The sequence below is a fragment of the Gammaproteobacteria bacterium genome, from assembly GCA_033344735.1.
Taxonomy (GTDB): Bacteria; Pseudomonadota; Gammaproteobacteria; order UBA4575; family UBA4575; genus UBA1858.
Map to the genome: position 1 here is coordinate 1,499,117 of JAWPMW010000001.1, position 115,343 is coordinate 1,614,459.

Annotated in this window: 102 protein-coding genes (1 of these 102 cut by a window edge); 55 read left to right on the top strand and 47 right to left on the bottom strand. The window is 39.9% G+C overall.

All coding sequences use genetic code 11. The features are described from left to right. Window positions 1-57: 57 nt before the first annotated feature. Window positions 58-654, top strand: coding sequence for a LemA family protein (locus tag R8G33_07750; GenBank protein ID MDW3095549.1), 597 nt, complete (start codon window positions 58-60; stop codon window positions 652-654). Between the two features lie 58 nt (window positions 655-712). Further along, on the top strand, window positions 713-2,587 hold the full coding sequence (locus tag R8G33_07755; protein ID MDW3095550.1) for a M48 family metallopeptidase: 1,875 nt from the start codon (window positions 713-715) through the stop codon (window positions 2,585-2,587). 1 nt (window position 2,588) lies between these two features. Here the strand turns inward: R8G33_07755 and R8G33_07760 are convergent, their stop codons facing one another. Beyond that, the gene (locus R8G33_07760) at window positions 2,589-2,762 is read right to left on the bottom strand and encodes a hypothetical protein (protein ID MDW3095551.1); all 174 of its coding nucleotides are present in this window, start codon (window positions 2,760-2,762) and stop codon (window positions 2,589-2,591) included. Between the two features lie 143 nt (window positions 2,763-2,905). On the opposite strand from R8G33_07760, the gene R8G33_07765 reads away from it, so the two are divergent. The 3 genes from R8G33_07765 (at window position 2,906) to R8G33_07775 (ending at window position 5,268) form a co-directional block, all read left to right on the top strand. Continuing rightward, window positions 2,906-3,268: a glutaredoxin domain-containing protein gene (locus tag R8G33_07765; protein MDW3095552.1), complete on the top strand. Its 363-nt coding sequence runs from the start codon at window positions 2,906-2,908 to the stop codon at window positions 3,266-3,268. Window positions 3,269-3,341: 73 nt separating this feature from the next. After that, window positions 3,342-4,817, top strand: coding sequence for a helicase HerA-like domain-containing protein (locus R8G33_07770; GenBank protein MDW3095553.1), 1,476 nt, complete (start codon window positions 3,342-3,344; stop codon window positions 4,815-4,817). Between the two features lie 16 nt (window positions 4,818-4,833). Further along, complete coding sequence (locus R8G33_07775) at window positions 4,834-5,268, top strand: DUF6173 family protein (GenBank protein ID MDW3095554.1); 435 nt, start codon at window positions 4,834-4,836, stop codon at window positions 5,266-5,268. A 13-nt stretch (window positions 5,269-5,281) separates the two neighbouring features. On the opposite strand, the gene R8G33_07780 is transcribed toward R8G33_07775, so the two are convergent. The 7 genes from R8G33_07780 to thiC all read right to left on the bottom strand — a co-directional run bounded on the left by R8G33_07780 (window position 5,282) and on the right by thiC (window position 25,063). Next, window positions 5,282-6,076 carry a dienelactone hydrolase family protein gene (locus tag R8G33_07780; GenBank protein MDW3095555.1) on the bottom strand — a complete coding sequence of 265 codons (795 nt, stop codon included), beginning with the start codon at window positions 6,074-6,076 and terminating at the stop codon, window positions 5,282-5,284. A gap of 379 nt (window positions 6,077-6,455) precedes the next feature. Further along, entirely contained in the window at window positions 6,456-7,811 is a 1,356-nt protein-coding gene (locus R8G33_07785) for an HlyD family type I secretion periplasmic adaptor subunit (protein MDW3095556.1), read from the bottom strand. Continuing rightward, the gene (locus R8G33_07790) at window positions 7,801-9,987 is read right to left on the bottom strand and encodes a peptidase domain-containing ABC transporter (protein MDW3095557.1); all 2,187 of its coding nucleotides are present in this window, start codon (window positions 9,985-9,987) and stop codon (window positions 7,801-7,803) included. The genes R8G33_07785 and R8G33_07790 overlap by 11 nt, the downstream gene beginning before the upstream one ends. A 10-nt stretch (window positions 9,988-9,997) precedes the next feature. Further along, window positions 9,998-11,719: a peptidase domain-containing ABC transporter gene (locus R8G33_07795; protein ID MDW3095558.1), complete on the bottom strand. Its 1,722-nt coding sequence runs from the start codon at window positions 11,717-11,719 to the stop codon at window positions 9,998-10,000. Window positions 11,720-11,973: 254 nt separating this feature from the next. Continuing rightward, window positions 11,974-12,564, bottom strand: coding sequence for a hypothetical protein (locus tag R8G33_07800; GenBank protein ID MDW3095559.1), 591 nt, complete (start codon window positions 12,562-12,564; stop codon window positions 11,974-11,976). Window positions 12,565-12,770: 206 nt separating this feature from the next. Further along, window positions 12,771-22,700 carry a cadherin domain-containing protein gene (locus tag R8G33_07805; protein MDW3095560.1) on the bottom strand — a complete coding sequence of 3,310 codons (9,930 nt, stop codon included), beginning with the start codon at window positions 22,698-22,700 and terminating at the stop codon, window positions 12,771-12,773. A 470-nt stretch (window positions 22,701-23,170) separates the two neighbouring features. Further along, entirely contained in the window at window positions 23,171-25,063 is a 1,893-nt protein-coding gene (gene thiC / locus R8G33_07810; protein MDW3095561.1) for a phosphomethylpyrimidine synthase ThiC, read from the bottom strand. Window positions 25,064-25,260: 197 nt separating this feature from the next. On the opposite strand from thiC, the gene R8G33_07815 reads away from it, so the two are divergent. From R8G33_07815 to R8G33_07830, 4 genes are all read left to right on the top strand, one after another. Next, complete coding sequence (locus R8G33_07815) at window positions 25,261-25,908, top strand: protein-L-isoaspartate O-methyltransferase (GenBank protein ID MDW3095562.1); 648 nt, start codon at window positions 25,261-25,263, stop codon at window positions 25,906-25,908. Then, window positions 25,905-26,231 (top strand): rhodanese-like domain-containing protein, encoded by a 327-nt coding sequence (locus R8G33_07820; protein MDW3095563.1) that lies wholly within the window; start codon window positions 25,905-25,907, stop codon window positions 26,229-26,231. The genes R8G33_07815 and R8G33_07820 overlap by 4 nt, the downstream gene beginning before the upstream one ends. Window positions 26,232-26,307: 76 nt before the next feature. Continuing rightward, window positions 26,308-27,633: a TolC family outer membrane protein gene (locus R8G33_07825; protein MDW3095564.1), complete on the top strand. Its 1,326-nt coding sequence runs from the start codon at window positions 26,308-26,310 to the stop codon at window positions 27,631-27,633. A gap of 10 nt (window positions 27,634-27,643) precedes the next feature. Continuing rightward, complete coding sequence (locus R8G33_07830; GenBank protein ID MDW3095565.1) at window positions 27,644-28,906, top strand: glycosyltransferase N-terminal domain-containing protein; 1,263 nt, start codon at window positions 27,644-27,646, stop codon at window positions 28,904-28,906. Here the strand turns inward: R8G33_07830 and R8G33_07835 are convergent. Then, window positions 28,897-29,610, bottom strand: coding sequence for a 3-deoxy-D-manno-octulosonic acid kinase (locus tag R8G33_07835; GenBank protein MDW3095566.1), 714 nt, complete (start codon window positions 29,608-29,610; stop codon window positions 28,897-28,899). The two genes, R8G33_07830 and R8G33_07835, sit on opposite strands and share 10 nt — an antisense overlap. Window positions 29,611-29,639: 29 nt before the next feature. Here R8G33_07835 and R8G33_07840 point away from each other — a divergent pair, with 29 nt between their 5' ends. Both R8G33_07840 and R8G33_07845 read left to right on the top strand, forming a co-directional pair. Next, a complete protein-coding gene (locus R8G33_07840) occupies window positions 29,640-30,689 on the top strand; it encodes a glycosyltransferase family 9 protein (protein ID MDW3095567.1) in 1,050 nt (349 codons plus the stop codon). A 6-nt stretch (window positions 30,690-30,695) separates the two neighbouring features. Further along, a complete protein-coding gene (locus R8G33_07845) occupies window positions 30,696-31,085 on the top strand; it encodes a DUF6165 family protein (GenBank protein MDW3095568.1) in 390 nt (129 codons plus the stop codon). Here the strand turns inward: R8G33_07845 and R8G33_07850 are convergent. Together R8G33_07850 and R8G33_07855 are read right to left on the bottom strand one after the other, a co-directional pair. Further along, a complete protein-coding gene (locus R8G33_07850) occupies window positions 31,082-31,780 on the bottom strand; it encodes a hypothetical protein (protein ID MDW3095569.1) in 699 nt (232 codons plus the stop codon). The two genes, R8G33_07845 and R8G33_07850, sit on opposite strands and share 4 nt — an antisense overlap. 11 nt (window positions 31,781-31,791) lie before the next feature. Then, a complete protein-coding gene (locus tag R8G33_07855) occupies window positions 31,792-32,415 on the bottom strand; it encodes a hypothetical protein (protein MDW3095570.1) in 624 nt (207 codons plus the stop codon). A 78-nt stretch (window positions 32,416-32,493) separates the two neighbouring features. Between R8G33_07855 and R8G33_07860 the strand changes: the two genes are divergently transcribed. After that, window positions 32,494-33,429, top strand: a complete 936-nt coding sequence (locus R8G33_07860) for a Gfo/Idh/MocA family oxidoreductase (protein MDW3095571.1) — start codon at window positions 32,494-32,496, stop codon at window positions 33,427-33,429. A gap of 9 nt (window positions 33,430-33,438) precedes the next feature. After that, window positions 33,439-34,833 carry a radical SAM protein gene (locus tag R8G33_07865; protein MDW3095572.1) on the top strand — a complete coding sequence of 465 codons (1,395 nt, stop codon included), beginning with the start codon at window positions 33,439-33,441 and terminating at the stop codon, window positions 34,831-34,833. Between the two features lie 164 nt (window positions 34,834-34,997). Here the strand turns inward: R8G33_07865 and waaF are convergent, their stop codons facing one another. Then, complete coding sequence (gene waaF, locus R8G33_07870) at window positions 34,998-36,020, bottom strand: lipopolysaccharide heptosyltransferase II (protein ID MDW3095573.1); 1,023 nt, start codon at window positions 36,018-36,020, stop codon at window positions 34,998-35,000. A gap of 11 nt (window positions 36,021-36,031) precedes the next feature. Between waaF and R8G33_07875 the strand changes: the two genes are divergently transcribed. After that, window positions 36,032-36,922, top strand: coding sequence for a lipopolysaccharide kinase InaA family protein (locus tag R8G33_07875; GenBank protein ID MDW3095574.1), 891 nt, complete (start codon window positions 36,032-36,034; stop codon window positions 36,920-36,922). 48 nt (window positions 36,923-36,970) lie between these two features. Here R8G33_07875 and R8G33_07880 read toward each other — a convergent pair whose 3' ends face one another. The 4 genes from R8G33_07880 to glnE all read right to left on the bottom strand — a co-directional run bounded on the left by R8G33_07880 (window position 36,971) and on the right by glnE (window position 42,526). After that, window positions 36,971-37,186 carry a hypothetical protein gene (locus tag R8G33_07880; GenBank protein ID MDW3095575.1) on the bottom strand — a complete coding sequence of 72 codons (216 nt, stop codon included), beginning with the start codon at window positions 37,184-37,186 and terminating at the stop codon, window positions 36,971-36,973. A 172-nt stretch (window positions 37,187-37,358) separates the two neighbouring features. After that, a complete protein-coding gene (hldE, locus tag R8G33_07885) occupies window positions 37,359-38,759 on the bottom strand; it encodes a bifunctional D-glycero-beta-D-manno-heptose-7-phosphate kinase/D-glycero-beta-D-manno-heptose 1-phosphate adenylyltransferase HldE (protein MDW3095576.1) in 1,401 nt (466 codons plus the stop codon). 25 nt (window positions 38,760-38,784) lie between these two features. Continuing rightward, entirely contained in the window at window positions 38,785-39,708 is a 924-nt protein-coding gene (locus R8G33_07890; protein MDW3095577.1) for a branched-chain amino acid transaminase, read from the bottom strand. Between the two features lie 19 nt (window positions 39,709-39,727). Beyond that, window positions 39,728-42,526 carry a bifunctional [glutamate--ammonia ligase]-adenylyl-L-tyrosine phosphorylase/[glutamate--ammonia-ligase] adenylyltransferase gene (gene glnE, locus R8G33_07895; GenBank protein MDW3095578.1) on the bottom strand — a complete coding sequence of 933 codons (2,799 nt, stop codon included), beginning with the start codon at window positions 42,524-42,526 and terminating at the stop codon, window positions 39,728-39,730. A 150-nt stretch (window positions 42,527-42,676) separates the two neighbouring features. On the opposite strand from glnE, the gene R8G33_07900 reads away from it, so the two are divergent. From R8G33_07900 to R8G33_07925, 6 genes are all read left to right on the top strand, one after another. Then, window positions 42,677-43,699, top strand: a complete 1,023-nt coding sequence (locus tag R8G33_07900; protein MDW3095579.1) for a Fe(3+) ABC transporter substrate-binding protein — start codon at window positions 42,677-42,679, stop codon at window positions 43,697-43,699. A 41-nt stretch (window positions 43,700-43,740) separates the two neighbouring features. Then, window positions 43,741-45,411, top strand: a complete 1,671-nt coding sequence (locus tag R8G33_07905) for an iron ABC transporter permease (GenBank protein ID MDW3095580.1) — start codon at window positions 43,741-43,743, stop codon at window positions 45,409-45,411. Continuing rightward, entirely contained in the window at window positions 45,401-46,453 is a 1,053-nt protein-coding gene (locus R8G33_07910) for an ABC transporter ATP-binding protein (protein ID MDW3095581.1), read from the top strand. Before R8G33_07905 ends, R8G33_07910 begins: the two co-directional genes overlap by 11 nt. Before the next feature lie 78 nt (window positions 46,454-46,531). After that, entirely contained in the window at window positions 46,532-46,912 is a 381-nt protein-coding gene (locus R8G33_07915; protein ID MDW3095582.1) for a PA2779 family protein, read from the top strand. Between the two features lie 74 nt (window positions 46,913-46,986). Continuing rightward, window positions 46,987-47,934 (top strand): PA2778 family cysteine peptidase, encoded by a 948-nt coding sequence (locus R8G33_07920; protein MDW3095583.1) that lies wholly within the window; start codon window positions 46,987-46,989, stop codon window positions 47,932-47,934. Between the two features lie 176 nt (window positions 47,935-48,110). Next, window positions 48,111-48,728 (top strand): inorganic pyrophosphatase, encoded by a 618-nt coding sequence (locus R8G33_07925; protein ID MDW3095584.1) that lies wholly within the window; start codon window positions 48,111-48,113, stop codon window positions 48,726-48,728. Between the two features lie 52 nt (window positions 48,729-48,780). Here R8G33_07925 and R8G33_07930 read toward each other — a convergent pair whose 3' ends face one another. Continuing rightward, window positions 48,781-50,007, bottom strand: a complete 1,227-nt coding sequence (locus R8G33_07930) for a DNA polymerase IV (GenBank protein ID MDW3095585.1) — start codon at window positions 50,005-50,007, stop codon at window positions 48,781-48,783. Further along, window positions 50,000-50,590: a transcriptional repressor LexA gene (gene lexA / locus R8G33_07935; protein ID MDW3095586.1), complete on the bottom strand. Its 591-nt coding sequence runs from the start codon at window positions 50,588-50,590 to the stop codon at window positions 50,000-50,002. Before lexA ends, R8G33_07930 begins: the two co-directional genes overlap by 8 nt. Before the next feature lie 142 nt (window positions 50,591-50,732). Here lexA and ppk2 point away from each other — a divergent pair, with 142 nt between their 5' ends. Then, a complete protein-coding gene (ppk2, locus tag R8G33_07940) occupies window positions 50,733-51,542 on the top strand; it encodes a polyphosphate kinase 2 (protein ID MDW3095587.1) in 810 nt (269 codons plus the stop codon). Window positions 51,543-51,572: 30 nt separating this feature from the next. Here the strand turns inward: ppk2 and R8G33_07945 are convergent, their stop codons facing one another. Continuing rightward, window positions 51,573-52,238 (bottom strand): hypothetical protein, encoded by a 666-nt coding sequence (locus R8G33_07945; protein MDW3095588.1) that lies wholly within the window; start codon window positions 52,236-52,238, stop codon window positions 51,573-51,575. A 172-nt stretch (window positions 52,239-52,410) separates the two neighbouring features. On the opposite strand from R8G33_07945, the gene R8G33_07950 reads away from it, so the two are divergent. The 14 genes from R8G33_07950 to argE all read left to right on the top strand — a co-directional run bounded on the left by R8G33_07950 (window position 52,411) and on the right by argE (window position 69,296). Beyond that, on the top strand, window positions 52,411-53,457 hold the full coding sequence (locus R8G33_07950) for a hypothetical protein (protein ID MDW3095589.1): 1,047 nt from the start codon (window positions 52,411-52,413) through the stop codon (window positions 53,455-53,457). A 196-nt stretch (window positions 53,458-53,653) separates the two neighbouring features. Beyond that, window positions 53,654-55,330: a dihydroxy-acid dehydratase gene (ilvD, locus tag R8G33_07955; GenBank protein ID MDW3095590.1), complete on the top strand. Its 1,677-nt coding sequence runs from the start codon at window positions 53,654-53,656 to the stop codon at window positions 55,328-55,330. Between the two features lie 214 nt (window positions 55,331-55,544). Then, window positions 55,545-56,177 carry a 5-formyltetrahydrofolate cyclo-ligase gene (locus tag R8G33_07960; GenBank protein ID MDW3095591.1) on the top strand — a complete coding sequence of 211 codons (633 nt, stop codon included), beginning with the start codon at window positions 55,545-55,547 and terminating at the stop codon, window positions 56,175-56,177. Then, window positions 56,177-57,100: a formylmethanofuran--tetrahydromethanopterin N-formyltransferase gene (locus tag R8G33_07965; protein MDW3095592.1), complete on the top strand. Its 924-nt coding sequence runs from the start codon at window positions 56,177-56,179 to the stop codon at window positions 57,098-57,100. Before R8G33_07960 ends, R8G33_07965 begins: the two co-directional genes overlap by 1 nt. A gap of 112 nt (window positions 57,101-57,212) precedes the next feature. Then, window positions 57,213-58,067: a bifunctional 5,10-methylenetetrahydrofolate dehydrogenase/5,10-methenyltetrahydrofolate cyclohydrolase gene (locus R8G33_07970; GenBank protein ID MDW3095593.1), complete on the top strand. Its 855-nt coding sequence runs from the start codon at window positions 57,213-57,215 to the stop codon at window positions 58,065-58,067. 214 nt (window positions 58,068-58,281) lie between these two features. Beyond that, the gene (locus R8G33_07975) at window positions 58,282-59,553 is read left to right on the top strand and encodes an aminotransferase class V-fold PLP-dependent enzyme (GenBank protein ID MDW3095594.1); all 1,272 of its coding nucleotides are present in this window, start codon (window positions 58,282-58,284) and stop codon (window positions 59,551-59,553) included. A 30-nt stretch (window positions 59,554-59,583) separates the two neighbouring features. Then, window positions 59,584-60,525 carry a CoA ester lyase gene (locus R8G33_07980; protein MDW3095595.1) on the top strand — a complete coding sequence of 314 codons (942 nt, stop codon included), beginning with the start codon at window positions 59,584-59,586 and terminating at the stop codon, window positions 60,523-60,525. Window positions 60,526-60,893: 368 nt separating this feature from the next. After that, window positions 60,894-62,069: a malate--CoA ligase subunit beta gene (locus R8G33_07985; GenBank protein MDW3095596.1), complete on the top strand. Its 1,176-nt coding sequence runs from the start codon at window positions 60,894-60,896 to the stop codon at window positions 62,067-62,069. Window positions 62,070-62,080: 11 nt separating this feature from the next. Further along, window positions 62,081-62,968, top strand: coding sequence for a succinate--CoA ligase subunit alpha (gene sucD, locus R8G33_07990; protein ID MDW3095597.1), 888 nt, complete (start codon window positions 62,081-62,083; stop codon window positions 62,966-62,968). A 27-nt stretch (window positions 62,969-62,995) separates the two neighbouring features. Then, the gene (locus R8G33_07995) at window positions 62,996-63,964 is read left to right on the top strand and encodes a D-glycerate dehydrogenase (protein ID MDW3095598.1); all 969 of its coding nucleotides are present in this window, start codon (window positions 62,996-62,998) and stop codon (window positions 63,962-63,964) included. Window positions 63,965-64,087: 123 nt separating this feature from the next. After that, window positions 64,088-66,883 (top strand): phosphoenolpyruvate carboxylase, encoded by a 2,796-nt coding sequence (locus R8G33_08000; GenBank protein MDW3095599.1) that lies wholly within the window; start codon window positions 64,088-64,090, stop codon window positions 66,881-66,883. A gap of 3 nt (window positions 66,884-66,886) precedes the next feature. Beyond that, the gene (locus R8G33_08005) at window positions 66,887-67,744 is read left to right on the top strand and encodes an NADP-dependent methylenetetrahydromethanopterin/methylenetetrahydrofolate dehydrogenase (protein MDW3095600.1); all 858 of its coding nucleotides are present in this window, start codon (window positions 66,887-66,889) and stop codon (window positions 67,742-67,744) included. Between the two features lie 15 nt (window positions 67,745-67,759). Continuing rightward, window positions 67,760-68,128 carry a diacylglycerol kinase gene (locus R8G33_08010; protein MDW3095601.1) on the top strand — a complete coding sequence of 123 codons (369 nt, stop codon included), beginning with the start codon at window positions 67,760-67,762 and terminating at the stop codon, window positions 68,126-68,128. A gap of 16 nt (window positions 68,129-68,144) precedes the next feature. Continuing rightward, window positions 68,145-69,296, top strand: a complete 1,152-nt coding sequence (argE, locus tag R8G33_08015; GenBank protein ID MDW3095602.1) for an acetylornithine deacetylase — start codon at window positions 68,145-68,147, stop codon at window positions 69,294-69,296. 19 nt (window positions 69,297-69,315) lie between these two features. Here argE and R8G33_08020 read toward each other — a convergent pair whose 3' ends face one another. Beyond that, window positions 69,316-69,846, bottom strand: a complete 531-nt coding sequence (locus tag R8G33_08020) for a response regulator (GenBank protein ID MDW3095603.1) — start codon at window positions 69,844-69,846, stop codon at window positions 69,316-69,318. A 2-nt stretch (window positions 69,847-69,848) separates the two neighbouring features. Next, entirely contained in the window at window positions 69,849-71,087 is a 1,239-nt protein-coding gene (locus R8G33_08025) for an ATP-binding protein (protein ID MDW3095604.1), read from the bottom strand. 177 nt (window positions 71,088-71,264) lie between these two features. Between R8G33_08025 and R8G33_08030 the strand changes: the two genes are divergently transcribed. Next, entirely contained in the window at window positions 71,265-73,394 is a 2,130-nt protein-coding gene (locus R8G33_08030) for a TonB-dependent receptor (protein MDW3095605.1), read from the top strand. A gap of 64 nt (window positions 73,395-73,458) precedes the next feature. On the opposite strand, the gene R8G33_08035 is transcribed toward R8G33_08030, so the two are convergent. Then, window positions 73,459-74,139, bottom strand: coding sequence for a hypothetical protein (locus R8G33_08035; protein MDW3095606.1), 681 nt, complete (start codon window positions 74,137-74,139; stop codon window positions 73,459-73,461). Window positions 74,140-74,329: 190 nt separating this feature from the next. Here R8G33_08035 and argA point away from each other — a divergent pair, with 190 nt between their 5' ends. Next, window positions 74,330-75,607: an amino-acid N-acetyltransferase gene (gene argA / locus R8G33_08040; protein MDW3095607.1), complete on the top strand. Its 1,278-nt coding sequence runs from the start codon at window positions 74,330-74,332 to the stop codon at window positions 75,605-75,607. A gap of 140 nt (window positions 75,608-75,747) precedes the next feature. Beyond that, window positions 75,748-76,014 carry an EF-hand domain-containing protein gene (locus R8G33_08045; GenBank protein MDW3095608.1) on the top strand — a complete coding sequence of 89 codons (267 nt, stop codon included), beginning with the start codon at window positions 75,748-75,750 and terminating at the stop codon, window positions 76,012-76,014. Between the two features lie 24 nt (window positions 76,015-76,038). On the opposite strand, the gene R8G33_08050 is transcribed toward R8G33_08045, so the two are convergent. Next, window positions 76,039-77,478, bottom strand: a complete 1,440-nt coding sequence (locus R8G33_08050; GenBank protein ID MDW3095609.1) for an aldehyde dehydrogenase family protein — start codon at window positions 77,476-77,478, stop codon at window positions 76,039-76,041. A gap of 12 nt (window positions 77,479-77,490) precedes the next feature. Beyond that, window positions 77,491-79,137, bottom strand: coding sequence for an acetolactate synthase large subunit (locus R8G33_08055; protein ID MDW3095610.1), 1,647 nt, complete (start codon window positions 79,135-79,137; stop codon window positions 77,491-77,493). A 174-nt stretch (window positions 79,138-79,311) separates the two neighbouring features. Here R8G33_08055 and R8G33_08060 point away from each other — a divergent pair, with 174 nt between their 5' ends. Next, window positions 79,312-80,289: a phosphotransferase gene (locus R8G33_08060; GenBank protein MDW3095611.1), complete on the top strand. Its 978-nt coding sequence runs from the start codon at window positions 79,312-79,314 to the stop codon at window positions 80,287-80,289. Continuing rightward, on the top strand, window positions 80,286-80,948 hold the full coding sequence (locus R8G33_08065) for a nucleotidyltransferase family protein (protein ID MDW3095612.1): 663 nt from the start codon (window positions 80,286-80,288) through the stop codon (window positions 80,946-80,948). Before R8G33_08060 ends, R8G33_08065 begins: the two co-directional genes overlap by 4 nt. Before the next feature lie 6 nt (window positions 80,949-80,954). Here the strand turns inward: R8G33_08065 and lipA are convergent, their stop codons facing one another. The 10 genes from lipA to R8G33_08115 are packed head-to-tail and all read right to left on the bottom strand — an operon-like array spanning window position 80,955 to window position 86,265. Further along, the gene (gene lipA / locus R8G33_08070; GenBank protein MDW3095613.1) at window positions 80,955-81,887 is read right to left on the bottom strand and encodes a lipoyl synthase; all 933 of its coding nucleotides are present in this window, start codon (window positions 81,885-81,887) and stop codon (window positions 80,955-80,957) included. Window position 81,888: 1 nt separating this feature from the next. Next, complete coding sequence (gene lipB / locus R8G33_08075) at window positions 81,889-82,518, bottom strand: lipoyl(octanoyl) transferase LipB (protein MDW3095614.1); 630 nt, start codon at window positions 82,516-82,518, stop codon at window positions 81,889-81,891. 6 nt (window positions 82,519-82,524) lie between these two features. Next, window positions 82,525-83,115, bottom strand: coding sequence for a DUF6498-containing protein (locus R8G33_08080; GenBank protein MDW3095615.1), 591 nt, complete (start codon window positions 83,113-83,115; stop codon window positions 82,525-82,527). An 18-nt stretch (window positions 83,116-83,133) separates the two neighbouring features. Beyond that, window positions 83,134-83,421, bottom strand: a complete 288-nt coding sequence (locus R8G33_08085) for a hypothetical protein (GenBank protein MDW3095616.1) — start codon at window positions 83,419-83,421, stop codon at window positions 83,134-83,136. Window positions 83,422-83,430: 9 nt separating this feature from the next. Then, entirely contained in the window at window positions 83,431-84,150 is a 720-nt protein-coding gene (locus R8G33_08090) for an SIMPL domain-containing protein (protein ID MDW3095617.1), read from the bottom strand. 39 nt (window positions 84,151-84,189) lie between these two features. Continuing rightward, complete coding sequence (locus R8G33_08095; protein ID MDW3095618.1) at window positions 84,190-84,762, bottom strand: pseudouridine synthase; 573 nt, start codon at window positions 84,760-84,762, stop codon at window positions 84,190-84,192. Beyond that, window positions 84,755-85,141: a DUF202 domain-containing protein gene (locus R8G33_08100; protein MDW3095619.1), complete on the bottom strand. Its 387-nt coding sequence runs from the start codon at window positions 85,139-85,141 to the stop codon at window positions 84,755-84,757. Before R8G33_08100 ends, R8G33_08095 begins: the two co-directional genes overlap by 8 nt. A gap of 59 nt (window positions 85,142-85,200) precedes the next feature. Further along, window positions 85,201-85,374: a DUF3955 domain-containing protein gene (locus R8G33_08105; GenBank protein MDW3095620.1), complete on the bottom strand. Its 174-nt coding sequence runs from the start codon at window positions 85,372-85,374 to the stop codon at window positions 85,201-85,203. 1 nt (window position 85,375) lies between these two features. Beyond that, window positions 85,376-85,960, bottom strand: a complete 585-nt coding sequence (locus tag R8G33_08110; GenBank protein MDW3095621.1) for a hypothetical protein — start codon at window positions 85,958-85,960, stop codon at window positions 85,376-85,378. After that, window positions 85,957-86,265, bottom strand: a complete 309-nt coding sequence (locus R8G33_08115) for a hypothetical protein (GenBank protein ID MDW3095622.1) — start codon at window positions 86,263-86,265, stop codon at window positions 85,957-85,959. The genes R8G33_08110 and R8G33_08115 overlap by 4 nt, the downstream gene beginning before the upstream one ends. A 94-nt stretch (window positions 86,266-86,359) precedes the next feature. On the opposite strand from R8G33_08115, the gene R8G33_08120 reads away from it, so the two are divergent. From R8G33_08120 to R8G33_08135, 4 genes are read left to right on the top strand one after another with little or no spacing between them, the layout of a single operon-like run. Continuing rightward, entirely contained in the window at window positions 86,360-86,827 is a 468-nt protein-coding gene (locus R8G33_08120; protein ID MDW3095623.1) for a GNAT family N-acetyltransferase, read from the top strand. Between the two features lie 13 nt (window positions 86,828-86,840). Next, on the top strand, window positions 86,841-88,001 hold the full coding sequence (locus tag R8G33_08125) for a cupin domain-containing protein (protein MDW3095624.1): 1,161 nt from the start codon (window positions 86,841-86,843) through the stop codon (window positions 87,999-88,001). Further along, window positions 87,998-89,326 carry an NAD(P)/FAD-dependent oxidoreductase gene (locus R8G33_08130; GenBank protein ID MDW3095625.1) on the top strand — a complete coding sequence of 443 codons (1,329 nt, stop codon included), beginning with the start codon at window positions 87,998-88,000 and terminating at the stop codon, window positions 89,324-89,326. Before R8G33_08125 ends, R8G33_08130 begins: the two co-directional genes overlap by 4 nt. A gap of 29 nt (window positions 89,327-89,355) precedes the next feature. Then, the gene (locus tag R8G33_08135) at window positions 89,356-89,970 is read left to right on the top strand and encodes a DsbA family protein (protein MDW3095626.1); all 615 of its coding nucleotides are present in this window, start codon (window positions 89,356-89,358) and stop codon (window positions 89,968-89,970) included. Between the two features lie 14 nt (window positions 89,971-89,984). Here R8G33_08135 and R8G33_08140 read toward each other — a convergent pair whose 3' ends face one another. The 8 genes from R8G33_08140 to mrdA are packed head-to-tail and all read right to left on the bottom strand — an operon-like array spanning window position 89,985 to window position 97,563. Next, complete coding sequence (locus R8G33_08140; GenBank protein MDW3095627.1) at window positions 89,985-90,338, bottom strand: hypothetical protein; 354 nt, start codon at window positions 90,336-90,338, stop codon at window positions 89,985-89,987. A gap of 35 nt (window positions 90,339-90,373) precedes the next feature. Continuing rightward, complete coding sequence (locus R8G33_08145) at window positions 90,374-90,676, bottom strand: DUF493 domain-containing protein (protein ID MDW3095628.1); 303 nt, start codon at window positions 90,674-90,676, stop codon at window positions 90,374-90,376. After that, on the bottom strand, window positions 90,676-91,509 hold the full coding sequence (dat, locus tag R8G33_08150) for a D-amino-acid transaminase (protein ID MDW3095629.1): 834 nt from the start codon (window positions 91,507-91,509) through the stop codon (window positions 90,676-90,678). The genes R8G33_08145 and dat overlap by 1 nt, the downstream gene beginning before the upstream one ends. A 42-nt stretch (window positions 91,510-91,551) precedes the next feature. After that, window positions 91,552-92,700: a D-alanyl-D-alanine carboxypeptidase family protein gene (locus R8G33_08155; GenBank protein ID MDW3095630.1), complete on the bottom strand. Its 1,149-nt coding sequence runs from the start codon at window positions 92,698-92,700 to the stop codon at window positions 91,552-91,554. 31 nt (window positions 92,701-92,731) lie between these two features. After that, entirely contained in the window at window positions 92,732-93,670 is a 939-nt protein-coding gene (locus R8G33_08160) for a septal ring lytic transglycosylase RlpA family protein (GenBank protein MDW3095631.1), read from the bottom strand. Continuing rightward, window positions 93,640-94,647 carry a lytic murein transglycosylase B gene (gene mltB / locus R8G33_08165; GenBank protein ID MDW3095632.1) on the bottom strand — a complete coding sequence of 336 codons (1,008 nt, stop codon included), beginning with the start codon at window positions 94,645-94,647 and terminating at the stop codon, window positions 93,640-93,642. The genes R8G33_08160 and mltB overlap by 31 nt, the downstream gene beginning before the upstream one ends. Beyond that, window positions 94,644-95,765 (bottom strand): rod shape-determining protein RodA, encoded by a 1,122-nt coding sequence (gene rodA, locus R8G33_08170; GenBank protein MDW3095633.1) that lies wholly within the window; start codon window positions 95,763-95,765, stop codon window positions 94,644-94,646. Before rodA ends, mltB begins: the two co-directional genes overlap by 4 nt. Next, window positions 95,752-97,563: a penicillin-binding protein 2 gene (gene mrdA / locus R8G33_08175; GenBank protein ID MDW3095634.1), complete on the bottom strand. Its 1,812-nt coding sequence runs from the start codon at window positions 97,561-97,563 to the stop codon at window positions 95,752-95,754. Before mrdA ends, rodA begins: the two co-directional genes overlap by 14 nt. A gap of 235 nt (window positions 97,564-97,798) precedes the next feature. Between mrdA and R8G33_08180 the strand changes: the two genes are divergently transcribed. Further along, window positions 97,799-99,802 (top strand): sodium-translocating pyrophosphatase, encoded by a 2,004-nt coding sequence (locus R8G33_08180; GenBank protein MDW3095635.1) that lies wholly within the window; start codon window positions 97,799-97,801, stop codon window positions 99,800-99,802. Between the two features lie 54 nt (window positions 99,803-99,856). Here R8G33_08180 and R8G33_08185 read toward each other — a convergent pair whose 3' ends face one another. Then, a complete protein-coding gene (locus R8G33_08185) occupies window positions 99,857-100,294 on the bottom strand; it encodes a hypothetical protein (GenBank protein MDW3095636.1) in 438 nt (145 codons plus the stop codon). A 358-nt stretch (window positions 100,295-100,652) separates the two neighbouring features. Between R8G33_08185 and R8G33_08190 the strand changes: the two genes are divergently transcribed. Further along, a complete protein-coding gene (locus R8G33_08190) occupies window positions 100,653-101,342 on the top strand; it encodes a lamin tail domain-containing protein (GenBank protein ID MDW3095637.1) in 690 nt (229 codons plus the stop codon). Here the strand turns inward: R8G33_08190 and R8G33_08195 are convergent. The 4 genes from R8G33_08195 to R8G33_08210 form a co-directional block, all read right to left on the bottom strand. Beyond that, window positions 101,295-102,284 (bottom strand): homoserine O-succinyltransferase, encoded by a 990-nt coding sequence (locus R8G33_08195; protein ID MDW3095638.1) that lies wholly within the window; start codon window positions 102,282-102,284, stop codon window positions 101,295-101,297. The two genes, R8G33_08190 and R8G33_08195, sit on opposite strands and share 48 nt — an antisense overlap. Window positions 102,285-102,303: 19 nt before the next feature. Continuing rightward, window positions 102,304-103,146, bottom strand: a complete 843-nt coding sequence (locus R8G33_08200; GenBank protein MDW3095639.1) for an ATPase — start codon at window positions 103,144-103,146, stop codon at window positions 102,304-102,306. Window positions 103,147-103,209: 63 nt separating this feature from the next. Next, on the bottom strand, window positions 103,210-106,353 hold the full coding sequence (locus tag R8G33_08205) for an efflux RND transporter permease subunit (protein ID MDW3095640.1): 3,144 nt from the start codon (window positions 106,351-106,353) through the stop codon (window positions 103,210-103,212). A gap of 11 nt (window positions 106,354-106,364) precedes the next feature. Next, the gene (locus tag R8G33_08210; protein MDW3095641.1) at window positions 106,365-107,558 is read right to left on the bottom strand and encodes an efflux RND transporter periplasmic adaptor subunit; all 1,194 of its coding nucleotides are present in this window, start codon (window positions 107,556-107,558) and stop codon (window positions 106,365-106,367) included. 146 nt (window positions 107,559-107,704) lie between these two features. Between R8G33_08210 and lptD the strand changes: the two genes are divergently transcribed. The 9 genes from lptD to R8G33_08255 all read left to right on the top strand — a co-directional run. Continuing rightward, complete coding sequence (lptD, locus tag R8G33_08215; GenBank protein ID MDW3095642.1) at window positions 107,705-109,861, top strand: LPS assembly protein LptD; 2,157 nt, start codon at window positions 107,705-107,707, stop codon at window positions 109,859-109,861. Beyond that, complete coding sequence (locus R8G33_08220; protein MDW3095643.1) at window positions 109,833-111,155, top strand: peptidylprolyl isomerase; 1,323 nt, start codon at window positions 109,833-109,835, stop codon at window positions 111,153-111,155. The genes lptD and R8G33_08220 overlap by 29 nt, the downstream gene beginning before the upstream one ends. 21 nt (window positions 111,156-111,176) lie before the next feature. Next, window positions 111,177-112,136: a 4-hydroxythreonine-4-phosphate dehydrogenase PdxA gene (gene pdxA, locus R8G33_08225; GenBank protein MDW3095644.1), complete on the top strand. Its 960-nt coding sequence runs from the start codon at window positions 111,177-111,179 to the stop codon at window positions 112,134-112,136. Between the two features lie 86 nt (window positions 112,137-112,222). Beyond that, on the top strand, window positions 112,223-112,753 hold the full coding sequence (locus R8G33_08230) for a DUF3365 domain-containing protein (protein MDW3095645.1): 531 nt from the start codon (window positions 112,223-112,225) through the stop codon (window positions 112,751-112,753). Window positions 112,754-112,762: 9 nt separating this feature from the next. Next, window positions 112,763-113,140 (top strand): pyridoxamine 5'-phosphate oxidase family protein, encoded by a 378-nt coding sequence (locus R8G33_08235; GenBank protein MDW3095646.1) that lies wholly within the window; start codon window positions 112,763-112,765, stop codon window positions 113,138-113,140. Between the two features lie 4 nt (window positions 113,141-113,144). Continuing rightward, window positions 113,145-113,648: a hypothetical protein gene (locus R8G33_08240; GenBank protein MDW3095647.1), complete on the top strand. Its 504-nt coding sequence runs from the start codon at window positions 113,145-113,147 to the stop codon at window positions 113,646-113,648. A 45-nt stretch (window positions 113,649-113,693) separates the two neighbouring features. Continuing rightward, complete coding sequence (gene rsmA, locus R8G33_08245) at window positions 113,694-114,467, top strand: 16S rRNA (adenine(1518)-N(6)/adenine(1519)-N(6))-dimethyltransferase RsmA (GenBank protein ID MDW3095648.1); 774 nt, start codon at window positions 113,694-113,696, stop codon at window positions 114,465-114,467. 63 nt (window positions 114,468-114,530) lie between these two features. Next, window positions 114,531-114,914, top strand: a complete 384-nt coding sequence (gene apaG, locus R8G33_08250) for a Co2+/Mg2+ efflux protein ApaG (protein ID MDW3095649.1) — start codon at window positions 114,531-114,533, stop codon at window positions 114,912-114,914. Window positions 114,915-114,947: 33 nt separating this feature from the next. After that, window positions 114,948-115,343: the 5' portion of a symmetrical bis(5'-nucleosyl)-tetraphosphatase gene (locus R8G33_08255; protein ID MDW3095650.1), read on the top strand. 441 nt of this gene lie beyond the right edge of the window; only the first 396 of its 837 coding nucleotides appear in the window; its start codon is at window positions 114,948-114,950; the stop codon falls past the right edge of the window.

The window sequence follows — 115,343 nt, forward strand, 5'->3', positions numbered from 1 at the left end:
CTAATGGGCTTTATGATTTAGTACTATGTAGCCTATTTCAATCAACGGGGATCTAGCATGGATTGGTCAATTATTATCTTCCTAGTCATTATTGTAGCGATTGTTCTATTTGTCATTGGTATTTATAACAAACTGGTCAGCCTTAAAAATCGCTTTGAGAATGCCTTTGCTCAAATCGAAGTTCAACTTAAACGCCGTTATGATCTGATCCCAAACCTAGTCGAGACAGCCAAAGGCTATATTCAGCATGAGCGTGAAACACTTGAATCGGTTGTACAAGCTAGAAATGCTGCTAGTGCCATGCTCGACGCCGCAAAGTCTAATCCTGGCAGCGCCTCTGCCATGGCTGACTTAGCCGGCGCGGAATCTGCTTTAGCTTCTTCAATGGGGAAATTTAATTTAGTGGTTGAAGCATACCCAGATTTAAAAGCGAATCAAAACATGATGCAATTATCTGAAGAGTTAACTTCCACAGAAAATAAAGTGGCCTTCTCACGACAAGCATTTAATGATTCTGTTACTGCTTATAATGAGTATAGACAAAGTTTCCCACCTATATTTTTTGCTAGTGCATTTGGTCATCCAAATGATGCGGAATTACTTGTTATGGAAGATAGCGCTGAAATTCAGGCTGCGCCTAAAGTTTCTTTTTAAATAACCGCCATATCAAGGAAAATACTGCCTGCACTTTGCTTGTTATTAAGTTCAACCAATGAATTTTTTTGAACAGCAAGACCGTGCACGTAAAAACACATGGCTGCTGATTGCATTATTTTCAGCATCTGTTCTGTGCATCATTGGGCTTACTGTTGCGTTGATTGCTGCTTCATTTTGGGGGTTTGGGCAGTCCACCTCAGTTAATTCTGCCTCTTATCTACAACAGTTCGATTCTACAACTCTACTAAAAACTGCCGCTGCGGTGATTGCCGTCATCGTATGCGTCATTCTCTTTAAACGCATGCAAATGTCTCGAGGTGGTCCCAGCGTGGCAGAAATGCTTGGCGGTAGACCTATTGATAAAGACACTGCTGATGCTAACGAGCAAAAATTACTTAATGTTGTGGAAGAAATGGCGCTGGCAGCCGGACTACCCGTTCCCCCAGTATATGTTTTAGAAGAAACTACTATTAATGCATTTGCAGCAGGCTTTAATGAAAGCGACGCTGTGATAGGTGTTACCCGTGGTACTTTGGAACGTTTAAACAGAGATCAACTGCAAGGCATTGTCGGTCATGAATTTAGTCATGTTCTACATGGCGACATGCGTCTAAATTTAAATCTAATTACTATCCTTGCGGGCATAGTCTTTATAAGCAAAGCGGGTCGATTAGCATTGCATAGCACTTCTCGCTCTCGATCAAATAATCGCGGTGGCCTACCTGTATTGGGTATTGGTGTTGGGTTACTTATTATAGGCTCGATTGGTACGTTATTTGGTTCTCTTATTAAGTCTGCTGTAAGTCGACAGCGTGAATATTTAGCTGATGCCTCCGCGGTGCAATACACACGAAATCCAGATGGCATTGCTGGAGCATTAAAAGTAATAGGCTCTGGGGTCGGCTCCAGCATGAGTTCACCCAATGCTAATGAATGCAGTCATATGTTTTTTGGCGATGCAATTTTTTTACGTGCATTTTCATTAATGTCTACTCACCCACCATTAGAAAAACGAATTCTTCGCATTGACCCTCGTTGGGATGGAAGTTATTTGCCAGGCAAGGCGATTGAAAAGACACCTGCTTCTTCTACGGCTGAATCAAAAAATAAAATAGATGGTCTAGAAAAACTATTGAATACTACTGGTTTCCTTGATCCTGTCATGGTCGCTATCGCTGCATTACTCGTAGATGCATTACCCAAGCCTGTTAATGATGCGACGCATAATCCCGGTAGCGCTTACGCACTAATGTTGGCGTTACGATTAGACAAAGACGAAAAAATCAGACAAAAACAGTTAGCTTATATACAAGACCACCCTCTATTAGTAACCGATATTAATCGCTATGCTCCAGATGTTGCCAAGCTACAACAAAAAGATATTTTACCTCTGATTGAAATGTCTATTCCTGCATTAAAACGTTTATCTGACATTCAATACTCACAGTTCAAACAACATCTCACACAATTTATTTTTGCCGATAAGCAATCACATTTACAAGAATGGCTGCACTTTCGCCTACTGAGTCATTACCTCGATACACACTTTAATGGCAATAAAAAACGATTCGTGCGCAACTATCATTCATTCTCTCAAATTAAAAATGAAATAATTTGTGCAATGTCATTATTAGCTAGTGAATCACACACCAATAGTGATCAAAAGATTGCTGCATTTTCTAAAGGCATGAAAAAATTAGAGATGACAGATGCTCAATACATAATTGATGAAGAACTAGAGTTTCACGACGTAAATAAAGCAATAGAAAAAATTGATTATCTTGTGCCGTTACTCAAAGATGAATTCTTAACTGCTTGCGCAGAATGTATTGAATACGACAATACAGTAACGCCTACTGAGTGGGGTTTACTACGCGTGATCGCAGCATGTATTGGCTGCCCTATGCCTATTGTTAATCGTCCAGATTAACTCATCGCTGGTATGTCTCTATTGCTTCAAAAAACTGTTCTTCAGAAATCTCGCCTCTGTCATAATAAAGACGAAATAGTTGTTTGGCACGCAGATCATCATTAACAATCTGTTTTAAAAACAAACGTAGTAGATGTGTTTTTTCAGGACTTAAGTCTGTAGTTGCTGTAGCCATATCTCAATTCCATTTGAGCTGATTGATAGTTAACCGTAACGTAAGGCTATTCAACAGTTAATAGCCGGACAGGCTCAAGGGAATCGAATTACCGACCAAAAAACGCGTATAATTGCTAACAAATAGACCGAAAATTTGCCTCAATGAAAAAGCTGCTTTTCATTTTACTCGTTGTTGCCCTAATTCTGTTCTCAATGGACCGCTTAGCTGCACATTTACATCAACCTAAACAAGGCTCGACTGATGTAATCATTTATTCCACAGAATGGTGTCCATACTGCAAAGTGCTTCGAAACACACTCAATCAATATAAAATTCCCTATATTGAATATGATACTGAACAATCTATTCGTGGATTTACCGGCTATTGGGCGTTGCGCGGACGCGGCGTCCCTTTATCAGTGATTGGCGAGGCGGTAATTCATGGCTATGATGGCCAAGTGATAACAGATGCTTTAGTTGATGCTGGATATGATATACCTCTTGAGTGGCCTTCGAATCAATAATAACAGCGTTTGCATTCACCTCCCCAAACAAAATATTATTTCATACAAATAGCAAATCATTAGGAGCAGCACTTTGACACAAACCCCTGTTTTTCTTTGCATCGGCAAAGGTGAGACCGAACAAAAACTTCGCCTCGATCGCGCTAATCGTCACGGACTTATTGCTGGTGCAACAGGTACAGGTAAAACTGTCACTCTACAGATATTAGCTGAAGGTTTTTCTCAAGCTGGCGTACCAGTATTTGCCGCTGATGTGAAAGGTGATTTGAGTGGAATTAGCCAAGCTGGCAAAGACAATCCTAAAATGATTGAGCGTGCAGCTGAAACAGGGCCTGAGAATTATACTTTTCAAGGATACCCAACAGTATTTTGGGATTTATTCGGCAAGAAAGGCCATCCAATTCGCACCACTGTGTCAGAGATGGGTCCTTTATTACTTTCTCAGTTACTAGAACTGAACGATACTCAAGAAGGTGTATTAAATATTGCTTTCACCATTGCTGATGATGAAGGCATGTTATTGCTGGATTTAAAAGACCTTCGCGCCATGTTAAATTTTGTAGGGCAACACTCTTCTAGCATTAGCACCAAATATGGCAATGTAAGCAAGTCTTCAGTCGGCGCTATACAACGTCGCTTACTAGTGCTTGAAAATGAGGGTGCAAAAAAGTTTTTTGGTGAGCCAGCACTAGAATTAAGTGATTTCATGCGCTGCGACGATACGGGCAAAGGTAATATAAACATATTATCTGCACAAACATTAATGCAAAACCCGAAATTATATTCAACTTTTTTGCTATGGCTACTTTCAGAATTATTCGAAGAACTCCCTGAAGTCGGTGACCCAGATAAACCAAAATTAGTTTTCTTTTTTGACGAAGCACATTTACTTTTCCAAGATGCCCCCAAATCACTCATCAAGAAAGTAGAGCAAGTTGTGCGTTTAATACGCTCTAAAGGAGTGGGGGTTTATTTTGTTACTCAGAATCCTATAGATATTCCTGATTCCATTCTTGGTCAATTAGGTAATCGTGTTCAGCATGCTTTACGTGCATTTACACCTAAAGATCAGAAAGCGGTTAAAGCTGCTGCACAGACTTTTCGCTCTAACCCTAAGCTAGATGTCAAAGAGGTGATTACACAACTAGGTGTTGGTAAAGCTTTAGTCTCAGTGCTAGATGAAAAAGGCGCACCAACGATTGTTGAAAAAACAAAAATACGCCCGCCAGAATCTCGCATGGGCCCAGCTATCGCTTCGGAAAGAAAACAAGTTATTAGTGAAAGCCCTGTATTAGATAAATATGATGTAAGGATAGATAGAAAAAGTGCTTTTGAACTATTATCAGCTAGAGCTGAACAGAACGTTGCTAAAGAGAAAGCCTTAGAAAAAGAAAGAAAATATAAGAAACCTGCTACAAAAAAACGTCGGTCAAGTAGCAGTCGATCTACCACGAATACTGTCATTCGCAGCGTGACTAAAATCGTAACTTCAAGAGTCGGTCAACAACTAGTCCGCGGCATACTCGGTTCTTTTTTCAAAGGCAGATAAATTAAGGATTTGAATAATGGAAGACACATTAAAAAAATTTATTGCTTCTAACCCTGGTGCACTTGATTTAAGTTCACTACGCTACCCTCGCCCTAATGATGATAGTACACAACAAATAATTGAGAATGCACAAGAAAATTCTTACCAATCCGCTCGCGCATTATTACAACGCTTATCACAAACTGTGACTGACTGGCGAAAAGAATTAGATGACGATGTTCAACCCGCCATCCTAGCTATTTTAAATGGTGGGCTTCAAGTTGAAATTGAACGCATGGCTCAGGAAAGCTTCCATGGTATTCGCATTGAAGGATTACTAAATGGTAACCCTTGTATGCTGCTATCACACCAATCAAGTGTGCAATTATTATGTTTCGTACAAAAAATTGAAAAGGAAAAGCCGCGACGAAAGATAGGCTTTATTATTGATGGAGTAGAAACAGAAGCATAGAAAGCGTCTAAACTTAGATATTGAAGATTTTCTTAAGAAAAATTTGTAATTTCTCCCAAGAATCAACATCTGCATCCTGATCATAACTTAGTGGCATACTAAACTTTTCAGCAAACATGTCTGCATCTGGGTTAGTAAAACTATGATCTACTGCCTCATAAACAATGACTTCATGCGAGACATTCGCCGCTAACATTTCACTGCGAAAATCTTCTAACTGCTGCTCAGGAATAAACGCATCATTAGCGCCATGGAACACTATTACTTGCGCTACCACAGTATCTTTTTTAGCTGGTGTAGATGTCGCTAAGGAACCATGAAAACTAGCCACGCCTTTTAGGTCTACTCCCATACGCGCCATATTTATCACCACCGCGCCACCAAAACAGTAACCGATAGCAGCAATTTTTGTTGAATCAACATTATTCAGTTGTTGTACATAGTGTAAAGCTGATAAAAATCTATCTTTGAATGCTTTTTCATCCCCCATTGCTTCTTGCATGAATTTTTTAGCGTCATCAGGGTGATTGGCTACTTTGCCATCACCGTACATATCTAATGCAAATGCCACATATCCAAGTTCTGCCAACATATCAGCACGGCGACGCGCGTAATCATTATGCCCCCACCATTCATGTACAACCAATACTGCAGGCTTTTTTTGCTCGCCATCGTCTTGATAAGCGAGATAACCCTTTAAAGGGTCCCCATTTGACTGATAACTCACCTGCTTACTTACCACTTCAGCATTAAGCATGTGGGCAAAGAAAATCAGAGAGGTCAATAAAATAAAGCGTAATGTCATCATGCGGATAATTTTATCAGTTAGGCTTAGAATTTGGTTTATTTACTTTAACAGAAAAAATATAAGTAGATGTACTTAGTTAATATAAGGAAAATAATTACACTTCATCGAGAAAATGTGCACTATTATCACGAGAAATTTTAGAGAAATTTTAATTGAATTGTAAAAATACCATTTAACAATAACTTACTCATTCAAAATTACTTATTTATATAATTATTATATATTAAAAATAGTTTGACTATTCAATTATATTTAATACAATACGCTTCATGACTGAATTCATACTCTACTGGCTTCTGCCAATTGTTGCATTTATTGCATTTTCACTTTGGGCTAACGAAAAGTTATTTAAGTAAATGTTTATATATTAATTATAGATTTACCTTTCTTGAAAAGCATTCTGAAAACCTCGATAAACTGGCTTCAACAGATAGTCTAAGACTGTTTTTTCACCAGTGCGAATATCAGCTGTAACTGTCATTCCTGGTATCAATTTATATTTTCCTGGTTTCGGTCCAAGATACTTCTTTGCTAATATGATTTGAGCTTTGTAATAAGGCTGATTTTCCTCGTCTAGGTAAGTTGACGGGCTTATACGATCAACTTCACCTTCAATCACTCCAAACCTTTGAGGATCATAACTACCCACTTTGATCACAGCTTCCTGACCGACATGCACATGACCTATATCTTGAGTCGACACTCTCGACTCAACGATCAGCTCTTTATCCACCGGGACTACTTCCAACAAGATTTGGCTAGGCTCAATCACTGCTCTAATAGAATTCACAGCCAAATTAGTCACATACCCAGATACTGGTGCTCTGATATGTAGACGATCCACCCGATCTCCAAATTTGATCAATTGTTCTTTTAACTCAGCTATCTCTGCAGCTACACTGCCTGTTTCTAATTTAATTTGTTCAATAAACTTATTCTCGATCTCAGATAGACTATCTTGCGCTTCATTAATGGCTTCTTTAGCAACAGCCACATTTGCATTACTCTGTATATAATCAGTTCTAATTTCTGCCAGCTCAGCTTGACGATCAAGTAAATCTGTTTTTGCCACTACTCCCTTCTTCACTAATGCAGATCTAATTTTAACTTGCTCTTGCACTACCTCTAACTGTTGCTTCAACGCTTTAGTTCGAGCAGTATCACGCTTTAATTCTTGATTTCTTTGATTGATCTTAGTTTGCAATGTCTGCAGCTTCGCTTGCTGGCTTCTTACTTGAGCTTGATATGTTTCATATTCAATCGCTGCTAACTCAGGGTACTGGTCCGCATATTGATCGAACTCAGGTTCTACATTTGACAACAATGCTCGCAAACGAATTTGTTTTAATATCATTGATGAGCTACGACTTTTCAATTGATCGTAATCAGATTCTATTGCAATGGGTGATACTTCTAACAATATCTCTCCTTTTGAAACCAACTCTCCTTCTCTAACCAATATATCTTCTACAATCCCGCCTTCAAAATGCTGAACAATATGATTATTACCATGAGGTACAATCTTGCCTTCAGAAATTGCGACTTCATTTACAGGCGTGATATATGTCCAAATAACAAAGGCCACTACCAACACCACTGTTGCCGCAATTCCGACACTAACCACATAAGGAGCATCAGATTCTTCTAACTGTATGGATTGAGCAATATAGCGGGCTCTCGCTCTAGGCAATTCAGCTTTAGACTGACTTTTACTTTCATCATAATTATTTGTCATTATTCTTTGCTCCATATAATGCTTTCATTACTTCTTGAGGAGTTCCTATTCCCTTAATCACCCCTTCGGATATCACAACAACTCTGTCTGCCAACTGCACATGACTAGGTCTATGAGTCACCATCACAATAGTTTGCTTTCCTTTTCTTTCTGATAATTGTTTTATTAAACGCCGATCACTGACCATATCCAATGACTCGGCAGGCTCATCCATTAACAAAATTGGCGCATGACGAATATAAGCTCTTGCCAAACAAATTCCATGCACCAAACTCGCAGATAATTTTGCTGAACTGTTCTCACCAACCACTGTGTTAAAACCATCTGGCAAGGCTTCAATTGTATCTAACACATCAGCCTCTCTTGCAGCTTGAACAATTTCTTCATTAGTTGCTAATGGATTTGTTAATCTTAGATTTTGAGCAATGGTGCCTTTAAATAAAGATGGCTTTTGCGGCACATAGGCAATCAATCTTCGCAAATCTATCGCATTGAATTGACGAACATCAGTGCCATCAATAGCTAATACACCACTTTGCGCACGATACATTCCTGCGATCAATTTTAATATCGTTGACTTACCCGATCCGTTATCGCCAACGATTGCAACAAACTCATTTGCAGCAATATCTATACTTGCTCCTAACAAAGCTGCATCTGATTTTGGTCCATACCTGAAACTTACACGATCAAAACGTATGTTCCCTTCTATTTCCGGCATCATTAACTCAGTTTTACTATCTACTGTTTCCGTATTAAGTTTCATTAACTGATTTAACTGCTTGACACTTTGCACAACCTGATCAATTTGCAGCATTGATAAGCATATACCCTGTAATGGAGAAAGCACTCGCCATAGCAAGGCCATAACAGCAATTAGAATGCCAATTGTGATTTCACCATTCATAACTTTAAGCGTACCTATGGTTAACACAGCGATACCCGCCAGAGTCATCAATGACTGACTTACACTATTTATAACAGAATGCTTCATGGCAGTTTTATAAGATGCAGACATTGCCTGACCTGACACTTCTCGAAAATTTTCTTTCCATGTTGCTTCTGCTCCTAAAGCTTTTAATTCTCGCATACCCAGAAACGTATCCATTAACATTCTTTGCCTGGCTGTCCTGGCTTGTCCTGCATACTTCAGATCTTTACTGAGGCCAGGATAGAAAATCATAGAAATGATCGCATATAGCACCACCATCACTACAGGAACAATGGCAATTTCACCTGCTAGTAACGCTAATATCGCAATAAAAAATATCACAAATGGTAGCTCTAAAAACAAGCTAGCCGCAGATCCCGAAAACAGATCTCTTACCGACTCAAATTGCTTCAATCTAGATAACTGTGAAGACACAGTTGCTCGCTCTGTTAACTGAGGTGGCAGGTAAAGTAATTTTTTAAGCGTTTCTACACCAATAATATAATCCAGCCTTCCAGCAACCATACCTATGGTTTTTGAACGTAAAATTCTAAGCACAAGCTCAATACATAGAGCCACAGACAATCCACCAATTAAATATGGCAAACTTGAAGTTGATCGCGCCCCTATAACATTGTCGTACACGACCATAATAAAGAGTGGTACTGCAAGCGCAATGATATTTAATACAAACGTCATCGCCAACAAATGCTTGATTAATTTCTTGAAGTGACTAACCGTATCACCAAACCAACTTTCAGGATTTTGATTACTCAATGGCAACGCATGAGTAGGATGCATGTCTGTGAAATAACAAACCTCTCCTGCATACTCGCCAATTTCCTTCTCAACTGATTCCTTTAGATTTGCATCAAACACCAAATAGTGGTCGTCATTCTTTTCTTGAACCACCCAAATTTCATTTTGATCACTGATAAACAACGCCGGCAGCAAATCCTCATTGACGTTATCAAGCGTGGTGTGCTCCTGATCACTCTCATAACCCAGAGTAACTAATAAATTCCTAAGATCAGTCAGATCCAGATGATCCACATAATGCGGTAGCGCCTCGATTAATTCTCGTTGATAACTTCTCCAACCCAATGCACTTAACAAAGGAATAATGCACGCCGCATAAGGAGAAATATAATCGAGATCTTCTACTCTTCCTTCTCGAATAGCGTTACAAAGTTGCTCTGATAGTGGCAGATCCTGTTCAGATAAATATGTTGTGGAATCACTCATCTAATATTCCTTATGCAGATAATGATTGCTCATTTGCTTGAGGTTTTTGCTGCCCCTGGCCAGATAGCCATGGCAGCATTATTAAATCGCCATCTTCGATCATATAATTTCTATTACAGAGTTGAAGAATAGATGGGCGGTGAGAAACAATAATCATGGTGTACTTCTCTTTAAGTTCAGTAAGTAATTTAATTAACATTTGATCATGCCGTGAATCTAAAGATGAATCTGCATCATCAAATAAAATAATTTTTGGCTCACCGAATGACATACAGCCAACCAGCGATCTTACTAATATAATTTGCTGCCTTACTCCAACTGGTAGTGAATCGTAATTTGTTCCACTTACTTTTGTATCCAGCCCTTCAGGCAATCGCATTATGACTTCAGTCAACCCAATCTTATTAGCAACGTCTAACGCTCGATCAACTGCAGCACCTTCTCTAAACATTGTCATGTTATCGAGAATAGTTCCTTCAAAAATTACACCGTGTTGAGGCATATACCCTATTTGTGCTCGCATTGAAGAGCGGTCATGAGTACGTATATCTCTACCATCAATTTTTATTACACCTTCGCTTGGAGACATAAAACCCATTAGCAGCTCAATCAACGTGCTTTTACCTGAACCATTTGATCCTGTTATCCCAACAGTTTCTCCTTGCTCAATTTTAAGTGACACACCTTTAATAAGCTCTTGATCACTTTGATCATGTTTGAAATGAACATTATCAAACTCAATGTCACCATTGATTTGCATTTTGTCTGATTGATCATCTATAGCTTCAAGTGGAATATCTTTTAATTCCTGAATTTTTTCTTTCGCGATACTGATACCTTGCAGTTGCGTCCATAATCCCATTGCCTTTAACGCTGGCTGCATGACTCTTCCTGATAGCATAGTTCCTGCTGCAAGAGCTCCCACAGTCAGCTCACCACCAACAACATAGATACTTCCTATCCCAACAAAGCACATCATCACAACTTGTGAGAATGTAGCCCCCACACTTTGAATAACACTATTGATATTACTCAAATCATAAATTGACTGAGCAGAGTGACCTTGTAGTCGCTCGAGGCGTCTCATCATCGGAGCTTCTAAAGCCATAGATTTAACAATATGCATTCCTTGCAATACTTCGATAAGAAAATTTTGTTTTCTTTCTGATGCATCAGATTTTTCATTGAGCGTTGCTTTTAATTGCTTACCCATTACATAGGAAACAACCGCAAATATTGCCATTACAGTTAATGGCACCAAAACCAGCTCTTGTGAAAACACCCAAATTAATGTGAGGAATACAAATACAAATGGCAAATCCACTAGCATAAGAATAGTTTGACCAGAATAAAATTCCCGGATTTGTTTTACTGCATCGACTTTATTTAAATATCGACCTACTGTCTTTCCTTCGAACTTCACCAAGTCTGCATGCAGTACATGGTCAAGCAATTCCATACTTGTTGCATGTTCGTATTGCGCACCCTTCCACGCCAAGATTGTTGAGCGCGCAATTCTCAAAAACACTTCGATAACTGTTGCAAATATAAGCGCACTAATCATTAGTGCAAAAGTATCCAATGCCTTATTTGGAAGGATTCGATCGTACACCTGAAGAATTACCAGAGGCAGCGCGAGCGCGGTAATATTTAATACTATGGAAGCAAACAGAACATCAGGACGACGCCAATGACTGGGGGCATCTAGGTTTTTATTATTTTTTGAATACATTCGTTATTTACCATTAACCTGTATAGATCTATTCTTAGAATAGATATATCAACGCATAGGCGACTCTAACAAGAATCACCCGTTCGCTTGAGTTAACGGCAATAACTGAAAGTTATTTAGTAACTTAGCCTCTTATCTGACAATAAACCGACAGACTAGTCAGTTATAAATTTTGATTTTTATTTTGTATGGATTTTGAAAAATTAATTTTATATTTTTCTTTTTGTCGCTTGATTGCTACCGTTCAATTGCGTTTACCATTCGATGCATTCAATATTATCAAAGGCAACTTGACTACCATCATCAAATTGAATAATTCCCGATACATCAATACCCACTTCAAGAGCAATTGTTTCTACATCGTAATTTAGATTTCTATCGCTGGTATTTTCTTTCCATGGATTTAATGAATTTTCTGTATCACCAAGATCTAACACACGTACCCAATCTTTATCTGAAGAATCACCAATAGCAGCATGAAATTCAGATGCTAAATTAACTCGGTCTTCAGCGGTACTGCCATCATAGGTTGTGGGATTCATCGTAGATTCAGACAATTGCCTACTTTGTACATCATCAATAGGATTGCCGAGTGTTGGTATTATGGATTTCTCCTGAAAGTTTTTTGTTGATTGTTGCAATAACTCTTTTTCCAATTCATCAATACTGACAATTTCAATTTGATGCTTTTCTGAAATAGTAGAATTTTCATGATCGAGTTCGTGTTGTCCATGCTCGCTATCATAGTTATTAACCAACTCACTTATGACAACATTATCGACATATTCTGAGTTCTGCGAATCCTCCTTAAATTCAGGATCATCTATTTTATTATTTCCAGCCACTTTGGTCGACTCCTAGTCAATCAGTTTTTAATAGATATACGCTCCCATTAACTGTATCGGCCTGACAGGCAGCGACATTAGAAATAAAGTTAGATATATGAACGGTAATTCCAATAAGGTTGACATGCGTCACATTTTACAATGACGCACAAACTCAAAATTTTTGAATACAAAGATTAGATAAGCTTGTTACTCGATATTTACAGCTACCATTCAATATTTTCAATGTTATCGAATGATATCTGGCTTCCATCATCAAACTGAATGACTCCAGAAACATCAGAACCCAGTTCCAGCAACTCTGCATTAATATCGTAATCAACAGCTTCACCATCGACTTCAATTGTCCATGGATTAGAAGGATCGGCAGCATTTGCGGCAATATCACTCAGATCAATGGAATCTGTCCAACTTGCCCCAGCCCCGCCATCAATCGAGTCTGAACCGTCTCCTTGCTCAAAGGTGAAGATGTCATTTCCATCACCGCCTAGCAAAGTATCATCACCAGCCCCGCCATCTAGCATGTCATCACCGGCGCCACCTTGAAGCTGATCATCTCCCGCATCTCCGAACAGCTGATCATCACCGGCATCACCTTGTAATTGATCATTACCTTCACCGCCTGCAATATAATCAGCGCCGTCCCCACCTGAAATAACATCAGCACCATCTTTGCCAGAAATAATATTATTGCTTGCATCACCATTAAGAGTATCTGCTCCCGCAGATCCCATAACAACGGTATCTAGCGTATCGAATGTAACATCTATAGTGTGTGACGTAGAGTTTGTATCACCTCCATCTGATTCTACAGATGTTGCAGTAACAGTTAAGGAAACAGTTCCACTTGTTGTTGCAGATGGCACAAGTTGCACATCATTTACTTCTGTCGCGTCTACAGACCACACACCCCCACCAAGATTAGTTCCCATATTTAGAGCAGCGTCTGCTGGTACACCAGAAATTTCTATAGTGAGAGATTCGGAACCATCCGAATCAGCAAGCGCAATATTTAAATTTAAGTCAACAGGCGTCGTATCTACTATGTCGCCATTTATTTCTAAATTGTCCACCAAGAAACTTGAATCGACTGCCTGATCATTAGTGTTCATCATTGCAAACCCAAGATCTAGTACACCACTTTCTGTTGCTGTAAATGTGAATGTATTCCAACCCGTAGACCCAGGACCATTTAAATCAGAAGACTGCGCTAATACCTGTGGAGTGCCATTAATATTAACAATCGCAAAATCATTAAACCCATTGTTTGTATCGTTGACTGTTTCTGCATTGACAAAATTCCAATCAAACGTAACAACATCACCTTCTTCAACAGCAATCGCTGTTTGCATTGACGATCCATCTCTTGCATTACCTGTTGATAATCCATCAAGCGAACCTGCAGCTAATCCTAACTCAGCTTCAATTTGTCCATCTGTTGCACCATTTGCTAACATTTGCGCAACTGAAGATCCTTCGGTTGGCGCCTGTCCTCCAAAATTATTTGGATTATTTACAGTCCCCAATGTATCAACATTTCCCAAACCACCTTCGAATCCAATACTAGGATTTTGAAGATGGGTAATATCATCCGGACCTATAATTACTGGAGCATCTGCAACTGCATCAACTGTGACATCAATTGCATTATTGTAATTCAAGGTTGTGCCATGTTCTTCAACACTAGTTTGTATACCTAAAGAAAAATCAGCATTACTATTCTCAGGCGGAGTTATTGTCAACCCAGATATATCAGACTGATCTAATGTCCAACTTCCATCTCCATTATCAGTTCCGGCTGATAACACTGCACCACCTGGAACACCACTAATCGTCACTGTAACTGTTGCACCTGGCTCAACATCAGCCAATTGAATATTCAGTGCAATAGCCGTATCTTCATCACCCGTTACATCGCCCGCGACTACCGTGGCACCTTCATTAACATCATTGACACTAATATCAAAAGTTTCAGAAGAAGTAGACCCATCTTCAGATGTCGCTGTTACTTCAATCTGCATGGTCTGTGCATTTTCAAAGTCTATTTGACTCGGATCGTTGACTGTCACTTCACCGGTGTCCGCATCAATATTGAAGGCATTATTTGGATTGCTGCTTAAACTGTAGGTGACATCACTGTTCGTGCCATCGGCATCCGAAGCAAACGCGGTCACACCGACGGTTGCACCGACCGCTGCACTTTCAGACACTTCATTCGTTGCCGTATCACTATCTGTCACTGCAGAGACATCAAACTCATCCGCATCGTTGATTGCGATGGTAAATATTTCACTCGAAGTCGATCCATCTTCACTCGTTGCCGTCACTTCAATTTGCATCGACGCACTGTTCTCAAAATCCAACTGACTTGGATCGTTGACCGTCACTTCACCGGTATCGGCATCAATCGCAAACGCATTGTTAGGATTTGAACTTAAACTGTACGTGACATCACTGTTGGTACCGTCTTGGTCTTCCGCAAATGCGGTCACACCGACACTCGCACCGACTGCTGCACTTTCTGAAACTTCGTTCGTCGCAGTATCACTGTCAGTGACTGCGCTGACATCAAATTCATCCGCATCATTGATCGCAATGTTGAATGTCTCACTTGACGTCGACCCGTCTTCTGATGTGGCAGTGACTTCGATTTGCATCGATGCACTGTTTTCAAAATCCAACTGACTTGGATCATTGACCGTCACTTCACCGGTGTCGGCATCAATAGAGAACGCATTGTTAGGATTACTTGATAATGAATAGGTCACATCACTGTTCGTGCCATCGGCATCCGAAGCAAACGCAGTGACTCCAACAGTTGCACCGACTGCTGCACTTTCTGACACTTCATTCGTCGCAGTATCACTGTCGGTGACAGCAGATACATCGAACTCATCCGCATCATTAATGGCGATGTTAAAGGTTTCTGAAGACGCGGATCCGTCTTCACTTGTGGCGGTCACTTCGATTTGCATCGACGCACTGTTCTCAAAATCTAATTGGCTCGGATCATTCACTGTGACTTCACCCGTGTCCGCATCAATAGAGAATGCATTGTTAGGATTTGAACTTAAACTGTACGTGACATCACTGTTGGTACCGTCTTGGTCTTCCGCAAAGGCGGTCACACCGACGGTTGCACCGACTGCTGCACTTTCTGACACTTCGTTCGTTGCCGTATCACTATCTGTCACTGCAGAGACATCAAACTCATCCGCATCGTTGATTGCGATGGTAAATATTTCACTCGAAGTCGATCCATCTTCACTCGTTGCCGTCACTTCAATTTGCATCGACGCACTGTTCTCAAAATCCAACTGACTTGGATCGTTGACCGTCACTTCACCGGTGTCGGCATCAATAGAGAATGCATTGTTAGGATTGCTACTTAAACTGTACGTGACATCACTGTTGGTACCGTCTTGGTCTTCCGCAAATGCGGTCACACCGACACTCGCACCGACTGCTGCACTTTCTGAAACTTCGTTCGTCGCAGTATCACTGTCAGTGACTGCGCTGACATCAAATTCATCCGCATCATTGATCGCAATGTTGAATGTCTCACTTGACGTCGACCCGTCTTCTGATGTGGCAGTGACTTCGATTTGCATCGATGCACTGTTTTCAAAATCCAATTGACTCGGATCATTCACTGTGACTTCACCGGTATCCGCATCAATTGAGAATGCATTGTTAGGATTGCTACTTAAACTGTAAGTGATATCACTGTTGGTGCCATCAGCATCACTCGCAAACGCGGTGACACCCACACTTGCACCCACACTGGCGGATTCGCTGACTTCATTCGTCGCCGTATCAGTATCTGTCACCGCAGAGACATCAAACTCATCGGCGTCATTGATTGCGATGTTGAAGGTTTCTAAAGATGTACTGCCATCTTCGGATGTCGCCGTGACTTCGATTTGCATCGACGCACTGTTCTCAAAGTCGAGCTGACTCGGATCGTTGACCGTCACTTCACCGGTATCGGCATCAATCGCAAACGCATTGTTAGGATTTGAACTTAAACTGTACGTGACATCACTGTTGGTACCGTCTTGGTCTTCCGCAAATGCGGTCACACCGACACTCGCACCGACTGCTGCACTTTCTGAAACTTCGTTCGTCGCAGTATCACTGTCAGTGACTGCGCTGACATCAAACTCGTCCGCATCATTGATTGCGATGTTGAAGGTTTCTAAAGATGTACTGCCATCTTCTGATGTGGCCGTAACTTCGATTTGCATCGACGCACTGTTCTCAAAATCCAACTGACTTGGATCGTTGACCGTGACTTCACCAGTATCTTCGTCAATACTGAACGCATTACCCGGGTTCGAACTTAAACTGTACGTGACATCACTGTTAGTACCGTCTTGGTCTTCTGCAAACGCCGTGACTCCGACGGTGGCACCGACCGCTGCAGACTCACTCACTTCATTCGTTGCCGTATCTGTATCCGTCACCGCAGAGACATCGAACTCGTCGGCATCGTTGATTGAAATATTAAACTGACCTACTGAAGTACTACCATCATCCGATGTAGCAGTGACTTCGATCTGCATACTTTGCGCATTCTCAAAGTTCAGCTGACTCGGATCGTTGACCGTCACTTCACCCGTGTCTTCGTCAATCGCGAAGGCATTGTTTGGATTACTTGATAATGTGTACGTGACATCACTGTTCGTACCATCTAAATCTTCCGCAAACGCAGTGACACCCACACTTGCACCAGCTACCGCTGACTCACTCACCTCATTGGTGGCTGTGTCAGAATCAGTCACTGCTGACACATCGAACTCGTCCGCATCGTTAATCGCAATGTTAAAGGTTTCTGATGATGTACTTCCGTCATCACTCGTCGCTGTCACTTCAATCTGCATGCTTTGTGCATTCTCAAAGTTCAGCTGACTTGGATCATTCACCGTCACTTCACCGGTGTCTGCATCAATACTGAATGCATTGCCCGGGTTCGAACTTAAACTGTAGGTGACATCACTGTTCGTACCATCTAAATCTTCAGCAAACGCCGTCACACCCACTGTGGCACCTGTCGTTGCACTTTCCGAGACTTCATTATCTGTTCCATCACTATCAGTGACAGCGGACACATCGAACTCGTCCGCATCGTTGATGGCAATGTTAAAGGTTTCACTTGATGTCGAGCCATCTTCTGATGTCGCTGTCACTTCGATCTGCATGCTTTGTGCATTCTCAAAGTTCAGCTGACTTGGATCATTCACCGTCACTTCACCGGTGTCTGCATCAATACTGAATGCATTGTTTGGATTACTTGATAATGTGTACGTGACATCACTGTTCGTACCATCTAAATCTTCCGCAAACGCCGTCACACCCACACTTGCACCAGCTACCGCTGACTCACTCACCTCATTGGTGGCTGTGTCAGAATCAGTCACTGCTGACACATCGAACTCGTCCGCATCGTTGATGGCAATGTTGAACGTCTCTGAAGACGTGGATCCGTCATCACTCGTCGCTGTCACTTCGATCTGCATGCTTTGTGCATTCTCAAAGTTCAGCTGACTTGGATCATTCACCGTCACTTCACCGGTGTCTGCATCAATACTGAATGCATTGTTTGGATTACTTGATAATGTGTACGTGACATCACTGTTCGTACCATCTAAATCTTCCGCAAACGCAGTGACACCCACTGTGGCACCTGTCGTTGCACTTTCCGAGACTTCATTATCTGTTCCATCACTATCAGTGACAGCGGACACATCGAACTCATTCGCATCGTTGATGGCAATGTTGAACGTCTCTGAAGACGTGGATCCGTCATCACTCGTCGCTGTCACTTCGATCTGCATGCTTTGTGCATTCTCAAAGTTCAGCTGACTTGGATCATAAACAGTGACCACACCAGTATCTGCATTAATACTGAAAGCATTGTCAGGATTACTACTTAAACTGTAGGTGACAGAATCAGACCCATCATCATCACTGGCAAATGCGGTCACACCTACAACCACACCAATTGAAGCTGCCTCACTCACCTCATTCGCAGCATTGTCATTATCCGTGATAACACTAATATTAAATTCACTATTATCATCATTTATAGAAACAGCGTACGTTTCACTACTGCTAGAGCCATCAGTTGACGTGGCTGTTACTTCAATATCCATTGTTGTCGAAGTTTCATAGTCTATGCCATCTGGATTTGCAACCGTCACTTCTCCTGTAATTTCATTGATTGCAAATGCATTATTAGGATTATTAGTCAAACTATAAGTAACTGTATCACTTGAGTCTGCATCTGTTGCAAACGCTGTGACCCCAACTGAATCACCTATACTTGCTGATTCACTTACAGAATCTATAGCACTATTAATATCATTTACTGCACTGACATCAAACTCGTCCGCATCGTTGATGGCAATGTTAAAGGTTTCTGATGAGGTACTTCCGTCATCACTCGTCGCTGTCACTTCGATCTGCATGGTCTGCGCATTCTCAAAGTCTAATGCACTTGGATCATTCACCGTCACTTCGCCGGTGTCTTCATCGATCGTGAAGGCATTGCCTGGATTAGTTGATAATGTGTAAGTGACATCATTGGTGGTGCCATCCAGATCTTCCGCAAACGCCGTCACGCCGACACTCGCACCAGCTACCGCAGACTCACTGACTTCATTCGTTGCTGCATCACTGTCGGTGACTGCGGATACATCAAATTCATTCGCATCGTTGATGGCAATGTTAAAGGTTTCACTTGATGTCGAGCCATCTTCTGATGTCGCTGTCACTTCGATCTGCATGCTTTGTGCATTCTCAAAGTTCAGCTGACTCGGATCGTTGACCGTCACTTCACCCGTGTCTGCATCAATACTGAATGCATTGCCCGGGTTCGAACTTAAACTGTAGGTGACATCACTGTTCGTACCATCTAAATCTTCAGCAAACGCAGTGACACCCACACTTGCACCAGCTACCGCTGACTCACTCACCTCATTGGTGGCTGTGTCAGAATCAGTCACTGCTGACACATCGAACTCGTCCGCATCGTTGATGGCAATGTTAAAGGTTTCACTTGATGTCGAGCCATCTTCTGATGTCGCTGTCACTTCGATCTGCATGCTTTGTGCATTCTCAAAGTTCAGCTGACTTGGATCATTCACCGTCACTTCACCGGTGTTTTCATCAATTGCAAAAGCATTATTCGGATTTGAACTTAAACTATAGGTGATGGTATCCCCCGTATCTGCATCACTTGCAAATGCAGTTATTCCTACAGTATCACCAACACTTGCTGACTCAGCGATCTCATTAGTTGAAGCATCTGAATCAGTCACTGCACTGACAGAAAATTCATTTGAGTCATCTAATACAGTAACAACTAAGTCTTGTGTTATTGATAATCCACCTGAATCAGTAGATGTAACTGTCACTGTTATTGTGCCAGCATCTTCATAATTCAAGCTTTGCCCGTCTTTAAGTTTCAACAATGGATTTCCATTGCCATCATCTCCAATTTCAAAGCGAGCATCACTAACAGTATACGTATGACTGTCGACAACATCAGGATCACTAGTATGAAGCATCCCTACTATAGCTCCATCGTCGTTTTCATTAATGACAATCGAACTTAAAACAGAATCAACATCTGAATCAGCAAATACTTTCAACCCAGGATCATGAATTGCTCCTTGAAAGTCTCCGCCAATTCTTCCTTGACTGGAATTTCCAGCAATATTCCCTACACCAAAAGCATTTCCTCCATCCCAATCTGTATCTGTCCAACCCGACTGACTTGCAACTGTGCTATTGGCAATCGTCATTTCTTCTATATGCAAGGTATCAGACATCAACAATACTAAACTGTCATCATCTTTACTGACTCCCAATGCAAAATTGTAGGCAGTGTTTTCTTCAATCGGTGCTGACAGTTCTAAATCATTGCCACTGCCTGCAAAAACTTTAATCATTCCTTCGTCGATTACTACATTTAAGCCCGTACCACTGCCACCTGTCTCAAATAAAGTTTGCGCACTAGAAATATCATCTGAAGTTGTAAATGACATAACAAATACATTGTTTCCAGTTTCAAGACCAAGAGCACTAACACTTGTTCCAACATGTCCATCTGCAGCAATTGCATCTGCACCTGCTGGACATAAACCAATCTCAATAGGTGCATCATTGATATCATTTACGAGAATATTGAAGTCTTCAGTTGTTGATAAACCGCCTGAATCTGTTGAAGTAACCGTTACAGACAACATAGACTCAGACTCATAATCCAGAGTTACCCCATCTTTTAACTTAAGCTGTCTATTCCCACTGCCATCTTCAACAACTTCAAAGCGTGCATCATCAACTGTATAACTATGGCTATCACCTGCATCTACATCTGCTGTTGATAAATTACCAACGATTGCCCCATCAGTGTTTTCATCAACAATCGCATCAATTGTAGTAAGTACATCTGTTAATTCAGAATTTGCATATACATTTAAACCAGAATCATTTATAGATCCTTGAAAATCTCCGCCAACATTTCCCTGACTCGATCCACCACCGACTTGACCTACTCCTATGTGATTACCGCCATCCCAATCAGTATCTGTCCAATTTGTTTGACTATCTGCCAAACTATTTTCAACTGTCATTTCCGCAAGTGGCAAGGAATCCGATAACAACATTGTCAAACTGTCATCTGACTTATTTACCTCTAGTGCAAAGTTATAAGACGTGTTCCCATTAATTGGCACGCTTAGCTCTAAATCGTTTCCACCACCCGCAAATACTTTTAGCATCCCTTGGTCTATCACCACATTTAAACCAGTGCCACTTCCACCCGTCTCAAATAATGTTTGAGAACTACTTACATCAACTGCAGTGTCAAAAGACAAAGTAAATACATTGCTACCGGTCTCCAACCCCCGATCTTGAATGCTATTTGCACTCACAAAGCCATCACCTGCGGTAAAATCAGCAGCAGGCAAATCAGATGAACCAGGTACATTTTGCGGATCCAGTGTAATGTCTGTTGGCGCTTCATTAATATCGTTAACATTAATATCGAATACTTGTGACACAGTTAATCCGCCAGAATCTGTAGATGTTATTGTGACAGCAATAGATTCTTCAGCCTCGTGATTAAGCTGCTCGCCATCTTTCAACTTAAGCTGCATATTGCCGCTACCGTCATCAATAATTTCAAAGCGTGCATCATCAACAGAATAGGTATGCGAATCTCCCGCATCTACATCACTTGTTGACATATTACCAATGACTGCTCCATCAGAATTCTCATTGACAGCTGAATTAGAAACAGACATTTCGACTGGGCCATCATTTGAGCCCGTGACAGTGATTACCATTTCCGCTGTATCAGTGGCACCACTCTCATCTTGAACTTGATAAGTAAATGTAACGTCTTGCGAGTCACCCTCTGCAAGCGTTTGAAAGTCTTCACCTGGAATAAAACTATATGAGCCATCTGGATTGATTGTTACTGATCCAGATGATGGCTGGGCAACTACACTGAAAGTAAGTGCATCATTATCATCATCTTGAGCAATTAACTGCCCGTTATAAACATTATCTTCGTCAGTAGTAGCACTTGAATTAAAGGCTTCTGGTGCAGTGTTAGAGTTATCAGGCGAAAATAAGTTTTCTTCTTCGATTTGATCATCAATATCTATAGGTTGAAATGCACTGTTACTCGCACTTCCATTTGTATTCTGATTATCTAAATTTTGAACGCTCGCAGTTTCACTTTCTGCAACATCAACTTTATTTGCGTCTTGAGATTGACCTTGTTGAATATTTGTCTGACGAGAAATTGATTCATCATTATTACTTTCTGGTTCCGCTGAATATATTGCAGATTCTTCAACAATAATATTGTTTTGCGAATCCTCAACCAGCGCTTCTTTAGAGAGATCTTCAAATTCTTGCGCCTGCTTTTCTATAGGCACCTGCTGATCAACACCCTCATCATCAGGAAATTCATTCACTTCCATTTGGATGTTTTGTTTGAAATGTTCTTCTCGAACCTCAGGGCCTGACAATGATTCATTGGTTTTTGCCTTACCCAGAGCATCTTCATCACCCTCTACAGGTATTACCGAATCAGAAATATTCCCTTTATCATCAGCCATTTGTCGCTCCTCGACATTACAGATTTAATGAGCACACGCTCCCATTAGCTGTATCGACAGGCTAAACAAATACTTTAGGTGCAGCTGGACAGGTATAAGCGGTTTAATTTAGATTATGTGAAGGAATTCACACTGCAGATGTATAACAAATAGATTAAAGCTGTGAGTCCGTTTCAATAAATATACTAAGGACATTCTTAAATTTAATTTTTATTTCGCGATCAAGCTAAGAGACAAGGCGCTCTATTTCTTCTGTTCGCATAGGATCAGAAAACTATACGCTTAAGTTTACCAGTATATAATCTGGCGCCATATGCATTGTGAGCACTTTATTCAGCTTTTGTACACCACGCGTCTGGTGCGATACTCCTCGAATTCCATGTACAACTTGTTGCATTACAACAAAAAAATCCAGGACCTTTACTTTCTTATGATGAATCCACCATAATTTACAAATAGTTTAAAATTAGTTACACAGCTTTATATATTGATGCGCCTTCATCTTTAAATTGCTCAGATTTTTCTTTCATTCCCGACTCTATCGCAACTTTAATATTTCCTATACCTTTGTTTTTTGCATATTCACGAACATCTTGCGTTATTTTCATAGAACAAAACTGAGGCCCACACATTGAACAGAAATGAGCAACCTTAGAAGAATCTTTTGGTAAAGTTTTATCATGGAACTCACGTGCACGTTCTGGATCTAGACTTAAATTAAATTGATCCTCCCAACGAAATTCAAAACGCGCTTTAGATAATGCATTATCTCTTAACTGTGCACCTGGGTGACCCTTAGCAAGATCAGCAGCATGTGCTGCTATCTTATAAGTGATAATTCCATCTCGAACATCTTCACGATCGGGTAGTCCCAAATGTTCTTTTGGAGTGACATAACAAAGCATCGCAGTTCCATACCAACCGATTTGCGCTGCACCAATAGCAGATGTTATGTGGTCATACGCTGGTGCAATATCTGTCGTTAATGGACCTAGAGTATAGAAAGGTGCCTCATAGCAATCTTGTAACTCCTTTTCCATATTTTCTTTAATCATTTGCATAGGTACATGACCGGGCCCTTCTATCATGACTTGCACATCATGCTCCCAGGCAATTTTCGTTAATTCACCTAGTGTCTCTAATTCTGAAAATTGCGCTTTATCATTTGCGTCTGCAATACACCCTGGTCGCAATCCATCACCAAGTGAAAAAGCAACATCGTAGGATTTCATGATTTCGCATATATCTTCGAAATGCGTATATAAAAAACTTTCTTCATGGTGAGCTAAACACCACTTAGCCATAATTGAACCACCGCGCGAAACAATTCCAGTTAACCTGTCAGCTGTAAGCGGCACATATGCCAAACGCACACCCGCATGAATTGTAAAATAATCCACGCCCTGTTCTGCTTGTTCAATAAGCGTATCTTTAAACAGCTCCCAAGTAAGCTCTTCAGCTTTTCCATTTACCTTTTCTAACGCTTGGTAAATTGGAACTGTACCCACGGGTACTGGGCTATTCCGCAATATCCATTCACGTGTTTCATGGATATGTTTACCTGTACTTAAATCCATGATGGTGTCACCACCCCAACGTACTGACCATGCCATTTTTTCTACTTCCTCAACAACAGAAGAAGTAACAGCCGAGTTGCCAATATTAGTGTTCACTTTAACCAAAAAGTTACGTCCAATAATCATTGGCTCAGATTCTGGATGATTTATATTATTTGGTATAATAGCCCGGCCTCGTGCCACTTCTTCTCGCACAAATTCAGGTGTGATTTCTTCCGGTAAATTAGCGCCAAATGATTCGCCGGCGTGTTGCTTTAATAATTTCTTATAGCGAGGGTCAGTACGTAATTCTTGTAAGCGCAGTGATTCTCTAATTGCGATGTACTCCATTTCTGGAGTAATAATTCCATTTTTCGCATAATGCATTTGAGTAACATTTTTGCCTGCTAACGCTTTTCTTGGTGCGTGCTTAACTTGGAATCGAATGTGATCTGTACTCGAGTCAGTTAAACGTTGACGCCCAAACTCTGATGATAATTCTGCAAGTTCGCAGGTATCTTGTCGCATTTCTATCCACGGCGCACGAACACGTTCAATACCATTTGACAAATCCACATCTGCAGCAGGGTCTGTTAATGGACCTGATGTGTCATAAACAGGGATAGCTGGATTTTCTTCAGCACCAAAACTGGTGCCAGTGTCATCGCACTCAACCTCGCGCATTCCCACACGAATGCTGTCGTTGGAGCCATTAACAAAGATTTTTTTAGACCGAGGGAATGGCCGTGTAACTTCTTCGCCAAGTTTTTTTGTTTGCGAGATTAGATCTAATTCGGTTACGCTCATATGCCACCATAGTTGGAATAAGTCATTGCTGCATTAATTTTGAATATAACCTGTATTCAACACATTGCAATACTTAAATAACCCGTGCAAATACTATTCAGATAATGCTTTTTGTATGAAATTACCTAGCAAACCGCTTGCTATTATTAATGTTAGCACCGTAGAGTGTTAGTTATTTACTCGACCACATAATTATTATGGATATCGAACAAGCAAGATTTAATATGATTGAACAACAAATCCGGCCTTGGGATGTGTTGGATACACGTGTTCTTAACCTTATTCAGTCTGTCCCACGTGAACTATTTGTCAGCGATTCTCAACAGGGCTTGGCATTTGCTGACATGGAAATTCCTATTGGGCACGATCAAGTCATGATGTCCCCAAAGGTAGAAGCACGCATGCTGCAATCACTTGAGATATCTACAGATGACAGTATCTTGGAAATAGGCACAGGAAGCGGCTTTATCACCTCATGTTTAGCGAAGTTAGGTAATCATGTTACTACATGCGAATATTTTGAGGACTTATCAGAGCATGCAAAAACTCGTTTGCAGCAGCAAGATAATATTGACTTTCTGATTGGCGATATATTTAACCTTACTGACACCTTAAAACAGTACGATGTCATTGCAGTCACCGGGTCAACTCCAGAAATTGTTAATGCTTTTACAAAATTGCTTAACATTAATGGCCGTCTATTCTCAATCATCGGTCAAGCTCCAGCGATGACTGCTAAACTTATTACTTGTGTTGGTGAAAATAGCTATCGTGAAGAAGGTTTATTTGAAACTCATCTTCCTGCACTTATATCCACATCAACCGAAAAGGTATTCTCGTTTTGAATTTTAGAGAAATATCTGCCACAGAACTAAACTTGTATTTACAAAATAGTACCGCTGCTCCTCTATTACTGGATGTTCGCGAGCCCTGGGAATTTGAAAAATGCAGCCTAGAAAACTCGCAATTGATCCCTATGCGCCAGATTCCTAGCATATTAAGCCAGTTAGACCCTGATCAAGAAACCATCGTAATATGCCATCATGGCATTCGTAGCAGGTCTGTTGCTGCTTACTTATCCAGCAATGCTTTTACAAATGTTATTAACTTAACGGGCGGTATAGATGCCTGGGCAAAATACGTTGACCAATCCATGCCGACTTATTAACTTACTGCTATCTAATACTTTTTAATTATTTGCCGATATAGTTGAATCGATAAATTTAGTGTAAATAATCACGCATATGAATATACGCTTAGCCACCTTAACTACTCTATTTTTGTACCTGATCTGCTACCAGTCACATTTATTTGCGAATGGGCTAATTGATATATACACAATCGCCAAAGCTCAAGACACTGAATTTAGAGAGGCTGAAGCAAATTATTTAGCCACATCTCAAGCGTCTCCGATTGCTCGAGCTGCATTATTACCTCAACTCAATTTTTCGGCAGAAACCTCAGACAACACTCTAGAGACAGAGGGACAGACCTTTGGTGTTTCTGGTGGTGACGTAGATTACAATTCGCATGGGTACAGCCTTCGTTTGACTCAATCACTATATAATCGCGATTTTTATGTACAGTTGAAACAAGCCAACAATAATGTAGCTAGAGCACAAGCCCAGTTTGATGCCTCCAAACAGGATTTAGTACTACGAGTCACAGAGCTATATTTCAATGTTCTTGCTGCACGCGATGATTTGGAATTTGCCACAGCAGAAAAAAATGCAATTAACAGGCAACTAGAACAAGCAGAAAATAGATTTGAGGTTGGCTTAATACCAATTACCGATGTTAAAGAAGCACAATCTTCTTTTGATAGCTCAGTCGCACGTGAAATAGATGCTGAAATCGCTTTAGAATTAGCCATAGATGCACTTGCTGTTATCACCGGAGATCGAATTACTGATCTCAAGACATTATCTCAGCGCATGCAATTAGTGCGCCCTGAACCTGACAGTGTGACAGAGTGGATCAACAAAGCGCTTAATCAGAATCTGGCTCTGTTGATAAATGAATACGACACTAAAATCGCAAAACAAGAGATCCAACGTAATAAAGCTCAACATTTACCTACAGTAGATATTGTTGCTGCCTATAACGATTCTGACTCTGGCGGATTAACTGGCTCAAGAAAAACCGAAGACTCTAGAATAGGTTTGGAATTAAATTTCCCTATATTCCAAGGTGGGCGCACTCATTACCAAACTAAAGAAAGCCAGTATCTTTATAAAGCTTCCCTACAGGCTCATGAAAGAATTAAACGCGAAACAACACGCGATACACGCGATGCATACCACAATGTAGTTGCCGGCATCAGCAGAGTTAACGCTTTCAACAGAGCGGTAGAATCTGCCGAGGTAGCTGCTGAAGCAACTGAAGCAGGCTTTGAAGTCGGCACAAGAACATCGGTTGATGTATTACTTACTTTACGATCGGTGTTTCAAGCTCAACGTGATTATTCAAGATCGCGTTATGACTATCTATTGGATACATTACGATTAAAAAATGCTGCCGGCGCACTAAGCGGAGACGATCTACTACAAATTGACAACTGGTTAGAGTAGTCTTGGCCGAATGGCCAAATCTATCCCACAATCTACTCTCAGTTACCGCTTACTCACCTGGGGTTTATTTCCTACTGCTTTAATCTATACGGGCATAACAGCATTCAAATACCGCAACTGTCATTACTTGACCGAACGCTTAGGTTTATATCAAAATCCTAAAAACAAGAATCAAGTTATTTGGTGTCACTGTGCATCTGTTGGAGAAATTAATACAGCTCTACCTTTACTAAGTAAGCTAATAGAAAATGGCGAACACTTACTTGTTACCACTAACACTGTTACCGGCAAACAAGCATTAAATAAAGCTCAGTTAAAGAATACTCAACATGCTTTTTTACCGCTAGACTACCACTCACTTACACGCCGCCTAATTAGAAATTTTTCACCAAAGTTTTTGTTAATCTTTGAAACTGAACTATGGCCAAATATATTGACCACTGTTAAAAGGCATAATATTCCTAGTGCTATCATCAATGGCCGCATCAGTAACAAGACACTTCACGCGCCTTCTTTAGTATTAAAAAATTATAAGAAAGTGTTGCAAAACATATCCAAAATAATTGCTAGCAGTGAAGAAAGCGCATCTCGCTTTATCGCGTTAGGTGCAGAGCCCAACAAAATTATCACTTTAGACAATTTAAAATTTGCCAATATTAATTCGTCTTCAAATGTAGCCAGCCACTGCCCAATTAATTACCCTTTTCTATTGTGCGCATCAACACACGAAAATGAAGAACAATTCATCATTGATCAATGGAAAACATTTGACTCAAAAAATTTAGGCCTGGTAATTGCGGTTCGACATCCACATCGCAGCAAAAATGTATGTCAATTATTAGATGAAAATAAATTGTCATACTGCCTACATTCAAAAAATTCTGCCAATATTTCTAAGGATAGAATTTATATTATTGATACTCTTGGACAGCTAATGCCATTCATGAGCAAGGCTGAATTTGTATTTATGGGAGGATCACTTGTCCCTGTGGGTGGTCATAATATCATTGAACCAGCATTATTTGGACGTTGCATTCTCATAGGACCATATCATGAAGCTTTTAAAGACATCGTCAACGATTTAATAACCCATGATGGCATTCTCATAATTGATGATGCAGAACAGCTTTTTAATACTATTGAAATGTTAGTCAATAATCCCATACAGAAAAAACAAATTGGACTTAATGCAAAAAATTATCTAGACAACAAAAAAAATGTATTGAAAACTTATCAAGATGAAATATTGAAATTGTTTAAAGATCAAGTTTGATATCCGCGTATTAATGAGTCGAAATTACGTTGCTCAAAATTAATATCTTTATTTACTAACTTCTGCTTGTCCAAAGAACGCTTCAATCTTGCAAGCCCAGCATTCGCCCATGACTGAGAAAAAGTCCGTTGCTTACAGCGGTCAAAATCAATTAAGTAAACACTGCCAGCCTTATCAAGCAAGATATTATTCGCATTTAAATCAACATGCTGAATTCCTTGCTGATGAAATTTAGCAATTACCTCACCCACACGAACCCACATATCTTGTTCCAATGCATTTTCAGATATCGTTTGCATAAGTGTTTTAGAATCAGTAATCTCGCTCATTAAAATATCTGCATTATATAAAATTCCATTCACTTTACATCTCGCCGCAATTGGTTCAGGCACAGGCAACCCTAGTTGTTGCATATATTGCAGTAGTCTTATCTCTTTAAATGGTCGACTATGCACGAAACCATGAAATATAAACTGATCTTTGCTAAGACGGGCTGGCAAACCACCGCGATAGTAATGCCTCAATACCAAACTAAGGTCACCAACTGTCAGATGCGAAATTTCTTGTCGTCCACTTTTCCAATTTCCAGACATGACAGATTCAGATGAATGAGCGCAGTCAAACCAATCCCCTTTAAAATCTGCCTGTATATGCTCTGACACCCAAATTTTTGTGTTATGTTCGCTTATCTCGTGTAATTGCATTGTAATTGCTTTAAAAATCAGTTTATAAAATGAGTTCAAACACCCACAGTAAAAATATCAGTTCAATTTGCATTTTGCGTTTATCTGCCATTGGTGATGTGACTCATATGCTGCCTATCATACACAGCATTCAAAAATTTCTCCCAGCCGCCAAAATTACCTGGGTCATAGGCACAACTGAATATAAGTTAGTTGGCGATTTACCTGGTGTAAATTTTATTCAGTTTAATAAGAGCATAGGCATCAAAGCTTACCCAGAAGTATTGAAAAATCTTCGTGGGCAAAAATTCGACGTGTTGCTTGCATGCCAAGTATCGCTGAGAGCAAATATTCTATGCGCACTGATTTCCGCTAATCGAAAAATCGGTTATGACAACGCACGCGCTAAAGACTTTCATAGTTTTGTAGTCAACGAGCAAATTAATCCAGCACAAGTTCATGTTTTAGATTCATTTTTTCAATTCATTGAACATATAGGTATTGCACATAAAAAACTTGACTGGTCATTGCCCATTTCTAATGAAGATTATGAATTTGCCAAACACCATATTCCCGATGATAAGCCGGTACTAGCAATTAGCCCATGCTCAAGCCACGCACTCAGAAATTGGAATGTGGAGTCTTACGTAAAGGTAGCAAATCATGCAATTTCTAATCACAATATGCATATTGCTTTATTGGGTGGCAATAGCGAGCTAGAAAAACTGTTTGGAGATAGCATATCATCACAACTTAACACGCAAGTTATTAACCTAATAGGTAAAGATACTTTGAAGCAGCTACTCGCAATTTTACAGCGATGCACTGCTTTGCTAACACCAGATTCTGGTCCTGCACATATGGCTACATGCGTGAATACTCCAGTACTAGCATTGCACGCAGCAAGCAATAGCCTACGCAGTGGACCTTATTTAAGCTTGCCCTGGTGTATAGACAAATATTCGGAAGCAGCCAAATTATATTTCAACAAATCTACAGAACAGCTCAAATGGGGAACTAAAATCGAAAAAGCTGGCGTCATGAACCTAATCAAGCCAGAAGACGTTATAATCAAACTAGACAAACTCTTAAGAACATAGGTAACTATTTTGCAATTATATGCTCCTCTCTCTGTTGGTGAATTAATCGATAAAATCACTATTCTGAAAATTAAACAGAAAAAAGCGACTGATACACAAAAGCTAATCAATATAAATCGTGAACTCGACGAACTAGAATCAACTTGGAAGAAAGAAAAAGCCGCTGAGCTTGATATTAGTGATTTGTTTCAACAGTTAACAGAGGTTAATGAAGCTTTATGGAATATAGAAGATGATATACGCGCCAAAGAAGCGGTCAATAAATTTGATCAAGAATTTATTGACTTAGCACGTTCCGTTTACAAACAAAACGATCGTCGTGCAGCACTTAAAAAAGAAATTAATATACGTAGCGGCTCAACTCTTATAGAAGAAAAGCTCTATCAAGAATACTAAACCGCTTGTTTTAAACGCGTATAGAAAGAAGCGATATACATAAATAAAAACATAGCCAATAGACACTCTTTGGTTTCTCCTGCACGTATATCTAAAATGTTTGGCACTGTTGTATCAAATAATTTATAGGCTTTTTCATGCAAACTAACTAATACCGCTAATAAGCAAGTAGGTATATTAACGTAGCTCGGCCAAAGCCAGCCAAAAAACTCATTGGTAGAAAATACTTTATCACGCATAAAAAAATAAATAGGGATTAATACTCCACCAATCACTGCAGCAATAGTTAATAACATTCTTGGAACCTGATCTAATAGTGCACTAGTATTATGCAGATTGGTCTCACCTTGGTCATTAACATCCATCCAACTTTCTGGAGTTACCCAACCGAACCAATGCTGACCCCAACTTACTTCTTCACCTGCATAATATATACATCCCAGCACCAATAACATTAACCAATACTTAAATACGGGAAAGCCAAATGATTTCATTCTTAGAATCGTTATTATTCCCAGAACAATAGCGGCAAACAATATAACAAAAGTGTAATTTTCTATTATTCCTTGTTCTCCAAATACAAATCCATCAGTTTCTAGATCAATTAAACGCATAACATAAGGAAATAATGCCACCACAATAGGCAACCATAACCATAACCACTTAGGCAAATCTTCTGGATAACAATTTTGCATAGTTTTACTTATTATTTTTTATTCTGGGCTTGCTTACTAAGATAATCCCATTGCTTAAGACTGCGATAATCTCGATGATTCTTGCTACGTAGACCCAACTTAAACCCCAATGCCATAAATGGATTAGGAGGACACATGTGTTGCGGCATTAAATTAAAATCATATAGCTTTGGCATCCATTCGCCTGCCGCATTTTTCTTCAGGCGGATATTACCAGGTGGAATATCTAAATCATACAACCCGATTTTTGCAGCTTGTTCTACAATATTATATCCAGTCTCTAGAACTTCTGCCGGCAATCCTTTGGCTTTTTCTATCAGTTCTTCCAACCCGATACCATCCACGTACTCCTGAACAAACACTAGATCGTAACCTTGCTGGGGGCCAAATAAAGCAAAAGGTTGAGCAACATATTTAGTTAACTCATTAGCCTCATACGCAGCTTTATTTCGCATCAGTTCAAATTCACCTATATTAACTTTGTATTGAGACTGGTACTTATCGATATATTCTTGTTTATACACTTTCGCTACCACTTCTCTGTCATAATATTTAGCCAGATACACATCTGAGCGACGCCCAGAACCAAGCGCTTGTATGATCTCTATCTCGTTCGGCAGTGTCAGTTTGAGCATGTTAGAATTGTTAAATTAAGCACTAGAAATGGCGCGCAAGTATAAACAATTATTACCTATCTACGATATTTATTCCTAATGCCCTATAAAATTGGAATAGTTGGCGCGGCAAGACGACAGCAAGGAACCGGCCCATATATAGCGCGTACGTTCGCTAATCTTGGCCACGAGATATGCGCTATTGTTGGTACCAGTGAAAATTCAAGCACTGAAGCAGTGGCATACTTATCCAGTCAATATGGAATTAATGCTCTAGGATACACCAGTGCCAGCAAAATGATTGAGCAGCACAGTCTCGACATTCTTGTCATTGCTTCGCCTCCTGCGACCCATCTTTCCTACCTAGAATTAGGCGCAGAGAAAAAGTTACATATTTTTTGTGAAAAACCATTTTGGTGGCCAGAGAATGAAAAACTAGACCTACCAAACTATCAGAAAAAACTTGAAAAAGTTATTGAGCTATCCAAGGCAAATCAAAGACTGATACATTTAAATACTCAATGGCCTTATACATTGAAGGATTTTGTACGTCTGCACCCATATGCCATTATTCACAATGAAATCAAGCAGTTTGCTATGCACTTAAGCCCTCAGAGTAAAGGGGTTAAAATGCTGGTGGACGCAGCTTCTCACGGCTTAAGTATGCTGTATCAGCTTGTCGGTGCTGGCAATCTGAATGATATTAAGGTTGAACATTCGCCTAATAGTGTTTCAATCAATTTTGATTACGATCATCAGCGCGGCCGTACAAAAACAAAATTAAAATTTAATCAGTCTAATGAAACTCCTAAGCCAGCAAGCTATCAAATAAACGGCCATGAAGTTAAACGGACAGTTTCGTTACCCGAGTATCAAATTCAGTTACAATCCGATCAGCAAACAATATCGATAACTGACCCTTTAGATGCATCAATCAGAGATTTTCTGGCAAGTATAGACGCAGAATTGCTATCAGACGAAGATGCCCTGATGCTAGGAGCGCGTCATTTATATCAATTGATCGAGAATTATTAAGAGTAAATTATGGAAAAGATTCACAATACAAACGGTGATGTATTAATGGAAGTCTCACCTTTAATCGACTTTCGCTACAAAAACTCTGTCCAATCAGCCCTGCAAATTGTAGACACACCTTTGCATACAAAAAACAAAAACGGTCAACACAAAGAGAAACAAGTAGAACTTTCTCCCATCCATGATTTTTCTGCCAAATTACGCCAACCCTCAATTATTAATACACTTAAAGAATATGTGAATTGGCAAGTAAAATGGAGAGACGCTTACGCTGAAGGCAAATCTATTGAAGAAATTCTAGAGCAGGCACCTAATCATGCACCATTATCAGTTAATTTAGATGTTACTACAGCATGTAATTATCGCTGCGACCATTGCGTAGACATGGATATTCTGAATACTGGTATACGTTATGAACATGAGCGGCTTAAAAATTCTCTTACTACACTAATTGACAGAGGCTTACGCTCAGTAATTATTATTGGGGGCGGCGAACCGACTGTATACCCTGGTTTTGCTGATATTGTTAAACATTTAAAAGCACGAGACATTCAAATTGGCGTAGTCACCAACGGCAGTCGCATGGATAGAATTGCTGATGTTGCGGATGTGCTCACTAAAGGCGACTGGGTTCGATTATCGCTTGATTCTGGTGATAACGACACATTCCGTGCAATGCATAAACCTGTCAGCAAAAAAGTCACACTAGATTGGATATGCTCGCATATTCCAGATATAAAGAAAATTAATCCTGACTTTCAGATTGGTTACAGTTTTATCGTGGTATGGAGAGATTGCGAGGCAAATGATACAGAAATTATCGATAATACCAATGAAATAATTGAAGCTGCTAAACGTGCTAAACAATATGAGTTCGATTATATTTCTTACAAGCCATTCTTAACTCGAGCAGAAGAGAATAATGCCGAAGTAGTCAATTTAACTCAAGAGGAGCAATCTATTGATAGCATCATTAAAAAGATTCGCACATCAATTGATGAAACCAAACAACTAGAGAATGAAACATTTTCCGTAATTGAAAGCACAAATTTGCGTGTGCTAGAAAACGGCAGCTATAAAGACTTTATCGACCAGCCTGGTACTTGTCACATGCAATACTTCAGGCAAGTTCTAAGCCCATTAGGTGTTTTTAACTGCCCTGTCTATAGACATGTACCTCAAGCATTAGTTGGTGGGAAACATGAATATGAAAATAAAGATTTATTCGAAGAAACTCAAAAGAATACATTAAGATTAATTGAAGCCTTCGATGCGAGTCGTGAGTGTCGCAATGTTACTTGCCTCTATAATCATGCTAATTGGCTGATTGAAGATCTAATAAAACATCCTGAAAAACTTGAGACTCTAGAAGTTTCTAATGAGCGTCACGATTATTTTCTATAGTCAATTTCCTAATAAAGATTGACTATATTATTCAACTGATTACTTTGATTAGATATAGATTCTGACATTGCTGTGGATTTGTCGACCATTGCCATGTTTTCCTGTGTAGCCGTATCCATTTCAATAATAAGCTATATTACATGATCAAAATCCTTGAGCTAAATTTAGAGACGCTTGATAACGGCATCTAGCACATCTACAGGCATGATATCCTTCAAACAGCGATAGTGATCATATTGACAAGAACGCTGCCAACAAGGACTACATTCAAGCTTAACGTAGAATACTTTCGCCTCAGCATGAAGTGGAGGAGTATAAACAGGAGTCGTAGCTCCATACATTGCAATCACGGGAGTGTCGACAGCAGCAGCAATATGCATTAATCCTGAGTCATTACTGACGGCTACTCTGCATATCGCAAGTATATCAATTACGTCTAGCAAGCTTGTTTTGCCACAAAGATTGAAAACAGATTCGCCAGACAACTGCTCGATCTGCTTACCGACCCCAACATCTTTTGCTGAACCTAGCAGGCATACATTAACACCTTGCTTCTTTAACAATTTCACCAGCGACGAGAAATGTTCTACTGGCCATTGTTTAGATGGCCCATATTCCGCGCCTACCATACAAGCAATTAATGGAGCATCATTTGATATCGCATTTTTTTCTAAGACTTTAGCCTGATTATCCTCATCGGTATTTAATTCAGGGAAGTATTGTTTCTTAACTAGCTTCACATCTGATTCAATACCAATATAACGCAAATAGTTACATACATTAGGTATGCTTTTATCCTTATTAGATTCAAATGTATTAGTAATTAGACCATACCTAAATTCGCCAACATCACCTATCCTTTTTGGAATTCTTGCAAACCAAGGGACTAGTGCTGATTTATACGAGCGCGGCAATACAATTGCCTGAGAGAAGACTTCACTTCGCAATTGTCTACCCAAACGACGTCGCTTAGCTAGACCAAATTCACCGTGCTCAACATCGAGGCTATGGACCACTGAAATTTGCGGCATGCGCTGCAATAATGGTCGCGACCATTCTGGTGCTACCACATGGATTTGTGCTGAGGTAGAATTACTCAGCAATGCCTTGTATAACGCCTGCGCCATCACCATATCACCCACCCAGGCGGGGCCAACAACTAAAGTCTTATTAATATTCCACTCCAAATTAAATAGCTGTGTATATTCCTAACAATATTCGCCAATCCTCTAAAAAGTACACTCTAGGTGAGTACATTATTCACCCTACTCACACAAATAACCAATCACTAGAGCAATGGATTAAAGAATTACAGTTTGAGCAATACGAATCAACAACTCACCGCATGCAACTGCATAGTCGGAAACGCAACAACCTTTATAGCTTTCATCTTACTTGTGTAGATAAAGAGGTAATTTTGAAGGTTTCTCAAATATCCAAACACTATCGATGGTATCGAAAACTCAACCTCTTGCTTATCGGTTTAATCAAAAATTATAGCTTAAACGCATACTATGGAGGAATTGCTTTAGAAAAAATTAACGTGGACAGTCTTAAAGTACTAGGTCACTGGACCTGTAAACGTCAAACACAAAGTGAAAAATCATATTTACTTTACGAAAAGGTTAACTCCACTATGTCAGTATATGATTTATGCGAACAGGTAAGCCAAACCAATAAAAACTCTGAAGCTATTATTGTCAGCATTGCACAGTCATTAGCGGCAGTGGTTCGCAATCTTCACAGAAATAATATTCGCCATGGTGATCCACATTCAGGAAATTTTTTATTGCGCTCTTCTATAAAGAACTTCAGTCAATTAAAACCAGATGATGTTAAGCAAATGAAATTTACGCTAATAGATTTAGATAAAATGCATTTCGTACGCAACGAAAAACCATGGAGGAAGAAATTATTAGATATTCGCTGTATTCGAAGGTTTCGAATACATAACATCAATAGCACAGAGAGCTTGAATTACTACCTGGATAGACCCGCTAGTATTATAGAAAAATATACTCTGGTTTTCTGGATGAAGGGTGGATTCAATATTTATAAATGGATCAAACCAACCAAGAAACGCAATTAGGTTGCTAAAATTAATTGGAATTTATAAGCGAGTTTATTATATTCTGATTTACTTCTCAGAATAACCAAAATTATTCAACCAAGACTTATCTGATTTCCTACGTCCCGCAGTACGCGCGCCACTTGGCTCAGGATTTTTCATGCGTACAGATTCCAATGTACACATATTATCCTTAAGAAAATAAGTGCTTATAGGCTCACTTATTTTTTTTGCTTGCTCGTAGTCTTCCGCAAGCAAATTGAATGTGACAACAAATTCTTTCATCTCGTTTACAATGTAAAATCTCCCCAAGGATCAATATTCTACAAGCTTCAATAAAACAGTAATCGTACCTCTTTCACAATTTACCAGATGAATTGCAATTAAATTGATGTACGTAGTAATTTACTAATAAGGATATTCGGACCAGACTCGAGTAAGACCTAGACTAGAAAATTCAGTCTTTATTAATTATTGAGGAAATAATATTACTAGTAGAATACCCTTCCACAAAAGGAATAATTTTTACTTCTCCACCACGATCGCATACATACTTTGAGCCCACAATTTCATCAGCTTGATAATCCCCACCCTTTACTAATACATCAGGGTTCAAGTGTTGAATTAATGCTTCCGGTGTTTCTTCTTCAAACGAAACCACCCAATCCACTGAGGAGAAATATGAAAGCATTTCAGCTCGATCTTGAAGATGATTAATAGGACGCTCATCTCCTTTAAGTCGACGCACAGAGTTATCAGAATTCAAAGCTACTACCACCATATCACCAAAGGTAGAAGCTTCTCTCAAAAGATGTGCATGACCTTTATGTAAAACATCAAAACAGCCATTGGTAAACACAACTACTTGATTTTTAGCATGTGCATCTTCTATTCGTTTAGCCAAAAATTCTGCACTCACCAACTTACTGTTAGGGCACTCATAGCTCAGCATGCCGTGAGTTAATTCTTCAGCTGAAACAGTTGCAGCACCAAATTTACCCACCACGATACTTGCAGCTATATTTGCAACACGCGCTGCTTGGTTATAGTCAGCATCCGCCGCCAAGCTCATAGCAAATGCAGAAATGACTGTGTCACCCGCACCTGTTACATCATAGACTTCGCGCATTTGCGCAGGAAAATTTGTCACTGCGCCGTCTTGCATAACCAAAGTCATGCCTTTTTCGCTGCGTGTAATCAATAATGCTTCAAAATTATACTCAACACATAATTTTTGCGCCTTCTGGCAAATATCTTGTTCAGAATCGCACTCACCTACAACCGCACAAAACTCAGAATAGTTCGGTGTAATCACAGAAGCATTTTTATATTTAGAAAAATCCGAACCCTTTGGATCAACAATAACTTTTTTATTATTATTTACCGCTATGCGAATAATCTCCTGCGCATCGGATAAAACACCTTTGCCGTAATCAGAGAGGATGACTATGGAACAATTTTCGATGTTAGCTAAAAATGCTTCATCTACTTCTGCACCACAGCTATGCGCCTTGTCATCAAAATCTAAACGGATCAACTGTTGATTTCGACTGACAATTCTTATTTTAGAAGTTGTACGAATGGATGCACTATAAATAAAATCAGTATGAATATTTTGTTTTTGCAAAATAGTTTGCAGCACCTCACCTTCCTGATCATTGCCTACTGCTCCCAGCAAAGTGACTTGCGATCCTAAAGCACTAATATTTTGCGCCACATTTGCAGCGCCGCCAGCTCGATCATGAGTATCAGTAATGCTAGCAACTGGCACCGGCGCTTCTGGTGAAATTCGATTTGCATCTGCATGCCAGTATCTATCTAGCATCACATCGCCCACTACTAATACATGAACATCCATTTTTATTTAAAAAAGATACCCATGACTAACAAGCAGGCGTTAACCAGTTTATGTATTCGTCCACTTCACCGTGGACAATTTTAAAGTATTTAGACTGCAGCTGTTCAGTAATAGGTCCTCGCGTTCCCGAACCAATAGGACGATTATCGAGCTCGCGAATAGGCGTCACTTCTGCTGCAGTCCCAGTAAAGAATGCTTCATCTGCAATATAAACTTCATCTCGTGAAATTAGTTTTTCAACTACTGGAATATCCATCTTCGATGCCAAACCAATAATTGTTTTGCGTGTAATACCATCTAATGCCGAACTCAGTTCAGGAGTGTATAAAATCCCATCACGCACAATAAATACATTCTCTCCACTGCCTTCTGCAACAAAACCTTGCGGATCTAATAATAGCGCCTCATCATATCCATCTTGAGTTGCTTCTTGCAGAGCCAACATAGAATTTACATAGTGCCCATTAACCTTGGCTTTACACATTGTGGCGTTAACATGATGACGAGTAAATGAAGAGGTCTTAACACGAATACCATTTTCTAAACATTCTTTCCCCATGTATGCGCCCCACTCCCATGCAGCAACTATGCAGTGCACTTTTAAATTATCTGCTCGCAGACCCATGCCTTCCGATCCATAAAAACACATTGGCCGTATATAACCATATTCCATATCATTAGCTTTAACCACTTCCACTTGCGCTTGGTTTAATTGCTCATGACTAAATGGCACTTTCATACCAATAATTTTTGCAGAATTTAACAATCGCTCAGTATGATCTTGTAAACGAAAAATTGCTGTGCCTTGCTTGGCATCGTATGCACGCACACCCTCAAACACTCCTGCACCATAATGCAGTGTGTGAGTAAGCACATGAGTACTAGCCTCTCGCCAGTCAATCATTTCTCCATCTCGCCAAATAATTCCGTTTCGATCCGACATCGACATAACCCGACTCCTATTCCTTTTATTTTTCGCCTAAAATTTTATTCCAACAATCTCTTACTATCTTTCTCTCATTAGCGTACTCATCTTGCGCTGCTTCAGGCTTCCCAGATTGCAATGCTATTCGGTGCATTATGTTTCGAAACCGGCAATATATATCAGACAACTCTGTTGCCATAGAGCTTGATATAAACCCACCGCCAGCCAGGCGTTCGAGTAAACGCACATTATCTGAGTAGCCACATAAAGAATTATCCTTATATGCATGCGCGAGAACCGCGTATTGGACCATAAATTCGATATCCGTGATACCTCCTTCGTCGTTTTTAAGATGAAATACGCCGGATGACTTACTTGCTTTGGTTTTGAGCATTTTTTCGCGCATATCTGCTACTGCTAAGGCGAGCTTTTTGTTATCCCTTTGCTGACAAAGAATATGTTTACGCATGTTTGCAAATTGTTCTCGCACCCCCAAAGATCCTGACACACAACGCGCACGTACTAATGCTTGCAGCTCCCACATCCAAGCACGGGATTTATAATAATCCTCGACAAATGCAAAAGAAGGGACAATCGACCCTGACTCACCATCTGGCCTCAACCTTGTATCAACATCGTATAACCTTCCAGATACCGTCTGAAGAGTTAGCATTTGAGTAAGGCGTTGAGCAAATTTGGATACTTTAACAACATACGGAACCCTCGCCTGTTCTAAATAGGTAGACTGTTGCTCATTTTGGGCAATATATACAAGATCCAAATCAGACCCATAGCTCAACTCGAGCCCACCTAATTTTCCAAATGCAATCACTGCTAAATTATCTTTCATGCTTGAATCATATGATCTCTCTAAATATTTAACACAGCCATCTACCAAACTCTCCGCTGTCCAACTTAACTGGTCACTAACTTTCATTACAGAAATCTTATTTAGCACATCTGCACAAGCTACTCGCAATTCACGTGCATGTTTAAATAGGCGCACTCGTTCCAGAATGACATCATAATCAAGTTGATCGTATGCCAAGATTTCACTTGCAAACTGCTGCTTGATTTCATTCTGAGTTAATAAATATTCTTCTTCTGAATTGACTACCAACTCATCTAACAATAATGGATAAGATGTTAAGTGACTTGCAATCCATGGGCTCGCCGATGCGACTGCAATTAGCTGCTTCAATACTTGCTGATTCTCATACAGCAACACTAGATAAGCGGAACGACGTAAAATATTTTGGAGCAAAAGCGCTAAACGATTAATTGCTAAAGCTGGCGAATCAACTTGATTTAATTCACGCAAAAAGCATGGCATAAACAAATTTAGTCGACGACGTCCTTCTTTATCTTGGTTCCTATATGCTGAGCTGTTCATTAACGCGTGAATTTTTTCAGCAACAGCAGAAAATTCTTTATACCCAGATACATTCAATGCTTGCGCATCATCACATTCGTCTAACTGACTTAATTTCTTCCAAATATCAACATAGTCATCTTCTTGATGATCATCACTGCGAATTTGCGCAAATACCTTATTCACTGCGTCTGTATGTATTTTTAATGCTTGCTGAAAATCATTTACAGTTAAAAAACTCATAGATTCAGACAACAATTGCAATTGCTTTTGATTCTCTGGAATCACATGAATTTGTTCATCATTAAACATTTGCAGACGATTCTCTACACGCCGTAAAAATCGATACGCCACTACTAGCTCATTTACATCTTGCGTACTCAAATAACCTGTTGCTTCTATCTCATGTAAAACTTCAATAATTCTTCGCGATTGAAGTCGTGGATTTTGCCCTCCGTGAACCAATTGAAAAAACTGCACAATAAATTCAATTTCTCGAATACCACCAATCCCTAGTTTGATATTATTTAGATTGCCTTTTTTAGCCATCTGCTGAGAGATCAGATCTTTCATTTCACGCAGAGTATTTATCACCCCAAAATCTATATATTTACGATAAACAAAAGAAGCTACTATTTTGTCGAATTTTTGTTTATCTCTTTGTTCGCCATAAATAACACGCGCTTTAACAAAAGCATAACGTTCCCATTCACGCCCATGAGTTTGTAAATAATCTTCTACATGATTGAAATTCACCACCAATGGCCCTGACTCACCAAAAGGTCGCAGACGACAGTCAACACGATAGACAAACCCATCAGACGTAACGTCTGACAATATACGAATCACTCCTTGAGCAAACTGAGTGAAAAATTCCTGATTGGAGATTGATTGCTCTCCATCACTCTGACCTGAATCTGAATAACAAAACATGACATCAATATCAGAGGAAAAATTCAATTCCTCGCCACCAAGTTTCCCCATAGCAATGACTACAAAATTAACTTGCTGATTTTGTTCTGTTCGAGGCACACCATATTTTTCGATTAATGAGTTTCTCATCCAATCTGCTGTCACCTTCACACAGGCATCTGCAAGCACACTTAACTCCTGCAAAATATCTAATATCTCTGCCCTTAATACCAAGTCCTTCCAACAGATTTGCAATAACAATTTATGACGAATTTCACGAAGACATTGTTTCAATGATTCTTCTTCATTCGCTTCAACTACAGCCTGATAAACTTGGTCAACTACGATGGATCGCTTCAGAGGCGCAGAACTAACTTCTACCAGCTCACTAAGCCAGTGCGGATATTTCTGGCATAAACGTTCACTATATTTACTTCGCTCCCAAAGTGTCTTAACAAGCTCCTGGCTCTCTACAGTTTTAGCCGAAAGCGATTGCTTAGAAATAAATTCTTGCCACCTCTCTTGAGTTTGCGCAGAAATGATAATTGAGTCTCTCATCTATATATATGCATACCTATGTCGCATAGAACTAATCTTAAATGGCATAAGTCGAATAAAATCCAATACACAAATGAGAATACATCTCATTTGTGTTACTATCAGTAGCAACACGCACCATTTAAAGATATTCCAGGCGGATTAATCACCATGAAACTTCATATTAAATCAATACTTTACATTACACTTTGCTGTGTAATCACACAACATGCCGCTGCTAAAGAAGAAGAGCTGAATGTATATTCCGCACGTAAAGAGGCTTATATAAAACCTTTACTTGATCAATTTGCTGAGCAGCACAATATTCAAGTTAACTTAGTCACTAGTAAAGCAGATGCGTTAATCCAACGTCTCAACAATGAAGGTAAAAATTCTCCTGCAGACGTATTCATCACAACAGATGCCGGGCGATTGCATCGCGCTAAAGACGCTGATCTTTTGCAAGCGATTACCAATGAATCTGTTATTCAATTGTCACCAGAACAATACCGTGATCCATCAGGCTATTGGCTGGGACTATCCGTACGTGCTCGTGTAATTGTGTATAGCAATGAACGAGTGCAAGCATCAGAACTTTCAACTTACGAAAATTTAACTGACCCAAAGTGGGAAAATAGAATATGTGTTAGATCATCGAACAACATATACAATCAGTCATTAGTCGCATCGTTCATTGCTCACCACGGGATCAAAGCCACACAACAATGGGCTAATGATTTTGTTGCTAACTTTGCGCGAAAACCTCAAGGCGGAGATCGAGATCAAATAAAAGCGGTCGCGGCAGGTCAATGTGATATTGCTGTAGTAAATTCGTATTATTTAGGAAACATGATTAACGGTAGCGATGAAGAAAAAGCTGCTGCCTCTAAAGTAAAATTATTCTGGCCCAATCAAAATGATCGTGGCACACATGTCAACATCAGTGGCATTGGTATCACAAAGCATGCAGATAATATTGAATTGGCTAATCAGCTAATTACATTTTTATTCACCAAAGAATCACAAGCCTGGTATGGTGACGTTAACCTAGAGTTTCCTGTCATTAACAACATAAAGTTAAACCAAACTTTAGAAAACTGGGGGCCATTTAAAGCCGATACATTAAATCTGGGAAAACTCGGAGAACTTAATTCCATTGCTGTTCAAATAATGGATATAGCTAAATGGCGATAAGCAAAATAGTTATATCTAACCTGAAATAAACTACCAATCTCATGGCTAGCAGCATGTTATTTCCGCGCATCACTTTACCTCTGCGAAGGAATTTTTCTGTTGGGTGGTTTTTCACTATAACAATTATCACTTTAGTTGTTATTTCTCCACTGATTGTTGTTTTACAGTTCAATCTTCACCCGCATACTGACACTTGGCAACATCTCACTGATTATGTCTTAACTGAATATATTACCAATTCATTATTGTTAGCCTTAGGTGTTGCAATCGGCACATTCATAATTGGTGTACCTGCAGCATGGTTATGCGCACTTTATTCTTTCCCCGGTAAGCGCATTTTAGAAGTTCTACTTTTATTACCTCTTGCGATACCTGCATATATAGCTGCTTACACATACACAGGAATATTGGATTTCAGCGGGCCCGTACAATCTTATATTCGCGAAACATTTGATTGGGGTTATGGAGAATATTGGTTTCCTGAAATTCGTTCATTGGGTGGTGCAATCGCCATGTTTTCTTTTGCACTCTACCCTTATGTATTTTTATTAACTCGTTCAACGCTCATCACCCAATCATCAAGTATTATTGATGCTGCTCGCTCCTTAGGTGCTAACAATATTGAAAGATTATTTAGCATCATTATTCCTTTAGCGCGCCCTGCCATTGCTGCTGGAGTCACACTAGCATTAATGGAGACATTGGCAGACTATGGAACAGTGCAATATTTTGGTGTTGATACATTCACTACAGGAATTTTTCGCACCTGGTTTGGTTTCGGCGAAGCTGTTACCGCAGCACAATTATCAAGCATCTTAATGGTTACTGTATTTGCACTATTCTTACTTGAACAACGTCAACGCAAAAGAATTCGTTATCACAATCCAAGTAACGCCACCCATAAAGGCCGAGAAATTCCATTACACGGAAGCCATGCTATTTTCGCAATTATTGCCTGCATACTTCCATCTCTATTTGGATTTATAATTCCTGTTTTACAACTAAGTGATTGGGCAATTGACACAGCAAGCACAATGGTTGATCAACAGTTTTGGTCATTAGCATTTAATAGCTTCTTCTTGGCAGCATGTGCTGCGCTTGCCACCCTCGTGATCGCAACCATCTTGGCTTATGGAAAACGAACCAGCAAAAACTTTTTACTAAACAGCTTAATTAACCTTAGTGCTATGGGTTACGCGGTTCCAGGTACCATCATTGCTGTTGGAACACTGATTATATTCAGCACCATGGATAGCTGGTTAATTGAATTTCTTGATCATCAATTTGATATTAAGGCAGAACTTATTTTTACTGGCACTATTTTCGCACTTGTATTTGCTCACACTGTTCGCTTTTTATCTTTAGGATTACAAACAGTCGGAGCTAGCTTATCTAAAATCAATCATTCAATTGATGAAGCTTCTCAGCTACTAGGCAGCAATCTTTACACAACATTACGCAGCATTCACTTACCACTAATACGTAGCGGGTTACTTACAGCTGCACTACTCGTGTTTGTTGAAGTTATGAAAGAATTACCTGCTACTTTGATTATGCGACCATTTAACTTCAACACACTAGCAGTACGCACATATGAACTTGCATCTGACGAGCGTTTAGCCGATGCTTCGACGGCTGCATTAGCCATAGTGCTAACAGGCATCATCCCAGTGATTCTTTTAAATATCTCCATAAAAGCCAATGCTAGATAAACCATTACTTGATGTGAGAAATGTCTCTGCTTCACATATGCAGCTAGATATTCTTGAACATGCCAACCTACAAGTTATGGCACACGATATCGTTTGCTTACTTGGCCCTAGTGGCTGTGGGAAAACGACTCTACTTAGATCCATCGCAGGGCTACATAATATAGACCATGGCAGCATTGAAGTTGAGAACCAAATAATCAGTACAGCGCAAAGTTCAATGGCGCCTGAGACACGCAACATTGGCATGATGTTTCAAGATCTTGCTCTATTCCCTCATCTTAGTATTTTCGACAATATTGCTTACGGAATTCGCAAGTTGCAAAAAACTTATATCAATCAACAAGTAAAATATGTATTAGATTTAGTTGAGATTGGCGAGAAGCATCATTACAAATACCCACATGAGTTATCAGGCGGGCAACAACAACGCGTTGCATTAGCAAGAGCACTTGCGCCTAAACCCGCAATTTTGTTACTCGATGAACCATTTTCTAGTTTGGACCCAGACTTAAGAGAACAACTTGCAACACAAGTCCGAGACATTTTAAAGCATGAAAAAATGACAGCAGTGCTAGTCACTCATGACCAGCATGAAGCCTTTGCGGTTGCAGACTGGGTAGGAGTAATGGAACACGGAAAAATTGTTCAATTCGATACACCTTATAATATTTATCATGAACCTGTTTCTCGATTTGTTGCTGACTTTGTAGGACTTGGTAATTTAATCCCCGCCACAATTTTAGGCGACAGTCGCATTGAAACTGTTTTTGGTGTACTAAATGGCTCTATCGACGCAAAATTTAAGAAAGGCGAAGTTGTAGATTTACTAGTTCGCCCAGATGATATTCCTCATGATGACACTAGTAGCGTTACCGCTATTGTTGAGGGGAAACGCTTCTTAGGCGCAGAGTTTCTTTACACTTTACGACTGCCCAACGGACATAGCGTACTGTGTTACGCCCCTAGTCACCATGACCACGAAATTGGAAAACCTCTTGGAATCGGGCTAGATCTAGAACATCTGGTACTATTTCCTCGATAATCTGCAGTATTTTCATAAAAACTTGACGTAAGTCACTAAAAGTACAAGAATTATCGAAATTCTATTTGGTGATTTTATATGAGCCCTTTAACACACAAATGCCGGCATCGATTGGCAATAACATTTATAACTGCAAGTATACTGTTTTGTCATGCTCAAGCCGGCATGATTGGTACCGAAACAATCAATTCAACGCATCTCGCAGAAGCAAACAAGCAATACGTTCATACAGCTCTACTTCGTGATGACGTTAAACAAGCCTTACTTGCTCACGGCGTAAACCCCCAACACGTGCAACAACGCATTGATCAATTGACAGATCAAGAAATTCAACAACTAGCCAATCAATTTGACCAACTACCTGCTGCTAGTGGTGTCGGTCTTGTTCTGTTTGCCACAGGTCCCATTGTGTTCATGCTTGAGCTCATGGGCTTTACTGATTTAACTACTACATTTTAGACGTGTTAATTCTTCGGCAACTACAAATAATTTTTTTAGTTTTTTGCCTTCTGCATTTATTATCAAGTTGTACAGTGATTGCTGTCGCTGACCGTATTATCCCTAAACAACCTCAAGACCTTCCCACAGATATTCGTCTTGATGTCCCTTTTATAGAGCAAACCGATAATTTATGTGGGCCATCGTCACTGGCTATGGTAGCCAATTATTATGGCCAAAACATAACTGCCAACGATGTTGCTAGTTTAATGTACATACCAAATAAAAAAGGTAGCCTACAAATAGAAATGCAAGCTGCTGCACGCAGTCTTGGTTTAGTTGCTTATAGTATGCATATGGATTTGGCTTCTTTGCGCGCTGAGATTAACGCCGAACGTCCTGTGATCGTTTTACAAAATTTAGCTTTCAGCGTCTACCCTATTTGGCACTACTCAGTTGTAACAGGGAGAGACCCCAACAATGATTATTTGTTGCTACATAGTGGGCGGCACAAGTATTACCGAAGCTCATGGACAACATTTGAAAATACTTGGCGACGCGGGAAATATTGGGCATTAATTGCAGCACCTATAGGTGATATCCCTAGTAGCGTTACTGAAATTGAAGCCGTAAAAGCTGCACTTGATTTAGAAAAGGTAGGTCAATTACGCGGAGCACAATTAACTTATGCAGCCATTATTGAACGCTGGCCAGAAAATTTCACCGCCCAAGTTGGTTTAGCAAATACTCACATGCAATTACAAGAGCCTTTGGCAGCCAGCGAGGCATATAAACAAGCACTACAACTCAATACCCAATCTGCAGAAGCATTAAATAACTTCGCTTATAGCGCTTTTGATCTGGGTTGTGAAATTACCGCTTTAGAAGCAGCAAACTGTGCTATTAGACTCGATCAAGCTAATCACAAAGAACTATCTGATACCTTAAATGAATTAAAAAACAAATCCGCGATTCCAAGTAATCATGCGAATTGTCCACAGATTCGCTGCAACGATCTCTCCATTGCAGCAAACAATCGTTAATGCCAACTTAGTCAAGCACAAAACGTTTAATTTCGTTATCATTGCACCCCGAAAACATGCGCTCTCGCAATGTTTCAATTTTACACATACATAAGGACGTGAATTATTGATTTAGGGATTAGCACTAAAGCGCTTACTTACAATCTCTAGATTTTTATTCCTAAGGAGAGAATCAAATGTCATCTTCATTCAATCGCTGGCGCCCACATCCTTGGCATGGAATAGATGTTGGCCCACAAGCACCCAAAGTTGTTCATGCCTATATTGAAAGTACTCCTTTCAATCACATTAAGTATGAAGTTGACAAACAAACTGGTTACTTAAGAGTTGATCGACCTCATCGAACTTCTTCGCTACCTCCAACACTTTACGGATTCATCCCTCAAACATACTGCGGCAATCGTGTTGGCACACTCATGGATGGGGCAACTCAAGGCGACGATGACCCGTTAGATATTTGTGTTGTTAGTGATAGGCCGATTGACCGTGCAGAGTTAATTCTAAATGCGCGTGTTGTCGGCGGACTACCTATGCTCGATGGTGGGGAAGCAGATGATAAAATTATCGCAGTACTAGAGAAAGACCACGTATGGTCAAACGTCAATGATATTTCTGAACTCCCTCAATCTATCGTCGAGCGCTTAATACATTACTTCAGCACCTACAAATCTCTTCCCAGCGAAGATCCAAAAGTACATGTGGGTGTGGCTTATGGCCGCGAACATGCAGAAAAGGTTATTCAATTATCAATAGATGATTATCAAGATAAATTTTCGACACTTGCTACCAGTTAACTTAACCATATCTCCTAAAACTTTTTTTGGCTTGTTATTGCATCGTAAAACATCAGACTGTTTTACGATGCCCAAAAGGCTTCCATGCAGGCGCAATCACATTTGGCATCTCAGAACGATTTAACAAATTAGCTGGCGCCAGCGTGAACTCTCCATAACGCTGATTAATTTTATCCATCGCCAAATTAATCTGTTCACGCCTAATATCTCTTTCGCCAAAAAGAGAAAGCTGATGCCCCTGGTCTTTTGGATCCAATGCTGTTATTTGCACTTGGAAGCACCCTTGTTTATCCCAAGAATTGCGCAAAAAAATATTGACTAGTTTTTTTATTTGCTGACTATCGCTGGTTGGCATTGCAGTCTGCATTTTTTTTGCTAGCCATCCTTGATCAGTCAAAACACCAATAAAATAATAACGTGCTTCAAATTCATGCTTACGTAATCTTGCTGCCACCTTTTCAGCCATATGATGAAAATACATTCTTATTGTTGTTAAATTCTTTGTATTTGGCGGCATCACTTTTCCATGACCAATTGATTTAGGTGCTGCCACACTTTGTCGAATAGGATCAGGATCTAATCCCTGCGCCATATACCAAATACGTCGACCTAGATTTCCAAAGCGCCCTGCCAACTCACCGATGGGAAGATATTTCATCTCCCCACAGACATACACACCACGATCATTTAAAAAGCCCCCAATCCCTTTAGCAATTCCACTCAACTCCGTCACAGGCACATCACTTAGATATTCTCTAGACTGCCAGGGAGGCACTGCAAACAGACCATTTGGCTTATCTTTCTTTGCAGCGTGCTTTGCTGTGGTTTTATCGCCACTAACACCAACACTGCAGGTAATACCACTGCTATCATAGACAACTTGTTTAGCTAACTTACCAGCTTCAGTTGGGCTACTATAAATTTTTTGACAGCGTGTCACATCGAGAAAAGCCTCATCAACAGAAAACACTTCTACATCGGGTGTGACCATTTGCAAAGCGGACATTATATTAGTCGATACTTCTGCATACCGATAAGGCCTGGCTGGCACCTGAATAACACTAGGACAGAGTTCTTGCGCCTGTTTAATTCGCATTCCTGTTCTGACGCCATATTTTCTTGCTTCGTAAGAGCTAGTGATGAAACAAGTCCCCATTACTCCATTAGTAATTCCTATGGGTTTACCGAGCAACTCTGGGTGATCGGATTGTTCAATGCTGGCAAAGAAAGCATCCATATCAATAAATACAATGGCACGCTCCCAATGCACATTAGTCATACATCCTCACTTGGCCAACCAACACACCTTGTATCGTCACTTGATGTGCAGGATATTCTTTTGCTTGCATTGCTTTATTTGCCGGCACCAATCGAACAATATCTTTTTTAGGAAATTGAATGCGCTTAAGCGTGGCATTTTCATTATCAATTAGTGCCACTACAATTTGATTACTACGCGCCGTGCTTGCATGCTCAATCACAACTAGATCACCATTGCGTATTCCCTCTTCAATCATAGAATGACCTTTCACTTGCAACACATAACGATTATGCCCACCTAACAAATGTGCAAAATTAACTAACTTTTTATCCTCAATAGCCTCAATTGGCTTACCCGCAGCGATACGTCCTAAAACTGGCAACTCATCAACATCGGGGTGATCTAATAACTCGATCCCGCGCGTTTTAGGATTACGCACGATATACCCCTTATCTTCTAAGGCAGACACATAACGGTGCACCACCCCTTTAGACTGAATACCCAAACCTTGTGCAATCTCAGTCAGCAATGGAGCTTTACGCTCTTTTGTGTAATAGCTTGTTATAAAGCTAAAAGTATCTTGTTCTCGTTCGGTTAGCATAAATGTTCTCACTAAGTTCTCTCACTATGAGAACATAACGAGAACATTCATGTCAATCTTGATTTCGCTTTAATTCATAAAGAAATTAATTAACCCGCCGATAACAGGTGTAGTGAAAATCGAATTTGCTTGAGGCATTAACATGGTCAGCCAACACCCTTCTCCAAATAAAATCAAAAAACTGAGTAATAAGCTCTATGAAAAAGAGTTGTTAAGATTACAAATTGAACTCATCAAGCTACAAGAATGGGTCAAATATAGCGGAGCAAAAGTTGCTGTTTTGTTTGAAGGACGTGATGCAGCAGGGAAAGGCGGTGTTATCAAGCGCATCACTCAACATCTAAACCCGCGTGTATGCCACATTATCGCACTCGGCACGCCCACCGAACGTGAAAAAGGTCAGTGGTACTTCCAACGCTATGCAGCACAACTTCCTTCCGCAGGTGAAATCATGCTTTTCGATAGAAGTTGGTATAACCGCGCCGGAGTCGAACGCGTGATGGGCTTTTGTGATGACCATGAGTATCACACTTTTCTGAAAGACACACCAATCTTTGAACAGATGCTGATTGATTCAGGAATTATCTTAAGAAAATATTGGTTTTCAGTCAGTGACGAGCAACAAGAAAAACGCTTTCAAGAGCGCCTCAACAATCCGACAAAACATTGGAAACTTAGCCCGATGGATTTAGAAGCACGCGACAAATGGGCTGAATACTCGATGGCAAAAGATGCCATGTTTACTCATACTGATACACCTATATCGCCTTGGTATGTTATACAAGCAGACAACAAGAAGCGTGCTCGATTAAATTGCATCAGCCATTTACTAAACTCAATTCCTTATGAAGATCTAACCCCTAAAAAGATAATATTACCACCACGAAAAATTAAGTCAGGATACAAGCGCCCGCCCATGGAAAAACAAAATATTGTGAATTTGGGTTATTAGTAATCAATCCAGATCTGATTTAGATTAAGCTTATTCCACCGTTTCATAAATATTAAAAAAATTATAATGTGAATTTGAATGTTCATGGTAAACCGTTTGGCCATCACTTAAAGACAAATACCACACGAGTAGATTAGATGTGTCTTTACAGACTACTTTCAGGGTGTCGAACTCTCCCATGCCAGTTTTAACTCTTTGGGCAGACTCAACTTTGCAATTCCTTCTCAAGTTGAAATAACCCAGATCTGCGGTAATGAAAAATTCTTTACCTACAAATAACGGCCAAATCGCACCTCCAAAAGTTAATTTAGCCGTGCCATCTTCATATGGTTGACACCTCACCCACTTTACTGGAATTGCAAATTGAACCAGGTAAGTCGAAATACATCCGTTATTACCAATCCAAGTTAAGCCTTTTGAGCTGATTGAAGTCATTGTTTTGCTATATGGCATTCCATTTAGTAGCGCATTATATTGATAGCCCACATCCAAAACTTGTGGTGCATCTATAGTGACAGCATCGGTAATATCTCTGATTTTTATTAATTCGGCATGTGTAGCTTCAATTAAAGAAGCAAATACAACAAAGAGTAATAAAAATTTTATGAGCCTTGCGCTGCGCATAATGTAATGTATCGGGAAAAAAGATTTAATAAAAAATTCGGGTGAGAATTGTACAATAACTACATCTATCATGTGTCAAATATAATAGTACTTCATTAATTTTATTGTGTTCAGAAATATTAATAAACTCTATCTATTATTTGAGGTATAAAATTTGATAATCTGTACATAATATTAATTCATCCATCTATCAAGCTTAAGTGTACAATAAACATATTATCCAACTATGTTGGGGAAACACTGTATGTCTGATTATAAAAATTTACTCAACTTTGTCATTGTCATATTGTTATTGATTTCAGAATCAACTCTGGCTGAAAAAGTAGTACTACATACGGTGATAGATAAGCAAAGAAATATGGCTATGCATCAAATACCTTTGCCTGCCAGCTGGAAGATAGTCACACCCAACACCATCGAAGACCCAAGTATTATTGGTCCCAATGGAATTAAAATCTATTATCGAAATGGCGGCTCATACGTTTTCAGCAATGACCCTTACATGCAACAAATTTATTCACAGTCCGGTCAACAAATGCGCCCACCCGTTAGCGCTCAACAAATCGTGGAACAAGATTTAGCACCTCAGTTAAATAAACATGGTTTACAGTTAGAGAAAGTCTATCCACTCCCTGAGATTGCACAACGCAGCCAGACCTACAGCAACAAACTTTACAAAAGCATGCCTACACAACAGTACTTTGACGCTGCAGGCTCAGAATGGTCTGATGGCAAAGGAAATACAATTCTGGTTATCGTTGACCAAATAGCTAACGACGGACAAGGCAGTGTTTTTTGGTATTACTCACTGAAAGTACTTGAGGCGCCTGACAAACATTTTGAAGAAGCAAAGGTTACTTTTATTTATGGCATTGTAAACACTCAAGACAACCCACAACAAATTCAAGCATACAACTTAAGCGAACAACAAAAATCAAACCAAAGCTGGAATCAACACAATGCACGCATGAAACAAAATCAGCAAAACTTTGAACGCCAGCAAGCCATCCATAAAAGCACATCAGATGCAATCAACCGTTCAATCAACAGCACTTATCAAAATCAAAATGCCTCCAGCGACCGCCTGCAAGACAAACAAATAAACGTTATCCGTGACGAAAGCACGGTGACAAATCCACACGACGGTGAACAATATCAGGTTGAAGCAGGTGCTGATCACTATTGGATGAATAGCGATGGAGAATACATCCCTAGCAACGACCCAAATTACAATCCAAACCTAGACCCAAACAATAATAGAGAGTGGCAATATGTAGAGCCGGAGTATTAGTGAAATATCCTGGGGAATTTCAATATTTCTTCTTTAAAACAAATAATCGCAATCCTCAGCAATATCAATTTAAGCAGACTATTTAATCTTGCTTGTAATGCAAAACTATAATTATCAAAATCTTTCCAAACACTCGTTCTAATAACTAGCATCCGGTATAGTACGCGCAAACAATTTTTACGATCCTTAACTAGACATGACTAAAAAACTCAGACCTCATTCTTCAATTGTTGTTGACGGCACCGAACGTGCTCCAAGCCGTGCAATGTTACGCGCAGTCGGTTTCAAGGATGATGACTTTAAAAAACCCCAAATAGGCATCGCATCCACTTGGAGTATGGTGACGCCATGCAATATGCATATCAATACGCTTGCAGACAAAGCCGCGGCAGGTGCAGATGCGGCAGGTGGCAAAGGCGTCATTTTTAACACTATTACTATTTCCGATGGCATCTCGATGGGTTCTGAAGGTATGAAATACTCTCTTGTGTCAAGAGAAGTGATTGCAGACTCAATTGAAACAGTGACGGGTTGTGAAGGATTTGACGGTGTAGTCGCAATAGGTGGTTGCGATAAAAATATGCCGGGCTGTTTAATTGCGTTAGCAAGACTTAATCGACCTGCCGTTTTTGTTTATGGTGGCACGATTATGCCGGGCAATTACAAAGGCACTAAGATAGATGTCGTCTCTGTATTTGAAGCTGTTGGGCAACATGCTAAACGGCAACTTAATAACAAAGAATTAAAAGAGGTCGAGTCGACTGCGATTCCGGGGCCAGGTTCATGCGGGGGAATGTACACTGCTAATACGATGGCATCAGCTATCGAAGCATTGGGCATGAGCTTGCCTGGTAGTTCTGCACAAGCCGCAATTTCAAAATCAAAAGAAACTGATTGTCGTAATGCCGGTAAAGCCGTTTTAGACCTGCTAAAAAAGAATATTCTCCCAAGCGACATTATGACTCGCCAAGCATTTTTAAATTCAATTGCTGTAATTACTGCACTTGGCGGCTCAACCAATGCTGTTTTGCACTTACTTGCTATGGCACATTCAACTAACGTGAAACTATCCATTGATGACTTCACGCGCATTGGTAAGAAAGTGCCCGTACTTGCAGACTTGCGACCAAGTGGCAAATATATGATGTCTGAATTAATTGCCATTGGCGGCATTCAGCCATTGATGAAAATGCTGCTTGAAGCAGGGTTGATTAATGGTGATTGCATGACTGTCACAGGTAAAACTCTTAAACAAAATCTGAAAGACGTCAAATCTTATCCTAAGCGCCAGAAAATAATACGCCCGCTGGATAATCCTATTAAGAAAGATAGCCATCTAGTAATCCTTTACGGAAACTTAGCACCTGAAGGTGCAGTGGCTAAAATTTCTGGCAAAGAAGGTCTATCTTTTACTGGGAAAGCAAAAGTGTTTGCGTCTGAAGAAGCAGCACTGAAGAAAATTCTCGATGGCGGCATCAAAGCAGGCGACGTGATCGTAATTCGTTATGAAGGCCCTATCGGTGGTCCAGGAATGCGTGAAATGCTATCGCCAACCTCCGCCATTATGGGCAAAGGATTAGGCAAAGATGTTGCACTAATTACTGATGGCAGATTTTCTGGTGGCAGCCATGGATTCGTTGTTGGGCACATTACTCCTGAAGCGGCAGTTGGTGGACCATTGGCGCTAGTGAAGAATGGAGACCAAATTACAATTGATGCTAAAAAACGCGAAATGACGCTACATGTGGCGAAAAGTGAACTTACTAAACGCAAACGCGCTTGGAAAGCACCTAAGTCCAAGTACAACCGTGGTGTATTGGCAAAATATGCAAAACAAGTCAGTTCCGCGTCAAATGGGGCTGTTACAGATTAATTTTTGCACACAATGTCGTCTGTGTATTTTGTATAACTAAGAAAAAATGTGGTCTGCCCCTATTCCCATAATTATTATCATACCTCCTATAAGTAATACTTAGGCATAGATCTCACTATTTGCAGATAATATTCGTTGGAACTATGCACGGAATAGTTTAGGATTTAGCCCCTTTTTATCGCCCAGTTATTCACATTTTATAAGGAGCAGTTGAATGGCACTGACACCAGAAGAATTAGAAGCAATCATGGAACGCAAAAATAAGATGCGTCGTGAAGCTTATGACCGTCGTAATGCGCAAGAGAACAAAGATGAAGTCAGCGCTAAAGCTGTCGCGAATTTTATGGCTCTTCCTGAGTACCAAAAAGCACACACTATTATGTGGTACATCGATTGCCGTTCAGAGTGCCGCACTAAGCCAGAATTATTAGCTGAAGTCGCTAAAGGCGAAAAGAAAATCATCGTTCCTTACTGCACAGAAGACGAAAATGGCGACAACAAACTTGGCTTGTGGTGGATGGAAAGCTTAGAAGAAATGGTTGTTGGTAAGTGGGACATCCTTGAGCCGCCAAAAGAAATGTGGGGAAATCCTGCTAAAGAAGTTCAGGCAGAAGATTTAGATCTAGTCATGGTTCCAGGCGTTGGTTTTGATCGCAACGGTGGCCGCATGGGTAATGGTCAAGGTTACTATGATCGACTCTTAGAAAAAGTACGTCCAGAGTCTCCACTAATTGCTCTAGGTTACGAGTCACAACTATTTGATAATGTGCTTGTTGCACCACACGATGTTTATATGGACAAAGTTGTTACTGAAGACGCTGTATACGAAGGCAAAGGAAGAGACTAATGACTGCCATTATCGATGATACTTACGCAGAAGCATTTAAAAGCTTATACGTAGAGTTCTTAATCACTGCAAAAGATCGCAAGTGGGTAGATCACGCAGTTAACGCGGCAACTGGAAACGGTTCAAGTTCTATTCTTTGTGATTGCGAGGCAGGCATGGATCGCTATGTAGGGCCAGGCGGAGACGAAAGTTTCGTCACTCCTGACGGTCGGCCAGGCGCGATTGTACAGTTACACGTACCTCGATTTCGCAAGGATCGTGTAGAAGCTTTGGGTAAATCAGCCTTAGTGCGCATCAGCCAAAACGTTATGACTTGTCCAACAGCCTCTTGCTTTAACTTGATTGATTCTGAAGAGTATTACCACATGGGCCGTAAAGTAGCTTATTTTGGTAATGGATATCAAAAACGCATTGAGCGCTATGGTCGTAAAATGTGGTGGATCCCAATTTTAGGTGGCGAGTTTGTACTTGATCGTCGACTTGGTCGTGCTGACGGCTTGATGGGTGGCAACCTTTGGTTCTTTGGTAAAGATACTGACTCGGCATTAGAAGCTGCCGAAAAAGGTTGCGAAGCAATTCTTCCGGTCGACGGCGTAATAACAACCTTCCCTGGTGGTATTGCAGGCAGTGGATCTAAAGCAGGTAGTGATTATGACTTCACCATTGCTAGTACATACGAGAAATTCTGCCCGTTATTACAAGATCACCCTGATGTTGAAGCTGGCTTACCTGAAGGTGTTAACTCCGTGATGGAAATCATCATGAATGGACGCGATATGGATTGCATTATCGAAGCAACACAAGCGGCGATCAATGCATCTAAAGAAACTGATGGTCTAATGATGATCTCAGCCGGCAACTACAATGGCCGACTAGGCAAAAGCTTTATATATTTAGATCCTAGCAAACAACCTAAAGACTAGCGTTTAGTTTTTGTTGCATGCAAGGCCAGTTGGGTTAAACTCAACTGGCCTTTTTTATTGGGCCTGTCTTTATTAAATCAATAATCTGAATTCGGCACTTGAGACTTAACCATTGATCATCGACGGCAAAAAAGTTGCGGTAGAAATACGCAATAAAATTAAATCCCAACTAGAACACTTTCCTGATACTCAAATTACTCTAGCTACTGTTATTGTAGGGAGTAACCCTGCAAGCCAGCTATATGTAGGCATGAAGCATCGTGAAGCAAACGCTGCAGGTATTCATTCTAAGCGTATAGAGCTTGACGAAAATATTTCTCAAAAAGATTTAGAACACCAAATCTCTCTGCTTGCAGACGATGATAAAGTTCATGGGATTCTAGTTCAGCTACCACTACCGAAACATTTAAATAAAGAGAGAATGCTCAGCAGAATCCCGTCATACAAAGATGTTGATGGTTTAACTGAGATTAATATGGGTCGACTACTACAGGGTCACAAACAATTAGTTCCATGCACACCCTTAGGAGTAATACGATTAATCGAAGCTTACAATATAGAGACTAGCGGTCGTAATGCAGTGGTTGTGGGTCGTTCTTCTCTAGTCGGCTTGCCTCAAATGTTGTTGTTATCCGAAAAAGGTGCTGACGCCACAGTAACTCTCGCCCATTCACGCACAAAAGATCTCGCCGAGGTATGCAAAAAGGCTGATATTTTAGTTGCTGCGGTTGGCGTACCGGCCATTATCAAAGCAGAATTCGTCAAACCCGGAGCAATGGTGTTTGATGTTGGCGTCTCTAGAGTTGATGACAGAATCCAAGGTGATGTAGATTTTGATGCAGTTAGCAAAATAGCTGGTGGCATAACACCTATGCCCGGTGGCACTGGCCCAATGACAGTTGCTTGTTTATTACAAAACACTATTCTTGCTGCAACACTTCAAGATGTGTTGCCTAGGTCTCATTAAACGCTAAATAACCGCTATATCCAGCTAAACTGCGCTTGAGGACATGTGTCTGCTTGTGGCATCATGGCGAACTTTTCGGGATCTGTTGAAAAACCACCCACATTGTCAAATTTTAAGAATCTCCTTGCAGTTAAAAGGCTATCTCAAGACATGTACATAGCAAATCAAGGGTGTTCAAAAACTAGATTTATCAACTCAATTTAAAGGTAACACTATGCCTGGCCAAAAACTTAGCTTCCCAGGGCGCAATTATTTATTTGCTCCTGGCCCAACACATATTCCTAATGAAGTAATGAATGCAATGGTGGTTCCTCAAGAAGACCATCGTGCTCCAGACTTTCCACAATTAGTTAAGCCTCTATTAGAAGACCTAAAGAAAATCTTCAGAACTAGAAAAGGCCAGTGTTTCATCTTCCCAGCTACTGGAACAGCCGGTTGGGAAATCGCATTAACAAATACATTATCTCCAGGCGATAAAATTCTAACTTCACGATTCGGTCAATTTAGTCACTTATGGTTTGACTTAGCAACACGTATTGGTCTTGACGTTGAGGTAATTGATGTTCCTTGGGGTGAAGGCGTTCCTGTCATGGAAATCAAAAAGCGTCTAAGAGCGGATAAAGAGCGCAAAATCAAAGCCGTTGTTGCATGTCACAACGAAACTGCGACAGGTGTCACTAGTAATATTGCTGCACTTGGTAAAGCAATGAAAAAAGACCTTAAGCACCCAGCGCTATTAATGGTTGATGGTGTAAGTTCTGTAGCAAGTATTGATTTCCGCATGGACGAGTGGGGAGTAGATGTTGCAGTCAGCGGTTCTCAAAAAGGCTTCATGCTTCCTGCAGGCATGGCGCTACTAGCATTCAGCCCTAAAGCACTTACGAAGCATAAATCTTCAAAGTGCGCGAAGTGCTTCTTAGACATTAAGGATCATCTTGCAACAAATAAAGACGGCTATTTCCCTTACACACCTTCAGTACCAATGTTACGTGGACTACGCGCATCTCTTGATTTGTTATTAGGCGAAGGCTTAGACAATGTCTATGCACGTCACTTCCGATTAGCTGAAGGTGTTCGTAAAGCAGTTAAAGCATGGGGTCTACAAACATGTGCGGCTTCTCCTAAATTGAATTCTGATACTGTCACCGCAATTTTGACTCCTCCAAGTGTTAACGCTGCAGAAGTTATCCATATCGCATACCATCGATATAACATCTCATTAGGTGCTGGCTTAACTCAAGTTGCGGGTAAAGTATTCCGCATCGGCCACCTTGGTGACAACAGCGATGTCCGCATGATGGCAGCATTAGGTGGCGTTGAAATGGCTATGCGTGACGCAGGTATTCGAATCAAACCCGGAAGTGGTACAGGTGCAGCTTGTGAATATTATCGCAAGACAGCAATAGCTATTCCTGCATTCAAAGCACCAACTGCTCCAAAAACTAAAGCTAAGCGTAAAGCTAAAAGAAAAACTGCTAAGCGTTGAGCTAATAAATAATTCAAAAGGATAGTAAATATGAGTTTTACACAACCTACACCCGCCAGACAAAGAGTACAGCGATGTGAACTCGCGGTCCCTGCTTCCAACGTTAAAATGATTGAAAAGTCAGTGGACTGTGATGCGGACTTTGTATTTTTAGATTTAGAGGACGCCGTTGCTCCTGGTGACAAAGTACAAGCACGCAAAAATGCCATCGAAGCTGTCAATGGCCTCGACTGGGCTGGCAAAGGAAAAACAATTGCCGTCCGTATTAATGGTCTTGATACACATTATATGTATCGTGACGTGATTGATCTGGTAGAACAGGCGGGTAGCAAACTAGATACTATTTTTATTCCTAAAGCAGGCGTCCCATCTGATGTTTATATGGTAGATGCGCTACTGTCTCAAATTGAAGAAGCAAAAGGATTTAAAAACAAAATAGCTATAGAAGCCATTATTGAAACGACGCTAGGAATGGCAAATGTTGAAGCCATAGCACAATCTAGCTCACGTTTAGAAGCCTTACATTTTGGTGTTGCGGACTACTCAGCAAGTTGCCGGGCACGTACTGTTAATATAGGTGGCTTAAACCCAGATTATCCTGGCGATCAATGGCATTCAGCAATTTCACGCATGGTAGTAGCTTGTCGCGCATATGGCTTACGTCCTATTGACGGCCCTTTTGGCGATATCAAAGATCCTGAAGCATACACGCTAGCATGTCGTCGCGGAGCTGCTCTCGGCATTGAAGGCAAATGGGCAATCCACCCATCACAAATACCATTGGCAAATGAAGTATTTTCACCACCTGCTGAAGAAGTTGATAGAGCACATCGCATTCTCGAGGAACTTGATAAAGCCGCTAAAGCTGGACAAGGTGCCGCAACATTAGATGGTAAGATGATCGATGCTGCATCAGCAAAGATGGCAGAAAATGTAGTTAATGCAGCTAAGGCTATCGCTGCTAAGCAATAAGCTTCTAACAATTTTCCCTGGTTGTGGCGCTAGGACGCGTCAGTACAAATAACGATCAAATATCGTTATTTGTACATACAACCATTGGGATTATCTCTTTTCATTCCTTCTCAATGCATGGATTTTTAAAGCCAATATTTCGCCTTATTTAAGCTTCTTCTAGCTGTATCTCTATAGGCACCTTGCACAATCCTATAAGGAACCACTAAAATAGGGCTATATAAAAATAATAACCATAGTTTTATTACGTCTTTTTTACGTTCCTAACGTACGTACTTAAAAAAACACAGGTGCAGTAATTAATTACTCGCACGCAGTTCTAACACTGCGCGCGTACTCTTTTTTTAATTTAAAACAGGGAGGATGCTGTGGATATCCACGAGTATCAAGCAAAAGAGCTATTAACCAAGTTCGGAGTAAATATTGCTCCTGGTGGTTTAGCATATAGTCCAGAACAAGCAGTTTATCGTGCCAAAGAAATCGGTGGAAATAAATGGGTGGTTAAAGCCCAGATTCATTCAGGTGCACGCGGTAAAGCTGGTGGCGTTAAAGTCTGTACTACTGAAGAAGAAGTATTAGCCGCTGCTACAGAAATGCTAGGCAAGACACTAGTAACGCATCAGACTGGTCCACAAGGAAAAGTTGTCTATCGCTTATATGTTGAAGAAGGCGCTGACATTGAACGTGAAATTTATGTTGCGTTAGTACTAGATCGCGTTAAACAACGCGTTGCTATGGTTGTTTCTTCTGAAGGAGGAATGGATATCGAGGAAGTTGCAGCAAACAATCCTGAAGCAATTATTCGTACTGAAATTGAACCTCAAGTAGGTCTGACTGATTTCCAAGCACGTGAAATAGCTTTCAAACTAGATCTACCTCCTGCACTTGTTACTCAAGCAGTAAAAACATTTAAAGGGGCTTACCGTTCTTTCACAGAACTCGACGCCACTATGGTAGAAATTAATCCTTTAGTAGTCACCAAAGGTGGCCACATACGTGCACTTGACGCAAAAATGGGATTTGATAGCAACGCATTATTTCGTCGTCCACAAATAGCCGAGCTACGTGACAAATCTCAAGAAGATCCGCGTGAAACAGCAGCATCAGATTACGGCCTAAGTTATGTTGGCCTAGATGGTGACATCGGTTGCATGATTAATGGTGCAGGCCTTGCTATGGCATCTCTAGATATGATCAAACACAAAGGTGGTAATCCAGCTAACTTCCTCGATATTGGTGGTGGCGCTTCCCCAGAACGTGTTGCTAAAGCTTTTGAATTAGTACTTGCTGACGAAGGCGTTAAGGCATTCCTAGTTAATATCTTCGCAGGTATTAACCGCTGCGATTGGATCGCAGAAGGAATTGTTCAAGCATTTAAACAGGTTGAAGTAAAAGTTCCATTAGTCGTACGTCTTTCAGGTACTAACGTAGAGCAAGGACAAAAAATAATTGACGAAAGCGGTTTACCAATTATCTCTGCTCATACACTCGCTGAAGCAGCTGAAAAAGCAGTAGAAGCTCGTAACAAAGCCGTTGGCGCATAGGGAGATTACAAATGACTGTTTTATTAGATGAAAAAACCAAAGTCATCGTCCAGGGTTTTACTGGAAAAATTGGTACATTTCACGCAGAAGAAATGATGAACTATGGCACTAACCTCGTCGGTGGTGTAACTCCAGGAAAAGGTGGCCAGGAACATTTAGGCAAACCTGTATTCAATACTGTAAAAGAAGCGGTTAAAGAAGCGGGTGCACAAGCCAGTATCATTTTCGTTCCTGCCGCATTTGCAGCAGATTCAATTATGGAAGCAGCTGATGCAGGCATTAAATACTGTGTAGCCATTTCAGATGGAATACCCGCACAAGACATGATGATGGTTAAACGTTACATGTATCGATATAAGAAAGAAGATCGTATGGTTCTTACTGGTCCAAACTGCGCAGGTACTATCAGCCCAGGAAAAGCCATGCTAGGAATTATGCCTGATCATATTTACATGCAAGGCAACGTTGGTGTTGTTGGCAGATCTGGCACATTAGGCTATGAAGCTGCGTCTCAAATGAAAGAACGCGGTATCGGAATTACTACAAGTGTTGGTATTGGTGGCGATCCAATTAACGGAAGTTCTCACCGCGACATCCTAGAGCACTTTGAAAAAGATCCAGATACAAAAGCCGTAATGATGATTGGTGAAATTGGTGGCCCTCAAGAAGCTGAAGCCGCAGAATATTTCAAGAACCATATGACAAAACCATTGGTTGCCTACATTGCTGGTCTAACCGCTCCTAAAGGACGCCGCATGGGTCACGCAGGTGCAATTGTTTCTGGTGTTGGTGAAAGCGCCGCGGAGAAAGTTGCTCTACTACAAGAAGCTGGTGTTGTTGTTGCACCGACACCTTCGGATTTGGGTAGCACCATGGAACAAGTGTTAAAAGATTTATAGTCTAAAAGAGTCTTAAGGAGAATCTTAATGAGCAAACCTAAGGTTATTGTTACCCGCAAGTGGCCAGAGCCAGTTGAGGCGAAGTTAAAAGAGTTATATGACGTTCAGCTTAATGAAAGCGACGTTGCTATGACGCCTGATGAATTGAAAGCAGCATTAAATAACTGTGATGCATTCTGCCCAACAGTGACTGATCCAATTAATGCAGATGTACTTGGTACCGCTGATATTTCTGCAAAAATAATCGGTAGTTATGGTGTTGGCTTTAACCATATCGATTTAGATGCTGCAAAAGCACGCGGCTTAACCGTCACTAATACACCAGAAGTTCTAACTGATTGTACTGCTGATATTGCAATGGGCTTGTTGCTTGCGTCGGCACGCAGAATCACTGAAGGAGAGCGTCACTTACGTGCCGGTGAGTGGACTGGCTGGCGCCCAACCCACATGATGGCAACTAAAGTAACTGGTAAAACATTAGGCTGTATTGGCTTTGGCCGTATTGCACAAGCAATGGCTCAGCGCGCGCACTTTGGCTTTGATATGAAAATTATCTTTAGCGACCCATACCCACCACCACAAGATGTGATTGATAAATTCGGCGCCACTCTAATGAGCGTAGAAGAAGTTCTACAACAAGCCGACTTTGTATCCCTCCATTGTCCTGGTGGCAAAGATACTTACCACTTATTAAATGATGAAAGAATCGGAATGATGCAAAAACATGCAGTTCTAGTGAACTCAGCTCGTGGTGATGTAATTGACAACCAAGCACTGATAGCTGCACTGAAAAATGGCACTATAGCAGGCGCAGGTCTTGATGTATTTGAAGGTGAGCCTGAATTAGACCCTGGTTTCTTAGATTGTGAGAACGCAGTTTTGCTTCCGCACCTTGGTAGTGCATCCGTAGAAACAAGAATCGCTATGGGCGAACGTGTTTTAGAAAATTTAAAAGCATTCTTCGCTGGAGAAACTCCACGAGACAAGTTGGTATAGACCACAACTTAAAGCCGTTATGAACATACATTGCTTCACATTATGTTAAGCGGTATTGTTTTATAACTTATATAAAAGGAGGCTGCATGCCTCCTTTTGCACGTATGAGAGATAAACCATTTTATGTCTACCAAAAAAAAACCAATGTCGATTAAATCATTTTTATCCAATTGGACTCAGTATGTATCTGTTTCCAGCAGCGCTTCGATCTCAGAACGCGTGTCAAAGTATGGAGACGAGGTATCGGAACTTTTATTCAGTAGCTTATTGAACGTCATTCGAAAACGTAGCCCTGAAATTGAAGACATTATTCTTGGTAAGCAAGAATTACGTCACTCTAACGAAACATTACTCACCTATTCACTTCAAGCTTACGGCATTTGGTTTCAGCTACTCTCTATTTTAGATCAACATGTCAACGAAAAGCGTCTACGTTTAATTGAAACAGAAATTGGTCACGATCAAGTTCCGGGAACATTTGCTCAAGTTATTGCACAAGCAGCAAGTGAAGGCGTTAGCGCCGATCAACTTCAAAATGTTTTTGAGCATTCATCTATATTCCCAACAATTACTGCTCACCCTACTGAAGCAAAACGCGTTACAGTATTAGAGATTCATCATCGAATCTACATGTTGCTCAAGCAGCTTGAGAAAGACCGTTGCACTCCACGTGAACGAGAAATGCTTAAAGAAAAAGTTGGTGATGAAATTGATTTACTATGGTTGACTGGTGAAATTCGCTTAGAAAAACCATCTGTTCAGCAAGAAGTCTCATGGGGAATGCATTTTTTCAAGGAGTCACTATACGAAGGAGTCACTGAGTTATATTCAGAACTAGAGCGCGTATTAAGCAGCTACTATCCAGACCATCAATTCAATATCCCTGCATTTTTTCAGTTTGGCTCATGGATTGGCGGTGACCGTGACGGCAACCCTTTTGTTACTACAGAGGTCACTGAACATGCTGTTAAACACTCTGCAAAAGCGACGCTGCAACATTACCTTGCGCAATTAAAAAACCTTGGGTCTTATTTAAGTATCGCTAATCATTCTGTTGAATTACCCGAACCCTTTTATGAACAGCTAAATTCAATTTTGGAAAAAAGTGGTGAAGCTGAAAGTATAAAATCACGAAATCCTGGCGAAGTATTCAGACAGATTATTTATTGTATTGTTAAACGCCTAACAGCTAATCTTTATCAGCTTTCAACAGACAGCAAGCAGAGTATTGCTTATACTTCAGCTAGCGAAATCTCTGCGGACTTACGCGTTATAGAAGATGGCTTAATTGCTGCTAAGTGTGAATCACTTTGCATGAACTATATTCGTCCATTCCGCCATGGCATTGAAGCCTTTGGATTCCACACCACCAGCTTAGACCTTCGCCAAAATTCCACTGTGACTACACAAGCTTTACAAGATATCTGGAAAGTACAGAATGGTCTGGATAATGAACCCCCCGCTAAAGACGCAAAAGAATGGCGTGATTGGTTATTAGAGAAAATACAAGAACCAATAGATAGGCTTCCTCAATTCACTTCTCTTTCGGAAATGAGCGAAGCCACTTTAGATTTAATGCGTTTAATACACAGCTTACAAGAAAAAATTGATCGTGATGCTTTCGGCGTATTCATATTGAGTATGACGCAATCTAGTGAAGATATTATTGGCGTTTATCTACTTGCTAAATATGCCGGTTTATTCACTGATAAAAAGCATGTCAAATCATGTCGTATATTAATAGTGCCATTATTAGAGACGATTGATGATTTACGTAATGGCCCGGCTATCTTAGAGGAACTATTAGATATTCCTTTCGTAAGAAATACCATCGAAGAGTTCGGTGGTCATCAAGAAATTATGGTGGGATATTCCGACTCTAATAAAGATGGTGGATGTGTGTGTTCGACCTGGGAAGTTAGTAAAGCTCAAACTATGATTTATCAAACAGGCCAGAAACACGGCATTGATATCTCATTTTTTCATGGTCGAGGAGGATCTGTATCCCGTGGTGGCGCACCAGCTGGTCGAGCTATCGCTGCACAGCCAGCAGGTACTATCAATGGTCGTATGCGAGTTACCGAACAAGGCGAAGTGGTATCGAGCAAATTTGCTAATCGTGAAGTTGCTGAACAGCAAATGGAATTACTTGCAGCAAGTGTGCTATCTCATACGCTATTTTCTGAACAAGACCATGACTTACAAAAGCGTTCCGAATATGACGAAATTATGGAAGCATTATCGTCATCGTCACAAATTGCTTATCGTGGCTTAGTAGAGTGTCCGGGGTTGGTTGATTTTTATCAGTACGCAAGCCCAGTAGAAGAGCTGACTCTAATGAAAATTGGCTCCCGTCCAGCGCGTCGTTTTGGTGCCAGCAGTTTAGATGATTTACGTGCAATACCATGGGTATTCGCATGGACGCAGAACCGCTTAATGGTCACCGGCTGGTATGGTTATGGTAGCGCAGTTCAACAATTGCTAGATGATAATGGCGATCAAGGTCTTGAAATCTTACATGAGATGTTTGATCAGTGCCCGATCTTTAGATTAATCACAGACAATGTAGAAAAGATGCTATTCCTTACCGACTTCGACGTTGCTAATGAATACGCATCACTGGTAGAAGATATAGATAGCCGTGATCAAATTATGGGGTTAATAATAAAAGAGCGTGAATTAGCTGAGCAGATGATTCTAAAAATCACTCAAGAAACTGAGTTATGCAAACGCTTCCCCAACTTCCATGACACAATGTCAGCACGTATAGATGGCATTAAACAAATTGGTTTAGAGCAGGTTAAGCTAGTAAAACAGTTTAGAGATCCTGAATCTACGAAAGTTACAGCACAAGACAATTTGGTACCGCTTTTGTTATCTATTAACTGTGTAGCGGCAGGACTGGGTTGGACTGGTTAGACAATGAAGAAGTTACTTTATCATTTTGATACAGATGTCATACCTAGCGTATTTGACTCGGTCGTAGCTTATGACGGCGGCGCAGATCATGTCACTCAACTTGCTGGCATCACCCCAGAAAATTGTTACTCTTTAGTTGAAGGTGCTATTTATACGCGGGCACCCAAAAACAAAAAGAATACAGCGCTATTTGTTGGTGGAAGCGACCTAGCTGCAGGCCAAGAGTTGTTTGCTGCTGTGCAAAAAATATTTTTTCAGAAATTTCGTGTTTCCATAATGCTAGACAGTAATGGTTGCAATACCACTGCTGCTGCGGGCGTTGCTCTTATCACCAATTCAACAGCCGTTAAAGGCAAAACTGCCGTAGTATTAGCAGGAACAGGACCTGTCGGACAACGTGCTGCTGCTATGCTGGCAATGAAAGGTGCTAACGTAAGACTCACTTCACGTAAACTTGATCGATCACAGCAGTCATGTGAATTGATGAAACAACAATTTGATGTGGACCTAGAACCAATGGTGGCGTCTGACGATAATACTATTACCGCAGCACTTAATAATGCGCATATCGTATTTGGCGCAGGTAAAACAGGTATTCAGTTACTGTGTGCAGAGCACTGGCAAGATCATCCAACCATAGAAGTACTTGCAGATGTAAACACCGCTCCACCACTAGGGTTAGAGGGCATCGATATGATGGATAAAAACGAAGAGCGTTTTGGTAAACGCATTTTTGGCGGTATTGGTGTTGGCGCATTAAAACTACAATTGCATCGCGCTTGTATCGCACGCTTATTTGAGAGCAATGATTTGGTTCTTGATGCTAAAGAAGTTTATCAAACTGCGGAATCACTTCTCTAAATAAATCATATAGTTATGCAATCTACCTTTGGATTAAAACGCATCTGCAATGCTGTTATTTTCTCCTGCAAAGGTATCGCTTCTACTTGGAAAAGTGAGGCCGCTTTTAGAGAAGAGATTCTCTTGGGTATAATCATGTTTCCAGGCGCATTTTTTCTAGGCGAAACACTCTCACAAACAGCACTTTTAATTATCCCTTTATTTTTAGTATTAATAGTAGAGTTACTTAATACTGGCATTGAACATGTCGTCGATCGGGTTGGACTTGAACATCATGAATTATCAGGTTTAGCAAAAGATGCCGGTTCTGCAGCCGTATTCTTATGTAATATGCTTATTATTTGTGTATGGAGTCTAGTCGCTTTAGACAGGTTTGTTTTCTAATGACTACTAAATCTTAATGGCAAAAGCGCCCACCACTCATGACATGCTGGATAATCTAATTTCCAGTCCATCTATTAGTAGTAATCATCCTCACTTAGACAGTAGCAATTTACCTGTTATTAACTTACTAGCAGAATGGCTAGATGAGTTCGGTTTTGATATCAAAATCCAACCCCTTCCTGAGCAAAATAATAAAGCAAACCTAATTGCACGATTAGGAAATGGTGACGATGGCTTGGCATTGTCGGGGCACACCGACACCGTACCATGTGATGAGAATCTATGGGATTTTGACCCATTTAAAGTCACCCAAGTTGATAGTCGTTATTATGGATTAGGCACAAGTGACATGAAAAGTTTTTTCGCACTGATAATAACTGCGCTAAAAGACATAAACCTTAACAAGTTAAATAAACCTATAACTATTCTCGCCACTGCAGATGAGGAAAGTTCTATGGCAGGCGCTAAAGCTTTACTCAGCGGCCAAGGTAAATTAGGCAGATACTGCATAATTGGTGAACCCACCACCCTAAAGCCAGTGCATCAGCATAAAGGCATTTTCATGGAAAGCATACGCTTACTGGGCCGCTCAGGGCATTCAAGTGACCCTAGACTTGGCAATAATGCCTTGGAAGGTATGCATGAAATCATCCAGACAATGCTCAGCTATAGAGATGCACTAGGTAAGCAGTTTGTTAACCAGGATTTTGCAGTACCGCAACCAACACTTAACTTAGGCCATATCCATGGCGGAGATAACCCTAATCGAATTTGTGGACAGTGTGAGTTGCATTATGATCTACGCACCCTTCCAGACATGGAAATAAATAACATCCGCAATAATCTACACGATATGGTATTAGAAATTAGTCAAAGACGCGGACTTAAATGTGAATTTACCAGTTTATTTGAAGGCACCCCAGCACTATCAACACCAGCAACCAGCAGTATAGTTAAGCTTACCGAGCAACTCACTAATACAAAAAGTAATTCTGTAGTTTTTGCTACAGAAGGACCATATTTTTCTCAAATGGGAATGGAAACAATTATACTTGGCCCTGGAAGCATTGATGTTGCCCATCAACCTAATGAGTACATTGAAAATGAGCAGCTAGATTCTGCAATCGACCTTTACAAAAAAATAATCAATAAAGTTTGCATTAACTAATAATATTTATCTTTCAGATTTATCTTTTTACTGGGCGCTTCTGTAATTTTCTCTGCAAAGTTCTTCGATGCATATTCAACGCCCTCGCCGCTGCAGAAATATTCCCATCATGTTCTAATAATACTTTTTGCAAATGCTCCCACTCCAACCTTCTTACTGATAATGTCGTTTCCTCAATTGTCGTATTATCTTCACTTGGCGTCTGCAAGAGCTTATCTATAATCTCTTGCACTGATGCAGGCTTGGTTAAATAATTGATAGCGCCCAATTTCATAGCTTCGACAGTCGTAGCAATACTAGCATAGGCTGTTAACATGACTATTTTTATATTAGGATTTTTCTCCAGCAAATACTTAATTGCATTAAGCCCTGAATCCTCACCTATTCTCAAATCAACTACGCCATAATCAATTCTCTCCAAGCTATCAAGCTTCTGCAGTTCCTCCACGCTATGTGCTGAAATTATTGTGTACTCACGTTTAGTAAATGCACGACTAAGCGCGTTGCAAAAAGCTATGTCATCATCAACTATAATTACATTAGGATTCATGCTTATTTCAATGGCTGTATTGGTAATGTAATGATTGTTTCTACTCCACCAGAAGGCCTGTTAGTTAACTTAATTGCACCCCCCAGCCTTTGAATAATTTCATGTGCAAGAAATGCACCTAGACCAATACCATCTGGTTTTGTTGAATAAGGTTTGGTACCTATCTCTGCTAATACTTTTGGGTCAATACCCTCACCTTGATCAATAATTTTCAGGCGCGCTTCATTATGCTGCCATTTAGCATCAACATAGATTACTTCTGGTGATGCATCGGCGGCATTATCCAATAAATTAATTAATGCTTTTGATAATGTCTTTCCCGCAATCACTCCCGCCTTATCTCCGGAAGTGATATTTGTATTTAATTTCACAGCAGGTCTTGTTTGATGCCAATCATCTAATAGGCTAATCAAAAATTCCTCAAAATCACTAATCTTGTGCTCTTCAATATTCAGCCCCCCTGCAGATTTCGACATTTCTGCAAGTGCTTGCTTACAACGAATTACTTGTTCCAGCAGGATATCTATTTCTTCCTGGCTAATATTATTCTCTTCTAGATCAGCGATAATTATTTGAATCGTGCCTAAAGGTGTTCCCATTTCATGAGCAGTACTAGCAGCAAGCGCACCCAAAGAAACTAGCTTCTCATCTTTAATTGCGCGTTCTCGAGCGAATCTTAAAAGTTGGTTTTTTTGTTGCAAAGCAGCACGCATTTTTACAACAAAAAATGCAATTACGCACGCGCTCAATACAAAACTTACCCACATACCAAACACATGCAGCATAAATGATTGATCATTGTGGTGTGCATGTTGATTAGGATACAGCCACATTAGGTAGGAATACGCCGACATGCTGACCGCAGCCAATATCCACACCCACATTTGTGGCAATAAAACAGCGCTAATCGCTACCGGCAATAAATACATCGAAACGAACGGGTTAGTTGCCCCACCTGAAAAATAAAATAAAAATGTTAATGCGATTACATCAATTAGTAGCTGAATAAATATTTCCAAATAACCAGGTTCAGAAACTTTAATTGACCGGATCCAGGTATACGTATTAACCAATACCAGGCTTGAGATCACCGTGGCGATTCCCCATCCGTTCAAAGGAAATGCAAATACCATTTTAGCAAGCAATGACGTCGCTATTTGGCCCAGTATTGAAAAAGTACGAAACCAGAATAGTAATCTGAGAGTATTGGGATCTTCCTTTCCCCACCAAGTTATCTTCATTATCGACACAAGTTAATTACCAGGCAATTATTCTTTTTAGAGCTAGATTGTAGTCCATATTAAGTCATTATTTTGCTTGCCTATCAATTACATATGCGACATTTTGTCACATCCGTAGAGACAGTGAATTTGCTACTCTGCCGAGCAACTAAATTTTACTATAAGAATAAGGATGTCATGCCTCATTTCAAACGCTCATTCCCTATGTTTTTGGTCATACTTAGCCAATTATTAGCTTCAATTATTAATGCAGAAGAATTACAGCCCATTTCTGTTACTGATACTGCTATCCAAAGCCCAACTTCTAATAAATCAAAATCATCTGAAACTGATGTAACCAATTTAATGGAAGAAATACCTGGTGGTGGTATCCATAGCAATGGCGCCATTAGCGGGCAAACTTATTATCGCGGCATTTTCGGTCCTAGAATGAATGTGCTAATTGATAATGTCCGCATTGAGAGCGGTGGTCCTAACTGGATGGATCCTCCTTTACATTATGCACCCAACACTCTAGTTGAATCATTTGAAGTTGAGCGCGGCATAGACTCAGTCAGCAATGGCTCAACGCTTGGGACAACTGTTAGAGTCAAACAAAAATCAAGCAAATTTACTCAGTCAGATAAATTCTCACTTGATGGTGACGCTATAATATCAGGACATACTGTAGATTCAGGCTACAACGCAGGCGGCATTATTGGAATCTCAAACAGCCAACATCGTTTACATGTGACGGGTAGTAGAGATGATGGAAATGATTTTCGCTCAGGTGGTGGTGAAGTTGATGGCACTGAATATGAACGCGATAGCATTGGCGCTGGTTATGGCTTTAGAATGGGGGCACATGAATTTTCATTCGATGCTCGCTATGTAAGCTCTAAAGATACTGGCACCCCTTCTCTGCCATTAGATCCAAATTTCTTCCATACTGAAATTTATAATGCTGGATACATCGGTGAAATTAATAATTTTGTTGTGGAATTCGATATATTTCATACAGATATAGAACATCAAATGAAAAATTTTGATTTACGTCCAGCACCGGATTTTTCAAATATCGCACTACCGCCCTTTGCTGGCACAGACAGAAGACAAGTAGATGTTGGCTCAGATGATACCGGCGCCTCATTAACCTTAAGCAAGGATATTAATAATGGCACTCTCTCTTTCGGTATTGATGGCCACAATGCAGACCATAATTCTGTAATAACTGACCCAGACTTTGCGATGTTTGAAGTTGTTAATTTCAATAATGCTGAAGCTGATCACCTAGGAATATTCACCGAATGGGAAGGAAGCATTAGCTCATTTGAGATTGAGTTAGGAGCTCGCTACCAACGTGTTAAGAATGATGCCGATGAAATTAGTATTATGCCTGCAGTACTTCCGCCGGCAGTAGCATTACAAGATCGCTTCAATGCATCTGACCGATCTAAAACAGATCATAATTTAGATTTAGTTGCCAAACTTTCTTACCCCTTGAATGATGAGCTCACTCTAATTACAGGCTTTGCACGAAAATCACGTGCACCTAGTTATATCGAGCGTTACCAATGGATACCATTGAACGTCAATGCAGGTTTAGGTGATGGTAATAATTATATTGGTAATGTTGACCTTAATTCTGAATGGGCAAACCAATTTGAACTCGGCTTGGACTGGAATGATGATAGAGCTTACATAAATCCAAGGCTTCACTATCAACGCATTAATAATTACATCCAAGGGGTTGCAGTCGAATCAAATACTTTTAATATGCCTATAATTGGTGTCAGCGGAAATGCTAACGGTGATCAAACACCATTACAGTTTGCTAATGTAGAAGCTGAAATTTATGGCTTTGATACAGACTGGGGATATCAAATCAATCCATTATGGGCCTTATCTGGCCAAGCAAGTTACGTACGCGGTAAACGACGTGATGTGAATGACGATCTATTTCATATTGCGCCACCACGTGCAAGTGCAGCACTGACCCGCAGTTTTGGTAATGGGTCAGCAACTATTGAAGGGGTGCTAGTTGCACGGCAAACTAAAATTTCAGATGAGCTAACAAATGATCCAGCAAACTCAAACAATAACAATGACTCAACACCAGGCTACGGATTAATTAATCTTTACGGAGATTACACACCAACCAGTATGTCTAATGTGTCTATTCAAGCAGGCGTAGAAAACCTCCTAGACAAAGAATACACAGACCACTTAAATGGCTTTAATCGTGTGGCTAATAATGGTGTAGATCTGGGAGAACGTTTACCTGGGCCAGGCATTAACGCTTTTGTGGCTGTCGGGATTTCTTTCTAAGCAGTCAATAAAAACCAAATGTAAGGATAAATTTTATTCGAGTTTTATTCTTACATTTGAATAATTAATTTGAACGGCGCGCCAATTCACTATCTAGCGCAGCAATTACTTTCTTTATATCAGCACCTGATTTCGCCAAGTCCATCTCAGCACGCGCCTGCTTAACACCAGCATACGAATCGTCAAGTGTCTTTTTGTAACTACCGATTGGAGTATCCTCATTAATCATATCCACTTTTAGGCGTTCATAGAAATCTGGATATTTCTGGAATGCGTAAAGCATAGACATATAGACCGCAGCGAATCTGAAATCATAAGATGGATAGTCTTGAAGATTATGTACAACTTTACGATTTTCCATCATATCGACAGCGAACGTTTCCTGATAGCCCAATAATATTTCTTTAAACTCGCCATCAATTTGATAGTCCGCAATCATCTCATCGATAACATCTGAAATTGAAAGACGAACTAAATCGTGAGCCATCAATTTTTCAAATAACAGTTGTTCGGCTTTTTGTTCCTCATTAGCATTAGCGGCAGTTTTTTCTAAGTCGCGCTGACGTTCAGCACGCATGCTTGTTATCTCTTCTGTCGAGAGGCTATCTAAATTGTCTGGCACACTATATACCACAGTATCTTGTATAGGCATTCCACCATCTGCCATGACCGCTACGCTAAACACTCCCACAATCACTAATATTAGTAGTGGCGAAATAAGTCCACTTTTAGTGTAATTAGCCATTCTCTGTTTATGATTAGATAACATAAATTTCGTCTTCCATTTTCACGCCCAAAAATTGAGCTTTTATTGATATATTTAGTAGTTGATCATACTACCACAGCTAATAAAGCATAATAATACAGGCCGCATTTTTACCAATTAATCAGTATAATTCCTGACAAATTATCAGCTTTTTATTCAGAATTTAGCCATGGAAACATTTGACATAGAAACATTTCGAAGTGCCGCCCCTTATATTTACGCACACCAGGGAAACGTCTTCGTAATCACTATCCCAAGTAGCGTGATTGAAAATGATCAGTTTTCAGCCCTTATCCAAGATCTAGCATTAATGCAGACACTAGGAATAAAACTAGTCCTAGTTTATGGCACTGGTCTATTACCAAGAAATAGATCCAAAAAGCCAATAATAGACACTAAAAAATTACTTAAGGTTCAACATAAAATTGGTGAACTACAGTCACGTATAGAGTCATTATTCTCAACTGGTTTAATCAATACTCCAATGGCAGGTATGAAACTAACCACCGTGTCAGGTAACTTCGTCCACGCCAAACCTACTGGTGTGGTAAATGGCATTGATCTTCAATTTCACGGAGAAGTGCGCCGCATCGATACCCAAGCTATTCAACATCAGCTTGAGCACAACAATATTGTCTTATTATCATCATTAGGATACTCACCTAGTGGTGAATGTTTTTATTTAGATGAATATGATGTCGCTACAACTGTAGCCGCAAGTATTCCTTCAGAAAAACTTATTTTCTTAATAAATGAAAAAACTCTACAGAATAGTCGCAAGCAACGCATTAAATTCCTCACACTTAATTCAGCACAGGACTTACTTGCACGTCGTAAAACGCTAAGTAAAACTCTGAGGCAGCATATTGAACTTGCCATCAATGCATGCCTGAATCGAGTACAACGAGTTCATTTACTCAGCACCGATGTGCCTGGAGCCTTACTACAAGAACTTTATAGTCACGATGGTGCAGGCACATTAATAACTGCTGAGCATTACAACGATATTCGACAGGCTTCAATTGAAGATGTTGGTGGTATTATTTCTTTAATCAACCCATTAGAAGAACAACAAATTCTTGTACACCGCACACGCGAGCAGATTGAGCTAGAAATTCATAATTATGATGTAATTGAACGTGATGGATTTGTTATTGCATGTGGTGCACTTCACCCTTTAAAGCAAAAAAACATTGGTGAAATTGCCTGTATAGCTGTTCACCCTGATTTTCAAAAAGAAGGCCATGGAAATCGAATACTAAAACATCTAGAACAAAAGGCATGGTCGTTAAACCTGAATTCTGTTTTTGTATTAACAACCAAGGCATTACATTGGTTTCGTGAAAATGGTTATCGTAAATCAACTACCCAAGAACTGCCTATCAACAAACAGAAAACTTATAATTACCAAAGAAATTCACGCGTTTATATTAAATCTAATAAATGAACTAATATTCATGTTTATATAAAATACAGCTGTTACATCTATATAGCGATTGCACTGCATCTTTATACTCGCTATTTTACCTTGTAAGAATTTATCACAATGCTAGGTCTAATAGAAAATAACTGTTAGGAGATATAAAAATGAAAAATATCGGATTAATAATAATCGGATTATCTAGTGTCTTTGCCACACAAGCTTTTTCTTTTGGTGGTGGCTTAAGTTATAAGGAAGCGTTATTTTGGAGCGGAGATAAAAATCGTAGCGGATACCTGGATATAAAAGAGGCAAGCAGTATCCACAATCTTGGCAATGAAAAAGTTTTTGCGAAATATGACAAAAACGATGATGGAGCAATTACTACATTTGAATTCAACGACTATATCAACCAAAGGAGTCGCACAGAGTAGTAATTAATATTACTCGCGGTATTATTATAACTCTTTTGATCGTATAACAATCTGTTTATCGATTTGCATATCTTCAAAGGTGTAGGGTATTCCTCCTACACCTAATCCTGATTGTCGAATACCCGCAAACGGCATCCAATCAACACGGAATGCAGTATGGTCATTTATCATTACAGTGGCTGCATCTAACCGGCGGCTACAGTTAAGCGCAAAATCAAGGTTTTTAGTTAATACAGAGGCTTGAAATGCATAAGGCAAACTGTTCGATTGTGCAATTGCTTGTTCAACGTCATCATATCCATACACGCATACCGCTGGACCAAAAATCTCTTGAGTACTTATCTGGGAGTTAACTTCCGGTTCTAGCAATACAGTGCATTCATAACTCGTGGTAGACAAGGTATTGCCACCACACACTTTGGTTGCACCACCTTCTATTGCTGTGTCTACCCAGGACTTAACACGATCAACTTCATGCGGTCTAATTAACGGACCTACCTCAGTAGTTTCCAATGTAGGGTCTCCAATCTTCATCTCATTTGCAAAGCTTGCTAAACGTTCAGATACCTCATTTGCCAATGAATGTGGAGCAAACACTCTTTGCACAGATACACATACCTGTCCCGCATGATAAAAACCACCTTTAGCAATAAGTGGTAGTGTGTCATCAAGATCTGCAGTTGAATCAATAATCACAGGAGCAACACCTCCGTGCTCTAGTGCACAACGTGCTCCGGGAGCTAATTTAGAACGCAACATCCAACCCACTCTGCCACTACCGATGAATGAGAAAAAGCCTACACGCTCATCTGTAACGAGCTTTTCTGCAACTGTATGGTCATTCACAGCACATGCTTGACAATATTCTTCAGGCAATCCAGCATCTCGTAAAATTTGTACGAAGCGAAAGCATGATAAAGGTGTATCTTCCGCGGGCTTTACAATTACAGGACAACCCGCAGCAATCGCTGGCCCGACTTGGTGCACAATCAAATTAAGTGGATGATTGAAAGCACTCACCGCAACAACGACACCGATTGGTTCTTTACGAGTAAACGCTAAACGATTTTGCGATGATGGATTCAACCCCATTGGAATTTCACGTCCGCTTTCATTGCGTAAAACTTCAATGCAATTTTTTACACCGTCAATCGCGCGTGCAACTTCAACACGTGAATCGATTAATGGCTTACCACCTTCTCTAGCAGCTTCAAGCGCTAAATACTCAGCTTGCTGCTGCATGAGTTCTGCAGCCTTCTCCAAAACATCAATTCTTTTTGGGATCGGAAGCCAACGGTCTCGGTCACTAAAAATCTTATCAGCTGTACTTAATGCTTTATCAACATCATCTGCAGATGCAACAGGCACTTCTGCGATAGGCGTTAAGTCCCATGGTGCGACGACTTCGATTTTATCTCCAGTACCAACCGCACCTGGAATCATTACTTTAAACTCTTCATTCATAATAATTCTACTTTACTCTGGCGCCACCCCAGTAACTAAGCGACTTAGCTCTTCCGAAAGTTTCATGTTTTCAGAGTAATCAACAGGACAATCAATTATCACCACTGTATCATCCGAAATCGCTTGCTTAAGTGTAGGTACAAGTTCTTCTGCACTATTTACACGATAACCTTTTGCACCAAAACTTTCTGCATATTTCACAAAATCCGGGTTAGTGAATTCGATATTACTGGGTCTCCCCATTTTACGCATTTGATGCCATTTAATTAGGCCGTATTCACTATCATTCCAAATTAATATAATAATAGGGATTTTATATCTAAGGGCTGTTTCAATTTCTTGAGAATTCATCATGAACCCAGCATCACCTGTGACGGTTAATGCTGTTGCATTTGGATTTACCATTTTAGCCGCCATCGCGCCTGGCACACCGATTCCCATGGATGCAAATCCATTTGAAATAATACAAGTATTTGGTTTTTCTGCTTGATACATACGCGCCATCCACATTTTATGTGCGCCTACATCAGAAACCACAACATCCTCAGGATTCAATACTGCTCGTAAATCACAAATTATTTTCTGTGGCTTAATCGGAAAGCCCGTATCATTTGCATATTCATTCAACTCGCCAACAATTGTTTCACGTAATTCTGCATTAAAACCTCCCACATGAGGTTTTGCATTTTCAGCTATACCTTCTAAACCATCTTTAATATCTCCGATAACTCCTACTTCAAGAATATAGTGTTCATCAACTTCAGCAGGACTCATATCTATATGAATAATTTTCTTATCTTTATACTTATGCCAAATATGCGGATGAAATTCGACCATATCAAATCCTATACATATAATGACGTCAGATTTTTCAAATCCACAAGCCACATAATCTTTAGCTTGCAAACCGACAGTTCCCAAAGATAAATCATGAGAAGAAGGCATCGTCCCTTTTGCCATAAAAGTCGTAGCTACGGCAATATTTAATTGTTCAGCAAATTTCACTAGCTGATCAGAAGCACCACTTCGGATAACACCATTACCCGCCATAATAATTGGGTTTTTAGATTGACTGATTACATCAGCCGCTTGCTTTATTTTTTCTATAGGAGGAACAGGATGTAGTGGTGCCTGCACTTTCAAAGGCTGTTTTTCTACCGCCATTTGAGATCCGGCAATATTCTCAGGGAAATCAATAAAACTACCTCCAGGTTTTTCCATCTGTGCATCTTTAAATGCTTTTCTAACAATTTCAGGAATAATTTGTGATGCACGAATTTGAGTGCTGTACTTTGAAATTGGCTCAAATAGATTTACTAAATCTAATACCTGGTGACTCTCTTTATGCATGCGTGTTGTTGCGCCTTGTCCTGCAATGGCAACGATTGGAGCGCGGTCCATATCAGCATCGGCAAAGCCTGTAATCAGATTAGTAGCTCCAGGACCAAGTGTGGCTAAACAGACACCAGCTTTTCCTGTCAGTCTGCCGTATACATCTGCCATGAATGCTGCTCCCTGCTCATGCCGAGTTGTAATAAATTTGATTTTACTGTCTAGCAAAGCATCCATGACATCCAGATTTTCCTCTCCGGGGATCCCAAAAATATACTCAACTCCTTCATTTTCCAGACATTTAATAAATAGTTCTGAAGCTTTCATATGTTTCTCCAACAAATAGGAATTTACAGCAACTTAAACTTGAAAGTGACTTATAATTGACTAGTAATACATATCGGCATGTTTCTAATTAATTTAGTCAAATAGTCTCATAATTCACTCAAAGATAAACCTTTTTCTAATACAAGACATTATTGTGTTATTTACCACTCCAACATGAACCATACGACCGACCAACGCACTCAACTATTACAAGATTGGCTTAATTCTCTTTTCGATATTGTCGAGGACTCTTTTTCAGTGGTGTCTGGTGACGCAAGCTTCCGACGATACTTTAGATTTATTGCTAAAAATGAAATGGGCCAAAAAAAGATCTCCTTAATTGCTGTAGATGCACCACCCGAGCTGGAAGATAGCCAGCGCTTTATCGATATTGCTCTGTTACTAGCAGATAATAATTTACCTGCACCAAAAATTTACATTTCTTCCAATGATGGTTTTTATGTGCAACAAGATTTTGGCGACCAGTTACTAAATAGTGCATTAAACGAAAATTCTGCCGATTTCCTATACAGCATTGCAATGAATTATATAGTTGACCTACAACAAATTGATGGTTCCAACCTCCCCTGTTATAACAGCCAACTACTTCTAACGGAAATGAGGCTATTCTCAGACTGGTTCCTAGCCAAGCATTTAAGCTACACACTAACGGATAAAGACAAAAATATTCTTGATTCTACCTATCAACTCTTAGAATCTAATGCATTAGAACAACCACAAGTATTTGTACATCGTGATTATCATTCACGAAACTTAATGGTATTAGATGATGACCATCTAGGCATTATTGATTTTCAAGACGCTGTACTTGGTCCAATCACTTATGACTTAGTCTCTTTACTTAGAGATTGTTACATTGAATGGCCACAGCATAAAATTGATTCCTGGGTACGACAATTCGTGAATATATTACCTGGACAATATGACATTGCGCAGTTTTACCGCTGGTTTGACTTAATGGGAATGCAGAGACACCTAAAGGCAATAGGCATTTTCTCTCGACTTAACTACAGAGATGGGAAGACTTCATATATGAATGACATTCCTCGTACTATTAATTATGTATTAACTGTCAGTGACAAGTATGACGAATTAAAACCATTTCACACATTTGTTAGAAAACTATTATGAAAGCCATGATACTTGCTGCTGGCCGTGGTAATCGTTTACGCCCACTCACTGACAATATACCCAAGGCATTGTTACGAGTTGGAAAATGCACTCTAATAGAACACCACATTCATAAGCTTGCCTTAGCTGGCTTTGAATCTATTATTATTAATACCGCCTACCGCGGTAAACAAATACGCAATTATCTTGGTGATGGCTCATCCTATAAAATTCCCATTAGTTATTCTGACGAAGGTGAACAAGCTTTAGAAACTGGTGGGGGTATTTCATATGCACTGCCATTACTTGGAGATGAACCGATTTTAGTCATCAGTGCTGACATATATTGTCGAATCCCCTTTGATGCAACTTTTAAACTGCGCAATTCAGATATGCATCTATTAATGGTGAACAACCCAGAACATAACCCTAATGGTGATTTTTATGGTGAAGAATTAAACATCAAGGGACAAAGTAAGAAAAGTTTCACGTACAGCGGTATAGCTTACATAGATCCAAAATTATTCATTCATGAAAAAAGAATATTTCCATTAATTGATACTATCCGTCACTGCATAAACCATAATGCGATTAGTGCGGATATCTTTAATGGCGCGTGGTTTGATATAGGAACAGGCAGTCGTTTGCATACTGCAAATAAGTTTGCTCTGTGCAATTAATTTGCATTAATTACCTCCAGCGGCTTGCTGATCAGCATGATATGAAGAACGTACCATAGGCCCACTAGCGACATTTGAAAAACCCATCTTCAATGCATCATCTCGCAACTGATTAAATTCGGCTGGTGTAACATAACGAATCACTGGCAAGTGATGTTTAGATGGTTGCAAATACTGACCTAAAGTTAACATGTCGCAATCATGTGACCGCAAATCACGCATTACCTCTCGCACCTCATCTAACTCCTCACCCAAACCCAACATCATTCCCGACTTTGTAGGGATGCAAGGATTCGCTTGTTTAAATTCTTGGATTAATTTTAGTGACCATTGATAATCAGATCCTGGACGCGCTTGCTTATAAAGGCGTGGAACAGTTTCCAAATTATGATTAAACACATCTGGCAACGAAGGTTGCAATGCTGACAACGCTTTTTCCATACGTCCGCGAAAGTCTGGCACTAATACTTCGATCTTAATACTAGGATTAACAATGCGTACTTGTTTAATACATTGCTGAAAATGGCTGGCCCCACCATCTTTTAAGTCATCACGATCAACCGAAGTAATCACAACGTATTTTAAATTCATCAGCTGAATAGTCTCAGCCAGCTTAACTGGCTCATGATCATCTGGTGGCAAGGGACGCCCGTGAGCAACATCGCAGAATGGACAACGACGCGTGCACAAATCGCCCAGTATCATAAAAGTTGCTGTCCCATGACCATAGCATTCGTTAAGATTAGGGCATGATGCTTCCTCACATACAGTATACAAGCCATTATCTTTAATTGTTTTCTTTAATGCCGTAACACTTTCAGAATTTGTTACTTTTATTCGAATCCATTCTGGCTTGCGTAATATTGTTTCACTGGGCACGATTTTTATCGGTATGCGTGAAACTTTATCTTCACCGCGCTGTTTGTTCGTTGGGCTCATTTTATTTATAGAATTGCTGAATGATTAATTTTGATAAACTCAACGCTACCTGATCACAGCTTTGATGTATAGCAAATTCAGATAACTGAGTGACTTGCATTCCTTTTAATCCACATGGATTTATATAGCTAAAAGGCGTTTGATCCATATCTACATTTATCGCCAAACCATGAAATGAACAACCGTGACGAACACGCAGGCCAAGTGAAGCCAACTTATCACCTCCAACATAAACGCCTGGTGCAGAATTAATTCGCTCACCTACTACATCAAAAGTTGACAAATATTGTATGACAATCTGTTCCAAGCCATACACTAACGTTTTAACCCCTAATTGAAGTCGCTTCAAATCAATTAAGCAATACACTATTAATTGTCCCGGACCATGATAAGTAATATCTCCCCCCCTATCAGAATGTATTACAGCAATATCAAAATCGGTCAATATGTTAGTCTTATTTCCATTACGACCCAGAGTAAATACAGGCCAATGCTGAACAAACCAAATTTCATCTTGTGTGTTTTCAATACGACCATCGGTAAATTCGCGCATGCGAGTATGAATATCTATATAATCACACATTCCAAGATGTCTAATTATCGGTTGCTTCATTGTTAATACAGCGCTCATTGATATCTATTCATGCTCTATTCTATGAGCCATAAAATCTGCAACTATTTTAACTAACGCTAGAATTACTAGCCCCGCCTGAGTTACGCCGAATGTTTGCAATACCACGCCACCAATCACAATAAACACGTGAAGAACAATAATTCTTTTATAAGGCAAGAACATTACTTCTGAAACAGACAACTGTTTCAGCTCTCCTTTAATCAAATAATTATTTAGAAAAGAAAATGCATGGCTAGCCACTAAAGCTATCAGTGCCCACTGAAGACCATTATGAAAAATCATTTGTAGCGCATCTGGAATAGACTCTGAACTACCGCCAAATAAATCAACTATAAATGTCCCATGACCAAAGCAAAACATGCCGTAATGAAAAGAAAAAAACAGCGTCATAAAGATTCTATTTAGAAAATTTTCAGGGCCTGAACAAGTAAGCATTTTAAATGCATTAAAAACTCCTATTACAATATTTTCTAGCCAATACAACAAAATCAAAGGGAATAATTGCCAGTCAAAAAATAGCACACCGACAATTGGTACTAAATTGCCTAATATAAGCGTAAGCGACGAAGGGCTTAGCTTGACGAGATTAATCACAATTATGAGTGGTTAAATTTAAAGTGGCCAAAAATTAATACCTAACATGAAAAATCGCGCTGCCAACAAAGCACATATCACGCCTACAAATATATGTAATGCAGTGAACCCCACATCAATTACCTCTCTAACACACATATAAGCACCAATCGAACATACAAAAAATGCAAATTCACAAATAATCAGCAACGTTAATAGAGGCAGATTGGTCGATTGATTGTCGCCGACATCACCACCAACGATAACAACCAACATACAAATTATTCCTAGTGTTAACGCAATATAAGGAAAGATTTTTTTATTCATTATGATTTTTTAATCTGATAAATAATATTGTACTGTTGATACCACGCGAACTTTCTTTATATGTGGATTATTTTTATCACGCGCATATATACTAAATTGGCCTTGTGATGCTTTTTTAATTTTACCTAACTTGCTCTGAGAATCACTAGCAAATTTCTCAGCTACTTCACGCGCTTTTCGCGTAGCTTCTTCAATCATCTCAGGTTTAACTTCATTTAGACGCGTGAAAATATATTCTGTTTGATATGCATATCCACCGCCTGAAAAAACTATCCCTTGTTTGCCTAACTCAGACAGTCTACCCATAACTCCTCTTACTGCATCGATATGTTTAGAGTATACAGTCACTGTTTGAATGGCAGAATAACGATACTGAGGCGCAGGGCCACCACCATATTGCTGAGCGGTTTTATCAGTTATCGCCGGCGATGAAAATGATATCTCATCAGGGCGGACATTATTAACTTCCAAGAATGATTTAATTTTGAATGTATAATCGTCAATTGTTCTATATAAGCGCTCTAAATCATTATCTGCCAATGTGAATTCAATTGGCCATATAACTATATCGGCTTTGAATTCTCGTTCGGACAAACCTTTAACTGTAACGCTACGATCATACTGTTTAAAATCTATCGCCGCCGTCGACAAGAAATAGCCCAACAAAGCTAGGCCCAAAAATATAAAAAATCCTAATATAAATGCACTGGAATTATTATTGACTCGCATGATTGTCTCCAAGACTCACTGCACGAAACTATTACCATATTATAAAGAAATGTCGCCGCTAAGTATTCTGCTTTCGCCACTATCGAGAGTACCTAAATACCATTCACCTATACGATGCCTGATTAGTCGCAGAGTTGGATGCCCCACTGCGGCTGTCATGCGGCGCACTTGTCGATTTTTACCTTCATGGATGATTATTTCTAGCCATTGTGTAGGTACAGTTTTACGAAATCTTACTGGCGGAGTTCTTTGCCATAGATTTTTAGGCTCATCGATAACAAATATTTCAGCTGGCTTAGTAATGCCATCCTTAAGCGCTACGCCTTTGCGTAATATTTTGATAGCTTCCTCTCCTACCTCTCCTTCCACCTGCACCCAATAATGCTTGGCAAGTTTCTTTCTTGGATGAGAAATTTTATCTTGCAAACTGCCATCACTTGTTAATAACAATAAACCTTCACTATCTTTGTCTAATCTTCCAGCCGCATATACATGCTTAATTGAAATATAATTTGCCAATGTTTCTCGGTTACCCTCATCAGTAAACTGGCTGAGCACACCATACGGTTTATTAAATAATATTAGCTGCCCCATACATTCCTTCTTAATCATACTGCTCTAAAATTTGATGCCCCATATATACAAGTAGAAATACTGCTAAAAAAAGCATAAGAAATGACAACATTAAATTAGATTTCCTTACGTTGTAAGGGACTATCTCTGAAGACTCAATTGCTTTCTTATATGTAAAAAATCTCAGTGTTGCACCAATAATCACGGATATACCCACCAAGAACAACGCTAATCCGACTAGCTCTGCCGAAATTGAAGACTTGAAATGATGCTCATCACCGATGACTTTACCTATATAAGAGATAAATAAATCAAATTTCTCGATAAGAAAACCAAATGCCATAATTGCAATCGCTGTGCGTATCCACGCTAGATAAGTTCTCTCGTTGGCCGCATGGTCTGTATATCTATTTATCATATTTAAAAATCCATCTATATAATTAAATTATCTGTTGCGGTTTTTCATTAGCGATGTGGCTAAAAAAATACCAATCCTATACCTGCTAGCAATATTAAAATTGATCCCAACGGCATGAATAGACTCTCGTGTAGTACTCCCTGCTCATCTACATATTGATAGAAATAATTTTCTAAAAATATACATGTTAGACCCATTACTAAAATTAATGTACTTAATACTAAAATTCTCATACTAATTAATCAGCAATTTTCTTCGATACATCATTATCACGCAGATAATAGAGCACGACACAACGATTGAAGCAGGAAATAAAACTGTCGCTATAGAGTAACTCTCTAATGCTGCAATCACGAGTGAATCACGTATGGCAAATATCATAAAAAATAGTAATGATTCAGAATATGGCAAGGAATACGCTTTTCTAATTGTTGGACCAAACCCAAGCACATCAACTGTGGTTAGTATTACCACCGTCAATAATGGATCAGATATGAAATACCATATAGGCAAAGACAATAAAGCTGAGTTGAAAAACAGCCAATCCAGCCTTGTGATAGTAATATCCGCACGTTTCCAATAAGCCAAACCCGCAATAATCACCGTGACGCAACCAGATACACCTGTTGCCCAGGCGCCCACTCCGGCGCCTTCACTAACTTGAGCAAAAAATACAACTAATGTAGTAATACTCCATATTGCCCAAGAAAATACATGTGGTTTTACCTGACACTTTAATATTGCTCTTATATAAGGAACAAATGCGACAAAGGTAAGTACAATCGCGATTGCACTTAAAACCTCCTTATAAAATGTCATTTAATAGAAAAATGATCTTTACAATTAGCCGGGTGCAAAAAAATAAACTCATCACTACCATTTACCCTATAGGCCATCTGTATTGTTGATATCAGCTTAGTGCTCAACATATCAAATACTTTCTCATAGCCTTGCTCGGGCTGATCGGTCTGAATAAAAAGATTAATATTACTTGCCCCAAAATCATGACCATCAATAATATAGCCCTCTCCCATTTCAAACGTTAACTTTGTTTCCAATCCAATGATTGCGTCGAAATCAAAATTTTCAGTTATCGGAAATTGAATCACTAACTGATATTTCACATTATTCTTCTATATTTACTTAACAATAGTTGATCTTAGCCAAAATCTACTTGATGATAAAACAATCTTATCTACATCTAATCTGCAAACTAACATGAAACACCTGGAATGGAAATGTAAGCGCTTTGACCAGCTCAGCAATAATCAGCTTTACGAACTACTCAAGCTTCGTGTAGATATTTTTGTGGTGGAACAAACTTGCGTCTACACTGAATTAGATGAAAAAGATCGCTTACCAGATACTTATCATTTAATGGCTTATGATAATAACCAATTAGTTGCATATGCACGTTTATTATCGGCCGACACTAGTTACTCAGACTGCAGTATTGGACGTTTCTTGGTCGAGTCAACTTGGCGTCATCAAGGCATAGGCTCATTGCTCATGCAAAAATGCCTCGAACAAATAACTATCCTATGGCCTGAAAATGACATTCGCATAAGCGCTCAAGTATATTTAAAAGAGTTTTATGAAAGCTTTGAATTTTATCAAGTCTCTGAACCTTATCTGGAAGATGGAATTCCACATTTAGAAATGCTCAAAAACGCACCGCATGATTAACTGAATCATAATAATGAATTCGATACCCTTAGGCGATTTACCTCTAGAAACATTTCTTTCACAGTATTGGCAGAAAAAGCCGTTGCTGATTCGTAATGCACTACCTAATTTTGAATCTCCGGTAAGTGCAGAAATTCTCGCTGGTTTAGCTTGTGAAGATGGCGTGGAATCACGCTTGATTATTAAAAATAACGAATCCTGGCAGCTACAACACGGGCCATTCACTGATGAGATTTTTTCTACCCTACCAGAATCAGGCTGGACATTGCTGGTACAAGCTGTAGATCATTATATTCCGCAAGCGGCAGAGCTATTAGAGAAATTCAACTTCATACCTCGCTGGCGTATCGACGATTTAATGATGAGTTATGCGAGTAATGGCGGAGGTGTCGGAGCTCATTATGATAACTATGATGTTTTTCTAATCCAAACCGGCGGGCAACGCCAATGGCAAATAGGCGGTATCTATAATGAAAGCTCAGCTACCAATAATGAATTACCAGTAAAAATTCTCACCGACTTTCAGCCAACTGTCTCATGGACATTAAACCCAGGTGATATTTTATATCTGCCACCCGGCATAGGTCACAATGGAATTGCACTTGGTGATGGATGTATTACTTGTTCTGTTGGCTTTCGTGCACCCTCACATAGCGAAATATTACGCGAATATACGGATTATATTGGTGATCAATTGACAGAGTCTTCACGTTATCAAGATCCTGATCTTGCTTCGCAAAGCAATAGTGGGGAAATAAGCGATCAAACTCTAGAAAAAATTGAGCAGATACTTTCGCAATATCTTCAAAACCCAGAAATGATTAGTGATTGGTTTGGTCGCTATATTACAACACCAAAATACCAACAATTGAACGATTTGGAAATTCACCAGTCAGAGCATTCGTATTCACAAGCAGATCTAAAGAACTATTTTGCTTCGAATCACTATCTGGTTAGGAATGAAAGCTCACGTTTTGCATTTAACTTAAAAGAAAAACATAATCATCTCTACGTCGATGGAGTACATATTGTGACACATGCAAATTCTAATCAGCTGGTAGAATTACTCTGCAGCAATATGAAAATTTACGCTGAAGATTTTATCCACACACATGACAACCTCAGTTTATTATTGAACTTGCTCAAGCGTAACTCACTATACTTAATGGAATGAACGATTCAACTGACTTACATCATATAATTATCGTCGGCGGTGGTGCAGGCGGACTAGAATTAGCCACCAGCCTGGGCAAAAAATTTGCTGCCAAGGGTAAAGCCAAAGTAACTTTAGTAGACTGCGAGCTAACCCACGTATGGAAACCTCTTTTACACGAGGTAGCCGCTGGCACACTCAATTCTTATGAGGATGAAGTCAGTTATCCTGCACTCGCCTACAAAAACCATTTCATTTTCAGGATCGGCCGAATGGACACTCTTGATCGTGAGAACAAAGAAATATCATTAGCGCCGACATCCGATAAAGATGGAGTCGAATATATTCCTAGGAGGACATATAAATATGACACTCTAATTTTTGCTGTTGGTAGCCAAACCAATGACTTCAGCATTAAAGGCGTAAAAGAGAATTGCATGTTCCTCGACACTCGCGCTGAGGCTGATTCATTCCATCATAGCCTGCTGCGCAATGCTTATACCGCGCATGCTCAGGTCAGCCCTTTACGTGAAGGCCAGCTAAAAGTTGCTATAGCGGGTGCCGGCGCTACAGGCGTGGAATTATCAGCAGAATTGCATGATGCATTCAACCAGCTCATCAAGTTTGGTATCGATGAATTACACCGAGATAAAATCAAAATCACCATTATTGAAGCTGCAGACAGAATATTACCAGCATTACCTCCTGAATTATCTGAAAAAACGCTTAAAGCACTCGAAAAGATACATATAGAAGTATTAACGAGTCATCGCATTGTTGAAGCGACGAGTGAAGGCTTCATTACCGATAAAGGAGGATTAATTCCTTCTGAAATTAAAGTATGGTCAGCAGGTATTAAAGCACCAGATTTTTTAACCAATATTGACGGATTGGAATCAACTGGTAACAACAGACTCGTCGTCAAGCAAACCTTAGAAACAACGCATGATGATAATATCTTCGCGATGGGTGATTGCGCAGCTTGCCCCATGCCAGGCACTGACGTGACAGTCCCTCCCCGCGCACAGGCAGCACACCAACAAGCATCCATGTTAGTGAAAACTATCAAGAACAGATTAAAGAACAAACCACTACCTAATTACCACTATGTTGATTACGGTTCCTTAATCAATCTAAGTAGTTACGCTACGGTTGGAAATATGATGGGAAATTTGATGGGTAAAGCGGCTGGAAGTTTTATGATTGAAGGCATATTAGCACGACTTGTATATTTATCTTTATACAAAATGCACCAGCTCGCAATTATGGGTTTAATTCGCGTTGGATTGATTACCCTTGCAAACATGCTTACACAGAGAACACGACCCAGAATGAAATTTCACTAATATGCTGGTATCAAGCAGCAAACTATGTCATGAAACTCTATTACGTTCATGACCCAATGTGTAGCTGGTGTTGGGCATTCAGGCCAGTATTACTAGCACTCAAAGATAAACTCCCTAAGGATATTGAATTTATTCGTTTGCTCGGCGGCTTAGCGCCTGACAGAGACATCCCCATGTCAGAAGAAACCAAGCGATACGTAATAGACAATTGGCGACGCATACAACAGCAACTGCCTGAGACTCAATTCAACTATGATTTCTGGGAAAAATGCAAACCAAGACGTAGCACTTACCCCGCTTGTCGCGCAGTGCTCGCAGCAAGAAAGCAAGGCGCACAACATGATGAAGCGATGACCTATGCTATTCAGCAAGCATATTATCTTCAAGCAAAAAACCCTTCCGATAATGAAACACTAATCGCATTAGCAAAACAATTAGGTCTAAATGTTAGCGAATTTAGTCAAGACTTAAACAGTATCAATATTAACGAATTACTTTTACATGAAATTCACACCGCAAGGGAGTTGAAATTGAATTCTTTTCCTAGTTTTCTACTTATGGGCGAGACACAGGCAATGCACATTAAACCTGATTATTCTCATGCAGAAATGATATTAGATAAAATACAACACGCGAATTTATGAGTTGTACTTGATACTTAAGCACTCATCTCTTTCAAGAATTTTATCGCCAAATCCTGCGCACTATTGCGATGCCGGTCAGAAAGATTCCCCCACTGCGCACAATACTCACACAGGCGACCCGCATTTGTACCGTCTAATGGCTCACCTAATTTTTCTCTAAGATAAAAAATATCCGAAGATAACTCTATTAACTCTGCAGTGACTTTATCGGCGTGTTTTCTGAGACTAACATGAGAGACAAAGCGTTTAGCGCAAAATAAAAACTCATTCTGACCTTTAGCTGCTTCCTGCAAATGTGGGATCAATCTTTCATCCAGCTCTTCTTCAAGTGAATCTAGTTGAGCATATAATTTTGAACGCGCGACCATGGCTAAATAGTATCTGTTATTAAATAACTATATTTTTACAATGCCATAATAACTTCAGGACAATTAGTGACTGCAGCACAGACCTTATCCAGTTGCTCCCTGTTGCGTGCGATGATGATAATCGTGTAGCTAACATATTTTTCATTTTTGCTAGTCGTGGTTTTGGTGGATGCCCAGTCCTCTCTGGGAACAAATTTTTCTACGACATTATCTACTGCAGCGATAAAATGCAGATTATTTTTACCGAACATCTTCAAAGGGAAGTCGCAGGGATATACTAACCCTTGAGGCTCTTCTTCAACTCCATTGCCATTTATATTACCATTGTGTTCAGACATTACTTCCGTGCTTGGTATATATTAAAGACTTTTTGCCATACTTCGCCTGGTTTGCCATTACCAACTGATTTTCTGTCTACGGCGGTGACAGGCGCACATTCTTTTGTTGAGCTAGTGATCCATACTTCGTCCGCATTTGCTAATTGTTCTTGAGTGGGAGCTTTTTCTTGCAACGGAATATTATTTTCTTTTAACACTTCTATAACTACATCACGTGTGACACCTGGAAGGATTAAATTGTTTTTTGGCGCGGTCATCACTTGGCCTTCTTTAACTACGAACACATTAGTTGCTGAGCCTTCTAGCACATAACCATCACGAATTAATATTGCCTCATCTGCATTGTTGTCAACGGCGTGTTGCTTTTCCATAACATTGGATAACAAGCTGGTAACTTTTATATCACAACGGTTCCAGCGAATGTCTTCGGTTGTGACAGCAGTGAGACCTTTTTCATATATATCATTATTTACTGCTGGCCATTGATTCGTCATACCAAAAACTGTTGGTGCAGTGTTAGCTGGAAACGCATGGTCACGCTTAGCGACACCGCGTGTGACTTGCAGATAGACAGATAATTGCTCTAGGCCAGACTGCTCTATGAGCTTATTTATAATTTGTTTCCATTCATCAGTGCTATGTGGATCTACAATTCCCACTTGATCCATACTGCGCGCAAGCCTTAATAGATGCGCTTCCAAGTAAAAAGGGTTTGACTTATACACAGGAATGAGCTCATAAATTGCATCACCAAATATGAACCCTCGATCTAGAACTGAAATTTTACAGTCTTTTAGAGGCATATAGTCACCATTTAGATACGCCATGCTCATTTAAGCAAATCTCATATTAAAGTCGTTGACTATCAATTGATTTTATTCAAAGTAACTCATGATGTAGTCACTAATTCTTTGCATAATACTACCTTCCTGTATAGATTCTAGCGCGACTAATTCTACCTCAGTGAATTTTGCATCATCCAGATTTATAACTACCTTGCCCACAGACTGATGCATCTCAATCGGCGCTTCAAGTGTTGAGGCGACCTGCATAAATGGCTTCAAGTCATTATAGCGACCGCGGGGTATAGTAATAGTAATATCTTCTTTAATACCTAAGCTTACCTCTTTTTTTGCGCCATACCATGCGCGCTTTTTAAGAAGTACTTGCCCAGCACTATATAATTTATGTGACTCAAAAAATCGGAACCCATAATTCAATAATGCTTGCGAATGGGTTGCTCTAGCATCTGATGAGGGCGCTCCCAGTACGACAGATACTAAACGCATATCATCTCTTTTTGCAGAAGAGGCTAAACAGTACTTGGCTGCATCTGTATGGCCAGTTTTCAAACCGTCAACCGTGGGATCTCGCCAAAGTAACTTATTGCGGTTGTGTTGAGTAATTCCATTGAAAGTAAATTCTTTTTGCGAATAGCGCTTGTATTGATCAGGAAAGTCTCGAATGATGGCGCTACTGAGCATAGCAATATCACGCGCAGTCATGAAATGTTGTTCATGAGTAAGGCCAGTTACATTGGTAAAATGCGAACTCAACAATCCTAAACGTGCCGCCTCAATATTCATCATGCCAACAAATGCATCTTCGCTGCCAGCAATATGTTCCGCCAATGCAATGCTTGCATCATTGCCTGACTGAACAATTAACCCCTGTAGCAAATCATCTACGATTACCCGTTTACCAACTTCTACAAACATGCGAGAACCAATTGCGCGCCAGGCTTTTTCGCTAATTAATACTTCCTCTGTCAACTGAATTGAACCTTCAGATAACACCTTATATACAACATAAGCTGTCATTAGCTTAGTTATACTGGCTGGATCATTTCTTTCGTCTGCATTATTCTCAGCAATCACGGTACCGGTATAGTGATCCAATAAAATATAGCCCTTGGCATTAATCATAGGCGCCTTAGGAATAGGCACAGGTTCTGCATTAACATTTACAGTTACAACAAAAAGCATTAACAAGATGCAAATTAAACGATTAACTAATTTATTCATGAATATTAATTTATGAGGTTAATGGCAAGCGCTATAGCTTATCCTGAAATATTAACTTGTATTCTTTATGTCCCAACTGAGTAATTTTCTTCACCGTTCTATCTGCTTGTTCAACAGTATCAAGCGGCCCTATCCAAACTTTATAGATAGGTAAATCTTCTAAGATTTGTTCTTTTACACTGACAGTTCCAAGCTGATGAGCCGCAAATTGATTGCGAAACTTATAAGCGTTTTCTTTACTACGAAATGCTCCTATCTGAACAAAAATACCAACTTTCTTTTCAACTTCTTCTGCACTAGGTGAAGGTTCAACAATCTCTACACTGCTAGCAGTGTTGCTGACAGGCTCTGCCACATCGACAACATCTTTAGGTAGCACTGGTTTTTGTCCTGGCTTATTAGCCTGCACACTTGCACTTCGACGAGGATCAATAGCACGTACTTCTACTAGGCCAGTGCCGGTCGTAACAATACCTAACTTGGTTGCCGCAGCATATGATAAGTCGATGATTCTATTATCATGGAACGGCCCTCGGTCGTTAATACGCACAATAATAGATCGTCCATTTTTTTTATTAGTAACACGAGCATAGGTAGGTAAAGGCAGTGTTTTATGCGCTGCTGTCATGGCATACATATCATAAGTCTCGCCACTAGAAGTGCGTCGACCATGAAACTTAGTGCCATACCAAGAAGCAATACCTTGCTCAACATAACCCTTTGCTGTAGACAAAGTGTAATAGCGCTGGCCAAACACAACATACGATTTTGGATTGCCGTATTTACTTTTAGGCTCAACTTTTGGAATTACTTTCTCAGACCGGTCTACGCGAGTCGACGATTTTTTGGGTGCCGAATCTTTTTTAGATAAAGGTGAGCTACACGCAGCCACCATTACTATACAAACCAGCCAAACAAATACTAATTTAAAACAACTTTCTAGTTTGCGCTTTGCGCCGTCAAAATCCATTGTTGCTTAATTTCCTGACTGAGTTGGTATACCGCCATGGCATACATATGGCTGTGGTTATAACGAGTAATCACATAAAAATTATGTTGGCCTATCCAATACTCCTTAGTGTTTTTATTTACATCTAACACAAATAGAGACACTTTCTCATCGCCACCAATAGGCATATCTGCGATAAAGCCTTGTTTATTCAATTGCGCATAGGTAAATCCTGGCTTAAGCGTATTGGAGTCATCTATCGTTTTAACATTGCCAGTAAATTGTGCTCGACTGGCTACGGCTTGATTCTTTCGCCAGCCATGGACCTTAAAGTAATTAGCGACACTGCCAATAATGTCTTCATTACTATTCCACAAGTCACGCTTCCCATCTTCATTTTGATCTACCGAGTAACGTCGGTAGCTACTTGATATAAACTGCCCTACACCCATGGCACCAGCATATGAGCCTTTTAATACTGAAGGATCAAAGCCTTCTTCACGACATAATAATAAATAGTGTTCTAACTCACTTAAGAAAAACTGAGCGCGCTTAGGATAGCCAAAACCCAGCGTTACCAAACTATCTAATACTTGATGCTTGCCAGTGATACGCCCGTAATAGGTTTCCACGCCAATAATAGCGACAATAATTTCAGGTGGCACGCCATACATTTGCTCGGCTTGTTGCAAAATTTCATGGTTTTCTTGCCAAAATTTGATTCCCGCATCAGCACGCGCTTGCTTAAGGAAAATAGGCCGGTATTCAAACCATTTCTTCTTACGTTCTGCAGGAGTAGAAATTGCTTCTAGTACACTTTTTTGTTCCTTAACACCTTTGATCAACAGTTTGAGCTGAGTCCGCTCAAAGCCATGTTCATCAATCATGTACTGAATAAAGTTTTGTACGTCTTCGCGGCCATAATACGATTTTGCAAGCCCAATAGAAGCTTGTAACGCAAGTAATAGCGTCAAAATAATGAAATATAATTTTCTCAATGGCCCAATAATTTTCTGTGAGAATGGATTGACATTAATATTCCAAACATAGTCAGTAACGTTACCATAGAGGTGCCGCCGTAGCTAATTAAAGGTAGCGGAACACCCACTACTGGCAACAACCCCGAAACCATTCCAATATTAACAAACACGTAGGAAAAAAATGACAAACTTATTGCACCGCCCAGTAAGCGCGCAAAACAAGTTTGTGCTCGCGCAGAAATAATCAGCCCACGCACAACGATAAATAAGTAGACCATGATTAACAACGAAGTTCCAAAAAATCCGAATTCTTCGCTAAGCACTGAAAAAATAAAATCCGTGGAGCGTTCAGGAATAAAATCAAGCTGGGATTGAGTACCATTTAGCCATCCTCTGCCGTAAACACCACCAGAACCAATCGCTATCTTGGATTGAATAATATGGTAACCAGCACCGAGTGGATCTCTCTCCGGATCTAGCAAAGTGAGAATGCGCCCGCGTTGATAATCTCGCAAATAGAACCAAAATGCTGGGGCGGCGGCTAACACCAAACCCACAAACAAGGCAATGACTCGATAACGTATACCTGCCAGGAAAATCACAAACAATCCCGCACCTGCTACTAATATAGAAGTCCCCAAGTCTGGCTGCTTAATAATAAGTCCTGCGGGCACCAGTAAAATCACAAACCCTATAAAAATATCTTTTATGCTTGGCGGCAATGCTTGCTTTGCGTAGTACCAAGCCATCATCATTGGCAACCAAATTTTCATTAGTTCTGATGGTTGGAATCGCACAAAACCTAAATCTAACCAACGCTGCGCACCTTTACCAGTATCGCCTGAGATCAGAACTACAACCAATAGGCCTATACCTACTATATATAACCATAATGACCAACTTCTTAATTGATCAGCAGGGATTTGTGCAAATAACAGCAACCCAGCAAAGCCAATCCCGAGTCGTACTAACTGACGTTGAATAGCGTCAATGTCACCTCCGCTAGCACTGTACAAAACCACTAAACCGCTCATACACAAGATAAGCAATGCCATAAATAATGCTGTATCAATTTTTAGAAAGTGATAAATCACTCTCAAAGGGTGTTCATATAAACTCGCTTTAGCGACTGACAATTTGCTTACCTTCTAGTTTTTCCCCATCTAGCAAATACGCATCTAGAATTTTACGCGCTACCGGTGCTGCTGTGCCGCTTCCACTGCCACCATTTTCTACTACGACAGCTAAAGCAATAATAGGGTTATCTACGGGCGCATAAGCTACAAACAAAGCATGATCCTGCAGATGCTTTGGTGTGGTATCAACATCATATTCTTCGTCTTGGGCTATACTAAATACTTGCGCAGTACCTGTTTTACCTGCAATTTTATATGGCGCATCCAGGCCTATGCGACGCGCAGTACCATTGGGTGCATGCACTACACTGATCATAGCTTTTTCAATCGCTTGCCAATAACTCTCATTATCAACTTTTACATTAGACATTGGCACGGGTTGCCTTTGATCAAACTTAAATGTTCCTGCAGCACGCGTTGCGCGTACAAAGCGTGGCTGATACATACTGCCATGGTTTGCAATATATGCCGTCATGACTGCAAGCTGCAGAGGCGTTGTTAACATGTAACCTTGACCAATGCTTGTAATCACTGTCTCACCAGGATACCAAGGCTGACCGCGTGCAGAACGTTTCCAACTAGAAGACGGCATTAAACCCTTAACTTCACCGACAGTATCCAAATTAGTCACACTACCTAGATTAAACTGAGTTAAAAATTCGTGCATGCGATCAATCCCTAGCTGATCACCCAGCTCATAAAAGTACACATCACATGATTGTGCTATCGCACTATTCATATTAACTAAGCCATGACCGCCTTTTTTCCAATCACGATATTTGCGCGCTTTTCCAGGCAGTTGAAAAAATGGACCAGCATACATTGTCTTTTCTGGCCAGGTTAGACCGTATTGCAATCCAGCCAGTGCTACTATAGGTTTAACCGTAGAGCCTGGTGGGTACTGCCCGACGAGTGCGCGATTAAACAAAGGTCGGTGCTTATCGTCACGTAAAGCAGAGTACGCAATTTGCCCAATGCCATTGACGAATAAATTGGGGTCATAATTAGGTTTACTTACAAATGCCAGGACATCACCATTGTTTGGATCAATTGCCACTATCGCGCCATTTTCTTCACCTAAAGCATCCTGAGCAACCTCTTGTAGGGGCGCAATAAGTGATAATTGAATATCCATTCCTGGCGTTGATGGTTGCGTTTTCAGTACACGTAATGACCGACCTTGAGCATTTATCTCTACATGTTGGAAACCGACTTCTCCATGTAAATCTTTTTCATAGCGTTTCTCAATGCCTAATTTACCTACATGGCTTGTGCCTTGGTATTTTTGTTTATCTAATCTACTAAGTTCTTTCTCATTAATGCGACCAACATAACCCAAGGCATGAGCAAAGCTATTTTTTTGTGGGTAATAACGTGTCGAGTGAGCAGCAATTTCTACTCCTCCATAACGATGTTGATTAACCGCAAACTTTGCCACTTCTTCATCGGAGAGGTTAAACTTCAATGGTGTTTGCTGAAATGATTGCTGGCGTTTCACAGTCTTTTTGAAACGCTCCAATTCGTGCTCTTTTATGTCAATGAATACAGATAAACTTTCAATCAGTGCAGACATGTCTTTGACCTGGGAAGGCGTCACGACAAGCTGATAATTTGGAGTGTTATCAGCAAGAATTTCTCCATTGCGATCCACTATCAGCCCACGTGTAGGTGCGACCGGCAGTACCCTCACTCGATTATCCTCGGACAAGGTTTGGTAATGAGAGTAATTAGTGATCTGTAAATCGTACAAGCGAACTAATAATAGAATAAATGTTCCAGCAACTAATATTGCAGACAAGATTGCTCTCTCTCGATAAATCAGAGTCTCTAATCTAAGATTTTTAAGGGTAACTCGACGCGCCATATCAAGAAGTGTCAATCATACATATTCAGATTAGCTGTTTTGTACTATTTGGTTATATACTGTTCGGGCAAACCGTACAAACGTTAGTGAAAAAAATAATAAATTGTTAGATCTATTACAACCCTAAGTGTACATGATCTAGCTCTATCAATCGGGAGTAAAACTAACCATGTCTCTAAGTCAATTACCGGTAGCCCTAGGATTATTTGGGCTTATTTCTGCATTTGTAATTTATCGTATTGTTTTAAGCTCTTCGCCTGGTGAGGGCAAAGTAAGAGAAATTGCTGATGAGATTCATGTAGGTGCAATGACCTTCATGCGTCGTGAATATTCAATTCTATTTATTTTTGCCTCCATAGTCACCCTGGCGATATATTTCTCAGACTTAGGTGCCTCGACTGCAGGCGCATTTGTTTTAGGTGCAATATGCTCTGCCGGCGCAGGTTATATTGGTATGCATGCAGCCACCAGAGCCAACGTTAGAACTACTGTTGCAGCCAACAAAAAAGGACTAGATGCGGCACTTGATATAGCATTTCTTGGCGGCTCCATAATGGGTCTGACAGTTGCCGCAATGGGCTTACTAGGGCTTGGTACTTTGTACTTATTGTATGGTTCTGACCCAGGAACGGCACATGTAATTCACGGCTTTGGAATGGGCGCCTCTACTGTGGCTTTATTCTCTCGTGTTGGTGGTGGTATTTACACTAAAAGTGCTGATGTGGGTGCGGATTTAGTCGGTAAAGTTGAAGCTGGTATTCCTGAAGATGATCCACGTAACCCTGGTGTGATTGCAGATAACGTTGGTGACAATGTTGGTGATGTCGCAGGCATGGGATCTGATATTTTTGAGTCTTACTGCGGGTCTATTATTGCCACTATTGCGATAGCAGCAACATTAGGCACAACTGTACTAAATAATTTAGGCGCACAAAATGCTTTGATGTTTTTACCTCTAGGATTAGCATCTATTGGGTTACTCTGTTCGTTAATAGGTATTTTCTTAGTCAAGATACAAACTAACATGGCGCCTGCAAACGCACTAAGGCTAGGCACATTTTCAGCAGCTGTCTTATTTATTATTGCCGCCTATTTTTGTATTGATTACTTGAGCATTTCTACTGGTGTATGGATTGCCGTTCTTAGCGGCGCCATTGGTGGAATTATTATTGGCTTAGTTACCGAGTACTACACGGGTGGAGCGCCAGTACGCAAAATTGCGGCAGGTGGCGAAACCGGACCCGCGACTGTCATGATTGCTGGTTTAGCCACCGGCATGCATTCAGTGTTAATACCTGTTCTTACAATTGCCGCAATTATATTTTTCGCCAATGAATGGGCAAGCCTTTACGGAGTAGGCATTGCAGCAGTTGGCATGTTGGCAACTGTCGGCATTACCATGGCCATTGATGCCTACGGGCCGGTTGCTGATAATGCAGGTGGTATTGCAGAAATGGCCAACCTGGGTGAAGACACTCGCAACATTACTGACAATCTAGATGAAGTTGGAAATACTACTGCCGCGATCGGTAAGGGTTTTGCGATTGGTGCAGCTGCACTTGCTGCATTGGCCATTATTACTGCATTCATAAGCGAAATTAATAGTCATGGGACAAGCATTAGCCTTGATCTCCGTGAACCACGTGTATTAATTGGGCTGTTTATTGGTGGAGTATTCCCATTCATTGTTGCGTCTCTCACTATGACCGCTGTTGGTGATGCTGCTTTTTCAATGATTAAAGAAATCCGTCGCCAGTTCAAAGAGATTCCTGGTTTGTTAGAAGGAACTGCAAAACCTGACACAGTTCGCTGTGTTGATATAGCCACTACAGCTGCTTTAAAGAAAATGGTATTACCAGGTTGCTTAGCGGTTATTGCTCCTGTTGTAGTTGGTTTTGGATTAGGCCCACAAGCATTAGGAGGGATGTTAGGCGGCGCGCTGCTTTGTTGTGTATTGTTAGCTCTTATGATGGCAAACGCCGGTGGCGCCTGGGACAACGCGAAAAAATATGTTGAAAAAGGTAACTTAGGCGGTAAAGGTTCTGATGTTCATAAAGCCGTAGTCGTTGGTGACACAGTGGGCGATCCATTCAAAGATACTTCCGGACCATCAATGAACATTCTAATCAATGTAATGGCTATTGTTAGCTTGGTGATTGCACCGTTGCTATAAAAATGGACCAAACTTGCGCTGAAATAAAATCAGCGCAAGTTTTTACTAAAACTGTTACTTGTTATTAATTTTCTCTTGTCGTTTCCTACGTAAAATATCTTCTTGCATTTCGTTCAACTTTTTACATTTAGTTACCTGCGGCTTTAAAGAAGCAGTAAACTTTTCAACATCCTCACTTTGTTCTAGCAAATCTCGATATGCATCTAAATAAGTATGGTAAAGCTCATCTATCAAACCTTCTTCATATTTTCCAGCTCTCGCAAACTCAAGCGCAATAATTCTCGAATCTAGAGAAGCATGATGGGATTCATGCTGATAAAATTTTTCTTCTGTCTCACTTAGAATATTAGCAACAACATTTTGCACTGCTTCACACTTGGTATATTTATTTATATGCTCATAGTAATCAAATCCTTCAGCAAAAATATTTTGACAGAAACATATGCCCACAAATACTACTGCTTGAGTGCTTACCGATTTGATTATAGCCACTTTATTAATTTATATATTTGTAAAATATTACAACAACAAAGAGAGCAAAACTGCTCAATAACTTATTCAATTAAAATCCTCAATTCCATGCAACCGACAGATAGTAGAAGTACATGAGGTTTTGTAACGAAAACATGAGTCTAGCGGAAATGATTTTTTAAATAAATTAAAATTTCATAATAATCTTTTATTTAAACTAAATTCTCAATGTTTAATCAAAATCCTTTGAATTGACGCATATGTGGGAATGACAAGTTACGAGCACTATGTGCGCATGCGCACAGCGATCATTGTAAATCTATCCTAAACGATCAATGATCTTTCTAACCACTCACTACCCCATTGGACACCCACAATCATGTTAACAAAAAATCAAATCTTAGTATTATTTATAGTACTAAATGCCTTAAATTTCTCTCATGCTGCTAGCATTCAGTTTGGCGACTTGTTAATAAGTGAAGTGATGGCTAACCCGTCTTCAGTCAGTGACGTCAATGGAGAATGGTTTGAAATTTTCAATGCATCCGCGAACACCATAGACTTGAATGGAATAACAATTAGCGATGATGGTAGTAATGCACATCAGATCAACAATGCGTCTGGTTTATTAATATTGCCAGGTGCTTACTTAGTACTAGGCAGAAATGGTGACATAGTAAATAATGGTGGCTATACAGCACAATATGTTTATAATAATTTCAGCTTAAATAACACGCTTGATCAGATAGTTTTATCAAACAACGGCAATGAAATTACCAGACTTGATTATACTGGCTTACCATTTGGCTCTGCTGGCATTAGTGCAGAATTAATTAACCAATTGCTTGCGCCCAAAGAATCAGATTATCAGTTAACTCAGAGCACCCAGTATGGCTTAGGCGATTTTGGTACTCCAGGCAGTCGTGGTTCGCTTCCATTAATAAACACCTCTAGCGTCCCTGTTCCAAGTGCAATTTGGTTGTTTGCTTCGGCTGTATTTATATTGACAAATAAATTTAAGCTAACACACCAACAATTGCAGCCAATTAGAAAATATAGTTTGTGCTGATTTCTGCCATGGATTATCTAGCACTTGATTGAGTTCACTTTCGGGAAATTCAGCGAGCAATTCTTCAGAAGCGCCTTCTTTTTCCACTAACTGTTTATATTTTTCTATCTCATCTAACGAAGACTGATTAAAATAATTTTTTGGAACAGGAGGATAATCTTTCCTTTGTTGTGACAAATAGCGAATAATTTCTCTCTTGTACTCTTTCAGCAAACTGATGTCATCATACTCAGGATGACCTTGGAAATAGATAATACTCATATCTTTCTCACAAGCCAGTTGCACTCCCACCTGCGGGCTATCAATAAGAATATCTACATTATGCCGAGCAAAATCATGTTGCGAGATATTATTGAAGCGGGAGTGACACATCATGATATTGGTATCTATATTTTCAACCAACGCATTTTGTGGCAATAACACCTGATGTGGAAATACTCCCCAGCATTTATCACCCATATGTTTTCTATCAACATCATAAAATACCTTAACTGCTGCATGAGTTGCCAAACAAGAACAAACTGTAGAGCGAACATTTATACGCGCCCAACACAATACTTTCTCTAACTCTGGCCAGAACTCTTCATTTTGTAGTAATGGCTGCGATACGTTAGCCCCAGTAATAATTAGTGCATCTATATTCATTCGCTTTAATGAAACAAAATCAATGTAGTATTCATCAATGTATGACTTTGCTTGGTCTGAACGTGGAACACCTGCAATACTGAATGGATAGAAATAACAATTCACATTTGAATTAGCAGTTAGCAGCCTTAAAAACTGGCGTTCAGTTGCTGCTAATGCCGTATCAGGCATCATATTTAAAAAACCAATTTTTATAGTTGGCAATGCGTCATCAGCCTGATTTGGTAGACACACATCCAAACCCTCCGAACGCATACGTTCGATACTAGGTAAATTATTATGTTGTACTAACGCCAAAGTGGAAATTATCTATAACTTAAGAACGATCGATTGCTTGGCCAATCAGATCCATAAAGTCTTGTTCATCTCGAACATTTTGAATGTCATGTAAATTGACTGTGTAGCCATAATTATTAGCGATAGACTCATAAAGCGGCTTTCTATGTTCCAACAATTTAGGGAATACCCAACTGCCAAATTCATCAGGATTTATATCATCAATCGATGAAAGATTTTTTTCCTCTAAAAATTCAGATAAATGTTTATCCAAAAATTCTTCTTGAAAGTAAAGTGGTTTAGGATGACTAACAGCGCGCTCGCACAACATTTTCTCATGCTCTCCGTCTGCACGGATATAAAGTATCAATGTATGCTCAGATAATATTTCATATACACTTGGCTCATTCAATTCACACAGACTCCCACCTGCATCATTTAAAAAATTGGGATAGCCATAAATATTACTTGCTTTACCTATGAATTCTGGCACATCAAGCATCGCATAAATTTCTGCTTGTCGATGTAAAAATTGACGTCTCTTAAATTCAGCTAATTCGAGCCCGCCTTGATTAGTATCGCCCACCTTCCCCAGAAATGTAGAAACAGGATCAAGGTTGTTTACAGTGATATTGCTACATATATAAATTGAATCAGTTCGCAATAAATCTGCCAAGAAGCCAACATTCATTGCCTTTGCTTTTATGTTATCTAGAATCGGTTCTTCCAGATACTTTGTGCCTATTCGATAATCGCCTGAGTAATGAAACCATTTAGACCGATCTAGTTTATTAGCCAGTGTTGTTTTACCCACACCAGACATGCCCAACAAAGTAATGGCCTTATTTTCTAGTGATTTGAATTTTTCAGAAGAAAGTTTCATTTTGACAGCTATTAATAATAACCGCTTTATATTAGCAGCTTAGATAGGAAATAAAAGGACAAGTTAAGAAGCCCTAATAGGCTTTTTAAAAACACGCTCATATGTGGCTGTTCTTATATCATCTAGTACCATATAAAAACACGGCACAACGACTAAAATCAGAACAGTCGCAAAGATCAAGCCAAAGCCTAGACTTACTGCCATAGGAGATAAGAATGCAGTTTGTCCACTAGCAAAAAATATTAGTGGAGAGATCCCCAAGAATGTTGTGATTGTAGTAAGCATAATAGGACGAATCCTAACTCTCCCCGCGTCCATAACAGCCTCAAAACATTCGAGTCCTTGTTTGCGTCTCTTTTTGGCGAAGTTGACCAGTATTAGAGAGTCATTCACTACTATTCCTGTTAGCGCTAGAAAGCCTATCATGGATAAAAATTGTAGATTATAGTCGAAGATCATATGCCCAATAATGACGCCTACTATCGCAAATGGTATCGATAACATAATTACGAATGGATCGAGCAAAGATTTAAATAAAGCAGCCAATATGAAAAATATCACTGCCAATGAAATGATTAAGACATTAAACATATCGTTAAATGAATCATTCGCCTCTTTCTTTTCGCCTAAAAATAATAATTGGTTCTCTGAATTTTCTTTCATTAGCTCAGCAAATTCTAAGGCGATTAAATCATTTACTTCTAATGGCGTTGTTGTTTCCAAATTCACTTCAGCGGTAACTATCGCTAGACGCTGAGCATCTCTACGTAATATTGTTCCTAAGCCCCGTTCTAGATTTATATCTGCCACCTCACCAAGATAAACTGTACGCCCACCGCTCAAGGTTATTGGCAAATTACTAAGGCCTCCACTATTTTTGCGTAAACTGTCCGGATAAATCACACGGACCGGATATCGATCTTCCTTCCAGTTTACATGTGTGACTTCAAGTCCAACGAAACCCGTACGTACTGCATTAGAAAGTTCTGCTTGCGTGAGTCCCAAGTTTCTTCCACGTTCATTTAATGTGTATTGATACTCTAACTTTCCTGGCTCTAAGTCTTGCCTAACATCTTTCACTCCAGGCACTCGTTTTAAAAAATTAGTAATCCGCCCTGACTGTGTAATTAATTTATCAATATCTTTTCCCACAATGCCCACTTCGATATCCGAACCTGATGGGCCTCCTTGAGGTCGCAATATCGAGAATCTTTGTACTCCAGCGACTGATTGCAATTCTGATCGAATTGCCTCAATAATTTCTTCCGTATTACGTATGCGTGTTCCTTCAGTTTTAAATTTTAAATTCACCAGAGGTGAAATATATTTCTCAATAATTGTTTTAGGTGCTGTTTTTTCTAAGTCTATGAACACTTGCACATAATGACTGCCCATTTTTAGGCGATTAAAATCAATCAGAATAACGCCTACATTAGTTAGCATTGTATTAAGCTCATCTTTTTCAATTGCTATATTTATTTTCTGCTCAATAACTTGTGCCAACTCAGTTGAATCTTCGACACTATAAGTATTTGGCGCTTCAATGTTAATTAAGAATTGCCCAATTTCGACATTACCAAACTGGTTATATGGCAAGCGTGTTTGAGCATATGTAAGTATGATAGACAACACGGCGATTGTTATAACAGATACAATATAACGATTTTTTAATGCCCACTTCAGTAATGATAAGTATTTTTTTAATGCGTTGCTCCAAAATGGATTTGCCTTAGACTTCTTCTTATCTATCCTTAGAAACTCAGCTGAATGTGCAGGCAAGATAACAAATGCTTCTATTAATGATCCAACTAATGCCGCGCTTACCACCACAGGAATAACTTCTATAAACTTGCCCAGCGTACCGCTTACACCAAACATTGGAATAAATGCAGCAATGGTCGTGCATGTAGACGCCACCACCGGCCAAAAAACCTCCTTACCCCCAATTAATGCTGCTTGAGCACGATCAATACCATTCTCCATATGCCTGTAAATATTTTCAGTAACAATAATTGCATCGTCGACAATCATCCCCAATGCAATCAAGAATGCAAACAAGGAAATCATATTGATTGTATAACCAAGATAATGAATCAAAATGATTGCAACTAGAAAAGATACCGGAATGCCAAGCGCAGTTATAAATGCCACGCGAAAATTCAAAAATACATATAGTGATATCAAGAGCAACACCAAGCCAACAACGCCAGACGACATTACAGTCTCTAATCTATTTTTTACATAAATTGATAAGTCACTAAATAATCCTGCCTTCATTCCTGCAGGTAAGTTTTCCTTTAGCTTTTCTGTATATTGTTTAACAGAATCTGCCACATCAATTGTTGATGCACGCGCCGTTTTAGTAACTGTTAAATTGACCGAAGGCTCACCATTAAAACGCCCAATTGTCTGCGCTTCTTCGAGGCGAAGATCAACTACAGCTATCTCAGATAATGTTAACTGCCCACCTCCCGAATTACTGCGCAGCACGACTTTTCCTACTGCTTCAACATTAGGCGCAACACCCATACCACGCAATAGAATGTCTCCTTCAGCTGCTTGCAAAGAACCACCTGGTAAATCTTGCAAATTTTCAGTAAGTGCGGTCTGAACCTCATTAAGCGTTACATTTCGCGCAGCCATCTCGCGCGGATCAACAATAACCCATAATTCCCACTCCTGATCTCCAGCAATACCGACACTTGCGACACCCGAGAGTCCAAGCAAATCTCTTCTAACACTCTCTGCTGTTTCATATAAAGTTCCCAGCTCAGTAGAACCATATAGCGTGACACTTATGACAGGGAAGCGAGTTTTTAATCGGCTAATTTCTGGTGTTTCAGCTTGCACAGGAAAATCATCAATTGCATCCACCACTGAGCGTACTTCGCGCAGAAAATCATCTACATCAGCATCTGTTTTAAGTTTTATTTCTATTTTAGAAAGCCCCTCTGAACTTTCTGATGTCACCACATCAACATCGGGCAGCGTTTCTATTTCTTCTTCAATTAATATTGTGATTTGTTTTTCAATTTCTTCAGGAGGAGCACCTTCATATTCAGTTACAATTCTTACTAAATCTAAATTTACAATAGGAAACATTTCCTGTGGCATACTGCGCCAAGACAAAACTCCGGCAATTACAATTACCAGCAGTAGCAAATTAACAATTAACGAGTTACGAATAGAAAACTGAACAATACCCATAATATAGTTCTTTATTCAGTAATGACTTGCTGACTATCTATTAAGGACAATACATCACGTGCAACTATTTTTTGACCTACTGACAAACCACTCAAAACAACTACTTCATTTTGTATGCGCCGCCCTAATTCTACCGGTAGTTTTTTAACTGAATTTCCATCAACAGTATAAACATAAGCTTTGCCATGGTGATTTAGCACAGAGGATACAGGGATAAGTTTAGATTTTACTTGCGCAGACAATGGCAAAGAAACAACAGCCAACAAACCAGCTTGAGCATTGTCTTTAGGTACTCTCACACGTACTTGATGTGTGTTGGTATTTACATCAGGGTCCAATTGCAAGGCAACGATATAACCTTGACTATCAGACTGATTTACTGATACATCAACCTGCTGTTTTAATGCAAGACCCGCGAGCACTTCACCACGCACATCTAATTGCACATCAAATTCACTGGTGTCCACTAACGTCAATGCAACCTGATTAGCATTCACATAATCGCCTTCATCAACAAACACATCATTAATAATGCCATTAAAAGGTGCAAGCAAAGTTGTACGTTCGAGATTTCGCTTAGCGATATCACGTTGTGCTCTTTTCATCCGTACACGTGCAGAGTTTGTTGCGACCGAATAATCTAAACGTGCTACTTCAGCCTGCAGATCAAACACTCGTTGGCGCGAGCTGTCTAATTGCGACTGAGCAATAAGATTTCTTCCAACTAAACTCTGTAAGCGTTGTTCCTCCTGTTGTTGTAATTGAAGATTTTTTTGGGCGAATTTTAGTAAGGCCTTATCTCGTCCTACACTTTTTTCTTCAATCACCAATTCTGCTTGAACTTGCTGAAGTTGATCTCGGTAATCTGCACTTTCTAGATTCATTAATATAGTACTAGCACTTACTTTTTCACCAGGCTCAACTCTCCTAGCTACCACTTTACCCTCAACTTCATAACGAATTTGGGCTGTTTTTATGGGTTGTAGACGCCCTGTCACTTGCTCAAATGGCTGAACGTCTCGCTGCTTAACTTCTGTGAGGGATACTTTTATAGGTGCCAATTGCTCAAGTTTTGCCTGCGGCTGCGGTTTAGTCCACAACAATAACCATATTATTATTATGGTTAAAACCACAATTGCAGCAATCATTCCAAACTGAGGCAAAACAGCACCTTTCTGCCGTTTATGCTTTATAATCGTATCCATATGACGTAGCTATGTTCCTTGAGTGTGTTTATCACTGTTTGGACGTTTCCAAGTCGGTTTGACATTAATTAACAGCAATAAGTTTAAGTCAATCTGTATGAGTCATTTTTCTATAACTAATAACTATAAGAAACTACTCAGATCTCATGCACCTGCGCGCACTAATATTCATTTGTCTATGCGTTTATTGTGGAAATCTATTTGCGGAAGACTCCCAATGGCGCCAATGCGGTAGACAACCCAGCCAGCATAAAACTACGGCTAATCCATCCAGTCCTGACTTTGTATCTGATGAAAGCCGTCGTGTACACCTGTTTCGGATTGACCAAGATGTGCATGCAGACCGCGTACAGTACTCTGAAAAAGAAAAGAAAGCAGTAGCAACCGGTAACGTCTTATTGCGCGACCCAGACTTGGATATCACATCAGAAAGAGTGGATTACTGGACTGAAGATGAAACAGCAAAAGCAGAAAACGTGCGTTATTGGTACCATCCTTCCCATGGCAGTGGCACTGCAGACAAAGCCGAGCGCGTTTCCCAAGATGTAATTAAATTGGAAAATGCTACGTACTCTAGTTGTGACTTTGAAGATCGTGATTGGGAATTAAAAGCAGGAAAAGCAACTCTCGATAGGCAAAAAGGAGTAGGTACTGCAAAAAATGTTACAGCTAAATTCAAAGGCGTCCCATTTTTCTATACTCCTTGGATGAGCTTTCCTTTAAACAATGAAAGAAAAACGGGTTTTCTCGCACCCGTATTTGGGCGTAGCAGTAATTCAGGAATCGATATTGAAACACCGTTTTATTGGAACATAGCGCCCCACCGGGATGCTTTATTCACACCTCGCTATTTATCTAAGAGAGGTGTGCAACTAAGTGGCAATGGCCGATACTTGAATGATAATAATTATGGTGAATTAAACGTACAGTTTTTAGATGATAGAGATTTTGACGATGAACGTTATTTAGTATCTTTCGAACACCAACATTTTTTTAACAATCACTTTCGTGCCGATTTACTTTATAACAATGCTTCTGATGACGATTACTTTGAAGACCTAGGTGATTCTATTGGTGTTACCAGTACACAACGCTTAGAACGCCGAGGAGATCTCTGGTATTCTGCTAACCACTTTGGTGGCAACTGGAATGGCTTAGTTCGATTACAGCAGTACCAAATTGTAGACGATGAAAGCCTACCAATTGATGACCCATACAAGCGACTACCTCAAATTTTGTTAACTAATTCATTCGGTGATCTCCCTGCGGGAATTGAATTTAGCTCTTCAAATGAGTGGGTTGCATTTGATCACGATGACCGCGTTGATGGTAATCGTCTACACTTATCAACCGAAATATCCCGGCCATGGACAACTCCAGGGTTTTTCTTCAAACCGTCAATGCGTTTAATGCATACGTCTTACGACTTATCCAGCTCAGATGGCAACAACGACCCAACTCGTACGTTACCAAGTTTCTCACTAGATGGTGGTTTGATTTTCGAACGCGATATTACTAATAGTCATAGACGTCAAACTTTAGAGCCCCGCTTATATTATTTATACACCCCCGAACGAAATCAGTCTGATATTCCATTATTTGATACAGGTGAATATGAATTCAGTTTTGCCCAATTATTTCGTAATGATCGATTTACTGGTAGAGATAGAGTCGCTGATGCTAACCAACTTACTGCTGCGATAACCTCTCGCTACTTAAACCAAAACACCGGCGAAGAACTTTTACGAGCAAGCCTTGGACAAATATTCTTTTTTGAAGACCGCGAAGTTACCCTCAATAACACTGAAGATGACGATGATTCTTATTCAAATTTAGCCGGTGAACTAAAGATCGACTTTCACGATCGATGGGAAGCTATTGCCGCTGCTTTATGGGATCCACAAGAAGAAGAATTTAATAGAACTAATACACGTATTCAGTATCGAAGCGCTAATAACTTTATTTTTAATATTGGCCACCGCTTCCGCCGCGATGATTTTTCACAGTCCGATATTTCGTTTATTTATCCCATCAGTGAACAATGGAGAGCTGTGGGACGATGGAATTATGATTTTAAGGATAATCGTGACTTAGATTTACTTGGCGGCCTTGAGTATGACACTTGTTGTTGGAAACTTAGCTTTGCAGCACGCAGGTTCACCAATGATAGCGAAGGTGATTACAATAACAGCATCGAAATTCAATTAACATTGAAAGGCTTAACCTCTTTAGGCTCACCTCTCACTGAACAATTACAACGAAATATCAGAGGCTATGAAGATCGCAACACATTCAAGTACTAAAAAGCTACTGCAAATATTTATTATTTGTTTTTATGCATGCCTAATCCTAGGCACTGCCCACGCAAGTGTTCTATTAGACCGCATTGTTGCCGTTGTCGAGAACGACGTTATTACTGCAAGCGAACTTAGAGAACGGATAAATGTTATAAGAGCTCAAGCTGGGGATAAGAGTATTAACTTGCCAGATGAAAATACCTTAACCCAACAAGTATTACAGCGTATGATCATTGAGCGCTTACAAGTTGACTGGGGACGGCAACGCGGCATTAATATTGATGATATTTCATTAGATCAAGCCATGCGTAATCTTGCCCAACGCAACCAACTTAACCTTGATGAATTCCGTAATGCGTTACTTCAACAAGGAATTGATTACATAGCCTTTCGCGACCAAGTACGTACTGAAATGACAATTGGCCAAGTTGTTAGGCGTGCGGTTGAATCAAATATTAAAATATCAGCAAGCGAAATCGATTTATTACTGGAAAGTCAAGAAGACTCATTAGACACGAATGCTGAATATAGAATTGCACATATCTTAATTCAGCTACCTCAAGATCCAACGCCAAGCGATATAGAAACAGCAAAATCTAAAATTGAAAATATACATAAACAAGCAACGGAAGGAGAAAGTTTCACCCAATTAGCAATTGCACACTCTCAAGCTCAAGATGCATTAGAAGGAGGTGACTTGGGTTGGCGAAATAAAAATCAACTTCCTGATGTTTTTTCTCGACAACTTAACAATATGAAGCCAGGTGGCATCAGCGAAACATTACGCAGCAGCAGCGGATTTCATATTTTTAGAATTCTAGATATGCGCGGTAACGATAAAATAATGGTTGAACAGGTGCTTGCTCGGCACATTTTAATTCGCACTAATGCTGTTCGTTCTGATGAACAAGTAAAACAAGATTTAAACTCTCTTCGCTCACGTATAACTAATGGTGAAGATTTCTCTGAACTAGCACGTGCTCACTCAGAAGATCCTGGAAGCGCAGCTAATGGTGGAGAGTTAGGCTGGACGGCTCCAAGCGTATTTGCACCGGCTTTTAGAGAAGTAGTAGAAAAAATTCCACCCAACGAATTGAGCAATCCATTTAAAAGTAGATTTGGCTGGCACATTCTACAAGTCATAGATAAACGCGAACATGACAACTCTGATGAAGCGCGTCGCAATCAAGCACGAGAATTCATACGCCAACGCAAATTAAGCGAAGAAACTGAGTTATGGCTAAGACAACTACGCGATGAAAGTTACGTAGAAAATAGACTTAACCCAGATTCTGAATAAGCAGCTTAGACAAATAACAAGATGAGTATTAAACCTCTCGCAATTACCGCCGGGGAGCCCGCCGGTATTGGATTTGATATAATTCTTCAATCAATATCAAATTTATCCGACTGTATAGTGATTGCAGATAAGCATGAACTTTCAAATCGAGCTCAACTTTTAAATATCGATATTGAAGTATGTAATCATGTAGCAAAATCTGCCAATCAAATTTGGGTTAAACATACTCCTGTTGCTGAAAAAGTTAATTGTGGCCAGCTCAATCCTAATAATTCTAGATATGTATTGAACTGTTTAGAGGAGGCACTTAGAGGAATAAATTCTAAAGAATATTCTGCGATGGTAACAGCGCCTTTACACAAGGGTATTATCAATGATGCTGGTATTCCATTCACAGGGCATACTGAATATCTTGCTGAACGCACCCACTCTGATGTGGTTATGTTATTAGTAGCTGATAAGGTCCGAGTAGCGTTAGCAACCACACACTTACCCTTATCAAAAGTGCCTCAGGCAATAACACCTGCACTACTAACTAAAATAATTACCATTCTAGATCAAGACTTAAAGAACAAGTTTGGCATAAGCAGTCCACGTATTGGAGTATGCGGACTTAACCCCCATGCTGGTGAACAAGGTCACTTAGGCACAGAAGAAATTGAAATTATAGCGCCCGCACTGAATGACATAGAGCAGTCTGGCATTAATGTCACTGGACCATTTCCTGCAGATACTATCTTTACTCCAAAACAGCTACAATTAGTTGATGTTGTATTAGCCATGTACCATGATCAGGGGCTTCCTACTCTGAAGCACATAGGATTTGGAAACGCAGTGAATACCACATTGGGTCTACCGATAATTCGCACCTCAGTAGATCACGGAACTGCGCTTGACCTTGCAGGATCTGGTAAAAGTGATGCAGGCAGTTTGTTAGCAGCAATTGAATTAGCACGCTTGCAAATTTGTAACAAGATTTAGAGAACAGGCAAAATAAGATGGTTAAAAAAATATACTCAATCAAGTCAATCTTCATAAGTATTATCCTTATCACTTTGATTTCTTGCGTGGACAACCAATCAAACAACTTGAAAGATTTTGAACAACATGCTGCTTTGAAAATTCAAGCTTTAGCGACAAACTTAAAAAATGAACTTGGTGCTTCCATGCAAGAAGGAGGCCCCATAGCAGCAATTAATACATGCAAAATCAAAGCACCTGAAATCACAAATCAACTTAACGATACAGATGATATAAAAATCAAACGCACTAGCTTACGCTTACGTAACCTCGACAATTCTCCAGATGACTGGGAGCAAAAAATTCTTTTGTCATTTGAAGAAAAGCTAAAATCAGGAGCATCAATCGAAGAATTGGCTTACAGTGAAGAAATTTCTAGCAACAATACATCAACATTAAGAATGATGCGCGCTATTCCAATGCAGCCTGTTTGCCTTAGTTGTCATGGTGACAAGAAAACAATGGACAAAGGTCTTATCAGCAGTTTAGATATTAATTATCCGAATGATCTTGCAACAGGATTTTCTATTGGCGAAATTCGTGGTGCGTTTTCTGTTTCAAAAACCATTAATAATTAAGGGCTAGTTATGAGCGCATTACCTCAAGCTTTCTTAGACGCATGGGAACAACGTGAACCTCGCATGATTTTTACAACTGTCAGCCCTATGGGCGAACCTAATTCAGTGTGGGTATTATGTGTCAACAAGCTAGACGATCATCGTATTTTGATTGCTAATAATTTTTTCAACAAAACGCTTGAAAATATCATGGCAGGAAGCACAGGGTCTTTACTTATGATTGCTCCAGAGAGAGAAGCTTATCAAATTAAAGGATCGATTGAATATCACACTGACGGGCCCATATATACAGATATGAAAGCTTGGCTGGATCCAAAGTTTGCTGGTGTTGGGGCTGTCATTTTAAACATTGAATCTATTTATTACGGTGCCGAAAAAATTGTCTAATAATATGAAAGTAATATTAATTTTTAGCCTTTGTCTTGCATCTTGGCTGAGCACAGTTTTTGCTAATGATGCCGACGCTCCAGTGACAAGATCTGTGGATTTAGTCTCCAGTAACGACTTCACGATATTAAATGGAGAAGTTTCTACACTGACAATTCGCCCCTTGAAAGAAAAATTGCGCTCCATAGAAAACTTAAGAGATACACAAGCAGTAGGCATTAGCTATCTGGGCAATCTAACCTTATCAGAGAGCGCTACTCCCTTAAGTGCATTACGCGAGTTATCTGTTCAAATTTCTAGCGGTCTAGATATCGACTTGGCACTTATTACTGATTCAAATACCTCACAATCATTACAACCTCATGAGATGCTATTGCTATATCATCCTCAGTTAGTTATCACTTTGGCATTAACAAAAGTTGAAAGTAGTAATGAATATACTTTAATCGGCACATACGCTATTCCTGTTGATAATACTCAGCCAATCATTGCCGTAGAGGAGGAATAGTGCTTCTTAGTGCACAATTTAGTTTGACTATTAAACAACCAATATATGCACCGTGCACGTAAACGGTTTGGTCAGAATTTTTTGGTTGACCCAACCATTATTCAATCTCTAGTTTCTGCTATCGCTCCCAAAAGTGACGACAATATATTAGAAATTGGCCCAGGCTTAGGTGCTCTCACAACACCACTGCTGTCTAAACTAAACCACCTTGAAGTAGTTGAATTAGACCGCGACTTAATTCAGCAACTGCAAAAGCTAAACTCTGCTGATAAAACTATTATTGTTCATCAGCATGATGCATTAAAGTTTGATTTCTCTCGCTCTGAAAGTCCTCGCCGGATTGTTGGAAATCTTCCATATAATATTTCTACACCTCTGATTTTTCATCTATTAGATAATTTACCTTCTATTGTAGATATGCATTTCATGCTGCAAAAAGAAGTTGTCGATAGAATTTGCGCACCAAGTGGTAGTCGGGACTTTGGCAGACTATCTGCTATGGTTCAGTCAAAATGTTCAGCACAAGCCCTTATTGATGTACCTGCACAAAGTTTTTCACCTGCTCCAAAAGTTATGTCAGCATTTATTCGTTTAACTCCACACAGGAAAGCAATTGTTGCGGCAGAACTTGAGTCTAATTACAAAGCAATAGTGCAGCAGTGTTTTTCTCAACCACGTAAAACCTTGGTTAATAACCTCAAAAAAACCTTCACTGCTGATGAAATTATCTCTGCTGGCATTGATCCTACAATGAGACCTCAACAACTAACAATTAATAACTTGCTAACACTTGCTGAAATTGATCAAAAGCATTCTTGAAACTAGAATAGTTTTGCAACAAACATCAAAGATATTTTTCTTCGACTGCGGCATAATACTGGAATGGAAGACCAAGCCCCCTATAACATTATAGTTAGTGTTGATACCACCTACTTAGAATCCCAATCCGATACATCTGATGATCGATATGTGTTTGCGTATACGGTAACAATTCAAAATAATGGCGATGTACCCGCTAAGTTACTGACGCGACATTGGGTAATCACAGACTCAAATGGCAAAACACAAGAAGTACGCGGAGATGGCGTAGTCGGTGAACAGCCACATTTAAAACCTGGAGAAGGTTTTCAATATACTAGCGGAACTATGCTAGAAACCCCGGTAGGCACTATGTATGGTAGCTATCAAATGCAAGCAGACGATGGCACTGAGTTTGATGCTGAAATAGAGTTATTCACCCTATCGGCACCCCGCGTGCTACATTAATGTTTTAAATTATAAAGCGCGTGTTTCCCGCCTATGGCAGTCTATGCAATTGGTGACATTCAAGGTTGTTTCAGTGAGCTAGAACAACTTCTAAATAAAATTAATTTTGATATAAACGCTGATAAATTATGGTTTGTTGGTGATTTAGTTAATCGCGGCCCACAGTCTTTAGAAACCATTCAGTTTGTTCGTTCAATAGACGATTCTGTACAATGCGTATTAGGCAATCATGATATTCATTTAATCGCTTGTTATGTAGGCGTACAAACCTGCAAACCAAAAAGTTCACTTAATCAGATTTTACAACACTCTCAAGCGCGTGAAATTATTGATTGGTTACGCTTTCAACCATTATTGCATTACGATCCAGCTCTAAAATGGCTTATGGTTCACGCAGGGTTGATACCACAATGGGATCTAGCGCTTGCT

What these genes read in the sequence shown, in the direction of transcription:
- R8G33_07750 (MDW3095549.1), top strand. Translation starts at nt 58, where the DNA reads ATGGATTGGTCAATTATTATCTTCCTAGTCATTATTGTAGCGATTGTT.
- R8G33_07755 (MDW3095550.1), top strand. Translation starts at nt 713, where the DNA reads ATGAATTTTTTTGAACAGCAAGACCGTGCACGTAAAAACACATGGCTG.
- R8G33_07760 (MDW3095551.1), bottom strand. Translation starts at nt 2,762, where the DNA reads ATGGCTACAGCAACTACAGACTTAAGTCCTGAAAAAACACATCTACTA.
- R8G33_07765 (MDW3095552.1), top strand. Translation starts at nt 2,906, where the DNA reads ATGAAAAAGCTGCTTTTCATTTTACTCGTTGTTGCCCTAATTCTGTTC.
- R8G33_07775 (MDW3095554.1), top strand. Translation starts at nt 4,834, where the DNA reads ATGGAAGACACATTAAAAAAATTTATTGCTTCTAACCCTGGTGCACTT.
- R8G33_07780 (MDW3095555.1), bottom strand. Translation starts at nt 6,076, where the DNA reads ATGATGACATTACGCTTTATTTTATTGACCTCTCTGATTTTCTTTGCC.
- R8G33_07785 (MDW3095556.1), bottom strand. Translation starts at nt 7,811, where the DNA reads ATGACAAATAATTATGATGAAAGTAAAAGTCAGTCTAAAGCTGAATTG.
- R8G33_07790 (MDW3095557.1), bottom strand. Translation starts at nt 9,987, where the DNA reads ATGAGTGATTCCACAACATATTTATCTGAACAGGATCTGCCACTATCA.
- R8G33_07795 (MDW3095558.1), bottom strand. Translation starts at nt 11,719, where the DNA reads ATGTATTCAAAAAATAATAAAAACCTAGATGCCCCCAGTCATTGGCGT.
- R8G33_07805 (MDW3095560.1), bottom strand. Translation starts at nt 22,700, where the DNA reads ATGGCTGATGATAAAGGGAATATTTCTGATTCGGTAATACCTGTAGAG.
- thiC (MDW3095561.1), bottom strand. Translation starts at nt 25,063, where the DNA reads ATGAGCGTAACCGAATTAGATCTAATCTCGCAAACAAAAAAACTTGGC.
- R8G33_07815 (MDW3095562.1), top strand. Translation starts at nt 25,261, where the DNA reads ATGGATATCGAACAAGCAAGATTTAATATGATTGAACAACAAATCCGG.
- R8G33_07825 (MDW3095564.1), top strand. Translation starts at nt 26,308, where the DNA reads ATGAATATACGCTTAGCCACCTTAACTACTCTATTTTTGTACCTGATC.
- R8G33_07830 (MDW3095565.1), top strand. Translation starts at nt 27,644, where the DNA reads ATGGCCAAATCTATCCCACAATCTACTCTCAGTTACCGCTTACTCACC.
- R8G33_07835 (MDW3095566.1), bottom strand. Translation starts at nt 29,610, where the DNA reads ATGCAATTACACGAGATAAGCGAACATAACACAAAAATTTGGGTGTCA.
- R8G33_07840 (MDW3095567.1), top strand. Translation starts at nt 29,640, where the DNA reads ATGAGTTCAAACACCCACAGTAAAAATATCAGTTCAATTTGCATTTTG.
- R8G33_07850 (MDW3095569.1), bottom strand. Translation starts at nt 31,780, where the DNA reads ATGCAAAATTGTTATCCAGAAGATTTGCCTAAGTGGTTATGGTTATGG.
- R8G33_07855 (MDW3095570.1), bottom strand. Translation starts at nt 32,415, where the DNA reads ATGCTCAAACTGACACTGCCGAACGAGATAGAGATCATACAAGCGCTT.
- R8G33_07860 (MDW3095571.1), top strand. Translation starts at nt 32,494, where the DNA reads ATGCCCTATAAAATTGGAATAGTTGGCGCGGCAAGACGACAGCAAGGA.
- R8G33_07865 (MDW3095572.1), top strand. Translation starts at nt 33,439, where the DNA reads ATGGAAAAGATTCACAATACAAACGGTGATGTATTAATGGAAGTCTCA.
- R8G33_07880 (MDW3095575.1), bottom strand. Translation starts at nt 37,186, where the DNA reads ATGAAAGAATTTGTTGTCACATTCAATTTGCTTGCGGAAGACTACGAG.
- hldE (MDW3095576.1), bottom strand. Translation starts at nt 38,759, where the DNA reads ATGGATGTTCATGTATTAGTAGTGGGCGATGTGATGCTAGATAGATAC.
- R8G33_07890 (MDW3095577.1), bottom strand. Translation starts at nt 39,708, where the DNA reads ATGTCGATGTCGGATCGAAACGGAATTATTTGGCGAGATGGAGAAATG.
- glnE (MDW3095578.1), bottom strand. Translation starts at nt 42,526, where the DNA reads ATGAGAGACTCAATTATCATTTCTGCGCAAACTCAAGAGAGGTGGCAA.
- R8G33_07900 (MDW3095579.1), top strand. Translation starts at nt 42,677, where the DNA reads ATGAAACTTCATATTAAATCAATACTTTACATTACACTTTGCTGTGTA.
- R8G33_07905 (MDW3095580.1), top strand. Translation starts at nt 43,741, where the DNA reads ATGGCTAGCAGCATGTTATTTCCGCGCATCACTTTACCTCTGCGAAGG.
- R8G33_07910 (MDW3095581.1), top strand. Translation starts at nt 45,401, where the DNA reads ATGCTAGATAAACCATTACTTGATGTGAGAAATGTCTCTGCTTCACAT.
- R8G33_07915 (MDW3095582.1), top strand. Translation starts at nt 46,532, where the DNA reads ATGAGCCCTTTAACACACAAATGCCGGCATCGATTGGCAATAACATTT.
- R8G33_07925 (MDW3095584.1), top strand. Translation starts at nt 48,111, where the DNA reads ATGTCATCTTCATTCAATCGCTGGCGCCCACATCCTTGGCATGGAATA.
- R8G33_07930 (MDW3095585.1), bottom strand. Translation starts at nt 50,007, where the DNA reads ATGACTAATGTGCATTGGGAGCGTGCCATTGTATTTATTGATATGGAT.
- lexA (MDW3095586.1), bottom strand. Translation starts at nt 50,590, where the DNA reads ATGCTAACCGAACGAGAACAAGATACTTTTAGCTTTATAACAAGCTAT.
- ppk2 (MDW3095587.1), top strand. Translation starts at nt 50,733, where the DNA reads ATGGTCAGCCAACACCCTTCTCCAAATAAAATCAAAAAACTGAGTAAT.
- R8G33_07945 (MDW3095588.1), bottom strand. Translation starts at nt 52,238, where the DNA reads ATGATAGATGTAGTTATTGTACAATTCTCACCCGAATTTTTTATTAAA.
- R8G33_07950 (MDW3095589.1), top strand. Translation starts at nt 52,411, where the DNA reads ATGTCTGATTATAAAAATTTACTCAACTTTGTCATTGTCATATTGTTA.
- ilvD (MDW3095590.1), top strand. Translation starts at nt 53,654, where the DNA reads ATGACTAAAAAACTCAGACCTCATTCTTCAATTGTTGTTGACGGCACC.
- R8G33_07960 (MDW3095591.1), top strand. Translation starts at nt 55,545, where the DNA reads ATGGCACTGACACCAGAAGAATTAGAAGCAATCATGGAACGCAAAAAT.
- R8G33_07965 (MDW3095592.1), top strand. Translation starts at nt 56,177, where the DNA reads ATGACTGCCATTATCGATGATACTTACGCAGAAGCATTTAAAAGCTTA.
- R8G33_07975 (MDW3095594.1), top strand. Translation starts at nt 58,282, where the DNA reads ATGCCTGGCCAAAAACTTAGCTTCCCAGGGCGCAATTATTTATTTGCT.
- R8G33_07980 (MDW3095595.1), top strand. Translation starts at nt 59,584, where the DNA reads ATGAGTTTTACACAACCTACACCCGCCAGACAAAGAGTACAGCGATGT.
- sucD (MDW3095597.1), top strand. Translation starts at nt 62,081, where the DNA reads ATGACTGTTTTATTAGATGAAAAAACCAAAGTCATCGTCCAGGGTTTT.
- R8G33_07995 (MDW3095598.1), top strand. Translation starts at nt 62,996, where the DNA reads ATGAGCAAACCTAAGGTTATTGTTACCCGCAAGTGGCCAGAGCCAGTT.
- R8G33_08000 (MDW3095599.1), top strand. Translation starts at nt 64,088, where the DNA reads ATGTCTACCAAAAAAAAACCAATGTCGATTAAATCATTTTTATCCAAT.
- R8G33_08005 (MDW3095600.1), top strand. Translation starts at nt 66,887, where the DNA reads ATGAAGAAGTTACTTTATCATTTTGATACAGATGTCATACCTAGCGTA.
- R8G33_08010 (MDW3095601.1), top strand. Translation starts at nt 67,760, where the DNA reads ATGCAATCTACCTTTGGATTAAAACGCATCTGCAATGCTGTTATTTTC.
- argE (MDW3095602.1), top strand. Translation starts at nt 68,145, where the DNA reads ATGGCAAAAGCGCCCACCACTCATGACATGCTGGATAATCTAATTTCC.
- R8G33_08020 (MDW3095603.1), bottom strand. Translation starts at nt 69,846, where the DNA reads ATGAATCCTAATGTAATTATAGTTGATGATGACATAGCTTTTTGCAAC.
- R8G33_08025 (MDW3095604.1), bottom strand. Translation starts at nt 71,087, where the DNA reads ATGAAGATAACTTGGTGGGGAAAGGAAGATCCCAATACTCTCAGATTA.
- R8G33_08030 (MDW3095605.1), top strand. Translation starts at nt 71,265, where the DNA reads ATGCCTCATTTCAAACGCTCATTCCCTATGTTTTTGGTCATACTTAGC.
- R8G33_08035 (MDW3095606.1), bottom strand. Translation starts at nt 74,139, where the DNA reads ATGGCTAATTACACTAAAAGTGGACTTATTTCGCCACTACTAATATTA.
- argA (MDW3095607.1), top strand. Translation starts at nt 74,330, where the DNA reads ATGGAAACATTTGACATAGAAACATTTCGAAGTGCCGCCCCTTATATT.
- R8G33_08045 (MDW3095608.1), top strand. Translation starts at nt 75,748, where the DNA reads ATGAAAAATATCGGATTAATAATAATCGGATTATCTAGTGTCTTTGCC.
- R8G33_08050 (MDW3095609.1), bottom strand. Translation starts at nt 77,478, where the DNA reads ATGAATGAAGAGTTTAAAGTAATGATTCCAGGTGCGGTTGGTACTGGA.
- R8G33_08055 (MDW3095610.1), bottom strand. Translation starts at nt 79,137, where the DNA reads ATGAAAGCTTCAGAACTATTTATTAAATGTCTGGAAAATGAAGGAGTT.
- R8G33_08060 (MDW3095611.1), top strand. Translation starts at nt 79,312, where the DNA reads ATGAACCATACGACCGACCAACGCACTCAACTATTACAAGATTGGCTT.
- R8G33_08065 (MDW3095612.1), top strand. Translation starts at nt 80,286, where the DNA reads ATGAAAGCCATGATACTTGCTGCTGGCCGTGGTAATCGTTTACGCCCA.
- lipA (MDW3095613.1), bottom strand. Translation starts at nt 81,887, where the DNA reads ATGAGCCCAACGAACAAACAGCGCGGTGAAGATAAAGTTTCACGCATA.
- lipB (MDW3095614.1), bottom strand. Translation starts at nt 82,518, where the DNA reads ATGAGCGCTGTATTAACAATGAAGCAACCGATAATTAGACATCTTGGA.
- R8G33_08085 (MDW3095616.1), bottom strand. Translation starts at nt 83,421, where the DNA reads ATGAATAAAAAAATCTTTCCTTATATTGCGTTAACACTAGGAATAATT.
- R8G33_08090 (MDW3095617.1), bottom strand. Translation starts at nt 84,150, where the DNA reads ATGCGAGTCAATAATAATTCCAGTGCATTTATATTAGGATTTTTTATA.
- R8G33_08095 (MDW3095618.1), bottom strand. Translation starts at nt 84,762, where the DNA reads ATGATTAAGAAGGAATGTATGGGGCAGCTAATATTATTTAATAAACCG.
- R8G33_08100 (MDW3095619.1), bottom strand. Translation starts at nt 85,141, where the DNA reads ATGATAAATAGATATACAGACCATGCGGCCAACGAGAGAACTTATCTA.
- R8G33_08105 (MDW3095620.1), bottom strand. Translation starts at nt 85,374, where the DNA reads ATGAGAATTTTAGTATTAAGTACATTAATTTTAGTAATGGGTCTAACA.
- R8G33_08110 (MDW3095621.1), bottom strand. Translation starts at nt 85,960, where the DNA reads ATGACATTTTATAAGGAGGTTTTAAGTGCAATCGCGATTGTACTTACC.
- R8G33_08120 (MDW3095623.1), top strand. Translation starts at nt 86,360, where the DNA reads ATGAAACACCTGGAATGGAAATGTAAGCGCTTTGACCAGCTCAGCAAT.
- R8G33_08125 (MDW3095624.1), top strand. Translation starts at nt 86,841, where the DNA reads ATGAATTCGATACCCTTAGGCGATTTACCTCTAGAAACATTTCTTTCA.
- R8G33_08130 (MDW3095625.1), top strand. Translation starts at nt 87,998, where the DNA reads ATGAACGATTCAACTGACTTACATCATATAATTATCGTCGGCGGTGGT.
- R8G33_08135 (MDW3095626.1), top strand. Translation starts at nt 89,356, where the DNA reads ATGAAACTCTATTACGTTCATGACCCAATGTGTAGCTGGTGTTGGGCA.
- R8G33_08140 (MDW3095627.1), bottom strand. Translation starts at nt 90,338, where the DNA reads ATGGTCGCGCGTTCAAAATTATATGCTCAACTAGATTCACTTGAAGAA.
- R8G33_08145 (MDW3095628.1), bottom strand. Translation starts at nt 90,676, where the DNA reads ATGTCTGAACACAATGGTAATATAAATGGCAATGGAGTTGAAGAAGAG.
- dat (MDW3095629.1), bottom strand. Translation starts at nt 91,509, where the DNA reads ATGAGCATGGCGTATCTAAATGGTGACTATATGCCTCTAAAAGACTGT.
- R8G33_08155 (MDW3095630.1), bottom strand. Translation starts at nt 92,700, where the DNA reads ATGAATAAATTAGTTAATCGTTTAATTTGCATCTTGTTAATGCTTTTT.
- R8G33_08160 (MDW3095631.1), bottom strand. Translation starts at nt 93,670, where the DNA reads ATGGATTTTGACGGCGCAAAGCGCAAACTAGAAAGTTGTTTTAAATTA.
- R8G33_08180 (MDW3095635.1), top strand. Translation starts at nt 97,799, where the DNA reads ATGTCTCTAAGTCAATTACCGGTAGCCCTAGGATTATTTGGGCTTATT.
- R8G33_08190 (MDW3095637.1), top strand. Translation starts at nt 100,653, where the DNA reads ATGTTAACAAAAAATCAAATCTTAGTATTATTTATAGTACTAAATGCC.
- R8G33_08200 (MDW3095639.1), bottom strand. Translation starts at nt 103,146, where the DNA reads ATGAAACTTTCTTCTGAAAAATTCAAATCACTAGAAAATAAGGCCATT.
- R8G33_08205 (MDW3095640.1), bottom strand. Translation starts at nt 106,353, where the DNA reads ATGGGTATTGTTCAGTTTTCTATTCGTAACTCGTTAATTGTTAATTTG.
- R8G33_08210 (MDW3095641.1), bottom strand. Translation starts at nt 107,558, where the DNA reads ATGGATACGATTATAAAGCATAAACGGCAGAAAGGTGCTGTTTTGCCT.
- lptD (MDW3095642.1), top strand. Translation starts at nt 107,705, where the DNA reads ATGCACCTGCGCGCACTAATATTCATTTGTCTATGCGTTTATTGTGGA.
- R8G33_08220 (MDW3095643.1), top strand. Translation starts at nt 109,833, where the DNA reads ATGAAGATCGCAACACATTCAAGTACTAAAAAGCTACTGCAAATATTT.
- pdxA (MDW3095644.1), top strand. Translation starts at nt 111,177, where the DNA reads ATGAGTATTAAACCTCTCGCAATTACCGCCGGGGAGCCCGCCGGTATT.
- R8G33_08235 (MDW3095646.1), top strand. Translation starts at nt 112,763, where the DNA reads ATGAGCGCATTACCTCAAGCTTTCTTAGACGCATGGGAACAACGTGAA.
- R8G33_08240 (MDW3095647.1), top strand. Translation starts at nt 113,145, where the DNA reads ATGAAAGTAATATTAATTTTTAGCCTTTGTCTTGCATCTTGGCTGAGC.
- rsmA (MDW3095648.1), top strand. Translation starts at nt 113,694, where the DNA reads ATGCACCGTGCACGTAAACGGTTTGGTCAGAATTTTTTGGTTGACCCA.
- apaG (MDW3095649.1), top strand. Translation starts at nt 114,531, where the DNA reads ATGGAAGACCAAGCCCCCTATAACATTATAGTTAGTGTTGATACCACC.